This is a genomic window from Caballeronia udeis (assembly GCF_001544555.2).
GTDB lineage: Bacteria > Pseudomonadota > Gammaproteobacteria > Burkholderiales > Burkholderiaceae > Caballeronia > Caballeronia udeis.
In genome coordinates, this window is the sequence record NZ_FCOK02000035.1 from 1 (window position 1) to 89,961 (window position 89,961).

At 61.7% G+C, this 89,961-nt stretch carries 80 protein-coding genes and 1 pseudogene; 40 read left to right on the top strand and 41 right to left on the bottom strand.

Annotation, left to right across the window (positions count from 1 at the left end; translation table 11 throughout):
* Positions 1–81 precede the first annotated feature (81 nt).
* Together AWB69_RS23225 and AWB69_RS23230 are read right to left on the bottom strand one after the other, a co-directional pair.
* Positions 82–1,044, bottom strand: coding sequence for a LysR family transcriptional regulator (locus AWB69_RS23225; RefSeq protein ID WP_062089170.1), 963 nt, complete (start codon positions 1,042–1,044; stop codon positions 82–84).
* A 92-nt stretch (positions 1,045–1,136) separates the two neighbouring features.
* Positions 1,137–2,285: a porin gene (locus AWB69_RS23230; protein WP_062089171.1), complete on the bottom strand. Its 1,149-nt coding sequence runs from the start codon at positions 2,283–2,285 to the stop codon at positions 1,137–1,139.
* Between the two features lie 336 nt (positions 2,286–2,621).
* Here AWB69_RS23230 and AWB69_RS23235 point away from each other — a divergent pair, with 336 nt between their 5' ends.
* Positions 2,622–2,912: a DUF4148 domain-containing protein gene (locus AWB69_RS23235; protein WP_062089172.1), complete on the top strand. Its 291-nt coding sequence runs from the start codon at positions 2,622–2,624 to the stop codon at positions 2,910–2,912.
* A gap of 199 nt (positions 2,913–3,111) precedes the next feature.
* On the opposite strand, the gene AWB69_RS23240 is transcribed toward AWB69_RS23235, so the two are convergent.
* From AWB69_RS23240 to AWB69_RS23265, 6 genes are all read right to left on the bottom strand, one after another.
* Positions 3,112–3,309, bottom strand: coding sequence for a hypothetical protein (locus AWB69_RS23240; protein WP_062089173.1), 198 nt, complete (start codon positions 3,307–3,309; stop codon positions 3,112–3,114).
* A gap of 538 nt (positions 3,310–3,847) precedes the next feature.
* Positions 3,848–4,048 (bottom strand): DUF2934 domain-containing protein, encoded by a 201-nt coding sequence (locus AWB69_RS23245; RefSeq protein WP_062089174.1) that lies wholly within the window; start codon positions 4,046–4,048, stop codon positions 3,848–3,850.
* Positions 4,049–4,441: 393 nt separating this feature from the next.
* A complete protein-coding gene (locus tag AWB69_RS23250) occupies positions 4,442–4,786 on the bottom strand; it encodes a cupin domain-containing protein (protein ID WP_062089175.1) in 345 nt (114 codons plus the stop codon).
* Between the two features lie 30 nt (positions 4,787–4,816).
* Positions 4,817–5,806 (bottom strand): M14 family metallopeptidase, encoded by a 990-nt coding sequence (locus AWB69_RS23255; RefSeq protein WP_062089176.1) that lies wholly within the window; start codon positions 5,804–5,806, stop codon positions 4,817–4,819.
* Positions 5,803–7,275, bottom strand: coding sequence for an NAD-dependent succinate-semialdehyde dehydrogenase (locus AWB69_RS23260; RefSeq protein ID WP_062089177.1), 1,473 nt, complete (start codon positions 7,273–7,275; stop codon positions 5,803–5,805). Before AWB69_RS23260 ends, AWB69_RS23255 begins: the two co-directional genes overlap by 4 nt.
* A 59-nt stretch (positions 7,276–7,334) precedes the next feature.
* Positions 7,335–8,417: a tartrate dehydrogenase gene (locus AWB69_RS23265; protein WP_062089178.1), complete on the bottom strand. Its 1,083-nt coding sequence runs from the start codon at positions 8,415–8,417 to the stop codon at positions 7,335–7,337.
* 143 nt (positions 8,418–8,560) lie between these two features.
* Here AWB69_RS23265 and AWB69_RS23270 point away from each other — a divergent pair, with 143 nt between their 5' ends.
* A complete protein-coding gene (locus AWB69_RS23270) occupies positions 8,561–9,472 on the top strand; it encodes a LysR substrate-binding domain-containing protein (protein ID WP_156528946.1) in 912 nt (303 codons plus the stop codon).
* Between the two features lie 6 nt (positions 9,473–9,478).
* Here AWB69_RS23270 and AWB69_RS23275 read toward each other — a convergent pair whose 3' ends face one another.
* The 3 genes from AWB69_RS23275 to AWB69_RS23285 form a co-directional block, all read right to left on the bottom strand.
* Entirely contained in the window at positions 9,479–9,976 is a 498-nt protein-coding gene (locus tag AWB69_RS23275) for an Lrp/AsnC family transcriptional regulator (RefSeq protein ID WP_062089182.1), read from the bottom strand.
* Between the two features lie 82 nt (positions 9,977–10,058).
* Positions 10,059–11,498: an aspartate aminotransferase family protein gene (locus AWB69_RS23280; RefSeq protein WP_082913538.1), complete on the bottom strand. Its 1,440-nt coding sequence runs from the start codon at positions 11,496–11,498 to the stop codon at positions 10,059–10,061.
* Between the two features lie 228 nt (positions 11,499–11,726).
* The gene (locus AWB69_RS23285) at positions 11,727–12,614 is read right to left on the bottom strand and encodes a GNAT family N-acetyltransferase (protein ID WP_062089184.1); all 888 of its coding nucleotides are present in this window, start codon (positions 12,612–12,614) and stop codon (positions 11,727–11,729) included.
* 585 nt (positions 12,615–13,199) lie between these two features.
* On the opposite strand from AWB69_RS23285, the gene AWB69_RS23290 reads away from it, so the two are divergent.
* The 11 genes from AWB69_RS23290 to AWB69_RS23340 all read left to right on the top strand — a co-directional run bounded on the left by AWB69_RS23290 (position 13,200) and on the right by AWB69_RS23340 (position 25,532).
* Positions 13,200–13,868, top strand: coding sequence for a haloacid dehalogenase type II (locus AWB69_RS23290; RefSeq protein WP_062089186.1), 669 nt, complete (start codon positions 13,200–13,202; stop codon positions 13,866–13,868).
* 68 nt (positions 13,869–13,936) lie between these two features.
* Positions 13,937–15,214, top strand: a complete 1,278-nt coding sequence (locus tag AWB69_RS23295; protein ID WP_062089187.1) for an NAD(P)/FAD-dependent oxidoreductase — start codon at positions 13,937–13,939, stop codon at positions 15,212–15,214.
* A gap of 113 nt (positions 15,215–15,327) precedes the next feature.
* Positions 15,328–16,953, top strand: coding sequence for an ABC transporter substrate-binding protein (locus AWB69_RS23300; RefSeq protein WP_062089189.1), 1,626 nt, complete (start codon positions 15,328–15,330; stop codon positions 16,951–16,953).
* 83 nt (positions 16,954–17,036) lie between these two features.
* Entirely contained in the window at positions 17,037–17,993 is a 957-nt protein-coding gene (locus AWB69_RS23305) for an ABC transporter permease (RefSeq protein WP_062089191.1), read from the top strand.
* The gene (locus tag AWB69_RS23310; RefSeq protein ID WP_082913539.1) at positions 17,990–18,958 is read left to right on the top strand and encodes an ABC transporter permease; all 969 of its coding nucleotides are present in this window, start codon (positions 17,990–17,992) and stop codon (positions 18,956–18,958) included. Before AWB69_RS23305 ends, AWB69_RS23310 begins: the two co-directional genes overlap by 4 nt.
* On the top strand, positions 18,955–20,805 hold the full coding sequence (locus tag AWB69_RS23315) for an ABC transporter ATP-binding protein (protein ID WP_062089192.1): 1,851 nt from the start codon (positions 18,955–18,957) through the stop codon (positions 20,803–20,805). Before AWB69_RS23310 ends, AWB69_RS23315 begins: the two co-directional genes overlap by 4 nt.
* Positions 20,802–21,116, top strand: a complete 315-nt coding sequence (locus AWB69_RS23320) for a (2Fe-2S)-binding protein (RefSeq protein ID WP_062089193.1) — start codon at positions 20,802–20,804, stop codon at positions 21,114–21,116. Before AWB69_RS23315 ends, AWB69_RS23320 begins: the two co-directional genes overlap by 4 nt.
* Complete coding sequence (locus AWB69_RS23325; protein WP_062089194.1) at positions 21,101–22,483, top strand: FAD/NAD(P)-dependent oxidoreductase; 1,383 nt, start codon at positions 21,101–21,103, stop codon at positions 22,481–22,483. The genes AWB69_RS23320 and AWB69_RS23325 overlap by 16 nt, the downstream gene beginning before the upstream one ends.
* Positions 22,480–23,694 (top strand): NAD(P)/FAD-dependent oxidoreductase, encoded by a 1,215-nt coding sequence (locus tag AWB69_RS23330; RefSeq protein WP_062089195.1) that lies wholly within the window; start codon positions 22,480–22,482, stop codon positions 23,692–23,694. The genes AWB69_RS23325 and AWB69_RS23330 overlap by 4 nt, the downstream gene beginning before the upstream one ends.
* Complete coding sequence (locus tag AWB69_RS23335; protein WP_062089196.1) at positions 23,691–24,110, top strand: helix-turn-helix domain-containing protein; 420 nt, start codon at positions 23,691–23,693, stop codon at positions 24,108–24,110. Before AWB69_RS23330 ends, AWB69_RS23335 begins: the two co-directional genes overlap by 4 nt.
* A 384-nt stretch (positions 24,111–24,494) precedes the next feature.
* A complete protein-coding gene (locus tag AWB69_RS23340) occupies positions 24,495–25,532 on the top strand; it encodes a hypothetical protein (RefSeq protein ID WP_062089245.1) in 1,038 nt (345 codons plus the stop codon).
* Positions 25,533–25,541: 9 nt separating this feature from the next.
* Here the strand turns inward: AWB69_RS23340 and AWB69_RS23345 are convergent, their stop codons facing one another.
* The 3 genes from AWB69_RS23345 to AWB69_RS23355 form a co-directional block, all read right to left on the bottom strand.
* A complete protein-coding gene (locus AWB69_RS23345; RefSeq protein ID WP_062089244.1) occupies positions 25,542–27,131 on the bottom strand; it encodes an inorganic phosphate transporter in 1,590 nt (529 codons plus the stop codon).
* A 240-nt stretch (positions 27,132–27,371) separates the two neighbouring features.
* On the bottom strand, positions 27,372–28,415 hold the full coding sequence (locus tag AWB69_RS23350) for a rod shape-determining protein (protein ID WP_062089197.1): 1,044 nt from the start codon (positions 28,413–28,415) through the stop codon (positions 27,372–27,374).
* 164 nt (positions 28,416–28,579) lie between these two features.
* Positions 28,580–29,089: a DUF1697 domain-containing protein gene (locus tag AWB69_RS23355; protein ID WP_062089198.1), complete on the bottom strand. Its 510-nt coding sequence runs from the start codon at positions 29,087–29,089 to the stop codon at positions 28,580–28,582.
* Positions 29,090–29,287: 198 nt separating this feature from the next.
* On the opposite strand from AWB69_RS23355, the gene AWB69_RS23360 reads away from it, so the two are divergent.
* Positions 29,288–29,671, top strand: a complete 384-nt coding sequence (locus AWB69_RS23360) for a YunG family protein (RefSeq protein ID WP_062089246.1) — start codon at positions 29,288–29,290, stop codon at positions 29,669–29,671.
* Between the two features lie 17 nt (positions 29,672–29,688).
* On the opposite strand, the gene AWB69_RS23365 is transcribed toward AWB69_RS23360, so the two are convergent.
* A complete protein-coding gene (locus AWB69_RS23365; protein WP_082913540.1) occupies positions 29,689–30,858 on the bottom strand; it encodes a YbfB/YjiJ family MFS transporter in 1,170 nt (389 codons plus the stop codon).
* The gene (locus tag AWB69_RS23370) at positions 30,855–31,763 is read right to left on the bottom strand and encodes a LysR family transcriptional regulator (protein WP_062089199.1); all 909 of its coding nucleotides are present in this window, start codon (positions 31,761–31,763) and stop codon (positions 30,855–30,857) included. Before AWB69_RS23370 ends, AWB69_RS23365 begins: the two co-directional genes overlap by 4 nt.
* Positions 31,764–31,911: 148 nt before the next feature.
* Here AWB69_RS23370 and AWB69_RS23375 point away from each other — a divergent pair, with 148 nt between their 5' ends.
* Positions 31,912–33,171, top strand: coding sequence for an MFS transporter (locus AWB69_RS23375; protein WP_062089248.1), 1,260 nt, complete (start codon positions 31,912–31,914; stop codon positions 33,169–33,171).
* Between the two features lie 272 nt (positions 33,172–33,443).
* The gene (locus AWB69_RS23380; protein ID WP_062089200.1) at positions 33,444–33,821 is read left to right on the top strand and encodes a VOC family protein; all 378 of its coding nucleotides are present in this window, start codon (positions 33,444–33,446) and stop codon (positions 33,819–33,821) included.
* Positions 33,822–33,825: 4 nt separating this feature from the next.
* Here AWB69_RS23380 and AWB69_RS23385 read toward each other — a convergent pair whose 3' ends face one another.
* The 5 genes from AWB69_RS23385 to AWB69_RS23405 form a co-directional block, all read right to left on the bottom strand.
* Positions 33,826–35,331 (bottom strand): efflux transporter outer membrane subunit, encoded by a 1,506-nt coding sequence (locus AWB69_RS23385; RefSeq protein ID WP_062089201.1) that lies wholly within the window; start codon positions 35,329–35,331, stop codon positions 33,826–33,828.
* Complete coding sequence (locus AWB69_RS23390; RefSeq protein WP_062089202.1) at positions 35,328–38,675, bottom strand: efflux RND transporter permease subunit; 3,348 nt, start codon at positions 38,673–38,675, stop codon at positions 35,328–35,330. The genes AWB69_RS23385 and AWB69_RS23390 overlap by 4 nt, the downstream gene beginning before the upstream one ends.
* Positions 38,672–41,800 (bottom strand): efflux RND transporter permease subunit, encoded by a 3,129-nt coding sequence (locus AWB69_RS23395; protein WP_062089203.1) that lies wholly within the window; start codon positions 41,798–41,800, stop codon positions 38,672–38,674. Before AWB69_RS23395 ends, AWB69_RS23390 begins: the two co-directional genes overlap by 4 nt.
* A 19-nt stretch (positions 41,801–41,819) precedes the next feature.
* A complete protein-coding gene (locus AWB69_RS23400; protein WP_062089249.1) occupies positions 41,820–43,082 on the bottom strand; it encodes an efflux RND transporter periplasmic adaptor subunit in 1,263 nt (420 codons plus the stop codon).
* A gap of 638 nt (positions 43,083–43,720) precedes the next feature.
* Entirely contained in the window at positions 43,721–44,743 is a 1,023-nt protein-coding gene (locus AWB69_RS23405) for a LacI family DNA-binding transcriptional regulator (RefSeq protein ID WP_062089204.1), read from the bottom strand.
* A gap of 200 nt (positions 44,744–44,943) precedes the next feature.
* On the opposite strand from AWB69_RS23405, the gene AWB69_RS23410 reads away from it, so the two are divergent.
* From AWB69_RS23410 to AWB69_RS23450, 9 genes are all read left to right on the top strand, one after another.
* Entirely contained in the window at positions 44,944–46,083 is a 1,140-nt protein-coding gene (locus AWB69_RS23410; protein WP_062089205.1) for an ABC transporter ATP-binding protein, read from the top strand.
* Between the two features lie 108 nt (positions 46,084–46,191).
* The gene (locus AWB69_RS23415; protein WP_062089206.1) at positions 46,192–47,445 is read left to right on the top strand and encodes an ABC transporter substrate-binding protein; all 1,254 of its coding nucleotides are present in this window, start codon (positions 46,192–46,194) and stop codon (positions 47,443–47,445) included.
* Positions 47,446–47,527: 82 nt separating this feature from the next.
* Positions 47,528–48,433, top strand: coding sequence for a carbohydrate ABC transporter permease (locus tag AWB69_RS23420; protein WP_062089207.1), 906 nt, complete (start codon positions 47,528–47,530; stop codon positions 48,431–48,433).
* A 19-nt stretch (positions 48,434–48,452) separates the two neighbouring features.
* Entirely contained in the window at positions 48,453–49,304 is an 852-nt protein-coding gene (locus AWB69_RS23425; RefSeq protein WP_062089208.1) for a carbohydrate ABC transporter permease, read from the top strand.
* A 46-nt stretch (positions 49,305–49,350) separates the two neighbouring features.
* A complete protein-coding gene (locus AWB69_RS23430; protein WP_062089209.1) occupies positions 49,351–51,309 on the top strand; it encodes a beta-galactosidase in 1,959 nt (652 codons plus the stop codon).
* Positions 51,310–51,623: 314 nt separating this feature from the next.
* Positions 51,624–52,046: an ArsR/SmtB family transcription factor gene (locus AWB69_RS23435; RefSeq protein WP_062089210.1), complete on the top strand. Its 423-nt coding sequence runs from the start codon at positions 51,624–51,626 to the stop codon at positions 52,044–52,046.
* On the top strand, positions 51,953–52,393 hold the full coding sequence (locus AWB69_RS23440) for an SRPBCC family protein (RefSeq protein ID WP_062089211.1): 441 nt from the start codon (positions 51,953–51,955) through the stop codon (positions 52,391–52,393). Before AWB69_RS23435 ends, AWB69_RS23440 begins: the two co-directional genes overlap by 94 nt.
* Before the next feature lie 26 nt (positions 52,394–52,419).
* Complete coding sequence (locus tag AWB69_RS23445) at positions 52,420–53,196, top strand: DUF899 domain-containing protein (RefSeq protein ID WP_062089212.1); 777 nt, start codon at positions 52,420–52,422, stop codon at positions 53,194–53,196.
* A gap of 86 nt (positions 53,197–53,282) precedes the next feature.
* Positions 53,283–54,257, top strand: a complete 975-nt coding sequence (locus tag AWB69_RS23450) for a LysR family transcriptional regulator (protein WP_062089213.1) — start codon at positions 53,283–53,285, stop codon at positions 54,255–54,257.
* A gap of 50 nt (positions 54,258–54,307) precedes the next feature.
* On the opposite strand, the gene AWB69_RS50565 is transcribed toward AWB69_RS23450, so the two are convergent.
* Positions 54,308–54,772: a hypothetical protein gene (locus tag AWB69_RS50565; RefSeq protein WP_331712686.1), complete on the bottom strand. Its 465-nt coding sequence runs from the start codon at positions 54,770–54,772 to the stop codon at positions 54,308–54,310.
* A 711-nt stretch (positions 54,773–55,483) separates the two neighbouring features.
* On the opposite strand from AWB69_RS50565, the gene AWB69_RS23460 reads away from it, so the two are divergent.
* The gene (locus AWB69_RS23460) at positions 55,484–55,882 is read left to right on the top strand and encodes a GFA family protein (RefSeq protein WP_231937209.1); all 399 of its coding nucleotides are present in this window, start codon (positions 55,484–55,486) and stop codon (positions 55,880–55,882) included.
* A gap of 62 nt (positions 55,883–55,944) precedes the next feature.
* On the opposite strand, the gene AWB69_RS23465 is transcribed toward AWB69_RS23460, so the two are convergent.
* Entirely contained in the window at positions 55,945–56,538 is a 594-nt protein-coding gene (locus tag AWB69_RS23465) for a LysR substrate-binding domain-containing protein (RefSeq protein ID WP_082913541.1), read from the bottom strand.
* Between AWB69_RS23465 and AWB69_RS50835 the strand changes: the two genes are divergently transcribed.
* Positions 56,531–56,641: a hypothetical protein gene (locus AWB69_RS50835; RefSeq protein WP_197500301.1), complete on the top strand. Its 111-nt coding sequence runs from the start codon at positions 56,531–56,533 to the stop codon at positions 56,639–56,641. The genes AWB69_RS23465 and AWB69_RS50835 overlap by 8 nt on opposite strands.
* Positions 56,642–56,848: 207 nt before the next feature.
* Here the strand turns inward: AWB69_RS50835 and AWB69_RS23470 are convergent, their stop codons facing one another.
* The 7 genes from AWB69_RS23470 to AWB69_RS23500 form a co-directional block, all read right to left on the bottom strand.
* Positions 56,849–57,355, bottom strand: a complete 507-nt coding sequence (locus AWB69_RS23470; protein ID WP_063977885.1) for a hypothetical protein — start codon at positions 57,353–57,355, stop codon at positions 56,849–56,851.
* Positions 57,356–57,647: 292 nt separating this feature from the next.
* Positions 57,648–58,364, bottom strand: a complete 717-nt coding sequence (locus tag AWB69_RS23475; RefSeq protein ID WP_082913543.1) for a DUF2894 domain-containing protein — start codon at positions 58,362–58,364, stop codon at positions 57,648–57,650.
* The gene (locus AWB69_RS23480; RefSeq protein ID WP_062089217.1) at positions 58,357–59,004 is read right to left on the bottom strand and encodes an OmpA family protein; all 648 of its coding nucleotides are present in this window, start codon (positions 59,002–59,004) and stop codon (positions 58,357–58,359) included. The genes AWB69_RS23475 and AWB69_RS23480 overlap by 8 nt, the downstream gene beginning before the upstream one ends.
* Positions 59,001–61,358 carry a DUF802 domain-containing protein gene (locus tag AWB69_RS23485; protein ID WP_062089218.1) on the bottom strand — a complete coding sequence of 786 codons (2,358 nt, stop codon included), beginning with the start codon at positions 61,356–61,358 and terminating at the stop codon, positions 59,001–59,003. Before AWB69_RS23485 ends, AWB69_RS23480 begins: the two co-directional genes overlap by 4 nt.
* Before the next feature lie 10 nt (positions 61,359–61,368).
* On the bottom strand, positions 61,369–62,112 hold the full coding sequence (locus AWB69_RS23490; protein WP_062089219.1) for a DUF3348 domain-containing protein: 744 nt from the start codon (positions 62,110–62,112) through the stop codon (positions 61,369–61,371).
* A gap of 338 nt (positions 62,113–62,450) precedes the next feature.
* Positions 62,451–63,119 (bottom strand): Vgb family protein, encoded by a 669-nt coding sequence (locus AWB69_RS23495; protein ID WP_062089220.1) that lies wholly within the window; start codon positions 63,117–63,119, stop codon positions 62,451–62,453.
* A gap of 9 nt (positions 63,120–63,128) precedes the next feature.
* Positions 63,129–64,349, bottom strand: coding sequence for a hypothetical protein (locus tag AWB69_RS23500; RefSeq protein WP_062089221.1), 1,221 nt, complete (start codon positions 64,347–64,349; stop codon positions 63,129–63,131).
* A 127-nt stretch (positions 64,350–64,476) separates the two neighbouring features.
* Between AWB69_RS23500 and AWB69_RS23505 the strand changes: the two genes are divergently transcribed.
* The gene (locus AWB69_RS23505) at positions 64,477–65,241 is read left to right on the top strand and encodes a DUF899 domain-containing protein (RefSeq protein ID WP_197500304.1); all 765 of its coding nucleotides are present in this window, start codon (positions 64,477–64,479) and stop codon (positions 65,239–65,241) included.
* 53 nt (positions 65,242–65,294) lie between these two features.
* On the top strand, positions 65,295–66,074 hold the full coding sequence (locus AWB69_RS23510; protein ID WP_062089223.1) for a DUF2182 domain-containing protein: 780 nt from the start codon (positions 65,295–65,297) through the stop codon (positions 66,072–66,074).
* Positions 66,075–66,095: 21 nt separating this feature from the next.
* On the opposite strand, the gene AWB69_RS23515 is transcribed toward AWB69_RS23510, so the two are convergent.
* Positions 66,096–67,109 (bottom strand): SGNH/GDSL hydrolase family protein, encoded by a 1,014-nt coding sequence (locus AWB69_RS23515; RefSeq protein ID WP_062089224.1) that lies wholly within the window; start codon positions 67,107–67,109, stop codon positions 66,096–66,098.
* A gap of 391 nt (positions 67,110–67,500) precedes the next feature.
* Between AWB69_RS23515 and AWB69_RS23520 the strand changes: the two genes are divergently transcribed.
* Together AWB69_RS23520 and AWB69_RS23525 are read left to right on the top strand one after the other, a co-directional pair.
* On the top strand, positions 67,501–68,451 hold the full coding sequence (locus AWB69_RS23520) for a hypothetical protein (protein ID WP_062089225.1): 951 nt from the start codon (positions 67,501–67,503) through the stop codon (positions 68,449–68,451).
* Between the two features lie 29 nt (positions 68,452–68,480).
* The gene (locus AWB69_RS23525) at positions 68,481–68,831 is read left to right on the top strand and encodes a hypothetical protein (RefSeq protein ID WP_062089226.1); all 351 of its coding nucleotides are present in this window, start codon (positions 68,481–68,483) and stop codon (positions 68,829–68,831) included.
* A gap of 64 nt (positions 68,832–68,895) precedes the next feature.
* Here AWB69_RS23525 and AWB69_RS23530 read toward each other — a convergent pair whose 3' ends face one another.
* On the bottom strand, positions 68,896–69,519 hold the full coding sequence (locus AWB69_RS23530; protein ID WP_062089227.1) for an ABC transporter ATP-binding protein: 624 nt from the start codon (positions 69,517–69,519) through the stop codon (positions 68,896–68,898).
* A gap of 405 nt (positions 69,520–69,924) precedes the next feature.
* Here AWB69_RS23530 and AWB69_RS47125 point away from each other — a divergent pair, with 405 nt between their 5' ends.
* Complete coding sequence (locus tag AWB69_RS47125) at positions 69,925–70,827, top strand: DUF4148 domain-containing protein (protein ID WP_197500302.1); 903 nt, start codon at positions 69,925–69,927, stop codon at positions 70,825–70,827.
* Between the two features lie 144 nt (positions 70,828–70,971).
* On the top strand, positions 70,972–71,076 hold the full coding sequence (locus AWB69_RS48765) for a potassium ABC transporter ATPase (protein ID WP_197500303.1): 105 nt from the start codon (positions 70,972–70,974) through the stop codon (positions 71,074–71,076).
* A gap of 127 nt (positions 71,077–71,203) precedes the next feature.
* Here AWB69_RS48765 and AWB69_RS23540 read toward each other — a convergent pair whose 3' ends face one another.
* From AWB69_RS23540 to AWB69_RS23565, 6 genes are all read right to left on the bottom strand, one after another.
* Positions 71,204–72,058: an urea carboxylase-associated family protein gene (locus AWB69_RS23540; RefSeq protein ID WP_062089229.1), complete on the bottom strand. Its 855-nt coding sequence runs from the start codon at positions 72,056–72,058 to the stop codon at positions 71,204–71,206.
* Positions 72,059–72,132: 74 nt separating this feature from the next.
* Entirely contained in the window at positions 72,133–72,804 is a 672-nt protein-coding gene (locus AWB69_RS23545; protein ID WP_231937210.1) for a GntR family transcriptional regulator, read from the bottom strand.
* 35 nt (positions 72,805–72,839) lie between these two features.
* Positions 72,840–74,351: an amino acid ABC transporter permease/ATP-binding protein gene (locus tag AWB69_RS23550; RefSeq protein WP_062089231.1), complete on the bottom strand. Its 1,512-nt coding sequence runs from the start codon at positions 74,349–74,351 to the stop codon at positions 72,840–72,842.
* A 101-nt stretch (positions 74,352–74,452) separates the two neighbouring features.
* On the bottom strand, positions 74,453–75,253 hold the full coding sequence (locus tag AWB69_RS23555; protein WP_407923054.1) for an ABC transporter substrate-binding protein: 801 nt from the start codon (positions 75,251–75,253) through the stop codon (positions 74,453–74,455).
* Between the two features lie 708 nt (positions 75,254–75,961).
* The gene (locus AWB69_RS23560) at positions 75,962–76,609 is read right to left on the bottom strand and encodes a ProQ/FinO family protein (RefSeq protein WP_062089233.1); all 648 of its coding nucleotides are present in this window, start codon (positions 76,607–76,609) and stop codon (positions 75,962–75,964) included.
* 248 nt (positions 76,610–76,857) lie between these two features.
* Positions 76,858–77,439 (bottom strand): DJ-1/PfpI family protein, encoded by a 582-nt coding sequence (locus tag AWB69_RS23565; protein WP_062089234.1) that lies wholly within the window; start codon positions 77,437–77,439, stop codon positions 76,858–76,860.
* A gap of 295 nt (positions 77,440–77,734) precedes the next feature.
* Here AWB69_RS23565 and mnmD point away from each other — a divergent pair.
* Positions 77,735–78,448 (top strand): annotated as a pseudogene (mnmD, locus tag AWB69_RS23570) (tRNA (5-methylaminomethyl-2-thiouridine)(34)-methyltransferase MnmD); the annotation flags it as partial.
* Between the two features lie 105 nt (positions 78,449–78,553).
* Here the strand turns inward: mnmD and AWB69_RS23575 are convergent.
* The gene (locus AWB69_RS23575) at positions 78,554–79,933 is read right to left on the bottom strand and encodes a sigma-54 dependent transcriptional regulator (RefSeq protein WP_062089235.1); all 1,380 of its coding nucleotides are present in this window, start codon (positions 79,931–79,933) and stop codon (positions 78,554–78,556) included.
* 622 nt (positions 79,934–80,555) lie between these two features.
* Positions 80,556–81,527: a LysR family transcriptional regulator gene (locus AWB69_RS23580; protein ID WP_062089236.1), complete on the bottom strand. Its 972-nt coding sequence runs from the start codon at positions 81,525–81,527 to the stop codon at positions 80,556–80,558.
* Between the two features lie 102 nt (positions 81,528–81,629).
* Between AWB69_RS23580 and AWB69_RS23585 the strand changes: the two genes are divergently transcribed.
* From AWB69_RS23585 to AWB69_RS23610, 6 genes are all read left to right on the top strand, one after another.
* The gene (locus AWB69_RS23585) at positions 81,630–82,706 is read left to right on the top strand and encodes an ABC transporter ATP-binding protein (RefSeq protein ID WP_062089237.1); all 1,077 of its coding nucleotides are present in this window, start codon (positions 81,630–81,632) and stop codon (positions 82,704–82,706) included.
* Between the two features lie 69 nt (positions 82,707–82,775).
* Entirely contained in the window at positions 82,776–83,486 is a 711-nt protein-coding gene (locus AWB69_RS23590; protein ID WP_062089238.1) for an HAD-IA family hydrolase, read from the top strand.
* On the top strand, positions 83,483–84,814 hold the full coding sequence (locus tag AWB69_RS23595) for an NAD(P)/FAD-dependent oxidoreductase (protein ID WP_062089239.1): 1,332 nt from the start codon (positions 83,483–83,485) through the stop codon (positions 84,812–84,814). The genes AWB69_RS23590 and AWB69_RS23595 overlap by 4 nt, the downstream gene beginning before the upstream one ends.
* A 62-nt stretch (positions 84,815–84,876) precedes the next feature.
* Positions 84,877–85,743, top strand: a complete 867-nt coding sequence (locus AWB69_RS23600; protein WP_407923053.1) for an ABC transporter permease — start codon at positions 84,877–84,879, stop codon at positions 85,741–85,743.
* 23 nt (positions 85,744–85,766) lie between these two features.
* Positions 85,767–86,558, top strand: a complete 792-nt coding sequence (locus AWB69_RS23605) for an ABC transporter permease (RefSeq protein ID WP_062089251.1) — start codon at positions 85,767–85,769, stop codon at positions 86,556–86,558.
* 78 nt (positions 86,559–86,636) lie between these two features.
* Positions 86,637–88,064 (top strand): aldehyde dehydrogenase family protein, encoded by a 1,428-nt coding sequence (locus tag AWB69_RS23610; protein WP_062089241.1) that lies wholly within the window; start codon positions 86,637–86,639, stop codon positions 88,062–88,064.
* Here AWB69_RS23610 and AWB69_RS23615 read toward each other — a convergent pair.
* Positions 88,052–89,731 carry a GMC family oxidoreductase gene (locus AWB69_RS23615; protein WP_062089242.1) on the bottom strand — a complete coding sequence of 560 codons (1,680 nt, stop codon included), beginning with the start codon at positions 89,729–89,731 and terminating at the stop codon, positions 88,052–88,054. The two genes, AWB69_RS23610 and AWB69_RS23615, sit on opposite strands and share 13 nt — an antisense overlap.
* Positions 89,732–89,961: the final 230 nt, after the last annotated feature.

The following is an 89,961-nucleotide window of genomic DNA, read 5'->3' on the forward strand; positions in this document are numbered from 1 at the left end:
CGCTACGGTCATCGTTGCTCCTGGATGCTGGCAGTCTCCTGCCAAATGACCGTTTACACAAAACTAATTACACCCTCCCTCTCATTGAATCCTGGCGTCGTTACTCCCAAGCGCCATGCGCGTCGACCTCGTAGGCCGCGCCAGGACAGCATCCTCATCACGATACCGCTCTACAACAAAATCGATAAAAGACCGAACGACCTGAGTGATGAACGGCTGGCCCGAGTAAAGCATCCATACCGTACGCTCGTTGCTGTCGAGCTGGAAATCGCGTAGCAGAGCAACAAGCGACCCTTCGGCCAGCTCCCGCTCAACCAGAACGTTCGCAATGCGCGCAATGCCGAGGCCCGTGACGGCAGCGCTTTTGACTGCCAGCAAGCTTTGGGTTATCAGGATCGGGTTCAACGAAACCCGATGCGCGCCATTGAAATCCCTGAACTCCCAATAGCGGTTCGGCGCATCCGTCGCCAGCAGGATGTCATGTTCGGTCAAGGCAGCAGGCGTGGCCGGCTGTCCCCGGCGCGCGATGTAAGCCGGAGCCGCGACGACCACGTCATGCATGCGCACCAGCGGCCTGCATACCATGGAGGAGTCGCGCAGGCGCCGCTCAGCCGTGAAGCAAAGATCATAATTTTCCGCCGCGATCTCGTTGAGCGTTTCATATACGGTGACATCGAAAGACACGTGCGGCTGCTCCGCGCGAAATGCGGTCAGAATCACCGCAAGCTTGCTTTGCGAGAATGAAGCGGGCGACGCGATCCTGAGACATCCGACAGGGTGGGCCGCCGTCGAAATAATGCGCTGCTCCATCGCCGTCAATTGTCTGAGCAGGTCCCGGCATCCCTCGAAATACGCCTGGCCCGCCGTTGTGAGCGCCACCCTCCGGGTAGTGCGATTGATCAGCCGGATCCGCAGATGTTTTTCGAGCGTTGCTACGCTACGTGTCACCATTGCATTCGATATGCCGAGCTGGCGTGCTGCGTCGGCGAAGTTCAGGCACTCCGCGACCTTTGAGAAAATGCGCATCGAATCGAGCTGATTCATGACTTGTCATCCGGGGTCACCAACATTGCTGTCAGCTTGCAGCAGCGTTGGTGACGATAGACGAACCGTCCGATTACAAAATTGATATCTTTCTAGAAGGCATGCCGCAGCGCGACGCGGCCGACAAACTGGTTCTGCGTCGATGACGGAGCGTCGGTGCCGGGAATAAAGGCTCCATTGAGCGGCGCTGCCGAAGCGGAAACGGCTGAGACATGTTGATACATACCCTGCACGTAGACGTCTGTCCGAAGCGACAGGTTGTAGTCCACCATCAGGCCGAACTGGTTCCACTTAGGCTTGGAGTCTCCGGCAGAGCTGTTGAAATGACCCATTGTGTAGGTGTACATGGCCCCCGCGAAAAGATCCTTGGAGAACTGGTATTTGAAGTTCGCTTCAAAGTTATCGAATTTCAACGAGCTTGCCGTGTTGGCAAAATTGCCCACATACACGGATCCCGTAGCGTTGGTCAGGTCGGTATGCGAGTAGACCAACCCCAGTGTCGTGGCGGACCCGATCGTGTAGTTTACTCCGCCGCCCCAGACACGTTCCCGGCTCGCGAAGAAGTTTGTGTCATTTGTGGCGAGTGAGCCACCCGTCGTCCCGCCCGGGTTGTTGATCTGCATGTACGCTGCAGCCACTGTCAGCGGACCGGTTGCATACTGTGCGCCGAAGCTGTACGCGCGATTGTTTGCAAAACCGCCGGCCTGATTGCTGAACCCGTACAAGCCGCCGAAGGTGAAGCCGCCATAGTTGTTGCTGGCGTATTTGACCGTGTTGTTGAGGCGGAACGAGTTGTCAGTGTTGTCGTTGTCCAGCGGGTGGGACATCAGGTAACCCGCCCAGTTTCCGTTTGCCGTCAGCGGCGCGAGGTAGTCGACAACCGAGTCGTACTGCCGGCCAAGGGTTACAGTACCCAACTTCGCTGAGCTAAGACCCACGTAAGCCTGCCGGCCAAACATGCGGCCTCCCTGGTTAAGGCTTCCGGAATTGACGTCGAAACCATTCTCGAGCTGGAATACTGCCTTGAGTCCACCGCCCAGATCCTCCGATCCTTTAAGGCCCCAGCGGCTTCCTTGAGCGTAGCCGCTTTGCAGTTGTTCGTTCGAATGGCCTCCCACGTTACTCGTGTAGTTGAAGCCTTCGTCGATCACGCCGTAGAGCGTTACGCTGCTCTGAGCGAAGCTCGAAAGCGGACAGGCAAACACGCCCATTGTCGCGCCGGTGATCATTAGTTTTTTCATTTTCGGTTCCCTTGGATGAACTTTGATTTAATCGTGCGACAGGGACCTTCGACGTCCTTGATCGAGGTCTCCGCGGCGCGCCAGGGGAACTTTAAAATCGTCATAAATAGCGGCGACATGCAATTCTCTTTTGCGAAAATTGCGTGGTGTCCGACCCACTATCGGCTGGGCCACGAGTTGGCCCGACCGCGCAGATAACAAGCTTGTAATCGCGGCGTCAGCGTCAGGACAGTGCCGGTTACGCAGAATGAAGTCCTGCTCATCACCACCCTAAGGCGATGAGTCACGGGCTTCAATCATGGTGACTGAAGCCATATTTATAGAGGTCTGCTTATCATGAAAAAGATTATCTGCGCACTCTTGACCGCTGCTCTGATTGTTCCGGCCGTATCGTTCGCGCAAACCAGCAACGGTCCCGTTACTCGCGCCCAGGTACGTGCCGAACTTGTGCAACTTGAAAATGCGGGCTACCGGCCCGCCACAAAGCAAATTCATTATCCCGATGAGATTCAAGCGGCTGAAGCACGCGTGCAAGCAGCGGATAACGCTTATGCATCGCATAACGGCGCACCGGCAAACACAGCGGCTGCGGCCCCTGCGTCAATGCCGGTAGTGTCGGCCAACTAAGCCAGGCAGGTCGCAAGAATGCGTGGAACCGGCGGCGCGAATTGATCGCCGTTCAGAGCACGGTTTAGCATTCAAGAACGAGGTGCAAGAGGCACGGCTTCAGTCAGGACATGACCTGACCGAAGTCGTTAGCCGCATCGATATAGTCGATGCCGCCTTCTCCTTGCAGCTTTGGAAGAAAACCCCTGCAACAGCGCGCCTAGTTATACCCAAGTATTGCAATGGCCGTGATGTCGGCACGATCGGACACGTTGCAGGCGAGCACGGTCATAGGTGCCTGCAGCATCGACACGTAAGAGGAGCATTGCTTTTCGGTTTTGGGGATTGCCTTGGATCCCTTGCTGCGGCTTATTGCAGGCGACGAGGTCGAGACATTGAGATGATTGAACGTCTTCATGTTGAACACCACTTCGTTTAGTTATCGGCGAAAACAACGGCGTGCCGCGGTAGACATATGTGCGCCATCGCACAATCCCGAGACTAAGCACCGGACAGCCGAAGTTCGTGTTCTTCCAGTAAGCGCCAACTGCTAACTTCAGGACATTGGTAGTGTTACCAATGCGGCCGCACAGGCCCGTGCCGCCTGGGTCCCGTGTGGCGTTAAGCGTATGTTTGGGGCAACAGTATTGGAAGGTTCGCAAGCGCGGGCGCGATTAGCGGCATTCGATGGAAACTGCCGCAAGTGCCTGGGATTATCGGTGCTTGGGATTTGGCCTGAACCAGTGTCGTCGTCTTGCGCCCCACAAGGCGGATACGTTACAAGAATGACCACGTGAACAGCGATGCGATATCAAGCGCGATGCATACGTGGTGTGCTGCTTTCCGAGGGTGTCACCGTTGGCCCTAAGCGCGATGCGCTGGGTGAAAACGAGACCCGCGTTGCATCGAATGGTCCCATGTGTTTTCACGGCCGCGCCGCTCCGGCGTAGTGGCGTTTATTCTGCCAGCGGACGGTTCGACGTCGCTTCAAGTTCTTCAGCAAACCCTGCTGCCTCATCCTGCGCCGGACCCTCAAGACCTAGTTGCCGCCGTGCTTTCTCCCAATACTCGTCTGCGCGTCCATCGGGACTACCGTCTTGTTCCCAAAGATAGAACGCAAGCGTGCGAATCTGCTCTTCCGACATTTCGACGTCCATAGTCTGCCCCGTAAAAGTGAGTATCCGATCCGAAAAACTTCAGTCAACGCAAAGCGTGACCGTGCCAAGCTCGCTTGAGCTTAATGGTGTTGGCAGCAATTTTCGTGACACCGAAGACTTAAGCTGAGGCGCGGGCGAAGGCGGAGGGTGCCGGGGCGGGTCGAAATACCTGGTGAACGGCGACGCGGCGATCAAAACCGCACTGAACGTATGAAGAATGAATCGCCAAGGCAGAGCGCTTGAAAACAGGGGCAGGGTGCTCGAACCTTGGCGCAGCAGCGCGGCTTCGTCGCGCACGATCGGGCTATGAAAAAACGCGGCCGCCCTTCAAGAGCGGCCGTTACGAGTCACATCGCTTAAGCCGGGCGGCGTATCGCGCGGGTACTTCAAGGACTAAAAAATCACATACACCTTGCGCATGGCTTCTTCCACTTCCCACAGCCCCTCGGTGTTCGCCTCGAAAAACAGTGTGTCGCCGCTGGCGAAGTGAATCGTGTCTTCGCCGTCCGGCGTAAAGCGGCCGCGTCCCGCGAGGAAATGCATCACTTCCGCCTGCTTCACCGAGCGCCGATACGTCCCCTCCGTGCATTCGAAAATGCCGGTGTCAATCGCCTCACTGCCTTTGATCACGCGTTGCACGCCGGAGACTTTAATCGGCGTTGTACCGGGCAAACCGGCGCTGCCCCAATCCTCGAGATTTTGCAGGCTGACGCTCTGCTTGATTTGCTGAACCTTCATGTGGACCTTATTGATTCGTTATTCGTAACGTCAGACCGCGCTATCCCGCTCTACGGTTCGCTCGATTTTCCCCAGCCGCACAACGGTCACGCCGGGGCGCAACTGCCGCAACGAAGGCATCACCAGCATGCAGTCGTCGTAAGGCGTATGGATCGGCTCGCCATTCGACCACCCGATCAAGCTGCCCGCTTCCGGGAAAATTTCCAGACCCGTGTAAGGCGCGGCAAAGCGGAAATCCATGCTCTGCGCCACGACCGGTTGCGTCACACGCACAACGTGCATGGTTTGCGGCAGGGGGCTCAGCCAGTCTTCAGGCAGGTCTTCACTGTCGACCACGCCGGACAGCAGCAGGAAACGTGCGGTGGTATCGCGGGCGACCGTGACCGCGCTGCGTTCCCAGTGCTGTCCGCATTCGATCAACAGCGCGTTCTTGGGGCTGCCCGCATCGCCGAAACCCTCGTAGTCGCGCATGCGGCGGCCTTCGGGATGGCCTTCGTCGCAGATCACCGTGGCCGGCGTGCCGAGCCGCAACGACAAGTCGATGCCCTTGTCCAGCGGACCCGCGACAATCAACGGCCTGCTGCGTTCGTGCATGGAGTGGAGGTCGAGCAGGGCGTCCACGGTATCAATGACCGGACGCATCTCGCGAGCTCGTTCAAGCTCGCTGGACGTACGCGACGTGTCGTCGAGCACCTTGCTGGTCCACACGCGGTTGAAGTCCTGGTCGACGAAACGCGCGGCATCGGGCTTCGACGGATCGAAGCCCGCATACGCCGCGACGTTCGCGAACGAGAGCGTCAGGCGGCCGCGCCGTGGCCGCAATTTCAGGCGCAGCAGGGCGTCGACCACAATTGCGCCGCATACCTCGTTACCGTGCGTCAGCGCGTTGATCATCACGTGCGGTCCCGGCAGACCGGAGTCGAACGTGTGCACGTATGGAATGCCCGTCCCGGACTCCGCATGCACCGAGATATCGGGGAACGTGACTTCGATTGGATAATGCTCAGCCGGCGTGCTCATGCGAGATTCCCCTGGCACAGGTACTTGATGGAGAGATAGTCGTCGAGGCCGTACTTCGATCCTTCGCGGCCATAACCGGATTCCTTCACGCCGCCGAACGGTGCTGCTTCGCTGGACAACGCGCCTTCGTTGATGCCTACAATGCCCGCCTCCAGCGCGCGCGACACACGGTCGATACGGCGCAGGTCCTGGCTGTAGAAATACGAAGCGAGGCCAAACGGCGTGTTGTTGGCGGCTTCGATGGCCTCGGCTTCATCGTCGAAACGGAACAGCGGCACGACCGGCCCGAAGGTCTCTTCGCCGCACAGGAGCATCTCGTGCGTGGCGTCGGCGAGCACGGTCGGCGCGTAGTAGTTCGGGCCGAGTTCGGGCAGGCGCTTGCCGCCGGCGAGCACGCGCGCGCCGTGCGCGAGGGCGTCGTCTACGTGGCGGGCGATCTTGTCGAGTGCGCGGATGTTGATCATCGGACCGATCTGCGCGTCAGGGTCGGTGGCGGGCGCGACCTTCAGTTCGGCAACGCGGCGGCTCAGCATGTCCGCGAATTTATCGTAGATGCCTGCTTGTACATACACGCGGTTGGGGCACACGCAGGTTTGTCCGCCATTGCGGAACTTGGAGGCGAGAAGGCCCGTGACGGCGGCGTCCAGATCGGCGTCATCGAAGACAATGAACGGTGCATTGCCACCCAGTTCCAGCGATAACTTCTTGAGCGTCCCTGCCGATTCACGCGCCAGATACTTGCCCACCGGCGTTGAACCGGTAAACGTGATCTTGCGCACGCGCGCGTCTTCAAGCCAGTCGGCAACGGTCGCCACCGCATGATCCCGCGAGGCCGTGATGAGGTTGAGCACGCCCGCCGGCACGCCGGCCTCGTGCGCCAGCAGGACCAATGCCGATGCAGTCAGCGGCGTGTCTTCAGCGGGCTTGGCGACCACCGTGCAGCCGGCCGCGAGCGCCGGCGCGATCTTGCGCGCGATCATCGCGAGCGGGAAATTCCACGGCGTAATGGCAGCAACAATGCCGACAGGTTCCTTCACCGCCGTCATGCGTTTGCCGCGCTGCTGCTGCGGGATGATGTCGCCGTAAATGCGCGTGGCTTCGTCGGCGAACCACGCAACGTACGACGCGCCATACGCCACTTCGCCCCGGCCTTCGGCCAGCGGCTTGCCTTGTTCCAGCGAGATCAGCGCGCCGAGCGCGTCCTGGTTCGCCATGATCAGCGCGTTCCATTTATGCAGGATCGTCGCGCGTTCTTTCGGTAGCAAGTTGCGCCACGCAGGCGCTGCGCGTGCGGCGGCGTCGGTGGCGGCGCGGGCGTCGACGGGGCTGCTGTCGGCGACTTGTGTGATGACCGTGCCGGTGGCTGGATCCGTGACGGCGAAGCGTGCGCCGTCGGCGGCCGCGCGCCATTGGCCATCGATGAAATTATCCGAGCGGATCAACTCCTTCAGTTCGAACTGGCGTGTCATAAGTCCATGCTCCTGATTTAAGCCAACTAATTTAAGCGCAATGCTTCAGGCGTGCTGGTTCAAGCCAGCCGCGCAGCAATTGCCTGACCGACTTCCGTTGTGTTTGCCTTGCCGCCGAGGTCGCCGGTATGCGGGCCTTCCTTGAGCGTTGCTTCGATTGCCGCAAGGATCGCATCGTGCGCGTCTTTTTCCGGGCCTTTGAACTCACCGAGGAACTCGAGCATCATGGCCGCCGACCAGATCATGGCGACCGGGTTGGCGATGTTCTTGCCCGCGATGTCCGGCGCCGATCCATGCACCGGTTCGAACAGCGACGGGAATTTGCGCTCGGGATTCAGGTTGCCTGAAGGCGCGAGCCCGATGGTGCCGGTGCAGGCGGGACCGAGATCGGACAGGATGTCGCCGAACAGGTTGGTGGCCACGACCACGTCGAAGCGGTCCGGATTCAGGACGAAGCGGGCGCACAGGATGTCGATGTGCTGCTTGTCCCATTTGACGTCCGGATAGAGCGCCGCGACTTCGGCGGCGCGCTGGTCCCACCACGGCATGCTGATCGCAATGCCATTGCTTTTCGTGGCGACGGTGATCTTTTTCTTCTCGCGGCGCTGGGCGAGATCGAAGGCGAATTTCAGCACGCGTTCGCTGCCGTGGCGCGTGAAGACGGATTCCTGAAGCACGAACTCGCGGTCCGTGCCTTCGAACATCACGCCGCCCACCGATGAATATTCGCCTTCGGTGTTTTCACGCACGATCCAGAAGTCGATGTCGCCGGCCTTGCGGTTCGCGAGCGGCGACGGCACGCCTTCGAACAAGCGGGCCGGGCGCAGGTTGATGTACTGGTCGAATTCGCGGCGGAATTTAAGGAGCGAGCCCCACAGCGAGATGTGATCGGGAACGGTGTCGGGCCAGCCGACCGCGCCGAAGAGGATGGCGTTGCAGTCCTGCAGTTGCGCTTTCCAGTCGTCCGGCATCATCTGGCCGTGTTTCAGGTAGTACTCGCAGCTCGCCCATTCAATATGCTTGTATTCGATGGAAATGCCGAAGCGCCTGGTGGCGGCGTCGAGGACGCGGATGGCTTCGGGCATGACTTCTGTGCCAATGCCATCGCCGGGGATGATTGCAATCTTGTACGTCTTGGTCATGTTCGGAATCCTGTTAAGGGTTTATCGCATAAGGGTTTGCACCCGGGCTGGCACCAGCCTGTGGCGATTATTTTATTCCGTGCGGCAAGGCTTAAAATCAGCGTTTTAGTTAAGCCACTGTGCACGAAGCGTGAATAATGAATATCCCGTCTTCCCCGAATCTCGATGATCTCCGCGTCTTCTGCACCGTCGCCCGCAAGTCCAGCTTCAGTGCGGCGGCTGAGGTGCTGTCGGTCTCGGCGGCTTATGTCAGCAAGCGCGTGAGCGTGCTCGAAACCGATCTCGGCACGCGCCTGCTGCATCGCTCCACGCGCCGCGTCGCTATTACCGAGGCCGGCGAACGGGTCTATGCGTGGGCTGAAAAAATCCTCGACGACGTCGACCACCTCGTGGAAGACGTATCCACCACGCGGCGCATTCCACGCGGCACGTTGCGGATATCCAGCAGCTTTGGTTTCGGACGGCATATTGTGGCGCCCGCGCTGGCGCGTCTCTCCGACCAGCATCCGCAACTGAGCGTGCGCCTGGATCTGTTCGACCGGCTGGTGGATGTGGCGGGGGAAGGTTTTGACCTGGATATCCGCATAGGCGACGAGATCGCGGCGCATTTGATTGCCAAGCGGCTGGCGTCGAATCATCGTGTGTTGTGCGCTTCGCCGGATTACGTGGAGCGTCATGGCGCGCCAAAGCAACTGGCCGATCTCGCGAGCCATGCGTGTCTCGCGATCAAGGAACGTGACCATCCGTTCGGTTTGTGGCGCTTGCATGTGCGTGGCGAACCGGTTTCGATCAAGGTGACCGGGCCGTTGTCGACGAATCACGGCGAGGTCGCGGTGCAATGGGCGCTGGCCGGGCGCGGGATCGTGCTGCGCTCGCTGTGGGACGTTCGCCCCTTGCTTGAGAGCGGCCAGTTGGTGCAGGTACTGCCCGATGTTACGCAGCCCGCCAACGTCTGGGCGGTGTACCCGGCGCGGTTGGCGGCTTCCGCGAAAGTGCGGGTATGCGTGGACTTTCTCGCCGACGAGTTCGCACAATGGAACCTGCCGGTGCCCTAAGATTCGCTAACTGTGATTCTGTGAAAACAGGCTTTCGAGCGGGTAGTGATTCTTCACGAACGGCGACTTGATGATGATGAAGCTGAAGTACTTCTCAATGCCGATATCGCGCTCGAGCAGGCCTTCAATAATGCTTTGGTAATGACTGACGCTGCGCGTGACGAACTTGAGCAGGTAGTCGTATCCGCCGCTTGCCAGATGGCACTCCACGATTTCATCCACGTCCTTGATCGCCGCGACGAACTTGATGAAGTCCTCGCGGCGATGATCCGCGAGCGTGACTTCGGTGAATACGATCTGTACGTCGCCGAGCTTCTCCAGCTGGATCTGCGCGCCATACCCGACTATGTACCCGGCCTTCTCCAGCCGCTTCACGCGAATCAGGCACGGGCTTGGAGAGAGCCCGACCGCGTCGGCCAGCTCGACATTCGTGATGCGGCCTTTCTTCTGCAATTGCGAAAGGATGCGCAGATCTATGCGGTCAAGCTTGCCTTCGCTGCTCATCGTCAGGGTGTCTCTCCAGTTGCGTGGGATCGTCTCGACCGTGTCATTCGATCCGGGTCATTTGATCTTTGATTTGATCTTATCACGCAGCTACGTGAGCCTTCACCTTGCCTTTGGCCTCTGCTTCGGCTCCGCCCGGGGCCTTGTTCAGCTTCAGCGCGGCGCGGACTTCCGGCTCGGCGAGCACGTCGTCAAGCGTCTTCTCAAGGCGCTCGAACATCAGGTCGAACTCTGCTTCGGTGTAGCTGAGGGCGGGCGCAAAACCCAGGATATTGTCGCCGAAAGCGCGGAACACCAGGCGGTTACGGTACGCGGCGGCGGTGATCCGGTCGGACAGGTTAAGCGATGCGTCGAAACCCGCTTTGGTTTCCTTGTCCGAGACGAGTTCGAGCGCGCCCAGCAATCCGCGGTGCCGTGAATCGCCGACCAGCGGATGCGCGAGCAGCGCGTCGAGGCCGCGTGCAAAACGCCCGGCAAGACGAACGCCGTTCTCGAGCAGGCCGCCTTCGTGATAGAGGCGCAGCACTTCGAGGCCGATCGCCGCGCTGACCGGATGCGCCGAATACGTATGACCATGACCGACGATCGCAGCCGTGTCGCCGTTTGCGATGCCCTGGTACACAGCGTCCGACATCAATACCGCGCCCATCGGTGCGTAGCCGGCCGTCAGGCCCTTGGCGACCGTCATCAGGTCCGGAGAGACTTCTTCGGCCTGGCAGGCGAACAGCGGGCCGGTACGGCCGAAACCTGTGATGACTTCGTCGGCGACGAACAGGATGTCGAGCTTGCGGCACGCTTCGCTCATGGCTTTCAGCCAGCCGAAGGGCGGCACGATCACGCCGCCCGAGCCCTGGATCGGTTCGCAGAAGAATGCGGCGACATTGCCCGCTCCGAGTTCAGCGACCTTTGTTTCCAGCTGGGCGACGGACGCGGCGATAAGCGCGGCGTCATCGGCGAAATTGTTGCGGTACGCGTACGGCGACGGGATGTGATGCTGGTTCGGCAGCGGCACGTCGAAGTTGCGATGGAACGCCGGCAGGGCGGTGAGTCCTGCGCCGACCGACGATGACCCGTGGTAACCGCGTTCGAGCGCGATGATGTGTTTCTTCGATGACCGCCCGGTCGCGTTGAAGTAGTGCGTGATGAAACGCAGTGCCGAGTCGACCGCGTCCGATCCGCCCAGCGTGAAATACACGTGCTGGAGCGAGGCCGGCGACAACTCGACCAGTTTCTCGGCCAGTTCGATCGCGGGTGCGTTGCCGAAGTGGAAATAGCTGGTGGCGTAGGGCAGCTTGGTCATTTGTTCGGCTGCCGCTTTCACGATGCTTGGCTGGCCGTAGCCGACGTTGACGCACCAGAGGCCGGAGAAGGCGTCCAGGAGTTCGTTGCCTTCGGCGTCGCGCAGGAACGAGCCGCTGGCGGAGTCGAGTACGGTGACGCCGCGGGCTTCGTGGGCGCGGTAGTTGATGACCGGATGAATCAGATGCTTGCGGTCGGCTTCGATGAGTGATTGGATCGACATGGGGATTTTTCTCGTCGCGGAAAGGGGCTGATGACCGTTCCATACTAGAGAAGGAGGGTGGTGCCCCGACGCCCTAAACAATTCGTGAAATAGCGCGAATGCCGCGTTTTGCAGCGTGTCCGCAGCATTTTCTGCGGCAGACGCGCAAAACCGGTAATTCGTGGCGATTTGCCGTGATGAAGGGCGGACCGCCAACGCCAAGTGCGAACGACCCTCGCCGGAAGGCTTTTACATCATGGCCTGGTTGATGATCCCGAACTGCCTGACGTCCGGATCGGCGGGAGGAAAGGGCGCCGCCAAATCCGGCCCCGCACTCTTGGGCCCATTCAAAACCATCTTCACCACCGTATCCACCCGCGGTAGTCCCAGTCCGTCCAGCCACTGGGTCAAGCCGCTATCGCCCGGGGTATCGATACGGACAAACACCCCCTCGTTCAACGACAGCCAATGACTGATCAAGGCCTTCGCCCGGCTTGAATCAGGTGCATCCGGAGCCACCACCGGCCCGATCGCAAACCCGCGGCCAAAACGCCGGAACAAGGCAAAACCAAGCAACTCGCCATCGCGGTCCAGCGCAATCCCGTCCGCATTCTCAAGCAACGCCGGCAGCACCTCGCCCCGATCCAGCCCGGATGCCCGCGAAGCCAGTTCAATCAACCTGGGGGTATCGTTGGAACCCAGCGGCCGCAGCCGCTCCCCCGCCGGCAACGACACCAGCGGCGGCTGGAATGCCGCTCCCTGATGCTGGTCCAGCGTGCCGGCAGCCCGGAACCCCAACTTCTCATACAGCGGCTGTCCGGCAGGCGTTGCGTGCAGAAACGTCACGCGCTCCCCCAGCCGTTCCAGCACCAGTTCCATCAGCTTCTTGCCAATCCCGCGGCCCTGCCATGCCTGCGACACGATCACCATTCCCAACGACGCGCGCTCAAGCCCGTAAGTCCAGCACAACGCGGTGCCAATCACCCCATCTGCCGCTTCGGCGACAAACCCCGTGCCCGCCTGCAGCACGAAACGCCAGTCGTCCGCCCGATGCGGCCACTTCAGCTCGACGGTCAACGCATGCGCCGCGGCGATATCGTCGCCGGTAAAGGCTCTATAGGTAACTTGCTCGCTCATTCGTTCGTTGACTTGCTCGGACACGCCGACCTCCCTCGATGGCTTTCACTTCAGCCGCTGCGCAACCCACTCATCAGGCCTTTTATCAAACTTAAATCAAGCTCAGGTTTCACGCCGCCACTCTCGCACCCCACAAACAACGTGGCTAGGACGATCTTTTCATGAAAGAACGCTGAAGCCGCACCGCACGAACTTCAATGCAAAACGGCGTGCCGGCGCTCTCATAACGCGTGTGATCTGCTGAGCCGCTGTTTTTGTCGAAGATAAATGCTGCACGGCCGGCCCTACGATTTCATAAGGTCGCGCAGGCCGCTCGCTGCGGCGGGTCCGGCCTCCGAGGCTTGGCCGCCGCACACATGAAAGCAAGGGCAAACCCTGACCCTGCGCACGGGCCGCGAAGAGGCCGCAACGCCAACCGCATACTCTGCTGCCGACACCCTGAAAAACGCGTGTTTTGTGTTTTTGGATTGCGCGAATCAGGGACACCCATGTTTTTTGCGCTGATTAAATCTATTACAGGAATGCACTTCCCTGTTTTCGCCACTGAACCGCTCGCCGGTTCATATCAACGATAGGACTATCACCATGATCGAATTCGAACCGAAGTACATCACCTTCGATTGCTACGGCACACTCACCAGATTCCGCCTCGCCGACATGACGCGGGAAATGTACGGCGACGTGCTGAGCGGCCCCGATATGGACAAGCTGATTGCGTTCTTCTCGGGTTATCGGCGCGATGAAGTGCTCGGTGCATGGAAGCCGTATCGCGACGTGATCGTGAATGCGTTCAAACGGGCCTGCAAACGCATGAATGTCGAATTCGATGAAGCCAAGGCAGAAACGTTCTACACCGCCGTGCCGACCTGGGGTCCGCACCCGGACGTACCGGAAGGCCTCTCGCGGCTCGCGAAGAAATACAAGCTGGTGATCCTGTCGAATGCGTCGAACAACCAGATCCAGAGCAACGTCGACAAGCTCGGCGCGCCGTTCCATGCTGTGTTCACGGCCGAGCAGGCGCAGTCGTACAAACCGCGCATGCAAGGCTTCGAGTACATGTTCGACCAGTTGAACTGCAACCCGGAAGACGTGCTGCACGTGTCGTCGAGCCTGCGCTACGACCTGATGACCGCCCACGACATGGGCGTGAAACACAAGGCGTTCGTCAAGCGCGGCCATGAACCGTCGACGCCTTACTACGAGTACACCGAAGTCGACGACATCCCGCATCTCGCCACGCTGCTCGGCCTGTAAGTGTTTGTCGTACGCGTTTGTTGCAGGCAACTCCGGTTCCAACGCTTCTTGCATCAGGGAATCATCGTATGAAGCTCGACTCCTACTGGCTCGACACCGCGCCGCCACTGCGCTCGGCGAGCGACGGCCCGGTCGATGGCCATGTCGACGTGGCGGTGGTCGGGGCGGGCTTCACGGGCTTGTCGGCGGCGCTGGCGTTGGGCAAGCGCGGTGCTCTGGTGGCCGTGCTGGACGCGGGACGAATTGGCGGCGGCGCGTCGGGCCGCAACGGCGGTCAGGTCAATACCGGCGTCGCGCAGGATTTCGCCGCGCTGGTCCAGCAGCTTGGAGTGGAGAAGGCGCGCGGATGTTATCGGGCGTATGCGGCCGCGGTCGATACCGTCGAACGCCTGATCCGCGAAGAGCAGATTGAGTGTGATTACCTCGCATCGGGCAAGTTGAAGCTGGCTTCAAAACCCCATCATCTCGCGCATCTGGAGAAGACAGCGGAGGTGATCCGGCGTGAGGTCGATGCCGATATCGAGATCATCGGCCGTGACCGGATCCGGACGGAAGTTCAGTCGGACAGTTTTTTCGGCGGCCTGCTGCAGCGTCATGGCGGCCAGATGCACATGGGCAAGTTTGCCGTCGGTCTGGCGGACGCCGCCGCGCGTCATGGCGCAAAGCTCTACGAGAACGCGCCCGTGACGTCGATAGAAAAGATCGCTGACGGGGGTTACAGGATCGTGTGCGCGCGCGGTGAAGTCCGCGCAAAGCAGGTGCTGGTCGCGACCGGACCGTCGCGGCAAGGGCCGTTCGGCTGGTACCGTCGACGCCTGGCGCCGGTCGGTTCGTTCATCGTGGTGACGGAGCCGTTGCCGGCCGACCTGATCAACCCGCTTTTCCCGAATCGCCGTGCATATACAACCTCGCGCCTGATGCACAACTATTTCCGCATCACGCCCGATTCGCGGTTGCTGTACGGCGGCCGGGCGCGCTTCACGGCGTCCGAGCAGCCGTCGGACGCGAAGAGCGGACGCATCCTGCAGGACGGCCTCGCGGAGATGTTCCCGGCGCTGGCGCAGGCACGCATCGACTATTGCTGGGGCAGTCTCGTCGATATCACCGCGGACCGGCTGCCGCGTGCGGGCCAGCATGAAGGCATCTATTTTTCGATGGGTTACAGCGGCCACGGCACGCAGATGTCCACGCACATGGGGCAGGTCATGGCCGATGTCATGGACGGCCGCACCGCTGCGAATCCGTGGCGTGAATTCGAGTGGCCCGCGATTCCCGGCCACACGGGCAAGCCCTGGTTCCTGCCGCTTGTCGGCACGTACTACCGCATCAAGGATGTGTTTTATTAAATTCGACTAGCCGCGTTTTTCTGCCGCTCGACGTCTTTGTATCGACGTTCCTGCATCAAGCCGAAATACACCAAGACCAAGACCAACCCCAGCCACCTCGCGGAGAAGTTTCAATGACTAAAGAAAATCTGCAACACGCCGATGCCCCAGCCGGGACTCAAGTGAGCGAACTCGAGCGTCTGACGCGGCGGGGCGCATCACGGCGCGAGGTGTTGCGCGCGCTGGCCGCGGCCGGCATGGCCTCGATCACCGGGGCAGGGTTGCTCACCGCGAGCGGCGCGGCGCTCGCGCAGGAAAAACCGAAGCAGGGCGGCAAGATACGCGTGGCGACGCAGTCGGCATCCGCCGCGGATACGCTGGATCCGGCCAAGGGCGCACTCGGCACGGACTATGTGCGCGCAAACATGTTCTACAACGGCCTGACCGAACTGGACTCGCATCTCGGCGCGAAGATGGCGCTGGCGGAGTCGCTGGAATCGAAAGATGCGACCGTGTGGATCGTGAAGCTGCGCAGCGGCGTGCAATTCCACGATGGCAAATCGCTTGCGCCGGCCGACGTGATCTATTCGCTGATGCGCCACAAGGATCCGGCGACGGCATCGAAGGCTAAAACGCTCGCCGACCAGTTCAAGGAAATCAAGGCCACGGGCCCGAACGAGCTCACCATCACGCTGGAAGGCGCGAATGCCGACCTGCCGGTGATCCTGGCGGACTCGCACTTCCTCATCATCAAGGACGGCACGACCGACTTCAAGACGGCTATTGGCACCGGTCCCTTCAAGCTCAAGGATTTCTCGCCGGGCGTGCGTACGGTCGGCGTGAGGAACGAGAAGTACTGGAAGCCGGGCATGCCGCACCTGGACGAGGTCGAGCTGATTGGGATTGGCGACGAATCCGCTCGCGTGAATGCGCTGCTTTCCGGCGATGTGCAACTGATCAACGCGATCAGCCCGCGCTCGACGGGCCGCATCAAGGGGACGCCGGGCTTTACGGTGCTGGAGACGAAGACGGGCCAGTACACCGACCTGATTGTTCGCGACGACGGCGGGATTACCGGCATCGATGATTTTCGTCGGGGTATGTTCTATCTATTGGACCGCGAGCAGATCCGCCGCGCCGTGTTCCAGGGTTTCGGCACGATCGCCAACGACCAGCCGATCGATCCGACCAACAAGTACTACATGCCCGGCATTCCGCAACGCCCCTACGACCCGGAGAAAGCCAAGTTTCACTTCCAGAAGGCGAAGGTGGGCAACACGCCCGTGCAGATTTTTGCATCGCCGGCGGCTGACGGCTCGGTGGAAATGGCGGTGCTGTTGCAGCAGGCCGCGCCCGCGGCGGGGCTGAACCTGCAGGTCACGCGCGTGCCCGCCGACGGCTACTGGTCGAACCACTGGATGAAACATCCGCTGGGCTTCGGCAATATAAATGCCCGCCCAAGCGCCGACGTGCTGTTCACGCAGTTCTTCAAGTCGGACGCGCCATGGAACGAAGCGAACTGGAAGAGCCCGAAGTTCGACCAGATGCTGCTGGCGGCGCGCGGCGAACCGGACGACGCCAAGCGCAAGCAGATCTACGGCGACATGCAGGTATTGGTGCACGAGAACGGCGGTGTCGGCATTCCGATGTTCCAGAGCTCGATCGACGGTTTCACGACCAAGCTCAAGGGCCTGGGTTCGATCCCGCTGGCCGGCCTGATGGGCTTCATGTTCGCGGAGCATGTCTGGCTGGAGAGTTAAAACAGGGCTAAGCGGTCCTGTAAATCAGGCAGTAAAGCACGCCGCCCGCGCGGGGCGTGCTGTTTCAACCCCGGAGGCGGAACATGAAAGCACACGCGTCACGACTTATCGCTGCTCGCCTGGGCCTTGCACTGCTCACCCTGCTGATTGTCTCGGCAGTGGTATTTGGCATCACGGGCCTGCTCCCCGGCGACGCCGCGCAGCAGGCGCTCGGGCAGGCAGCCACGCCCGAAGCGGTCACAGCGTTACGGCACCAGTTCGGGCTCGACCAGCCGGCCTTGCAGCGCTACCTGGAGTGGCTCTACCTGATCGTCACCGGCAACTTCGGCACCTCGTTGTCCAATAGCTTGCCGGTCAGTCAACTGATTGCCACCCGCCTGCCCAACTCGCTCATGCTGGCCGGATTGACGGCGCTCGTGTCCGTGCCGGTCGCGCTGTTCATCGGAATTTTCTCGGCCATGTTTCGCGGCTCGCTTCTCGACCGCGTGCTCAACGTGCTGACGCTGTCCACGGTCGCGGTGCCGGAGTTCCTGATCGCGACTATCGCGGTGCTGGTGTTTGCCGTGAAGCTGCGCTGGCTGCCCGCGTTGTCGTATTTGTCCGAGGTGTCGTCGTTCGGCGGACTGCTGCGGATCTACGCCATGCCCGTCATGACGCTGTGTTGCGTGCTCGTCGCCCAGATGGCGCGCATGACACGCGCCGCCGTGCTCGACCAGCTCAATGCGTCGTACGTCGAGATGGCGATCCTGAAAGGCGCGTCGCCCATGCGTGTGGTCCTGCGCCACGTGCTGCCGAACACCATTGGCCCGATTGCGAATGCGGTGGCGCTGAGCCTGTCGTATCTGTTCGGCGGCGTGGTGATCGTCGAATCGATCTTCAATTATCCGGGTCTCGCCAGCCTCATGGTCGACGCCGTCACGAACCGTGACATGCCGCTGGTACAGGGCTGCGTCATGGTGTTCTGTGCGGCTTACCTGCTGCTTGTGCTGATTGCCGACCTGGCTCAAATCATATCCAACCCGAGGCTGCGTCAACGATGAACCGACCCGCCAACTCCTCCATTCACCATCCCGGCACCGAGCTCTACGAAATGGGCCTCGATGAAATCGTCAATGACCTGGCCGTGCCGGAGCCCGAGCCCGAGCCTGAGCTCGCAGGGCCAAGGCCGGGCGTGCTGAAGCGGCTGCACCGGCGCTTCTCCGTGCTCGGCATGATCGGCCTCGTGATGGTCGTGTTCTGGCTGACAATCGCGGTCATCGGCCCGTGGATAGCGCCTTATAAAAGCGGCGCGCTGTCGTCCGTGGATGTGTTCGCCGGGTCGAGCCGTGCGTTCCTGCTTGGCACCGACTATCTCGGCCGCGACATGCTCAGCCGGATTCTCTACGGCACCCGTTATACGGTCGGGCTGGCCTTGGCCGCAGCGTTGCTGGCGAGCCTGATCGGCACGTTCTTCGGGTTGGTTGCTGCCGTGTCAGGCCGCTGGGTCGATGAAATCCTGAGCCGCCTGTTCGATGCGCTGATCTCCATTCCGAGCAAGGTCCTTGCGCTGGTCGTGATCGCCGCGTTTGGTTCGTCCATTCCCATGTTGATGGGCGTCGCCGCGCTTGCCTACATCCCCGGTGCGTTCCGCATCTCGCGCTCGCTTGCGGTCAACGTGATGACGCTCGAATACGTGCAGGTCGCGCGGGCTCGCGGCGAAAAGCTGTTCTACATTGCCCGCGTGGAAGTGCTGCCCAACATGATCCATCCCATGCTCGCCGACTTCGGCCTGCGCTTCGTGTTCATCGTGCTGCTGCTCAGCGGCCTGAGCTTCCTGGGCCTCGGCGTGCAGCCGCCCAATGCCGACTGGGGCTCGCTGGTGCGCGAGAACATTGGTGGCCTGGCCGAAGGGGCACCTGCCGTGATGATGCCGGCTATCGCGATTGCGACGCTGACTGTCGGCGTGAACCTGCTGATCGATAACCTGCGCCGCCGTGGCGGCCGCGGGCAAGGAGCTGCGCAATGAATGCCCACGCGAGCGACATGATTCGAGTGAAGGGCTTGCGAGTGGTGGCAGGCGCCGCCCCCGATCCGGTGACGGAGATCGTGAAAGGCGTCGACTTCTCGGTGAAGAAAGGCGAAGTGCTTGCGTTGATCGGCGAGTCGGGATCGGGCAAGACGACCATCGCGCTGGCGTTGCTGGGGTATGCGCGGCAGGGCTGTTCCATCAGTGGCGGATCGGTGCGGATCGGCGAGACGGAAGTGCTCGAGCTCGACCAGCAAGGCCGCCGGGCGCTGCGTGCCCGGACGGTGGCGTATGTGGCGCAAAGCGCGTCGTCGGGGTTCAATCCGGCGCGCACGATCATCGACCAGGTGACCGAGCCTGCGTTGCTGCATCGCCTGATGACGAAGGACGCGGCGCGGCGCAAGGCGATCGAGTTGTTTCGCGCGCTTGCGTTGCCGGAAGCCGATACGATCGGCGAGCGTTATCCGCACCAGGTCTCGGGCGGCCAGTTGCAGCGCCTGATGGCGGCCATGGCACTGATCACCGATCCAGCCGTAGTGGTGTTCGACGAGCCGACGACCGCGCTCGATGTGACCACGCAAATTGAAGTGCTCGCGGCGTTCAAGAAGGTGATCCGTGAGCTGGGAACGACGGCGGTCTACGTGTCGCACGACCTGGCCGTGGTGGCGCAAATGGCGGACCGGATTGTCGTGTTGAACGGCGGCGGGGTAAAAGAGAATGGCCTGGTGGCGCAAGTGCTCGATGCGCCCGCTGACGCGTACACGCAGCAGTTGCTGGCCGCCACGCGGCGGCCGGAACCGGAGTTGTGCGTGCAGACCGCGGCGCAGAAACTCGCGCCGCCCCTGCTCGAAATCCGCGGCCTGGCGGCGGGTTATGGCCGTATCGACCGTCATGGTGCGCCGGCCGTGCGCGTGCTCGACGACGTAAGCCTCTCCATTGCGCGCGGCTGCACGCTGGGGGTGATCGGGGAATCAGGGTCGGGCAAGACGACGCTGGCGCGCGTGGTGGCGGGTCTGGTCGACCGGGCGCGCGGTGAAGTTTTCTTCGACGGCAAGCCGCTGCCTGCCCAGCTGTCAAAACGTACTCCTGAGCAATACCGCCAGATCCAGATCGTGTTCCAGAACGCCGATACCGCGTTGAACCCGAGCCATACCATTGCCGATATCCTCAGCCGGCCGCTCGCTTTTTATCATCGGCTGCGCGGGGCGGCGGCGCGCAAGCGGATGCTGGAACTGCTCGATCTCGTCAAGCTGCCGGCTTCCATTGCGCAGCGCACGCCGGCGGGTTTGTCGGGTGGACAGAAGCAGCGTGTCAACCTGGCGCGCGCGCTCGCGGCCGATCCCGCGCTGATCCTCTGCGATGAAGTCACCTCCGCGCTCGACACCGTGGTGGGTGCGGCGATCCTCGACCTGCTTGCCGAACTGCGCCGCGAGCTGGGCGTGTCCTACATGTTCATCAGCCACGACATTTCGACAGTGCGTTCCATCTGCGATGAAGTGATCGTGCTGTACGCGGGACATCGCGTGGAGGCGGGCGAGCGCGAGGTACTCGCGGCGCCGCCGTATCACCCGTACACAGGCTTGCTGGTCGACTCCGTGCCGGCGCTGAAACCCGGCTGGCTGGACGCACGCCGCCTGGTCGGCAGCGCTGCGTTGCCGCAGATGGGCGAGAGCGCCGACATACCTGAACTGTGCAGCTTCAGGGCGCGCTGTCCGGTGCGGATCGACGGTAAATGCAACGCCACGCCACCCTCCGTGAAGAAGCTGCCCTCGGGCGCGGAAATTCTTTGCCATCATTCAACGGCCGAGCTGAGCCGGATGCAGACCATAGAGGTAGTTGAAGCATGAGCGGACGGTTCGTGCGGCTGGCGGAAACGGAGCGCAAGACGTTTGTGATAACAGTCGACGGCGTGGCGCGGCAGGCCGCCGATGGCGACACGCTGATGGTCGCCTTGCTGACCGGCATGAGGACCTTGCGCGACTCCGAATTCGGCGATGGCCGGCGCGCGGGTTTTTGCCTGATGGGCGCGTGCCAGGATTGCTGGGTCTGGACCGCTGACGGTGACCGGTTGCGCGCATGCACCACGCCGGCGGTTGCGGGCATGTCGATCGTTACGCAACTTGCCACCGCCGGGGAGGGCATATGGCCGCGCGAGTGATCGTGATCGGCGCGGGACCGGCCGGTGTGCGGGCGGCGGAAGCGCTGGTCGAAGCAGGTCTGCGGCCTACGGTGATCGATGAAGGGCGAAGGGATGGCGGGCAGATTTATCGACGGCAGCCGGAGGGTTTTATGCGCTCCTATGAGACGCTCTACGGCACCGAAAGCACACGTGCGGCTGCCTTGCATCAGAGCTTCGATGCGCTCAGGAACCGCATCGACTACCTGCCTGAGACGCTTGTCTGGAACATCTCGGCGAACGCCGTGCATCTTGTCAGCGGCGACTCGTACAGGACGCTCGAATTCGATGCGCTGATCATTTGCAGCGGCGCAACGGACCGGTTGATGCCAGTCAAGGGCTGGCACTACGCCGGCACCTATAGCCTGGGGGGGGCGCAAGTCGCGCTGAAGTCGCAAGGGTGTTCGATCGGTTCGCGAGTCGTGCTGATGGGCACCGGACCGCTGCTTTACCTCGTCGCTGCGCAGTATGTGAAAGCAGGCGCAGCAGTGTCCGCCGTCTTCGACACCTCCACGCTTTTGCAACGGTTCAGTGCGTTGCCGAAGCTGCTCGCCATTCCCGCCGCGTTGAAGAAAGGCATCGCTTTGATGGGCGTGCTGAGGCGTGCGCAGGTGCGGGTGTATCGCGGCGTGCGGCCGCTTGAAATAAGCGGTTCGCCCGAGCACGGCGTGAGCCACGTCGAAGTCGCGCTGCAAAGCGGTATGCCTTTCAAGGTGGCTTGCGACGCGGTCGCGCTCGGTTATCACTTGCGTCCGGAGACGCAGCTCGCCGATCTGGCCGGCTGCGGATTTTCCTTCGATGAAGCCGCGCAGCAGTGGCTTCCCGCTACCGATGAAGACGGTCGCAGCAGCGTCAAAAGGGTCTATCTGGCGGGTGACGGCGTGCGCATCCGTGGCGCCGATGCGGCCGAACGCTCCGGTCGTCTCGCTGCCCTCGCTGCGATGCAGGACGCTGGCCTGAAGGTTGAAGATCTGGCGGCCCTGCGCGAACAACTGCGGGTCTTCAGCCGCTTCGCCGCCGGTTTGCGCAAGGCCTTTCCCTGGCCGGCACGCTTCGCGAGCATGTTGCCGGACGAGACTATTGTGTGCCGTTGCGAAGCCATTACCGCGGGCGAGTTGCGCCGCGTGGTCCGCGAAACGGGTGCGCAGGAAGCGAATCGCGCGAAGGCATTTTCGCGCGTGGGCATGGGCCGGTGCCAGGGCCGCTTTTGCGCTCACGCGGGAGCGGAAGTGATCGCGGCGGCGGCTTCCGTGCCGCTGGCGGCCGTTGGACGGCTACGTGGGCAAGCGCCCGTCAAGCCGTTGCCGGTCAGGCTGGTGGAGGAAGAGGAAGCGGAGGCGAGTGAATGACCGCGAATTCCCGGGGCGCCAAGAGGACTGCTCAGCTAACCGATCGCCGGGCCGATGTGATCGTGATCGGCGGCGGCATCATGGGCACGACCACCGCGTTCTTCCTGCGCCGCCGCAACCCCGCTTGTTCCGTGATCCTCCTCGAGCGCGGCCTGACAGGCCAGCAAGCGAGCGGCGTCAACTTCGGCGGTATCCGCAGGCAGGGCCGTGCACTGCCGCAACTCGCGATGGCGAACCGCGCGCTCAACACGTGGCAGCGTTCGAAGGAACTGCTGGGCGAGGACGTCGAATTCCTGCCGTCGAGCCATACCCGGGTCTGTTATCACGCGCACGATGCGGACACCTTCGATCGCTATGCCGCCGATGCCCGCGCCTATGGCCTTGAACTGGAAGTGCTGCACGGCCAGGCGATGTTCGAGCGTTTCCCTTTTCTTGGCCGCGAAGTACTGGCGGCGTCCATCTCGCCGCTCGACGGCCATGCGAATCCGCGCCTCGCCGCGCCGGCCTTCGGTCGGGCGGCGGCGCGGCTTGGCGCGCAAGTGGTGGAGAACACGGAGATCGCGCAGGTGGAGAAGGACGGCGATGGTTTTCGCGTGGAAACTGCGGCAGGCGTTGTGTATCGCGCCGCGCAGCTCGTGATTTGCGCGGGCGCCTGGGCAGCCCGGCTCAGCGAGCAGTTCGGCGAGCCGGTGCCGCTGCGTGCAAGCGGACCGCAAATGTCCGTCACTGAACCCGTGCCTTACGTCTTCAAGTCGTCCATTGGGGTGTTCACATCGATCAAGCAGGAGGGCATCTACTTCCGCCAGATTCCGCGCGGCAACATCATCATAGGCGGCGGGCCACCCGGTCCCGCCGATACCCTCACGCGACGCGCGTCTGTGCTGCCGGTGAATACCGTGCGTCAGATCGCGCAGCTTCGCCGGCTGGTTCCCGCAATGGCGCCGCTGCATGTGATCCGGGTCTGGAGCGGCGTGGAAGGGTACTTGCCCGATGGCGAGCCGGTGATCGGCCGCAGCTCGACAACCGACGGTCTGTTCTATGCGTTCGGCTTCAGCGGCTCGGGGTTCCAGATTGGCCCGGGCGTGGGTGAGACGCTGGCCGAGTTGATCGATACCGGTACGACACCGATTCCGCTCGATGCGTTTTCGGTCAGCCGGTTTGCGGCGTTTGCCGCTTCACCGCCGGCTCAACCCGTGGTGGCCACGTCATGAAACAGTCCATGCCGCTGACCGAAGCGCGTGCGTTTATCGAGGCTCACTTCGATGAACCCGTGACGCTTGCACAACTGGCCGAGCTCTCCGCGCTTAGCGTGTCGCGGTTCGCGACCGCGTTCCGGCAGCAGTTTGGTTCCTCGCCTTACCGGTATTTATGCGGACTACGGATTGAGCGCGCGCAGGCCTTGCTGCTGGCGGGCGTACCGGGATCGGTGGTTGCAGCTGAAGTCGGGTTCTTCGACCAGAGCCATTTCGCCCGGCACTTCAAGCGTTTCTGCGGAATGACGCCGAGCATGTATCTGAAGCGCTCGCGCGCCCGATGTTCAGCGCAGGGCAGCAGTGTGTTGTCGCGCGGCGCCGCTACTGAAAATGAGTCAGCGGACCAGCGAACGCTCTGCGAGGAAATTGCGTGAGGGTGGCGTTTAATTAAATGACCGGAAAGGCTAAAGAAATAATGCCGTAAGTCGATATTACCAGCATAACCACTTGAGTCGGCCCTGCAAGTCGCAAGATCCGAGCTCGTGCAGATGATGGTTGCGTCCGGCGCGACGACTGACTTGATCAGCGACTCCGCCTGAACCGCCACTCCGAGCTTCTCCTCCCAAGCGATACACCTGCCCCCCGCCCCCGTCAAGCACGTCCTTCCGGGGCGCTGGCGCTATTATTCTGCAGACCAAAGCTCTGGTTCATTGCCTTGCTTCATCGCAATCCTGATCGGACTTGATCGTGCGTCCGACGATCGAAGCACGCATGAACCGGCGGTCCGCCATGCAGCAAATCAATACGGGGATAGATCGATGCAACCCATGCGAGTGTCAGAAAAATGGTTTCACCGTGCGCTGTGGTTGATCGCTTTCGCGTTCGCGGGTTTCCTGATTGGCCTGGGTGGGCTTGTGGTGGGGAATTTGCCGGGTGTCGAGGCGCCGCCTACGCTGGACTCGCTGATCGATCCGGGCGCCAGCGCGGCGATAGAAACATCGATTAAGCAAGCGCAAGCCAATGCCCGCGACGGCGCGATAGCCGAGGAGTCCGCGCGGCTCAAGCTGCAAGCCGCGACAGCCGAGTACACGAGCGCGCACGAAACATTTTCGAACTGGCTTGCCACCCGCACGGCGACCGAGCAGGCCGATCAAAACAAGGAGCTTGTCAGCCGTACGCGTTCGCTGGAGACGCTCAATGACAATATCCGCAGCGCACAAAAGGCGCTGGACCAAGTAGAGCAAGACAACGCGCGGACCCGGCAAGTGCTGGCGAAGCAACGAAGGGCGGAAGCGGCGCTTCGTACCCAGGCCGAGGAAAAATTCGATGCGCTTCAGCGCGGCATCGAGATGAAGAATTTCCTCATCCGGCTGGCGATCACCTTGCCCTTGCTGGTGATTGGCGGATGGCTGTTTGCGAAGCATCGCAAGAACCGCTACTGGCCCTTCGTCTGGGGCTTCATATTTTTCGCGCTGTTCGCGTTTTTTGTCGAACTGGTTCCGTACCTTCCCGACTACGGCGGTTATGTCCGGTACATCGTGGGCGTGGTCGTGACCATTCTGGTTGGACGGTATTCCATCAACGCGTTGCAGCGCTATCTGCAAAATCAGAAATCCGCGGAGACGTTACCCGATGACCAGCGTCGCCAGGCGTTGAGTTATGACGTTGCTCAAAGCCGCTTCGCGAAGGGCATCTGCCCCGGATGCGAACGCAAGGCCGACCTGAGCGATCCGAAACTCGACTTCTGCATGCACTGCGGAATCAGCTTGTTTAACGCATGCGCTTTTTGCCAAACGCGGAAGAACGCGTTTGCACACTATTGTCCGTCGTGCGGGAAAGAGGCGGTTGCACCTTAGGGGCGGCGCTCAGGCGACTACCCGAAAAACCCAATAGAGCGCGCCGGCCAACGCAATGGACGCCGGCAAGGTAAGCACCCAGGCCAGCACCAGGCTTCGCAGGGTGTTCCATTGGAGGCCCGATCCATTCGCTGCCATTGTGCCGGCGACGCCGGACGTCAGTATGTGCGTGGTCGATACCGGGAGCCCGTATAGATCCGCTGCCCCGATGGTCAGCGCCGCGACCATCTCTGCCGATGCGCCCTGGCCGTAGGTCAGGTGTTGCTTTCCGATCTTTTCCCCGACCGTCACCACGATCCGCTTCCAGCCGACCATCGTGCCAAGTCCCAGTGCTATCGCAACCGCGACCTTGACCCATGTCGGGATGAACTTGGTCGCGTGATTGAGTTGCTGCTTGTAGTTGTCAATAACGGCCCGATCGTCGGCGGTGAAAGCGGGCTGCTGTGACGCTTCCATCAGACGGATCGCTTCCGATATCACATACATGCTGTTGCGGACGTTGTCGACCAGGCTTGGCGGCACCGTACTGATCGACCCCGCTGTCGTGATCTGCTGGGCCACGGTATCAGTGAGTTGCGTTACCGCCGGCAGCGTTGCAGACGTCATCTGACGGGTCCGCACGTACGTTTCAACATCCGCGCGAGGGTTCGCGGAAGCGGGTGAGCCGGGAGCCGAATATTTGGCGAACACGGCCGATGCCTGATGGGCGACCGCCACGAAGGTCTGCGTTTCTCCGGGCGTTACTGCTTTGTTCAGTGCATAGGCTGTCGGCACCGTGCCAATGAGAATCAGCATGATCAGGCCCATGCCCTTCTGCCCATCGTTCGAACCATGAGCAAAGGAGACCCCCGTGCAGGTCAGGACCAGCAGGCTGCGAATCCAGAACGGCGGTGGTTTGTTGCCGACCGGTTCGGCGTAGAGCGCGGGAACACGCACCACGGCTTTGAGTATCAGCAAGAGCAGGCCGGAGAGCAAAAAGCCGATAATTGGCGAGAACAGCAGTGATTTTCCAACCCCGACCGCTTGCGTCCAGTCGACGCCGCTGGTACCGGATGGGCCACGCATCAGTTGGTTCATCAGGCCGACGCCAATGATCGAACCAATCAACGTATGCGAGCTGGAGGAGGGTAGTCCGAAGTACCAGGTTGCCAGGTTCCAGACAATTGCGGCAATCAACAGCGCAAATACCATGGCGAAACCCGCGTGGCCACCCACCTGCAAAATCAGCTCGACGGGGAGCAACTGGACAATACCAAACGCCACCGCGCCGCTGGAAACCATGACGCCCACAAAATTCCACGCACCCGACCAGAGCACCGCGAGATTGGGCGTCAGCGAGTGAGTGTAGATAACGGTGGCCACGGCGTTCGCCGTGTCGTGAAAACCATTGACGAACTCGAAGCCAAGCGCGATCAGCATCGCGAAGCCGAGGAGGACGTAGGGGAATGCCGAGCTTTGTTGTACCGGCTCGAGGTCTATGACCAGATGGACGGCGACGAAGGCGACGCCTATGGCGAGGATCAGCAGGAAGATTGCCAGACTCAGGTTGCGGGTACGCTCGCTGACAGCACTTGTCTGAGGAAACATGAGATCTGGCATGATCATTTCCCGTGGCTACTGGACTGCCATCCTACAACCAGCCTTCAAAATGCTCAGTGAAGGATTTGTGGCATTTATATTTCGGATACCTGTCTATTGTTTTCAACGCGCTGCTGACTACTGATGCTGGCGGCGGCCCATGTGCCCGAAACGAAGGGGATGGACAGGACGAATGGCAACCTTCACGGAACCACCTGAAGATTCGCAAGCAGTGACCGTAAGAGCGACCGCCCGCAGTTTTCAATCATAGGAGAAGACGCTACCGAATTTGTCCATATGTTCGAGCGCCATGCCCGAGCCGCGCACGACGCACGTCAGGGGGGCTTCGGCGACAAGCACGGGCAGGCCCGTCTCCTCGGCAAGCAGGCGGTCGAGATCTCGCAGCAGCGCACCGCCGCCCGCGAGCATGATCCCGCGTTCGGCAATGTCGGCGCCGAGTTCAGGCGGCGTGTTTTCGAGCGCGATCTTGACCGCGGAAATTATCTGGTTCAGCGGATCGGAGAGCGCTTCGAGGATCTCATTGCTGGATACCGTGAAGCTACGCGGTATACCCTCGGACATGTTGCGGCCCCTCACTTCCATTTCCATCACTTCCGAACCAGGGAAGGCGGAACCTATCTCCTTCTTGATGGCTTCAGCGGTCTGCTCACCAATCAGCATGCCGTAGTTGCGACGGATATAGTTGACGATCGCGTCGTCGAACTTGTCGCCGCCGACACGCACGGAACCCTTGTACACGATGCCTCCGAGTGAAATGACGCCTACTTCGGTCGTGCCGCCGCCGATGTCGACCACCATCGAGCCGGTCGGCTCGGACACGGGCAGACCGGCACCGGTTGCGGCCGCCATGGGTTCTTCGATCAGGTAGACCTGCGACGCTCCGGCGCTATGCGCGGCTTCCTTGATCGCACGTCGTTCGACCTGGGTGGATCCGCAGGGCACGCAGACAACGATCCGCGGCGATGGCGCCAACAGGCGGGTTTCGTGCGCCATCCGGATAAAGCGTTTGATCATTTGCTCGGTAATGCTGAAGTCGGCGATTACGCCGTCCTTCATCGGGCGGATGGCTTCAATGTTGCCTGGTACCTTGCCGAGCATCTGCTTGGCTTCCTTGCCCACGGCCAGAATGGTTTTTTTGCCATTCGGGCCGCCTTCCTGACGAATGGAGACCACCGACGGCTCGTCAAGGACAATACCCTTGCCACGCATGTAGATCAGCGTATTCGAGGTACCGAGATCAATCGCCAGGTCGTTGGAAAAATAACTGCGCAGAAAACCGAACATTCAAAATCCTGTCTTGCTTGACGCAAGGCACTCGGCCCCGTCACGTGCGACCAGGCTGCGGTCGGGAGTGGGAAGAGTAACAGTTTCGGGAAAACGGAGCCGCAGCGCCGCCCGCGCGACGCTGTTGGCAAGCGTGCCTGGGCACCGTAAAGGCCTGAAGCTGACTACGCTGCCGTCAACTCGACGAGCTTGGCCACGGTATTCATGTTGCGAGCGGTTCCAGTTTTCGCGGCCGGGATTTTCAGTTTTGAACGGGCTATTCCGTCTTTGTAGTGCACGTAGATCTCACGCGTCCCGAGTGCGATTTCTTCTGTCTGACGGCCACTCACGCTATCCAGGAAATCGGCCGGAGGCGGTGCATCGAGAAAGATGGCGACGGTCAGATTCGGAGCTTCCGACCTGAAGGGATTTGCGGCAAGCACCCCCACCAGTTCAGCACCGGTCCGGACCAGAACGCCGACCGGTTTACCGGCGTAGGACTCGAGGCTACGTTCCAGCTTGGCCTTCACGGACGCTTCCGCAAGCTTGCTTTCGAATACGACGTTGCCGCTGGCAATATACGTGCGCACATTCGAAAAACCAACGGAGGTGCACATTGCGCGAAGTTCGGTCATGGGAAGCTTGCCGGTGCCGCCAACATTCACGGCCCGCAAGAGAGCGGCGTAGGTAGTCATCGAGATAGGTTATGGCCGTTTTTATCGACAGGCTTGGCACTTGAGCCGGCTAAGACTCAATAGATGCGCAGCAACTTTATCTTCTCGATCCCTGCGCCGCAAGGCGACGGAGGTTTCAACATGCGGGATGCGGCGCGCCGTCTTGCCCGTGCGATAAAATCGGTACACCACTTTCAAACTGGACAAGGGATTTTTGCAATGACCCAGGAAGATCAGATCACTCCCGTATCGACGACCTTCGCAACTCCCCTCGATCTGTACAGGGCGATCTCACGCGTATGGTCGGGAGACACGTCAAGTCCGACTAACGCCTGGTCGCAGTCGAATCCGGCGCAGAATCATTGCAGCATCACCTCGCTCGTTGTGCACGATCATTTCGGCGGTGAGATTCTTTCAACGCGGACCTCAGGCGGGACGCACTTCTACAATCTGGTCGACGGAAAAAAATGGGACCTGACGGTGAGTCAGTTCGCCGAACCCGTGCCGTATGACGACACGCCATCCACGCGCGAGGCTGCGTTGGCGGATACCTCGCAGGACAAATACACGCTTCTGACGTCGAGACTGAAAGAGGTCAGATAGACAGATTCAAATGCACCCTATGACTTCGGCGATGTGAAACGTACGCACAGCAGCGCCGCCACGGCCAGCGCTGCTGCAGCCACACTCAAGGATCCCGAGAACGAATGATGCGGTGCATACATCGCATTGGCCACGAGCGGTCCCACGATTTGCCCGATGCCGAAGCATGCCGTCATCACGGCAAGGATGCTCACCCACAAGGTGTGTGCGACCCGACGTCCTGCGAGCATCGAAATTGTCGTGGTGCCCATGAAGGTACCGCCTACGATCAACGCGCTGCCGAGGTATCCGGCCGGGTTCGGCGCCACCACGGGCAAGATCACGCCGAACGCTTGCAGCGCGAGATTCACGAACAGCGCGCGTCGTGTGCCAAGGCGCATATGCACCGCATGCCAGATGAAACACGACGGAACCGCGCCCAGGCCAAACAACGCCCAGACCTGGATAGGATCGATTGAACCAAGCGCGTTCCTGACGAAGAACGGCAGGTAGGTCGCGGTGATGATGTAGCCGAAGCCGGCAAGCCCGTAGAGCGCGATCAGCCGTCCCGCGCCGAGCGCAGGAAAGGACTCGTGTCCGTGTAACGCTGGACGCGTGCCGGTATCCTCGACAGGGCGGGCATCGAGACCCGGCAGCGCGATGACGGCAAGGATCAGTGAGCCTGCTGCGAGCACCCACCAAAGCCCCGCGCTGTGCAGGTCAAACGTGCGTCCTGCGACCAGCATTTCAGAAGACAGCACAATGCCCATGCCGACACCCGCATAAAGCACGGGCGCACCGCTCGTGTGGCCGCGATGTTGCAGCAGCCAGAGGGAAGCAGCGACCATGGTGACCGCGCTGACGGCGCCTGTGATGCCGCGCATCGCGATGATCAGCCAGGGCGCATTCAACAGCGCCGTTACCCCGAGACACAACACGATGCCCCCGAGCGCAAGCACGCATAGCCTGCGCGAGTGCCGCGGATGCACGGCGGCAGTCAGCAGGGCCCCAAGCAGATAACCCGCATAGTTGGCCGATGCGGCGAGCGTGCCCTGATGCACGGTCAGCACGGCGTCGCTGACCATGACCGGGTAGATGCCCGTGAACGCAAAACGTCCGAACCCCATGCCGACCGCCATGACCAGCGCGGCAACCAGTGCCGCCATGCCCTGGCTTGCTGTCGACGAAGCCTGTCGAGTCGTGCTCATGATGATTTCCTCTTGGCTGCGGGTTGCTTCGAGATGAACGGCGCAAGTGCTTCGCGCAGCGCATTGAACGCTGCCGTCTCATATCCGTTTCGATGAACGAGCCAGGTATCCACCTTCGCCACCGCATGAGTGCGCAACGCCGGCGGTTCGCGCAGCAGGTCGAGCACGCTGCGCGGCACGAGCGATACGCAGCCGCCTGCCGCAACGCAGGCCAGCATGCTGTGATACGACCCGACCTCCTGGATGTCGAGCGGCGTTCTGTCATGGCCAAACCATTCTTCGGCGAGCACGCGGTAGCTGCAGCCATCTGCAAACGCGGCAAGCGAACGCACGGTGATATCCGAGCCCTGGCGGACGGCAGCGTGGCCCGGCGGCAGCACGAGCAGGATCTCCTCTCGAAAGACCGGTTCGCCAATAAGTCCAACTGCCTCGAGATCCGATGCCGACGCCATGTCGCCGCACGGCGGCAGCGCTGCGAACGCGCAATCGACCAAACCGCTGCGAACCTGCTCGAGCAGTTGCCGCGAGGGCGCGGTGGAAATCCTGAGCTGGACGTCGGGGTACTGCACATGAAGGGCTGCAAGCGGTCCAGGCAGACGAGCCGCAGCCGTGCTTTCCATGGTGCCGATCCTGAGCGTGCCCGAAGGCGCCTGAGGACTCAGCACCTGTCGCGCTTCGTCAGCCAGGGCGAGCATGCGGTTGGCGTAGCCGAGAAAACGTTCGCCTTCCACGCTCAGCGTGAGACGGTTGCCGTCGCGCCGGAACAGTGCCACCCCCAGTTCCTCTTCGAGCTGCTGGATTCGCGTGGTCACGTTCGACTGCACGCGGCCGAGCCGCTTGGCCGCCCGGGTCACGCTGAGTTCGGCGGCGACGACGCGAAAAATGTCGAGACTGGTGTGATCCATGAAAATCTCAATTAGAGAACGATATAAACATCATATTCCCAAATTGAGATAATATGCAAGCGGTCTACTCCTTTTGCGATGGTGACCCGGATCGACGCTCATGCGCCCGGCCATCGTTCAACGCCTGACAGAACGTTTCGAGGCTCTCATGAATCCGCAAGCAAGCAGTTCGCTCATACCGCCGGACGGCCAGGTCCAGAGGCTCAGCTATGCAGAACGCAACGCACCATACTGGCGGCGCAATTTATTTGTCTGCGTATTCGGGTCCTTTACGACGCTGCTCAGTCTCAGCATGCTGCTGCCGTTCCTGCCGCTGTACGTGCAGCAGTTGGGCGTGAGTTCGCCGTCGGCGGTCGTGCAGTGGTCGGGTGTCGCGTTCGGGGCAACGTTCTTCGGCACCGCGATTACCGCGCCGCTCTGGGGACGTCTGGCGGACCGTTATGGCCGCAAGCCCATGTTGATTCGTGCGGCGGTCGGCATGGCCGTCGTGATGTCGTTGATCGGACTCGCGCATAACCTGACCGAACTGGTGGTGCTGCGGCTGATTGCGGGGTTGATCGGCGGTTATGCATCCGCTTCCATTGTGATGGTCGGGACGCAGGCGCCGCGCGAGCGTTCAGGATGGGCGCTGGGCATGTTATCGACGGGCGCGCTCGCGGGTAATCTCGTGGGACCGCTGGTGGGCGGCTTCCTGCCGACATGGGTTGGTATCCGCGGCACATTCTTCGTCGGCGGGGCGATCATCGCGGTGGCTGCGCTGCTGACCATCGTGGTGGTGCGTGAAGACTTCGATCCTGCGACCGACGCGAAGAAGCGTATTGACGCTGGCGCCGCGTTGCCTCCGGCGGTTAACCGCAATGTCATCCTCGCGCTGCTGGTGACGGCAATGATGGTGTTGCTCGCCAACATGTCGATCGAGCCGATCATCACCGTTTATATCGGGCAACTCGGGGTGCCGGTCGATCATGTCGCGCGCATGGCCGGGATCGTGATGGCGGCATCGGCGTTCGGCAGCATGCTGACTGCCGCGCGTTTTGGCGCGCTTGCGGATCGCATCGGCAGTTCGAAAGTCATCATCGGGTGTTTGATTGCGACCGGCGTGGTGTTGGTGCCGCAGGCGTTCGTCACCGAATGGTGGCAGTTGGCCATTCTTCGCGGCTTGATGGGCATGACGCTCGCGGGACTGCTTCCATCAATAGCCAAGGAGATCCGGCACTCGGTCGCCGATCACAATTCCGGCAAGACACTCGGCTATCTGCAGTCCGCCCAGTTCAGCGGGCAGGTTATCGGCCCGCTGATCGGCGGGCAGATCGGTGCGCACATCGGTTTGCGCGCGGTGTTTTTCGTGACGGCGTTTTTGCTGCTTGTTTGCGCCGGATTGAATCGATGGGCGAGGCCAGTGAGGTGACTGGCCGACTTCGTCAGCACAGATCCTGATGTGATCAGATTGCGGAAATATTTCAAGTTGCTCGGCGGTCATCCGAAGCTTGATTCGACGGCGGTGCAGACGGTCGGTGCGAAGGGATGGGATGGGTTTTCGATTTCTATCTTGTCGGCGTAGCGAGCTTGAAACGATGACCTTGCGCTTACAACCAGACGCCAGGCGAATAGCAATTTTCCCCAAGCCGGAAAGCTCGCGGCCATCCTACGATGGGGGCTCAATCCTCAAGGAGAATTTCCATGATTGACCACATCTCGATTGGCGTCCGCAACATCGCCCGGGCCAAGAAATTCTATGACGCAACGCTCAACGCACTCGGCTATACCTGCTTGAGTGAAGCAGAGGATTCGCTGGGATATGGCCTGGACACCATTGCACTCTGGATCAATGCAGCAGACCGTCCTGTTCCGCCAGACGCCGGGTCAGGACTGCACCTATGCTTCACCGCTCTGGCGCGTGAGGACGTCAATGCTTTTCACGCAGCTGCGCTCGGCGCGGGCGGCTTCGACAACGGCAAGCCCGGATTGCGCGCCAGTTACGGCGCCAACTATTACGCGGCTTACGTTATCGACCCTGATGGCTACCGGCTCGAGGCTTATTGCGGTCAAGCCGCTTGACGCCTCACTGACTCACTGCACTCGACGCACTCGCCTGACTCGCCGCGCTGGCTGCGCTTGCCGCGCTCTCCGGATGCCGCGGATCGTGCAGCGCGCTATCCGACCAGCCGCCGCCCAGGTCGCCGATCAGCGAAGCGGCATCGAGCAGCCGCGACTCCTGCACGTTCAACGCCGTTTGCTGATTGCTCAACTGGGTCGCCTGGGCCGTCGCCACGGTCGTGTAGTCCACAGTGCCGGCCTGGTACTCGTTGAAGGCAATCTCGGCGCCGCGGATTGCATCGCGCACGGCGGCGTCCAGCGCGTCGGACTGCTCGGCCAGGATGCGCAAACCGGATAGATCGTTCTCCACATCCTCGAACGCGGTCAGCACGGTGCCGCGGTAATTCGCGACGGCTGCCTGATAGGCCGCCTTGGCTGCCGCGACTTCGCCGCCGCGCAGGCCGCCATCGAAAATTGTTTCGGTGGCGCTGCCGCCCAGCGACCAGACGTAATTGGCCACGTGCAGCAGGCCGCCCAACGGCGACTGCGTGAAGCCGTCCAGCGCGGACAGCGATATGGTCGGGTAGTACGCCGCGACCGCCACGCCGATCGCGGCGTTCTCAGCCGCCATCTGGCGTTCGGCCGTCGCAATATCGGGCCGGCGCTGCAGCAGGGTTGACGGAACGCCTACCGGAATGGTCGGCAGGGTGGGCATGGCGGTGCTATGCGGGATGTCCAGGTCCTCCGGGTTTTTGCCGACCAGCACCGCAATCGCATGCGCGTCTTGCGCGCGTGCGATGCCGAGTGCGATCAGGCTCGCCTGCGCAGTTTCGAGCTGGGTGCGTGCGGTGATCACGTCGGAAGGCGGGATGGTGCCGAACTTGTCCTGGTCGGCCACCACGTTCAGAAAGTGCTGGAACGCCTGCACCGTTTGCTTCAGCAGGTCGATATTGGCGTCGCTGGTCCGCAATTGGATCACGGCATTCGCGAGCGCAATCTGTTCGGAGAGCGTCGCATTCGCGAGTGTCGCTTCACTGGCCTGCGCGGTCGCGGAATTCTGTTCGATCGTGCGGCGCACCGAGCCCCACAGGTCAGGCGCCCAGCTCACATTGCCTTCGAGCGACCCCGAGTTGGTCACCGTCTGGGCCTTGCTGAAACTGCTGAAGCTCGAGCTCGTCGTGCTGCGCTGCCGGGTGCCCGAACCGGTCACGCCAATGGTCGGGAACAGGCTGGCCCGTGCGATCTTCACCTCGGCGAGCGCCTGCTGGTAGTTCGCATAGTCCTGGGCCACGGTCTGGTTGGAGACCACGACCTGTGGTTCGAGCTCGTCGAGCAATGGATCGTTGAAGCCGGTCCACCACGCGCCCTTGGGGCCGGCGGCGGCCGGCTCGGCCTGGGTCCAGCCGGGCAGCTCGTGGAAGGTTGCGGGCACGCTGACTTGAGGCCGGTGGTAGTCCGGGCCGACCATGCAGCCGCCGAGCAGCAGGGCTGCTGCTGCGGCCAGGGGTTTGGTGGAAATCTTCATCTTCATGCCTTCGTATCCGTTTGCCCCGATTGCGCCGGCGGCCCCATTTGTTCGTCCTGCCGGTTCCACGGCAATCCGGAAGACCACTTGACGAGCTTGAAGCGCAACCGGTCCAGGTACAGGTAGATCACCGGTGTGGTGTACAGCGTAAAGACCTGGCTCAGGATCAGGCCGCCCATCACGGTGATACCCAGCGGCTGGCGCAGTGAAGCGCCCTGGCCGATACCGATCGCGAGCGGCACGGCGCCGAGCACGGCGGCGAAGGTGGTCATCATGATCGGGCGCAGACGCACGACGGCGGCGGCATGAATCGCGTCCTTGGCCGCCATGCCTTCGTTGCGCTGCAACTGGATCGCCACATCCACCATCATGATCCCGTTCTTCTTGACAATACCAATCAGCAAGATGATCCCGATCAGCGCGATCACCGAGAACGGCGTGCCGAAGATCAGCAGCGCGAGGGTGGCGCCAATACCGGCCGACGGGAGCGTCGACAAGATGGTGAGCGGGTGAATCGAACTCTCATAGAGCACCCCGAGCACGATGTAGACCACACCCAGCGCGGCAAGGATCAGCAGCGGAATGGTGCCCATCGACTGCGCGTAGGCTTGCGCCGCGCCCGCGAACGCACCGTGGATGCTGGCCGGCATGCCGATGTCGCGCTGCGCCTTTTCGAGCGCCACCTGGGCCTTGCTGAGCGACCCGCCGGCGGGGAGGTTGAAGGAGATCGTCGCGGCCACCAGCCCGCTCTGGTGGTTGACCTGCGTCGACGTATGGTTGCTGACGTAGCTGGCAAGCGCCGGCAGCGGCACCATGGTCTCGGCCGACGTGCTGTCCGCACTGCCGCTCGACGTGCCGCCCTTGCTGTTGGAGATGCTGTTGTTGGTCGCGTTGGCTTGCGCGTTCGAGTTCAGCGAGTTGGTACTCGTCGACGCACTCGTCGCCGTGCTGACTGCGCTCGCACCGGTCACGCCCGTGACCGTGCCGCCCGGCATTTGCGTCTGCTGGGTGCCGGACGGATTGCCCGCCGCCGTGCTCAGGAAAATCTGGTTGAGCGTCTGCGGGTATTGCCAGTACTCCGGCGCCACCTCCATCACCACGAAGTACTGGTTGAGCGCGTTGTAGATGGTCGATACGGTGCGCTGGCCGAACGCGTCATAGAGCACGTTGTCGATCTGGTTCGGCGCAAAACCGTAGCGAGCCGCCGTGGCGCGGTTGAAATTGAGGTAGGTCTGCAGGCCGTTTTGCTGCAGGTCCGAGTTGACGTCGAGCACATCGGCATGGTCCTTGTTGAGCGCGGCCACGAGCTTGGGCGTCCAGGCGAACAGCGCGGCGGAATCATCGCTTGTCAGCGTGTACTGGTATTCAGCGGCCGACTGCCGTCCGCCGATCCGCAGATCCTGCTGCGCCTGCATGAAAAGCCGCGCGCCGGAGACCTGGTTCAGCTTGGGCCGCAGGCGGTTGACCACTTCGGTCGCGGTCGCATGGCGCTGTGCCAGCGGCTTGAGTTCAATGAACACGTTCGCGGTGTTCAGCGCACGGCCGCCCGTAAAGCCTGCCACTGACTGGACCGCAGGATCTTTCTGCACGATCGCCTGCAACTGGGCGAGCTTCTTTTCCATCGCCGTGAAGGAGATGCTCTGGTCGGCAATGATCTGCCCGATCACGATGCCCGTGTCCTGTTCCGGGAAGAAGGTCGCGGGCAGCAGCTTGAACAGGAAGACGTTGCCCACCAGCAGCGCGATCAGCAGCAGGATCACCAGCAGCGAATGGTCCAGCACGGCGGTGAGCGAACGCGCGTAGGCGTTCTTGAACCGCTCGAATTGCGCTTCGACCCAGATCGCCCAGCGAGCCCGCGAATGGCCGGCGTGCTCGCGGCTCAGCACGTACGCGCACATGGCGGGTGTCACTGTCAGCGAGATCACGAGCGAGATCAGGATGGCAATCGACAGCGTCACCGCGAACTCGTGGAACAGCAGGCCGACAATGCCCGGCATGAGCAAAATGGGCAGGAACACCGCGATCAGCGAGAGGCTCATCGAGATCACCGTGAAGCCCACTTCGCCGCTGCCTTTGAGCGCAGCTTCTTTCGGACTCAGGCCCATTTCGAGGTGGCGCGTGATGTTCTCCAGCACCACCACCGCATCGTCCACCACGAAGCCGGTGCCGATGGTGAGCGCCATCAGCGAGAGGTTGTCGATGCTGTAGCCAAGCAGGTACATCGGTCCGAAGGTGCCGACGATTGACAGCGGCAACGCCACCGCCGGCACCAGCACGGCACGCGGCGACTGCAGGAAGACGAACACCACGCCGACCACCAGCAGCACGGCGATAAAGAGCGTGCGCTCGGTATCGGCCACCGACGAGCGGACCGACTCTGACCGGTCGATTGCCACGTTGACACGGACGCTGTGCGGCAAGGTCGCCTCGATCGCCGGCAGGACGTTCCTGATCTGCGCAACCGTACTCACCACATTACTGCCGGGCATGGGATAGACAATCACCAGCACCGCGGACTTGCCGTTGTAGAGCCCGGCGTTACGGATATTTTCGTTGGAGTCCCTGACCTGGGCGATATCGCGCAGCAGCACCGGCGCACCGTTGCGGTAGGCGACCACCAGGTCGCGGTAGGGCGCCGCCTTGTTGATCTGGTCGTTGGACAAGATCACGTAGCGCTGGTTGCCCTGGTCGAGGTGACCCTTCGCGCTGTTGGCGTTGGCCGCGGCGATCGCCGCGCGCACGTCCTCGAGGCCGAGGCCGTAACTGTTCAGCTTGCCCGGCTGCAACTCGACGCGCACCGAGGGCAACGCGCCGCCGCCCAGCGTGATCTGGCCCACGCCGTTCACCTGGGAGAGTTGCTGCTGGATCACCGAGTCCGCGGAGTCGTAGAGCTGTGCCTTGGTGAGCGTGTCCGAGGTCAGCGAGAGCACCATGATCGGCGAATCCGCCGGGTTGTACTGGCGATAGGTCGGATTGCTGCGCAGGGTGGTCGGCAAGTCTGCGCGCGCTGCCTGGATGGCCGCCTCGACGTCGCGGGCGGCGCCGTTGATGTCGCGGTTCAATCCGAACTCGACCACGATCATCGACGAGCCGACGTAGCTGATCGAGGTCAGCTCTTCCACGTTGGCAATCGTGCCGAGCCGCCGCTCGAGCGGTTCGGCCACGGTGGACGCCATGATGTCCGGGCTCGCGCCCGCCATGTTGGCCTGCACCACGATCACCGGAAAGGCGATATTCGGCAGCGGCGCGACAGGGAGCTGGAAATAGGCCAGTGCGCCCGAGATGAGGATCGCGATTGCCAGAAGGGTGGTCGCGACCGGGCGCCGGATGAATAACGCCGAAATGTTCACGGCGTACCCTCCTCCGGAACTGCTGGCGTGTCAGGCTTGTTACGGTTGCGCCAGCGTCTCGTGCGCTCTGCCATCCGGTCGAAGAACAGATAGATGACCGGGGTGGTGAAGAGCGTGAGGATCTGGCTCAGGGCCAGGCCGCCGATGATCGCGAGACCCAGCGGGCGGCGCAGTTCGGAACCCGTGCCGGTACCGACCAGCATGGGCAGCGCGCCGAGCATGGCCGCGAGGGTCGTCATCAGGATCGGCCGGAAACGCAGGAGCGACGCCTGGAAGATCGCCTCGCGCGGCGGCTTGCCGTGGTTACGCTCGGCATCGAGTGCGAAGTCCACCATCATGATGGCGTTCTTCTTCACGATACCGATCAGCAGCACGATCCCGATGATGCCGATCACGTCCAGGTCGCTTCCCGCAATCATCAGCGCGAGCAGGGCGCCGATCCCCGCCGATGGCAGCGTGGAGAGAATCGTCACCGGATGGATGAAACTCTCATACAGCACGCCCAGCACGATATACACCGCCACCAGCGCGGCGATCAGCAGGTACACCTCGCTCGAGAGCGAGTCCTGGAACGCCTGCGCCGCGCCCTGCAGCGAGGAGGTGATCGAGGGCGGCAGATTCACCGCCTGCTCAGCTTTCTGGACGTCCTTGACCGCGGTGCTCAACGACGCGCCCTTCGCGAGGTTGAACGAGATAGTGACGGCCGGGAACTGCGCCAGATGGCTGATCACGAGCGGCGACTTGACGATCTGGATCTTGGCGATGCCCGACAGCGGCACCTGGCCTGTGCTGCTCGTCTGGCTCGGCAGATAGATATTGCCGATCGACTCCACGTTGGGCAGCGACTCGGGCTTGGCGACGAGGATCACCCGGTACTGGTCCGACTGCTGGAAGATGGTCGAGACAATCCGCTGGCCCAGCGAGTCATAGAGCGCGTTGTCGATGGTGGCCGCGGTGATGCCGAAACGCGCGGCCAGTTGCCGGTTGACCTCGACGTTCACGCTCAGGCCGTCGGTATTCATATCGCTTTGCACATCGGCGAGCGACGGAATCGCCTTCAGGCGCGCCACCAGTTCCGGCACGTACTTCTGGAACGCCTGCTGGCTGGGCCCGCGCAACACGAAGCTGTACTGGTTCGGCGAGACCGTGGTGTCGAGCGTGAGATCCTGCTCCGGCTGCATGAAGAGCTTGATCCCGGACACATTGGCCACTTCGCCCTGCAGGCGCCGGGCGATTTCCTGCGCCGTGTCCGAACGTTTGTCGTGGTCGCGCAGGTTGATCAGGAAGCGGCCGTTGTTCAGCGTGGAGTTGGTGCCGTCGATCCCCACGTAGGAGGTGAGCGAGACGACATCGGGATCTTTCAGGATCGCGTCGGCGAGCGCACGCTGGCGCGCCACCATCGCCTTGTAGGACACCGAGTTGTCAGCCACGCTGATACCCTGGATCACACCCACGTCCTGCACCGGGAACAGCCCCTTCGGAATCACGACATACAGGAGACCCGTCAGCACCACGGTGCCTACCGCCACGATCAGGGTCAGCACCTGATGATCCAGCACCCAGACGAGGCCTCGTTCGTAGCCGGCGAGCGTCTTGTCGAAGATGCCCTCGCTGATGCGCTCGAAGCGGCTCGGATGGCGGTCGGCCCGGGCACGCAGCAGGCGCGCGCAAAGCATGGGCACCACGGTCAGCGAGACCACCGCGGACAGCACGATGGTGACCGCGAGCGTCACCGCGAATTCGCTGAACAGGCGCCCGATCACGCCGCCCATGAAGAGCAGCGGGATCAGCACCGCGATCAGCGAGATGGTCAGCGAAAGAATCGTAAAGCCGATCTGCCCGGCGCCTTCGAGCGCCGCCTCGAGCGGCGTCTTGCCCTCCTCGAGATAACGCACGATGTTCTCGATCATCACGATCGAGTCGTCGACCACGAAGCCGGTGGCAATGATCAGCGCCATCAGCGAGAGGTTGTCGATCGAGTAGTTCAGCTGGTACATCACGGCCAGCGTGCCGATCAACGATACCGGCACGGAGATGCTCGGGATGATCGTGGCCGGCACGTTGCGCAGGAACACGAAGATCACCGCCACCACCAGCACGATGGCCAGCACGAGTTCGAGCGCCGCGTCGGAGACCGACGAGCGGATCACGCCCGTGCTGTCCGAGACCACGGTGACCTTCATGCCCGCCGGCAGCGTTGATTCGAGCACCGGCAACTGCTTCATGATCTGGTTCACGGTGGCGATCACGTTCGCGCCCGGCTGGCGCTGGACGTTCAGCACGATAGCCGGGGTGCCGTTGTACCAGGCGCCGCGTTCGACGTCCTGGGGCGCCTGGCTCACGTCGGCCACGTCTCGCATGAATACCGGTGCGCCGTTCTGGTAGGCGATCACCGTGTTCAGGTAGTCCTTCGGATCGGTGATCTGGTCGTTGCCGTTGATGGTGTAGTCAAGGTCCGGGCCGTCGAAGTTGCCCTTCGGCTGGCTGACGTTGACGAAACTGAGCAGCGTGCGCAGGTCGTCGATATTCAGGCCGTAAGCGGCCAGCTTATGCGGGTCCGCTTCAACCCGGATGGCGGGCACATTGCCGCCGCTGGTGGTGACGACACCCACGCCCGAGACTTCGGAAATCTTGGTCCCGAGGCGGTTGTTGGCGACGTCTTCCAGCTGCGTGAGCGACATGGACGTGGAGGTGACCGCCAGCGTCAGGATCGGCTGGTCGGCCGGATTCACCTTCGCATAGGTCGGCGGCGCGGGCAGGCCGGTCGGCAGGAAGCTGTTGGCCGCGTTGATGGCCTGCTGGACATTCTGCTCGGCGATGTCGAGGTTCAGCGACAGGTCGAACTGCAATGTGATGACCGAGGCGCCGTCCGAACTGTACGAGGTCATCTGCTGCAAGCCGGGAATTTCGCCCAGTTGCACTTCGAGCGGCGCAGTCACCGTGGTGGCCATCACGTCCGGGCTCGCGCCCGGATAGAAGGTCTGCACCTGGATGGTCGGATAGTCGACGTTGGGCAGCGAGGAAACCGGCAGGATGCGCACCGCGACGAGGCCCACCAATACCAGGGCGATCATCAGCAGCAGCGTGGCTACCGGTCTAAGAATAAACAGGCGGGAGATATTCATCGGCGCGTGGGCTCGGCTTCTACGAGGCTGCGTCGACTGCGGCGGAAGCGCCGCCGCGGGCGTGCTTATGCTGACCCTGAGCGCCGCTTGCTGGCGCTTCGGCGCTCGCCGGCGCTTCGGCGCTGGCGCCCGATGCGGGCCGTGCCGGAGCCGCCTGGATCTTCGCGCCGTCGCTCAACCGGTCGGTACCGTCGGTCACCACGATGTTGCCGGCCGCAAGCCCGGACGTAATGACCGTATTCTTGCCGTCGCTCGGGCCGAGGGTGACCTTGTGCACGGACACGGTGTTGTTGGTGTTCACGAGGTAGACATAATCGCCCGGTGCGCCGGTTTGCACCGCCGGGGTCGGCACCAGCACGGCATTTTGCAGCGTATCGACGAGCAGCTTGACGTTGACGAACTCGCTCGGGAACAGTGCCTCGTCGTCGTTGGGGAATGTCGCCCGAAGCGTTACCGTGCCCGTGCTGGTTGCCATCTGGTTGCTGACCGCGTACAGCGTGCCGGTGGCGATCTCCCGCGAGTTGTCGCTGCTGTAGGCGGTGACCGGCAGGCTCGCGCCCGTGCTCATGCGCTGCAGCACGCCTGCAAGCGAGTCTTGCGGCACCGTGAATTGCACGGTGGTGGGTTTCATCGAGGTGATGACCACGATACCGGGCGATGACGACGCGGTCACATAGTTGCCCGGATCGACAAGGCGCAGGCCGACGCGCCCGGAAACCGGTGCTGTGATGTGGCAATAAGCCAGGTCAAGGTCGAACTGCGCAATGTTGGCCAGGTCGACCTTCACCGCGGCCTCGTCCTGCTGCACGAGGAATTGCTGGTCGGCAAAAGTCTGCTCGGCAATGGACTTGCGTTCGTTCAGTTGCGTAAAGCGGACGAGGTCGGCGCGCGCCTGTGCGAGTGCAGCCCGGTCCTTGGCGAGTGTCGCCTCGGCCTGCTGCTTGGAGATTTCATACTGGCGCGAATCGATCTGGGCAAGGAACTGCCCTTTCTGCACGTCCTGGCCTTCCTTATAGCCGACCGCTGTGAGGTATCCGCTCAGTTGCGGCAAGACAGTCACGGTGGCGGTGGGGGTCACGGTGCCCAGCTCACTCAGGATTTCCGGCATCGACCCGAGCGTCGCGGTGGCGACCGTCACGACTTGCGGTGCGACCGGACGCTCCGGTTTCTTGGCCCGCAGCAAATGTACGACCACCGCCGCAATCAGCACCAGCACCACCAACAAGAGCAAGGCACGCCCGCGCCTGGAGCGCTTTACCTGCGTGGAACCGGTGTCGCTCATACCGCTCATACCTACGCCCTCCGAAAACAAACACTGCCCTGGATAACCGGGGGGCCGATCAGGAACCCAGCCCGGCAAATGCCACATGTCTCTCATCACCGGCTTAGCCGGCGTTTGACGGAATCCGTCATGATCTGCAAACAAGCTTGCTGAATCAGCCAGGCATTGCTGCCGTTTTATTCATTAGCGGAGACGCCCCTGGGCAAGACCTGGCATGCCATCGAAAGTACTTAGCCCCTAAGTGATCCAAGGAGGGCATGCAAGTTCATCGGGCTGGATGCAATGGCTCCTGCAACGAATGAATAAGACGGTATCGCAGTGTATCGAACTGGAGGGCGATTTTTGACCGATCGTGTTGGGCGATGCATTCCGAACCATTACGATATGAGCGTGCGTAACGTCTTGTAATACGACGGTGGATTTTCCTAAGAAAATATCGTAAATATCATCGATATGGGGTGCTATCGATTATTGTCAGGTTACAGAAAGAAAAAAGAAAGCTAATGGTGAGGCAAGCAATAGGAGGCTGTGCGTGGATGTCTGGTGTGGAGAAAAGTAGATTACAAATTGCTTGGGGATTACTAACTAAATAGTCACGCGATGCGCCGTCAGGATTGGCCGTTATCGCTCATTCGCGCTTAGGTTGATGCTGCTCGCCGCGGCCCGGTGGATGCCCGCACGACGAGTGCAGATGGCGGAGCGAGCACCATGGTCGGCAGCATTGCTGGTGTTTCAATGAGCTGGATCAGCCGATCGACGGACAACTCGGCAATGGCCGCGGTCTGGATCGCGACCGTCGTCAAAGCGGGGTGCACCTGATGCGCGAGCTGGATGTCCGTGATGCCGATCACTGAGACATCGTCCGGCACCTTGCGCCCAAGCGTGATCAACGCTTGCGCCGCGCCGATTGCCAGCAGGTCGTTGGTCGCGAAAATCGCGGTGAGATGAGGGCGGTTCGCCATCAACTGCATGCATGCGGCGTAACCGGCGTCGATCGAGTCGCGGATCTGCAGCACCGCCGCGGCATCCGCTTCAATTCCGGCCTTGCGCATGGCGGCGCGAAACCCATTGGACCGGGCATCCTGCAAACCGCCGCAACCGTCTCCTATCAGCAGGCCGATCTCGCGGTGCCCGAGTTCGAGCAGATGCCCGGCGGCCAGCGCCCCCGCGTGCGCAAAATCCACGGCAATGCAGGGGAGTGCGGGCGGTGTTTCCGGATGCTCCCACATGGCCAGCAGGATTGGCGCGCTGTGCATGGCCGACGCGCACAGGTCGTTAATGGCAATATCGGTGTTCATCACGAGCACACCGTCCGCCAGCGTTCCCGCAATCTGGTTAAGGTAAGCGCGGCCGATCTCCGCGTCGTCGTCGGTGTTGCACACCATCAGGAAGTGGCCTGCCTTGCGCGCGGCCCGTTCGGCCGCCAGCACGAACTCGGGATAGAACGGGTTCGAGATGTTCGAGAGCATCAACGCGAGAGTCGACGAACGGCCTTCGGCCAGTGCACGCGCGTTCAAATTGGGCCGATAGCCGAGATCGGCAATTGCCTTCAGCACGCGGTCGGCCGTTTCCGGGCGGACCTTTTCGCGATTGCGCAGCACGTTGGACACGGTCGCCGCGGTGACATGCGCGCGCTTCGCAACTTCAGACAGAGTGACCATTTTCTATTTTTCCCACATTCAGGGAATGCTATTCAAATGTTGCAAGCGATGGGTGACGTTGATAACTTTCTGAAAACACAACGGAGACACGCATCATGACTGATTCGATCGTACCTGAATTTAAGCGATTAAATGCACGCGGCACAACGATGGGCCGTTTATTTTACGCAAAAATTTAAGCGGTTAAATCAGGAGGCGGCATGGCAACAATTTGTCTTGCGAACGTGCAGAAGTCATACGGTGACCATCCGCCGGTAATCAGGCGCGTGAACCTGGAGATCGCGCAGCACGAGTTCTGCGTTTTCCTGGGGCCATCGGGATGCGGTAAGTCGACCCTGCTGAGAATGATTGCCGGTCTCGAAGACCTGAGCGAAGGAGAGCTGCATATTGGCGGACGTCTTGTGAACGATGTGCCTGCAGCCGCGCGCGGCGTCGCCATGGTGTTCCAGAGCTACGCGTTGTTTCCGCACATGACCGTGTTCGACAACATGGCATTCGGCCTGAAGCTCGCGAAGCAGCCGAGGGACGTGATCGACCGGAAGGTGCGTGAAGCCGCGCGCATCCTGCAACTGGACAGTTACCTCGATCGATTCCCAAAAGCCCTCTCGGGCGGCCAAAGGCAGCGTGTCGCAATCGGCCGGGCCATCGTGCGCGAACCCGGCGTGTTCCTGTTCGATGAACCACTCTCGAATCTCGATGCCGCGTTGCGCGGCCAGACGCGTGTGGAAATCGCCCGGCTGCACCAGCGCTTCGCAAATGCAAGCGTGGTCTATGTGACCCACGATCAGGTCGAGGCCATGACGCTTGCCGACCGGATCGTGCTGCTGCACGCGGGCGCGGACGCGGAGCGCTTCGGCAGCGTTGCGCAGACCGGCGCGCCGCTCGAGCTGTATCACCATCCGAAGTCGAGCTTCGTCGCGGGGTTCATCGGCTCACCGAGAATGAATTTCATCGAAGCGGTTGTCGAATCGATTGGCCCGGGCAGTGTGACGGTGACGCTCGCGAAAAGCGGCGAATGCTTAGTTATCCATGTCGATGGCCAGCGCTTGCAGCGCGGCCAGCCGGTCACGCTTGGCGTGCGCCCGGAACACCTGCGGCTCGATGGAGACGAGCAGTCCATTCAGTGCGTCACTGTGTTGTCGGAACGGCTTGGCGAGCACAGCTACATTCACGCGGATCACGCGGCCGGCACGCTCGTCGCGAAAGCGCCCGGCGATACGCCGATCAGTTCAGGCGAGCGCATCCGCATTCATGTGCCCGCGTCGGCGTGCCACTTGTTCGACGCGGATGGACTTGCGCTTCGGCGCCACGCGTTCGAGCCAGAACGAATCGCAGCTTAAGGCTTAAAGCACGCACGCATAGCTTCAAAACCCAATTCCGCCGTAGAGCGGGTTACATCGTCTGACAGTGATTTTCTGTCAGCCAACAAGGTAGTCAAGGAGACAAAGATGATTGCTCATCGCCTTCGCAGTCTGGCTCACGCATCAGTGGCAGCCGCGCTCGCAGCAGGCTTGCTCTGCTGCGCCGTGGCTGACGCCGCCACGCTGACGGTCAACGTATCGGCGCGCGGTAACCAGCGCTCGACCTGGCAGGACGCGTTCGACAAATTCAAGAAAGCTAACCCCGACGTCGACCTAAAGGTGACCTATATCACCGAAGAGGCGTACAAGGTGCAGATGGGCGGCTGGCTCGCCACCGATCCGCCTGACGTGGTGTCGTGGCACGACGGTGAGCGGATGGCGTATTACGCACAGCGTGGCCTGCTGGAAGACCTGTCGCCCGACTGGAGCAAGAATGGCTGGTCGCAGCAATACGCGTCGGTTAAAGAAGCGTCGACGTACCAGGGCAAGCAGTACGCGGCGCCGCTCGGTTACGACGCTTACGGATTCTTCTACCGGAAGGATCTGTTCGAGAAGGCCGGCATCAAGGGTGAGCCCAAAACCTGGGATGAATTTCTCGACGCCTGCAAGAAGCTAAAGGCAAGCGGCGTTGCGCCAATCGCGGTAGCCGCGCGCGACAGCTGGACGCTTGCCGCATGGTTCGACTATCTCGACCTGCGTATCAACGGCAATGCGTTCCATCAGCAATTGATGGCAGGCGAAATTCCGTACACCGATCCGCGCGTGAAGAAAGTCTATATCGCGTGGAAAACGCTGATCGACAACCACTACTACATTGACGACGCGCTGTCCTACGATCTCGATTCCATTGCGCCATTTCTCGCCAACGGCAAGGCTTCGATGATGCTGATGGGCACATTCTTCTCGGCGAGCATTCCGGCCTCCATCCGGCCTCAGACCGGCTTCTTCCGTTTCCCGGTGATCGACCCCAATGTGCCGCTGGCCGAAGACGGCCCCGTCAATGTCCTGCTGATTCCGGCGAAGGCAAAAAACAAGGCTGATGCCCACAAGCTGCTGGCTTTCATGGAGCAGCCGCAGATCAATGCCGATCTTGCGAGGGGCTGGGGGCAACTGCCGTCGAACAGCCAGTCCGCTGAACCTGAAGACGAGATTTCGAAGGTCGGCTTCCAGACGCTTGCGAACACGAAAGGCGGCATTGCACAGTTCTACGACCGCGACATGACGAAGGAAATGGCCGACGAAGGAATGAAGGCGATGCAGCAGTTCTATAGCGATCCGTCGCAACTCGACGCCGTGCTCGTCCGCCTCGAAGCGACCCGCAAGCGTATCTACAAGAAGTAACCAGAAGCAAACCCGGCGGCGCCAGCGGTTGCGTGTTGCACAACGGCTGGCGCTCGCCAACGATCCCCGACGAGGCCCGATCATGTCTCATTCCGCAGCGCACCGCTTACCCGCGGTTCGGCGCCGGCACGTCTCGAGTACACGCCGTCATCAGCACCGTGCCGCATTTTTCTTCCTGCTGCCGGGTTGTGCGTTGTTTTGCCTGTGCGTGGTGTACCCGATCATCAGCAGCATTTTCCTCAGCTTTTATAACTGGGACGGAATGACGCCGAAGACCTTCGCCGGCTTCGATAACTACATCGAGCTGTTCCACTCGGACACGTTCTACACGGCGCTCAAGAACAACCTGATCTGGCTCGCGCTGTTCCTGCTGGCGCCGCCGCTCGGCTTGCTGTTCGCGTTGTACCTGAACCAGCATGTGCGTGGCATGCGCATGGTGAAGTCGCTGTTCTTTGCGCCGTTCGTGCTCTCGGGCGTGGTGGTGGGCCTCGTGTTCAGCTGGTTTTATGATCCTGGCTTTGGTTTGCTAAGGCTGATTGTTGGCCACGGCATTCCTGTGCTCGGCGATCCGCACACGGTGACGCTGGGGATCATCTTCGCCGCGTTGTGGCCTCAGACGCCCTTCTGCATGGTGCTGTATCTCACGGGTCTGACGGCCATCAATCCGGAGGTGGTCGAGGCGGCGCGCATGGAAGGTGCGAAGGGCGTGGCGCTGCTGTGGCACGTGATTCTTCCTCAGTTGCGGCCTGCCACGTTCATGGCCGTGGTGCTCACCGTGATCGGCGCGCTGCGCAGTTTCGACCTGATCGCGGTGATGAGCGGCGGGGGACCGTTCGACAGCTCCACCGTGCTCGCCTATTACATGTACGACCAGGCAATCAAGTATTACCGCGAAGGATATTCCGCAGCAATCGCTGTCGTGCTGTTCGCGATCATGCTCGTTTATATCGTGTTCCATCTGCGCCGCATGCTGCGCGAAGAACGCTGATTTCCAGGAGTCACGTGCCATGTATCCGCTTCCCGTTGAACGCTGGAAACCGCTTAACCGCAGGCTCTACAAAGCGTCGCTGCCGCTTGCGCTGCTGATCTGGCTGTTGCCTATGCTGGCCGTGCTCGTTACATCGATACGCTCTTCGGAGGAGTTGTCGCAAGGCGACTACTGGGGCTGGCCGAAGCATTTTGCGTTGATCGAGAACTACGGCACGGCGCTTACGCAAACGCCGATGCTGCATTACTTCGCCAATAGCGTGCTGATCACCGTGCCGTCGGTGATCGGGGCGATCGTGCTGGCTTCGATGGCGGGTTTTGCGTTGGCGACCTACCGGTTCCCGGGCAATACCGCCGTGCTGTTCGCGTTCGTCGCCGGCAACTTCGTGCCTATCCAGATCCTGATGATCCCGGTACGCGACATGGCGCTGAAAGTGGGCCTGTTCAATACCGTGTGGGCGCTGGTGATTTTCCATGTGTCGTTTCAAACCGGCTTTTGCACGCTGTTCCTGCGCAACTTCATCAAGCAGTTGCCCTTCGAGTTGATCGAGGCCGCGCGCGTGGAAGGGGCCAGTGAATGGACCATCTACCTGCGCATCGTGCTGCCGCTGATCCGGCCTGCGCTCGCGGCGCTCGGGATCCTCGTGTTCACGTTCGTCTGGAACGACTACTTCTGGGCGCTATGCCTCACGCAAGGCGACGAGGCTGCGCCAATCACCGTGGGCGTCGCCGCGCTCAAAGGGCAATGGACGACCGCGTGGAATCTCGTCGCCGCCGGTTCGGTGCTGGCCGCGTTGCCCTCCGTGCTGATGTTCTTCGCGATGCAAAAGCATTTCGTCGCCGGTCTGACTTTTGGTGCAAGCAAGGGCTAGGCGCTTATTCACCGTCATCGCCATCATTCATTAACGAGACTTTCTCATGCAACTTGGTGTTTGCTATTACCCGGAACAGTGGCCCCGTTCGATGTGGGCCGACGATGCAAAGCGTATGGCCGAACTCGGCATCACGCATGTGAGGATTGCGGAATTCGCGTGGAGCCGGATGGAGCCGCGCGCCGGCAAATTCGTCTGGGAGTGGCTTGACGAAGCCATTGAGACGCTGGCGGCTGCGGGGCTGAAGCTCGTGCTGGGCACACCCACTGCGTCGCCGCCGAAATGGCTGATTGACGAGTATCCGGAGGTGCTGCCGGTGCGTGCGGATGGCGTGCGCTGGAACTTCGGCTCGCGTCGCCACTACGATATTTCCAGCGAAATTTACAGGCGTGAGTGCGTGCGTTTCGTCACCGTGATGGCTGAGCGCTACGGGCGGCATCCGTCTATTGTCGCCTGGCAGACCGATAACGAACTCGGTTGCCACGACTCCGTGCCGAGTTATTCGGCCGCCGCGCTGAAGCGCTTTCACGCGTGGCTGCAGCTTCGCTATGAAAGCGTGAATGCGCTGAACGAAGCCTGGGGCAATGTGTTCTGGAGCATGGAGTATTCGGCGTTCGATGCAATCGGCTTGCCGAACCTGACGCCTACCGACGCCAATCCGATTCATCTGCTCGACTTCCGCCGTTTCATGTCCGACGAAGTGGCGAGTTTTCATCGTGAACAGATCGAGGTGCTGCGACGGCATGCACCCACGGCTGACCTGCTGCATAACTTCATGGGCTTTTTTACGACCTTTGATCATTACCGCTTCTCTGAAGACAACGCGATCGATGTGGCTGCGTGGGACAGCTATCCAATCGCACGTACCGAATCGATCGCGCTGCCTGAAGAACAGAAAGCACGTTACGCACGGACCGCGCATCCCGATGTATCCGCGTTCGATCATGATCGTTATCGGGCGATAGGCGGCGGACGTTTCTGGGTGATGGAGCAGCAGGCGGGACCGGTGAACTGGGCTGCATGGAATCCGGTTCCGGCGAAGGGCATGGTCAGGCTGTGGGCGTATGAAGCGTTCGCGCACGGCGCGGAACTGGTGTCGTATTTTCGCTGGCGCCAGTGTCCGTTTGCACAGGAGCAGATGCACTCCGGGCTCAATCTGCCGAATAACGAACTGTCACCCGGTGGTCTGGAAGTGCAGCAGGCGGCCCGCGAGATCGCGGCATCGGCGGCGCTCTCAGGACTCGGCGCGCCGACGCGTGCAACCACCGCGATTGTGTTCGACTACGAGACGCAATGGATGTTCGAGATCCAGCGTCACGGCAAAACCTTCGACTACCAGACGTTGGTGTTCGACTACTATGAGGCGCTGCGTGAACTCGGCCTGGACGTCGATATTGTTTCGAGCAAGGCTGATTTGTCACCGTACCGGCTAGTGGTTGTTCCGAGCATTGCTGTAATCGATCAAACGCTTGTCGGCCAGATAGAAAGGAGTTCCGCGCAATGGGTCTTCGGTCCGAGAAGCGGCTCGAAGACGACCGCATTCGCGATCCCTTCCAGCCTCCCGCCCGGCCCGCTGCAAAAGGTATTGCCAATGCAGGTGCTGGAAGTCGAGACGCTGCGTCCAACGCTTACGCCCGTACTTTCTTTCGGTGACCACCAGGGTCATGCGATGCATTGGCGTGAGCATGTTCGAGCCAATGGCGAGACGCGCGTCGATGCGCAGTTCGACGACGCATGGCCGGCTGTGCTCAGCCACAGAAACGTTCGGTATATAGCGGCGTGGCTGTCGCACGGATTGCATCGCGCGGTATTGGAGCAGGCGGCGAAGGAGGCAGGGATCGAGACTCAACTGCTGGCCGACGGTTTGCGCATTCGCCGGCGCGGTGACCTGACCTTCGCGTTCAATTTTAGCGAGCAGCAAGTGCAGGCTCCTGCACCGGTCAACGCGACGTTCGTGCTCGGGCAGCAACAGCTTGCGACCGGTGATGTCTGCGCGTGGCGATGAGTCATGGCGAGCGAGGACTCCAGCGTGGATCAACACCGTGCGGAGCCCACCCGGCGCCTCAAGCGACTCGTCGTCCTTCGATCGGGTATCCGGGATCGGTGTAGCCGGGTGTTGACGCACGACGAATCAAACCTCGCGACCTTCGACGATTCGATTGTCCACAGCGCTTAATTTATCGGCCGCAACGGCATGTGACTAGACGGCAGAATCGGCAAACGCATATGAGCGAGATTCATTAATGATCCGCCACAACCCCTGAAAAAAATCTCCACAACCTACTTGACATGGCGGATCGAGTCTCTATAGTTAACTTCATGGTTAAGTTTCAGGAAAACGCATTGGACCGCACTTTCGCCGCGTTGGCCGACCCAACGCGGCGTGCGCTCCTTGCACGCTTGTCCGCGCACGCGGACCTGTCGGTGAGCGAACTCGCAGAGCCGTTTGCGATGTCGTTGCCGGCCGTTATGAAACATCTGGATGTGTTGTCGGATGCTGGTCTGATCACGCGCGCCAAGACAGGCCGCACCGTCGCGTGCCGGCTTGCCGCCGGACCGATGGAGGAGGCGATGGAATGGCTCAACCGCTATCAGCGCTTCTGGACCGATGCCCTTGACCGCCTTGTCGCCTTTGTGGAGGAGGACCCATGCCCACCCAACCCAGTCTCACGCTCCAGCGCAGAATCAACGCAAAACCCGCCAAAATCTACGCCGCCTGGACGGAACCGTCGCAAATCGTGAAGTGGATGCATCCGTACAATAACGAAGTGATTCACGCGGAGATGGACGTGCGGGTCGGCGGGCGCTTCCGGATTGTCATGCGCACGCCCGAGGGCGAGGAGCACGACGTAAGCGGCGTGTACCAGGAGGTCGTTCCAGACGAAAAACTCGTCTACACGTGGGTGTGGCGCAGCACGCCGGAGCGGGAGTCCCTCGTTACGTTCACGCTGCGCAGAGAAGGTGAGGGTGACGGCGAGCGCACGTTACTCACGCTGAAGCATGAGCAGTTTGCGGATGAAGCAGCACGCGAGAGTCACGAGGGTGGCTGGAACCAGGTTCTCGATGAACTTGCACGGCAGTTTGCCTGATCACTTCATGACAGGAGGAAACGCACATGGAACCGCATCGAATTGTTTCGAGGGAAGAATGGCTCGCGGCGCACAAGGCGCATCTGGCGGAGGAAAAGGCGTTGACGCGTGCGCGCGACGCGTTGGCCAAAAAGCGCCGTGCGTTGCCCTGGGAGACGGTCGAGACTACATATACGTTCGACACTCCACATGGCCGCAAGACGCTCGCTGACCTGTTCAACGGACGCAGCCAGTTGATTGTCTATCACTTCATGTTAGGGCCGGACTGGGAGGAGGGGTGCCCGGGCTGCTCATTCCTGTCCGATCATATCGACGGTGCGCTGCTTCATGTCGAGCAACGAGATGTCGCGTACGTGGCGGTGTCGCGTGCGCCGCTTGAGAAAATAGAGGTGTTCAAAAAGCGCATGGGCTGGCATTTCCGCTGGGTGTCGTCGTTTGGCAGCGACTTCAACTACGACTATCACGTGTCGTTCACGCCTGAACAGCGGGAAAAAGGTAAGGTGTACTACAACTTCGAGATGAACGACGTCACGGCAGGTGGCTTCGACGGCGACGAATTGCCTGGGATCAGCGTGTTCTACAAGGATGATGCCGGCGATGTGTTCCATACGTTCTCGGCGTATGGACGCGGCGGCGAGCCGCTCATCGGTACCTACAACCTGCTCGATCTCACGCCGAAAGGCCGCGACGAACAGCACAACATGGGCGACTGGTTGCGTCATCACGATCGTTATGACGAAGTGCGTAACGGCGCAGGTAGCGGCCCGGCTCCCCACCAGGAAACCGGGGACTGCTGCCACTAGTTGAACGCGGCGAACGCTGCAAGCAGGCATCGGCACCGTGCGCCCATAGCGTGCGCGGTGCTTAAAAATCCAGAGGAGAAGCGCCCGTGATGGACCGCATCATGGCGATGCGGACGTTCGTGCGCATTGTCGACACCAACAGCTTTACCCGGGCCGCGAGTTCGCTCGGCATTCCGCGCGCAAGCGCGACCACGCTCCTGCAGAGCCTCGAGGCAATGCTTGGCATCTCGCTGCTCGTGCGCACCACGCGCCGGCTCAACCTGACCTCCGAGGGCGCTGCCTATTACGAGCGTTGCGTGCAGATCCTCGCGGATATCGACGACATCGAGGCGAGCCTGAGGCGGTTAGACGACCGGCCGCGCGGGCGGCTACGCGTCGAGATACCGGCGGCGGTCGCCAATGCGATCGTGCTTCCCGCGCTCGCGGACTTTCACGCGCGCTACGAGGATATCGTGCTCACGTTCGGCGTCAGCAACCGGCACGTCGACCTGGTCGGTGAAGCGATCGATTGCTGCATTCTGATTGGAGCGTTGCCGGATTCGGGCCTCTCGGGCCTGTCGGTCCGCAGGCTCGGTGCGCTTGAGCATGTGACCTGTGCGAGCCCGCTCTATCTCACGCGGCAAGGAACGCCCGTGCGGCTCGACGAACTGACTGACCACGTCGCGGTGAATTGCCTGTGCGCGCAGACCGGGCGCGCGGCGGACTTCGATTTTCAGGTCGATGGCGGCACGGTCAACGTGCCGCTTGGAGGCTTCGTACAGGTCAGCGACGAGCACGCGTATCTGGAATGCGGACTGCGTGGGCTGGGTCTGATCCAGCCGCCGCGTGCGCTCGCGCAGCCGTATCTTGACTCCGGGCGCCTGCGTGAGGTGTTGCCACACTACCGGCCTGCACCCATGCCGGTATCCGTCGCGTATTTGCGTCATCGCCGTGTTCCGCCGCGCGTGCGTGCGTTCGTCAACTGGCTCGCGGAACTGTTCGAGACGGCGCGGCATGTGAGTCATGAACTGCCACACCTGCGCCCGGTTCTGAGTGGCATGGAGGCGGACGAACCGGCTTGAGTACGGCGCGATTCAAACGGCAGGACGCGAATGAGGATGACTGACTCGTTTCACTCCGAATCAAGCCACGAATCGAGGCCAACACGGAACGCGACGGCCACGATCACCGGAACGGTCAGCATCATCACTATGCCGAAGTTCTCGATCATGTCACCGTACATGATCGGCTTGTATAGCACGATGCCCGAGACGATAACGAACGCAACGAAGCCGACGAGCACCATCAGGATGCTGCGCAGCGCGATGGACGGCTGCCAGCGCTTCGGTTTGCGCGGGGCGGCACCGGGCTGCTCCGCATTCGGCGAAGTGTTCGGTTCAGATTTTTCTTTATTTTCTGGCATGGCGCAGCTAGGTGAGGGGCGACCGAATTCGGAGATGAGGCCGGTTACATTCGGGGGTTTCAGTTGGAACGTGTCATTGCGGCAGGTTGCGATGAGCTGACCGGCACGCAATGATTGTGTCACAGGCGGAGTACGCTGAGCAGGAAGCCGCGGGGTCATTCCGGTGTCTGTCATAGGCGAAGTCCTGCCGGTCCATCTGCAACCGTCGTCCAGCGCTTTCATTCTCCATTCAAACCAGATGATACTGCCGCTATCGCTCGACACGATGACGTGCCGTAATGCGCAGTAATCGTCGAGATGGGGAGATGTCAAACCGCGCGGATGGCCTCGGGCGTCGGTGTCACTGACGGGTGAGCGTTGGCGCAGGATCTGCTGTGCCCATCCCGGTTAGATGTGCCGCTACTTGGGCGTAAGCGGCGGTAAAACCATCCCGGCGACATGCCGGCAATCGTGGCGGTTAATCAACCACCGCCGCCGAGTTCCAGAGGCCAACTTCACGCTACTGCGAGACGCGCACGATCGTACCATGCAGGTAGCGCAGCAAGCGATGCGGCGGTTGAGAAGCAATCAGGAATTCGCGTTGTGACTTCTGGCCTTGGCCGTGCGACCTGGGGACTGCTTGTTTCAGCTAGCCGACGTGGATGCACGCCATTTTTCGCTGCCTGCGTGCGCAGAGTGGGGCTGGTACTTTACCGAGCTCCAAGGGCCGGTTATTGGACCCGTCGCACGCAGCAGATCGCGCTCTAGCGGGTCGGGTTAGCGAGCTTTCCCTAGCACCATGCGCATCATGCAAAACGCACTAAAATAACTGACCGCGCTTATTTCCTTCAAGGGTAAGCGAAACTACTTCAGTTCGTTAGCATGACTGCCTTCATAGAGACCAAAGTGAATCCGTTGCTTGCCGGTAGATGCCTTTGCGGCGCAGTCCATTACGCAGTGAAGGACGAGTTCATCTATGCGTTGAACTGCCATTGCTCAAACTGTCGCCGGGCGACGGGTTCGGCGTTCAAGCCATTCGCCGGAATCGAGCGCGACAAGCTGAGCATCACCCAAGGGCAGGGCAACCTGTTGATTTTCGGCGACGAAAATGCAGCACACGATGTTCATTGCAAGCTATGCGGAAGCCTTATGTTTTCGGTAGTCGGTGAAGGACGGGTGCACGTTACTTTGGGAACGCTTAGCGACACCCCGACCGTTCGCCCGACCGCACACATTTTTGTCGGCTCGAAAGCAGCGTGGCATTCCATCACCGACCAATTACCGCAGTACGACGAATTCGACTAACACGAGGGAGTCGATGATTGAACTACTCGACGCACGCACGGCATGTTCCGTTTGGCCGTGGCTCAGGATCCTGCTGCGCTGAAATGTTCCAGCAGGAAATCGATCACACTGCGCAGCTTAGCCGTAGGCCGGCGATCCTGCGCGTAAATCAGATGCATGGGCGAGGGCTTATACAACCAGGACGGCAAAACCGGCACTAAACGGCCTTCGGCAAGATCATCGGCCAATGACACTTCGGGCTGAAGCACAATGCCTGCGCCACACAATGCTGCGATCCGCAACGCACTGCCCTGGTTTGAGGTGAACCGGCCTTTCACCAACACTTCGCAAGCTTCGCCACCCGGTCCAAGCAGGTGCCAGCGATCATGCCGGGGCCAGTACAACAGGCCCAGGCAAGCATGCGCATTCAACTGCTCCGGGTGTTCGGGCTGCCCATGCTTCGCCAGGTAGGAAGGCGCGGCGGCCAGTATCCTGCGGTACGGCTGCAGCGGCCGCGCGACCAACCCGGTGTCGTCCATGTCACCAATATGGATGCCCAGCTCGTAGCCTTCGCCAATCAAGTCGGGTACCCGGTTGTCCAGCGTCAGTTCGACGCTGACTTCGGGATGACGCGCCAGATGCGAGAGTTGGGTGAAGGAGGCTTTGAACGTGACCATCCGATGCCTTCCGTTCGATCAGCCGCACGACGACGTCGGCTTGGGATGTGTCGTCCGCGGCAAACCCAGAAGCACCGTTGCGCTTTTCGCCAGGAATTACTGAGATCAGGCTCAACGTTGCTATTAATCCAGTGTTGCCCGAACGGGTCGTACGGGACATCCCGGGCGTAAGACGCTTCGGGCTCGCGAGCGACCACCGGGCGAGCGCCATCGACGGCGAGCCTCCGTGCAATCCGTGGCACGTTTTCCCCCCTGCACGGCGCGCTGGCTCATGCAGTGTCTACCGAAGCCCGGCGCGCTGCCGGATCAACTAACTGCCGGGAGGTTGGGGCGCCACCCTCTGCCAGCCGCCGGGGCATGCCTTGACATACGGGTAGTAACCCTCGGGCTTCCCGCAGTAATACCAGTAGGAGGATTGCGGCGCGCCGCCGCCGGCCACGTCTGCTTGCGCGCCCGTCTGCCCCTGCTCCATATATTGAGTCGGCGCCGAGGAATCGACCACCGGCACCGGCGCGTAAGGATAGTAACCAGAGTAGTAACCGGGATCGTAGTAGGGGTAGCCGTACGGGTAGCCATAGGGATACCCGTAGGCAAATCCCGGACCAAAATAGACACCGATGGACCCGCCGCCGCAGCAGTGCCCGCCGTGGTAGTAGCCACCACCGTGGTAGTAGCCACCACCGTGGTAATAGCCGCCACCGCCGCCATGATAATAAGTGCCACCGCCCCAGCCACCCCTGCCGGCCACGGCTGCGCCGCTGGCTCCCAGGAGGATCGCCAACACCAGCAATAGCTGGCCTGCTCTTCGCCCATTCATGATGATCACCTCGACTGTCCGCACCAATTCAGGTTGGCTCACCGAGCCGAATCTTGCCGAGGGCAAGCACGCCTGAATCAGGACCGGTTAATCACAAGTGTATGAATTTTGGCGGCATTTTTCATTGTTTGTGACGCGGGGGTGCAACGCGATAGTCAGGGGACCCAGGATGGCAGGTTTGCCATGTTCCGGTCATCCGCGGGTCATGGCTTGTCGGTCGCTGTTGACACGGCGCTGGTAGCGCCGGGGATCTCGCACCTGACCAACCGGATGCTGGTGAAAGGTCCCAGCGTTAACGCGGTTTACCCCGGGCACTTTTCCGGGCGCTCGCGGAGCGGGGCGCTTCTTTATCGGTCGGGGTGCTGCCGCCGGTCATCTGTTCCATCCAGGACAACGCGTCGACATACGACAAGAACTGCTGCAGATACCCAGGCGACAACTGGCGCATCAGAGACAGCGACCTGTGCACGAGACTACTCGAGTTGAGTGGACCGGCATTCCCGGGCACTTGCGCGAGCGACTGGCGAAACTGTTTCTCGGTACTGACCTTGGTCCAGGTTTCCCTGAAGTAATCGAGCACCTCCAGTTCTGGATAGGAGGGCGTCCGCTGCGAGGCGAGCCCGTCGTTATCTGAAGGTGAAAGCGCTTGGCTGGCGATGTAATCGATCAATCCAGCGAGCGTTCGGGGAGCGGGCTCGCCGGGCGGCGCTGCGCGGTTTGCATCGACATCGACATCGGCAGCTTTCGCTGCGGCCCTTTCGAGGTCGTCAGCATAAGCCTCAATCAGTTTGGACAGCCTTTCATCCAGGATGCGACGTGCTTCGCCGCTGTGACCGGCCGCCCTCCGGTCCAACGCTTCGATGAAATAAAAGCGAACAGGATCCAGTCGATCAGCGCCGCTCGCGCGCCATGCGTCGAGCACCAGACGGGCCTGGCTCGTCACATCATTGACGTCATCGCTATCGCCATCGTTAACGTCATCACGGACGTGATCACCAACGCTACCCACGGGGCTTCACCGTTGTTGCCGACGGCCTTGGGACAGGCGCTATTTCAACGCGGCGGTTCTTCGCCCGTCCCTCGTTGTCGGCATTCGAACTCACAGGCTGTTGGGAGCCGAACGCGGCCGCGAATACCGAGGAGGAGGGGACGCCGTTATCGATCAACGCGCGGGTCACCGTCAGCGCACGCTGGGCCGACAGCTCCCAGTTGTCCGCAAAGCGACGGTTAGCCTCCCGCACCTGCCGGTCATCGGTAAAACCGCTCACCATCAGGATCTGGTCATTGGCCTGGAGATAAGCGGACAGCGGCCCCGCCAGGCTCTTCAGTACCTCGCGGCCTTCGGGCTGCAGTTGATCGGAGTTCAGCGCGAACAAAACGCTGCCGTTGATGCCAATGCGCCCGTTGACCAGCGTCACCCGGCCTGCTGCCAACGGCCCTGCCAGCGCCTGCTCCAGGGTCTTGCGGCGCTGGGTTTCCATCTGCCGCTGCTTGACCTCCTGGTCCAGCCTGGACGAGAGTTCCAGCTGCACGCCAATGACACCCACCATGATCAGCATGAAGGCGCCCAGCAGCACCGACATCAGGTCGGCGAAGGCGGGCCATATCGGCGCTGCCGGCTCTACGCCGCCATCGATTTCCTCGCTCATGCCGCTGCGGCTCCGGCCGACGCACGCCGCCCGGCGAGCTGTTGCAGGTCTTCAACAATCTGCTTCTGCGACATCATGCTCAAGTCGATGACTTCCCGAGCCTGCGCCACATAGTAGGCAAGCTGTTCGTCGCTGCGCGCGAGGGATTTGTCCAGCGCCGCCTCGATCCGCTGCAAGTGGGTCACCAGCTTGTCGTTGGACTCGCCGAACACCTGTACGGCGGCCCCGAATGCTTCACCCAGGCTTGCCACTTCGACCGCGCTCCCCGTGACCTGCGCGGCAACGGCGCCGAGCTTCGCGGTTTCCGCTTCGACCTTGTCAGCGAACTGGGTGCCGACACGATCCAGCAGCCCCGCCGACGTCGAGACCAGCGCGTCGACAGCAGTGCGTTGCTCGGTGGAGGCGTGGTTTACGGCATCGAGCAGGGTCTCCAGCGTGGCCAGCAGACGGCTGCGCTCTTCCAGCATGGCGGTGTCGCGGACCATGCTGTCGGAGAGCTTCTGGCGCAGTTCGGCAACGACTTCTGCCGCAGCCTTCGGGGCTTCCGACGCGGCTTGCACGAGCCGCTCTATTTCAGCAATCGTGTCGCTGGCGTGTGCCTGTGTCTGAGCCGATATCTCGCGTGCGGTCCGCTCCAGCGTGTCGCAAATTTCCTGCTGCCGGCTTGCCGTGCGCGTGCCCGTTTGCTCCCACTCGCGGCTCAACGTGGCGGCCATGGAACCGAGCGCTTCCGTCCAGGCTGTCAGCCGTTGCTGGTCCCGCGACGCCAGTTCCGCCTGCAAGTCTGCCGCGGCCTTGGGCGCTTGCGCTGCAACTTCCGCGATCCTGTCGATCTCGGCGATCGTGCTGCTGGTGTGCGCCTGCGTCTGGGCCGATATGTCGCGCGCGGTTTGCGCCAGCGTGTCGCACATCTGCTGCTGCCGGCTCGCGGCCAGCGTGCCCGCCTGTTCCCACTGGCGGCTCAGCGAAGCGGCCATTGAACCGAGGGTCCCGGTCCAGACCGCCAGCCGCTCTTCGTCCCGCGATGCCAATTCCGCCTGCAAGCCCGCATGCGACTGGTCCACCGTGCGCAGCAGTGATGCCGCGTGTTGCCCGAAGGTCGCTGCGGCCGCTGCCAGGGCCTGCTGGTTGTGGCTCGCCAGCTTCTCGCCGACGCTTGTCTGCTGCGACAGCGCCGCGTTCCACGCTTCCGATACGCGGCCTGCCGTCGTTTCCAGGCGCGCGGAGACGCCTTCGAGCAGGCCGGCCGAGCGTTGCTCAAAGGTCTCGGTGAATTGATCCAGCGAAGTGCGCAGGTGTCGGGTGAGCGCTTCGCTCGATTGCCGGTGCTCCACGAGTGCCTGATTCCAGATATCCGCCACGGTCGTGGTCGTTGCCGCGAAACCGGTCGTCAGTCCATCCAGTTGCCGTTGCACCGCGTTCGTGACCGTGCCGTGCAACGAAGCCGTCTCGCGTGCGAGACCCGCCATCGTCGCTTCGACAACCGGCTGAAGCGCCGCGCCCGCCGTGCGGGCGCTTTCGGCAATGCTTTCCTTCATCGACCGCTCAACCGATGAAGCCAGGCGGGCGTAGATTCCTTCGGTCTTGCCGTGGAAAGCGTCCTGGCTGGCGATCTGGCGCGCGTTTAAAGCCAGGTTCTGTTGCTCGATGGTCGCCATCATCGTTTGCAGCCGGTCGACGAGGGTGGGCATCACTTCGGTCTGCCGCTGCAAGAGCCTGAAGGTTTCCTCGCGCTGATGGGCCTGCGAGTAAATGCGCAGTGTCGTCCCGATCTTCACGTCGAGCATGTGCGCTGCCTGGATCCGTTCACGCCGGCATAACGCGGAGAGCAGCCCCAGCATGGCGGAGGTGGCCACGCCCGCGATCGAAGTGCCGAACGCAAATCCCAGCCCCTTCACCGGTGCGGCCAGCGACGCGCGGATAGCCTCGATGTCGGTCGCGCTGTCCAGCGCCAGCCCGGTGCCTCTCAAGGTCGCCACCATGCCCAGGAGCGTGCCCAGCATGCCCAGCAGCACGAGCAGGCCGACCAGATAGGGCGCCAGCGCCGGGCCGGCCAAGGCCACGCGTTCGCCCTCGACCCGCAGGCGAACCGGATTGCGCAGGCTGGGGTGCAGGGGCTCGAGCCAGGCGCCCAGGCTGGGCGGGGGGCCGGACAGGCCTGTGACGGCAAGCGTCAGGGAGGACGTGGCCTGGCTGTAGCGTCGCAGCTCAAACGCGCCCGCCAGGTAGCAGGCGCCAATCAACATCGTGACGGCCAGCGCCAGCGGGTTCGAGCCGACGTAGCCGGCGCCGATCCAGCATACGGCGGCCAGACCTACCAAAAAAACAGCGAGATTAAGCAGATTTCTGGACATAGTGTCCCAGTTAGCTGGTGCGAAGGGCCGCGAGCAACCCTTCGACCGGTTGAAAACGAAGATCCAGTTCAGCGAGCAACACGCTCTGCATATCTTTGCGGAATACGTCCAGCCATGCGCCCGGCGTGAGCGCGGGAGCGTCTCCCGACGCCGGGTCGTCGGCCGGCGTCTCTTGCCCGGCCTTGCGCAAACGGTCGAAGTGGCCGCCGAGCAACGCGGGCACGCTCGCCAGCAGACTCCGCTCGCGCACGCCCAGGGCCCGCTCCATGACAGCGTCCACCTCCGCGAGCCGGCTCATGCCGGGCGTCCTGGCGGCCAGCATGGCCCGCAGGCGGCCGCGCAGGTTGCCGATGCCCGTCTCCATCGACTGCTGGATGGACAGATAGGTCTGACGAAAAGCCGGGTAGTCGATAGCCGTATCCATGGGGGCTTCAGAAGCAGGTGCATGCGCGGGCCCACGCCGCTTCCTGGTGGCAAACACCTGATTGCCGACGATGGCGTTTGTCAGCGTGATGCGTACACGGGCGCACTCGTTCTCCTCAGCGCTGCTGAGGGCTCGCGCGCCAGAGGGCACGGCAGGCGGATTGCCGTTGAGCGCAGTGGACAGCGCGATGGCATCTGTCCAGTGAACCCATTGGCTTAGCCGGTCCGAAAGCGGTTGCCTGGATTCGGTCACTTCGACCTCCGCCAGGCGCGCAAGTAAGCGAATGAGCGTCGGGCCGCTGAAAGCTGTGCGCTGTGGGGCTTGCACCATACCACCGGAGAGAAAAAGTTCGCTAGTTTACACGCAGTCGGGAGGGTGGCCGCAGCCTGTTGATCTATCGGGCGGCCGAGGGAGGATTCTCAGCCTGCCCGACACGCTACTTGTAACGTCCGAACTTCCACTTGCTTGTCCTCTGAAGTTGCCGCACGGCCCGACGCGGCCATGAAGGCATGGCCAGGAGGTCAGCGGATGGCGCGACTGGTAGCAGCCCGGCTCCATGCCCGAACTGCATCATGATCAATATATGGCCTTGTCAACGTTTGCACGCGCCGGCGACGGGCGACGTTCCCTGAGTTCGCCCTCCGGGCAGCGTGCAGGCAGGCTTCGAATTACTCGCTGGTGGAGTCCACGGGGACCTTGGCGCCTCGTGGAGGACGGCGGACGGCTCTGAGCTTTCCGCTGTTTCCACCGCCGCAGAAGAACTGCTCGCCGCCATCGGACTCGAGCCCCGACACACCTGTTCCAGATGGCATCTCGAGGCTCTCCAGGACCTCTCCCGTTTGAGCATCGATATGCCTCAACTCGCTCGCGTCATCTTGCCAGGTGCCGTGCCAGAGTTCTCCGTCGACCCACGTGACACCGGTGACGAATCGGTTGGATTCAATGGTGCGGAGAATCGCCCCTGTTTGTGGATCGATTTGATTGATCTTCCGGTCCCGGTACTGCGCCACCCAAAGCGACCCTTCAGCCCAGGTGAGCCCGGAGCACGCGCTGCCGCCGGGCGCCGGGATCGTGGTGAGCACGTGGCCGGTCTGCGGATCGACTTTCTGGATGCGATCCCCGGCAAGCTGGAACAGGTGCTGGCCATCGAACGCTGTTCCTGCATCCGCCGCGACATCGAGCGAGCGCAGCGGCTGTCCGCTCGCCGGATCAAGCGCGTTTAGCTTGTCCCCCGATGCAAACCAGACGTGCTGGCCGTCATACGTGACCCCGGCCACGTGATCGACACCCGGAAAGGGACCATATTCACGGATGATTTCGGCTGCGGATCGCTTCATGGTGTCATCCTAATCATTTGTCAGTGGAGTGGGGAGTAACAAGGCCGTCGCGAATCCGGGCACGGGCGGGGTCAGCCAGCGTCGCGCCCGCCCGCGGCCAAACGACTGCACCTTGCCTGCAGCCGCAAGCGTGTCGAGTGCGCGCTGCACCGTGCGCTGGCTGGCTCCAAGCACAAGCGCCAGGGCCGAACTTGTCCACGACTCGCCGTCGGCAAGGAACACAAGCACCGCCGCATGCTTGTCTTCCACAGGCCGCGCCAGCACGACGACCTCGGGTGCACCGTGCGGCACCAGCGCAAACCCTCGCTTCGTCGCGCTGACGCCGGCCAGCGTCGCAAGCACGGTGCGAAGCCGCCCGACTTCAACTCGCAACCGCGCGCGGTGGGATTCGTCGGCATGTTTTGCACGGAACGCCCGGGCGACGAGCGTGTCCCTCGGCACGTCTTCGGGCCAGGCTTCACCCAGCGCGCGTGCGAGCGCGAACAATACCGGACGCTTGGCGAGCGAGACCACCGTGCCTGCGTCGCATACGACATGACGGCACGCATCCACTACAAGCGCCTTCGACGCCAGCAACCCTTCAACGTCCTCGAGCAGGAGAAGCCGCTCCTCGCCGCACGCAATCAGACGCGCAGAGGGCATGGTCAGGACGAGGAATGCGCTTTCGACCTCGGCCGTCAGCGCGGGGATACCCGCCTCGCGCGCGGCGTGTCCGGCCCGGGCAAGCGCAGCGCGTGCCGTCTTTGTCCGGAGGCGCCGCAGCGCGATCCCCGCAACGACCAACTCGTGGACAGCCTTCAACGCAGGCGGGAAGGGCGTGGGGTCGAGTCCGGCGAGCGCACGCTCAGCCTCGTCGATCTGCCCGATCAGGAGGAGGCGCCGGACCGTGAGATACCGCGCGTGTGCGGCGTTTACGCGGTCGCCGTGTGCTTCGAGTGTCGCTCGCGCGGCATCGAGCGTCTTCGCGGGCCAGCCCAGGTCCCTCGAGGCGAGCGCGATCTCGGCCTCGGCGACGACACACCTCGCGCGGGCGACGGCGTCTTTCGGACCGAAGGCGCGGGCCGCTCTTCGCACGAGCGCTTTCGCCCGAGCGAGATCGCCGAGTTGCGCCATCGCGATGCCGCGCAGTGCGAGCGCAGGCGCGTCGTCGCGCAAGGCCACCTGGTTCAGTGCGCCGAGCGGGTCACCCGCCGCGAGCGCACGCGCTGCGATCTCAATCAGCCAGTCCATGGTCTATTTGAATCCCGACACACTTGTCACTCCCACCGTTCGATGCCCGGCACTAATCTATCACCAACCCGCACGTCGTATCGAGCACGGAACGAACGGCGAAGAACACTCAACGGAAGGAGAGATGATGACGACACACATGACCGGAACACGTAAAGAATGGATGGCGGCGCGGCTTGAACTGCTCAAGACGGAGAAGGAGTTCACGCGGCGCGGCGACGAGCTTGCACAGCAACGTCAGGCGCTGCCGTGGGTTCGAATCGACAAGGACTACCGGTTCGAGACCGATGAAGGGAGCGCTTCGCTGGCGGACCTTTTCAGAGGGCGCTCGCAGCTCCTTGTCTACCACTTCATGTTCGGGCCCGACTACAAGGCGGGGTGCCCGTCGTGCTCGTCGATCGCGGATGGTTTCAATGGCAGTGCGGTCCATCTGGCGAACCACGACGTCACGCTTTCGGCGGTATCACGGGCGCCACTTGCGAAGCTGCAGACGTATAAACACAGGATGGGATGGACGTTTCCCTGGGCGTCCTCATTTGGCAGCGATTTCAACTTCGACTTCAATATCGCGTTCACCGAGGAGCAGCAGCGCGAAGGGAACATCGAATACAACTACGAGCGCGGCGGCTACGCGATGGACGCGGCGCAGATTCCGGAGCCCGTCGCCCAGTTCGCGGCCACATGCGGAACCGACGCGGCGACATACACGCGCGACAGGCCGGGCTTGAGCACGTTTGTACTCGAGGACGGCATTGTCTATCACACGTATTCCACCTACGCACGCGGGGTGGACGGCATCTGGGGCATGTACCAGTGGCTCGACCGCGCCCCCAAGGGACGCAACGAGACCGGCGTCTGGTGGAAGCGCCACGATGAGTACGACCAACGCTGAGGCAGGTCATGGCCCACCTTGGCGCACCCTGGAGGCAGGAGGTCTCGCGACGCATGGCTGGCGAGCGAGCTTTCTTCGCCGTCACGGCGCTGCTCTTCGCTGCCTGCGTGGCGGTGACGATCGTCTGGTGCACGTCCATGTCGGCGATGGGAGAGATGCCCATGCCTGGCGGCTGGACGATGTCGATGGCGTGGATGCGGATGTGCGGACAGACGTGGCGGGGCGCTGCGGCGTCGTTCATCGGCATGTGGGTCGTGATGATGGCAGCGATGATGCTGCCATCCTTCACACCCATGCTGTGGCGCTACCGCCAGGCGGTCGGCAGGACAGGCGAGAGGCGCCTGGGCTGGCTGACTGTACTGGTGGGCGTGGGGTACTTCTTCGTGTGGACCGCGTTCGGGATAGCCGTTTTCCTGCTGGGCAATGCGTTCGCCGCGCTTGCGATGCAACTGCCGGGGCTGGCGCGCGTCGTTCCGGTCGCGGCCGATGCGATCGTCCTGCTTTCCGGCGCACTCCAGTTCACCGCGTGGAAGGCACATCACCTTGCCTGCTGCCGGGACGCTTCGGGGTGTGGCCGGCCGTTGCGGGCGGACGCCGGCACCGCCTGGCGACATGGCCTGCGCCTTGGTCTTCACTGCAGCACCTGCTGTGCCGGCCTGACGGCAATCCTCCTCGTTATCGGGCTCATGGATCTGCGCGTAATGGCTGCCGTGACGGCGGCCATTACCGTCGAACGTCTCGCGCCGGCGGGTGAGCGCGTGGCGCGAGCTATCGGCGCGATCGTGGTTGTTACAGGGTTGGTGCTGATCGCGCGAGCAGCGGGGTCAGGGTGACCGGGTCATCATTTCCCAGGATCAATGACCGAGACCGGTCGCGGCAATCTGCTGCTCCACGTACTGGGCAAACAGGGTATGCAGATGCGTTGTCGGATGAAGGTCGTCGGCAAACATGTACGTCTGATCGGCATTGGACTTCACGTAGGTAGCCGGCGAGCACAGCAATGACGTGTCATCGGGCGTTGTTGCAGGGTTGCAGGCTTCGCCAGTGTTTGACACGGCGAAGCCATTCGCCTGAAAGTTCGCGATGATCTGATCGGCCCAGGTGTAAGAATCGATCTGGATCACCTTGCCTTGCAGGCCATTGGCCTGCAAGGCAGCGTTCAAGTCACTGTTGAACATTTGCGATAACTGGGTCAGGTTTGCCCCGCCGTCGGACGCGGCGAGCCCCTTGGGCGTCAGTCCGACATTCGGGACATTGACCACTACAACATGCGTGGCGCCGCTCTGGATGATCTGTCCAATAACTTGAGCCAGCGTCGTTGCCGCCGTCTGCACGGTCGTCGCCGCGGCCGGCAGCGGTCCGGCGCGAAGCACGTCGTTCGCGCCGGCCCAGACCAGCACCAGTTGACCGGAGTTGAAGCTGCCGTGAGCGGACAGATAGCTCGACACTTGCTGATTAACGGGCATTTCCACGTTGCCGATCACGTTGGTAAGAAAGTCGTACAGGTTTGCCGGCGTTGCCACCGTGGAGCCGCCCTCCGCATAACCGAGGCCACCTTGCGGTCTTAACTCATGAGCGATGTCGATCGTGAACGCCGCGGTAAGCGTGTCTCCGTAGTATTGCGCAACATCCTGAGTCCACACTTGTCCCGGATTGGTTGTGAACCGCCCCCCGCCGACCGCGCTGGCGATCGGCGCGTAGGTCCCCACGTCGGACAGGCTGTCGCCGAACGAAACAACTTGCAGATCGATACCGCCTGGCGGGTTGGGCGCGCCACTCGATCCGCTTCCACCCCCGCCGCATGCGGTAAACAGCGAGATCGCTCCGGCAAGAATTGCAGCACGAACCTTGTCATTACTTCCTTGCATAATTCCTCCACCGCGGGTCGGGGCGGCCCTATCGGCAGCCTGCATATCGCTGTTGCGACATGCAGCTTCGTCAAGCAAAAACCGTGCACCATCTATGGACTCGGGAGGTTCGCCGAATTTCATTGAAGGGCGGCAAATGGCCGGGCAGGGACCTCTCGCTCAGGTTGGCTCTTTACGACCGCAGCCGTATCGCATTTCGACTCGCAACAATTCATGTCGAAATATGTCACGGCGCGCTTCCCCCGCCCGCAAACGCCCGTCTGGCAGCCCTCCGTCGCGGTGAAACCGCGTGACATATCTTCGTTACTGATTAAATCCGCGGGTACTCCTATAGTCCGCCCATCGCCACGACGCAGTGCGGAAAGTGGCCCGGAACCAACAAGGAGATACCGTGAACATTCGCTCGTTCGTCCTGTCGATAACAGCCGCTTTTCCTGCGACCACTGCGTCGGTGCGTGGCGCCCTGCGCAAGCTTGTGCTCGCAGCAACCATCGCCATGCTTGCCCTCAGCAGTGCTTCAGCTTTCGCCTGGTCGCAACACGGCACCGCATACACATCACGTGGCACCTACAACGGCGCTCGATATGGCTCGTGCGGCGGCGGTAGCTGCTCGCATGCAGGGGGTGTCGCCGGCCCTTACGGCGGCTTCGCGAGCAACACCGGGACAGTCACCCGCAACGCGCCGGGCCAGTTTTCGAACTCGGGTACCGCGACCGGACGCTACGGTAATTCGGTGCAGCACGCCGGTGACACCAACTGCGCGGGCGGCACGTGTTCGCACAACGGAACCCTCACCGGACCCGACGGCAAAACGGCCTCCACATCCGGCGACGTGACCAGGACCGCGCCGGGCCAATATTCGTCGTCCGGGTCGATCACGGGCTCGAACGGCAACACGGTCGACCATTCGGCATCGACGAATTGTGCGGGTGAAACGTGCAACCGTTCGGGCACGGTGACCGGCTCCGACGGCGGGAGCGTCTATCACTCCGGTACGGCGACGCAAGTGGCGCCGGGTGTTGTCACGACGTCGACCAGTGCCACGGGTACCCACGGCAACACCGTGACAACGAGTGGCACGGTCACCACCACGGGCGTTGTCACAACGGGTGTTGTCGCCACGGGCAGTACCACGGTTGTCGTCGCGCCGAAGCCGGTGGTGGTTGCTCCTCCAGTCGTCTATGTGCCGCCGCCGCCGGTTGTCTACGTACCGCCCCCGCCGCCGCCGATAGCCGTGTATGTTGCTCCGCGGGTTGTCTATATGGCGCCTGTGCCGCGCACGGTAGTGTGGGTGCCGGCCCACTGGGTCGGGAACATCTGGGTACCGGCGCACTGGTCATGAGAGAGGATGCACGAAGCACGACCGGTGGCATGGTGACCCGAATCGGAGAGCAAGACAGCGTGATGCTCGGGCGTCCAGGCGTTGAATCGCGGCGCAAACTGTCAGGCAAAGCGGGCGCGTTGGCCATGCTGATCGTGGCGATGGCGTTAGCGATTGGCGTGGGTGGCCGTATGACGAACGTCGAAGCGTTGGCCGGGTATCGAGGGAACGAATCCTCGCAGCACTGTGCGGCGCAGTATGCGGAGATGTTGGATCTTGCGAAACTGGCAAGACGCGATGGGAAATCGTCCGATGTCATGGTGCGTGAGCTCACCGTGATGACCGGGCAGATGGATGAGTGCCCTTTGATGGCTCCCGTACAGGTTCAAGCTTCAAGATAGCGGGCTTGTCCGGCGCTGCGCAGCGCACTGAATCCATCGGCTCTATATCGCAGCAAGCAGCCTCTTAGACACCCACGCCAAGGTCGGCAAAGCTGATCGTTTTCGCGCCACAAGCCTCTGTGAACGCCGTGTCATAACTCGAAAAGAAAACCGTCCGGTCCTCAGCCAACGTGGTGAACAAATCGATCAGGACGGCGTGCGCAGAAGCGTCGAGCCCGGCGCCCGGTTCATCCGCGATAACGACCTTGACGTCGCCTACCGCGGCCGACGTCAGGAATATTTTCTTGCGTGTGCCAAACGACATTTGCTCGAAACGCTTGTCCAGATGGGGCGTCAGGCCGAAGCGGTCGGCGAGGTCGAGAGCCTGACTGTCGACGGCTGTATTTCTCTTCGATGCCACAAGTTCCAGATATTCCCGCCCGGTCTGGAGCGAGTAGGGCATGCAGTCCTCGGGCACGTAAGTGAGCACGGACTGCGCCTCAAGCGGAGAAGTCAGCAGCGAGTACTGGTCGATCCAAACCTCGCCCTGGTCGGGTGTGATTGCACCGGCGAGGATGCCGAGCAAGGTGGATTTGCCGCTGCCGCTTTCATCGTTCAGCGCCACGCAGCCCGCGCCGGTGCTATAGCGTAGTCCCTGAAAGACAGAACGCTCGTCGTAACGTTTGCAAAGGTTCTCGAATCGAAGCATGGGTTGCAGACTTTGTCAGAAGAAGATCGGCCGCGCGACGGTCACGCAGGTTGTGATTGGCATGGTGACGGGCGGTGCGGACTCGAAACTGCGGCAAGTGTAGCAGCGCGCAGACGGGGGGTATGACGGCGGGCGAGTCGCTCCCCTCTCCGGAATGTGAGCGCTGAGAAATTTCAATCGTCCTACCAGACAACTCAACGAACGGTACCGTTGGGAAGTGGGCAAAGGTCTCAACTTTGGCGGATATCCGCTAGCGATTGGCGCATCCAATCTTGCGTCTGGCCTCGTAGATTACTCAAGGCGAAGCCGCATTTCTTGCGCGGCCCTTTTTATGCTGCATTGATGCGTGCCACTCATCCTTCGCCGGGTGAAGAATGGTCAGGTCGATGTTACGTATGCGGTCGGATGCGCATCTCAAGCTACGGGATAGACGTCATGTTGAGCACCCCCAAGAGGACAGTTATCGCGGGCCTCCTTGTTGGTGCACTGGTGATTGGTGCATCTGTAATGCGGTCAGGTGAGGGCACTCTTTCAGAGCGTGATGGCGCGTCTGTTTCCGGTGAACTGGACAATAACTCGACCGAAGCCCGGGGAACAAACCCGGATACTACTAGCGGCCATTCCGATGATGTCGCGCACATTCTGCAGGCAGTCCGGGACAGCCTGAAACGCAATGATCTTGCTTCTGCCAAGGTGCTGTTAGGCGCTGTGCAAACGCTTCACAAAGACGATAGTCGAGCGTTAACCCTCGAGAAGGAGTTGCAGGCGCGTGAGGGAAAAGTCGAGATTGGGCCTCCTGCCATGGTTCCGGACAAGCCGCGCAATACATCGAAGCCGACTCGGTTTGCATCGCGGCCGTCTGCGAAATCCGATCGTACGCGTGACAGCGCATCACCGGCTCGCGAACATACGGCCGGCATGTCTCGTCACTCAAGGGTCACGGGCAGACCTCAAGTCAAGACGCCATCGGACAACGGTGTAAGTGTCGACGCAAATAGCCCGGCTCCAGAAATCGGCGTGACGGATTCGACTTCGCTGGAGGCCGCACCAACGGTAGCCAGTACGCCCGCACGACCCACATCGGCACGCGCAACGCCTCCGGTTGAAGAAGCTCTGCGGCCTGTCCAGCCTGTGAATTCCAAGCCGCTTCCAGTGCAATCCGATCAAACTCCAAAGACGCGCGAACAGGTGCGTTCGGAACTGTATCGTGCGCGTGCGAATGGGGCGCTTCCGCGCTTCGGCAATCCCGATCCTGCCGGACCGGGCGGCATCCCAAGCAGTACAAAAACGGAATCCGGCAGTGAATAAGGGAATGAAAAGAAGCCGTCAGACCAAGTATTCACGCCGCTTTTACGGTTTGTTGACGAGTCCTTGCACTCTCTTCACGCGGCATTGTCGGGTCCTTGCCTAGTCTTAAGAACAAAGACCAAATAATCCGTCAGGAGACAAATCATGGACCTGCTTTTTATCGGGGCAATCATCGCCTTCTGGGCGATTTCGTTCGCAATGGCGATTGGCTGCGACAAGCTGCGCCGCACGTCGCATCATCGTGAATAGTGCAATGCAGCACCAAGCGGTCGCGATTCAGACGATGAACGGCGCCATCGAGCGTGTTGCCCGATGACGCCATATCAACAGGAAGACGTCCGCTACGCGCTTCTCGGCAATAAGCTCAGCAACATTCTCAGCAACAGCCACCGCGGCCCGACGTATCCAGCCGCATTCCGTGCAGACCGCGATAAGGCGGTACCTCCGGTGAACTCCATCCATCGAGCAGCCGGGGTTCAAGCCGGTATACCTCGACACCCAGCGGCCGGCAAACTTCGAGCGGATCGCGCGCGTCCGGACCCCACATCGGCAAGGACAAATCTCCGCCGGGACAAGTCGACAGCGCGCACAGCAGATCGATTTCCGCGAAGAACTCCAGGTAGTCACCCTTCTTCGCCGGACACGCCTTCATGAAGTACTGATCGTTCAGGTTGAGCCCGGTGCACTGGAACACATTCAGTACATCGTGCACATCGAATTCGGTGAGGCCGTACGGTGCGATCGCGCGTGTCAGGTTCGAATGGCAATGGAAATCGAAATCTTCGCCGGTCAGCATCCGGTTCACATACGGATCGCAGCGCGTGCCCAGCAGGTCGTGAACGCGACCGCCATGTTCGTCGATTCCGTAGCCGGCCAGGCTGTCGTCGGTGATCGTCACGAGCGGCCGGAGATAGGGCAGGGTCGACCACAGCCGGTCGAACGTGCTGACATGCGCCTGCTGCAACTGGCGCGTGCGGGACGCCCAGAAGCGCTCGCGCGGATTATGCTGATTCCAGATGTTGAGGTCCGCGACCTGCGGCCCTTCAATGGTCACGATCCGGAACACGTGTCCGGCGGGGACCTTCCACGCGTAGCCGGAGCGGATCGGCACCACCGCCGAATCAACCAGCGTGCGCGTTTCATGTGCGGAGGCGACACGCGTATAAAAGTCGCGATCGACTTCGAGCGCGGAACCCTGGGTTACCTGATAAGCGGCCGGATAGTTCAACATGGCTTTGGATCTCCTGAATGAGTCGATGCGAGGCGCCAGCCTCACTCGATAAAAGGACCCTGCAAAGAAGCGGTTCAGAGAAGATCGATCAGCGCTTCTTCCGAGCGGTCCAGGTAGTCGGAAAGTTTCTTGCTTGCCCGCTTGTATTCGCGAGCCACGATCAGGTCGTAGAGTTCGCGGTCGCGTTCGATCCACGGCAACTGGAACCGCCGTTCGTCGGGAGCGGCGGAGAACAGCAAACGCAGCTGCGCGAGAATCGTGCGGAAGAACTGGTCCAGCAGCGCGCTGCCGATCATCTCCACAATGTACTGATGAAAGCGGAGGCTATGCGTGCCCACGCTGCGCCAGTCTTCCTGCAACGCGGCTTGCGCCGTGGCGTCGCACGCGGCGGCCATGGCGTGCAGCACAGCCGGGTCGGGCGAGTCGGTTTTTCCCGGCAGTGCAAGCGCCTGCAGTTCCAGCGTTCGGCGGACCCGGAAAATATCGCGCACGTCGGTGCGTGTGAGCGTGCGCACCACCACGCCGCGATGCCGGTAGTGCACCGCCAGACCTTCCCGGCAAATCTGCCGCAGCGCCTCGCGAAGCGTATTGCGCGAGACGTCGAACGCCTTCGTGAGATCGGCTTCGGTCAGTGGCGTTCCCGGAGCCAGGTCACCGCAGATGATCTTGTCGCGGATCTGCGTGACGATGCGTTCGGTTACGGACTCTTCTTCAATGTGCTCGGTTACGGTCTTGTTTTTGGTCACGGCTAAGTCAGAAACAGGCATGGAAACGGTTCGGGTCATGCAAGCTGGAGGTCTTTAAGAAAGTGCGCGACGCGGGAATCCTTGTCGAACGCGGTCATGACGCGAGGGGCGGCGTCCGCCACGATCGTGCCATTTTCCAGGAAGATTATCCGATCCGAGATGCGGAATGCGAAATTGATCTCGTGCGTGACGATCACCATGGTCATTCCTTCACGCGCAAGCTGCTCGATGACTTTCAGGACTTCGGCTACCAGTTCGGGGTCGAGCGCGGAGGTCGGTTCATCGAAGAGGACGATTGACGGTTTCATGGCCAGCGCCCGCGCAATCGCCACCCGCTGTTGCTGCCCGCCGGAGAGCTGGTGGGGATACTTGTGCGCATGAGCGCCCATTCCTACCTTTGAAAGCATTTCCATGCCGAGCGCGCGCAACGCAGCCTTCGAGCCACGATCGTGATAGCGCGGCGCCAGGGTCACGTTGTCGAGCACGCTGCGATGCGGAAACAGGTTGAAGCTCTGGAATACCATGCCGATATCGACAATGCCACGCATGTGCTCGCGATGCGACACGGCCCGCCGCGCCTTGCTTGCGCCCCATTGGAACAGCTTGCCGTGCAGCACGATCTCGCCGTCGTCGAGCGGTTCCAGACCGTTGAGCGTGCGAATCAGCGAAGTCTTGCCCGAACCCGACGGCCCGATCACCGAGATGACTTCACCCGCCTGCACCTTCAGGTCGACGCCCTTCAGCACTTCATGCTCGCCATAACGCTTGCGCAGACCGGCCGCTTCAAGCGCCACGCGGCCGGTCTTTTCTACCTGTGCCGCCGTCTCGGCAGCGGATGCGGCCGGCGCTGCCGGGCTGAAAGCCGCAGGCTCCCTGCGCGCGACGTCCAGGCGCTGCTCGAGCAGCTTAAGTGCGTAGCCAACCACCGTCACGATCAACACGTAGTAGAACGACACCGCGAGCATGGTCTCGAGGACCTTGAAGTTTTGCGTATAGAGGCGCTCACCCACCAGTAATATTTCCGCGAGCGAGATCACGGACACAAGCGACGTGAGCTTGACGATCGTGATGTATTCGTTGACAAGCGATGGCAAGGCTACGCGAAACGCCTGCGGCACCACCACCAGCCTCTGCAGGCCGAGGTACCGCAACCCGAGCGCGCGACCCGCCTCGAACTGACCCTTGCCGATGGAAAGCAGGCCGCCCCGGTGAATCTCCGCTATATAAGCGGCTTCGCTGATCGACAGCGCAATCAGGCCTGCCCAGAAGGGATCCGCGAGCACCACGCTCGACGCGGGAAACACTTGCGGCAGGTTGTACACGAAGATCAGCAGCACGAGCAACGGCAGGCTGCGAAACAGCCAGATGTACGCAGAACACGCCACGCGCAATGGTGCAATGCGTGACTGCTTGCCGAGCGCCAGGAGGAACCCGGCGACGATACCGATCATCCACGTCGCTATGCTGAGTTCGACCACGCGCCAGGATGCGCTCCAGAATGCCTTGTCGGCGAGCAGTGACAGGGCGTAGTGCCAGTCAAAAATCATTCATCTTCTCCGCAAGGCGACGTGGCCGTTCGAACGCGTCGCGTCGCCCGTGACTGGGGGCTGGTGGGGTGAGGCCGATACGGGTTGCTTATGCGAGACGTTCAGTTAGCCGCGCCGAGTGCTTGCGCGATCTCTGCGCCGGTCGGTTCGGCGACGTTGTAGCGCTTGAGCAGAGCGGCGTACTCGCCGTCATGCTTCATCGTGTCGAGCGCGCCTTTCACCGCCGCGAGCAACGCGGGATCGCTCTTCGCGACACCCAGCCCGACCACCACCGGGAACAGCGGCGTAGTCGACGTGATGGCAAGCCTCCCGCTCATCTTGTCGACAGTCATCTTCGCCACGGCCGAGTCCTCGAACTGCGCATCGACAGCATGAGCCAGCAGCGCCTGGGAGGCTTGCGGCGAGGTCTCGAACTCGCGTACATCGATAGGCGCCAAGCCCTTCGATGCACAGGAATCCTGACTGACCTTCGCCAGTTTGGGGATCCACGAAGCGCCCTTGATCGAACTGACGCGCTTGCCGCACAGGGCTTCGGGCGTTGCGGGCTTGAAACCGCTGCCGGTCAACGCGAGGAGCGAGCCGCCGGTCTTGAAGTAGGGCACGAAATCAATCTGTTTCGCGCGCTCGGGCGTGACATAGAGCGCGGACGCAATGATGTCGATGCGTTTCGCGTTGACCCCCAGGATCAGGTTGGCGAAACGCGTGTCGACGAATTGCGGTTTGAGTTGCAGGCGCGACGCGAGCGAGGTCATGAAATCAGGATCGAGTCCGGCGGGCGTGTCGCCATCCATGAACGCGTACGGCGGATAGGTCAGGTCGGAGCCAATGGTGAGCGTGCCTGCGGCGATGGTGGGCGGCGCCGGCGTAGCGGCGTTGGCCGCACCCTGAAGGACCAGCAGCATCAAACCAGCGAGCCCGGCAACCAGGGCGCGGCGCGGGGAGAAGGACGGACGATAAGCATGCATGGACGTTCCCTTTCTGTGGAAAGGATCGCTCTTGGCGACCCGCATTGTTGAACAATGTGCGTAATGTTGTTCAACAAAATAAGGATGTCAAGACTTTGCGAAACGTCGGGTGGAGGTATTTTCGGTGACCCGCGAAGTGCTCGCGAACGCAGAGGATCGTGCGTTCAACACCCGCGGTGAATCGTTATGGTTGCGACGAAATTGACGAGAACTGCCTGAGGGTGCGTCGGGTCCTGACAGCTATCAGCTGTGACCGTGCGCGGAAGCGGTGGTCGGGATTTGCGTGACGGCGGAAGCGGGAACGGACCGGCATTGCCGCCTTACCAGAACCCGTGATCGTGCGAATTCGGTCCGATACGGGCTTGGCGGAGTAGGGACGGGAGTTGGGCGGGGTCCAGAAGCTATCCCCAGCGTCGCGCTAGATCTAGCCGAGCAGCGGGGGTTCGAGCCATCCTGACCTGGGGATCTGGAAAATACGGGGAAAGGCGGGGACGCAACAATATTGCCTGGCGTTGAGGCAATGCTTCTGTTGCCGCGCAGAACCGGCCGAAGTGTTCGTGCCGTGTAGGCCACCGAATTGCAGCGCAGAGCGCGCGGGGGGAGGCTGCGGAACCGCCGCAAACCTCCTGTCCCAGCCCGCTTCTTTTATCCGGCAACCTTCTCCGGATCCGGAACGGCTGCATTTTCGGCAACCGCCACCTTCTCAGGAGCAGCCGCCTTCGACGCTACCCTGGCCAGGCGGCCTTCTTCCAGCTTTGTCGCGCGGACGCCGTCTTCAGGCGATACACGGCCGGCTTCCTCACCCGCGAGGTCAACCCTCACCGCGCCTTCGACCATGGCTGTCCAATAGCGGCTGCCGCGGCACCAGATCTTGATCGCGGCGCGCAATTCAGTCTCGCTCAGCGCCAATTCCGTAGCGTGCGCGAGAAGATCTTCGAAAATGCCGATCTTCAGCGGCACCTTGGGCGACGGGTTTTTCGGGAACGCCTTCGGAAACCGTTTTTGCAGCTTCCCGATCGTCAACACCACGGGGTCCACGGGTTTCGACCTGACCGCGACAGGAGCAGCAGGCCGGGCCGCAGGCCGGGGAGGACGCGGCGGCTTGGCGACCTGCTTCGAGACTGGCGCGGACGCGGGCCTTGCGCCGGGCTTGGACAAAGCGGGCTTGGACAAAGCGGGCTTGGAGCCGGGCTTAGAGGCAGCAGGCTTCGCCGCGGGCTTCGACTGCGCGCGCTTCTCCTGCTTCTCTTTCTCGAGTTGTTGTTTCAATACAGCGAGCTGTTCAAAGCCCATAGCACATGACCAGGCAAGTAAAACACGGATTCTAGCAGCCCGCCGCACCCGGCGTTCTGCAGCCTCGGGCGGACGGGATAATCATCAGTCAATTGCGGCATCTGTCGACGCCGGCAATCGTTCTAAAACAGCCTCCGGCCGCTGATGGACAACCGGGCGGAGCACCAAGGCATCTGCCCTCCGGGAACGCTCTGAAAGTTCTCTAAACGAGCCCTGAAAGCATCAACCGACGCATCCGCCGTATTCACTCAAAGCGAAATTTCGGTTCCAAGCCGTGCGAGGAACTGACCCAGCCATTGCGGGTGAGCGGGCCACGCGGGGGCTGTCACGAAATTGCCGTCAGTGACCGCGCTGTCCACTTCAATTTCCGCATAGTCTGCGCCAGCCAACCGGACTTCCGGTGCGCAAGCGGGATAGGCGGAGATCCGCTTGCCGCGAATCACGTCGGCTGCCGCCAGCAACTGCGCGCCGTGACAGACGGCGGCAATCGGTTTTCCGGCGGCTGCGAACTGCCGTACGATTTCAATCACCCGTTTGTTCAGCCGCAGGTATTCCGGCGCACGGCCGCCGGCGATCATCAACGCGTCGTAACCGGCGACATCGACGTCATCGAAATTCGCGTTCAGCGCAAACAGATGCCCCGGCTTTTCAGTGTAGGTCTGGTCACCTTCGAAGTCGTGGATCGCGGTCTTGATCTTGTCTCCGCTCTTCTTTCCAGGGCACACGGCATGCACCGTGTGGCCGACCATCTGGAGCGCCTGGAAAGGCACCATGGTTTCATAATCTTCCGCGAAGTCGCCGGTCAGAAATAAGATCTTCTTGGCTGCCATGCTGTTCCCCTGTCAAAGAAAATCACGCGCTAATGTGGCCCGGCCAAACCGGAACCATTCGATTTATCTTAGCTTGTCTTCATGGCAGAACGAGGATACTTTGCCGCTTGCCGGATAAATCGTGTTTGAGCAGTTTAAGCATTGCGCCAAGGGGAGGTTCTTCTTCAGCGCATTTTTCGCCAGAGACAAGCCATTTTTGCTAACGTGCTGAACCTTCACCGGACCGCGCGACCACGACGCGTCCGTGGCCCATCAAACATGGCTGCCCGCAGTCCCTGCCTGACACCCGACCCGCATGACCGATCCGCTGATTCCCGCCACGCTTGCTTTGCGCCCCAATGGGTCGCCGTATTCGCCCGAATACGGCGATATCTATCACAGCATCGTGGGCAGTCTTGCCCAGTCGCACCATGTATTTTTGCAGGGCAACGGTTTGCCCGGACGATGGCAGGGGCGTCAAACGTTTACCGTGCTTGAAACCGGTTTTGGCATGGGCATCAATTTCCTGACGACGTGGGCCGCATGGCGCGCCGATCCCGCGCGCAGCGAACGGCTGCATTTTGTGTCGATCGAAAAGCACCCGTTTTCGACGGACGATCTGCGGCGTGCCTACGCAGTGACCGTGGACGATGAATCCGTTCTTGCGCTGGCCGACACGCTCGCCGCCGCGTGGCCGCCGCTGGAACCCGGCACGCACCAGTTGGATTTCGACGATTGCCACGTCACGCTGACGCTTATATTCGGCGACGCGGTGGAGATATTGCCCACACTGCGGTTGCGCGCCGACGCGTTCTATCTCGACGGTTTTGCGCCGGCTAAAAATCCTGAACTCTGGACGCCCACGATCTTCAAGTCGCTCGCCGCCCTGGCCGGTGACGACACCACGTTTTCCACCTACACCAGCGCCGGCGATGTGAAACGCGCGCTGCTGCAAGCAGGGTTTGAATATCGGAAGGTGGCAGGCTTTGGCTGGAAACGCGCCATGCTCTTGGGCCGCTTTGTGCCGCGCTAAGAGCGCCAAGGTGCGGGTGGTACTCCGCCACTCTGCGAGAAGTCCCCCCACCGGCGCCGTACAGGACGTGCCCTTTCCAACGGCCGTTGGCGCAGGCAGGAACTAGTCCAGGCCAAGACCCGACGGTGTCTCCGCATCGCGCATGTTGTAGGCGGACAAGATCCGGTACAGCGTGACACGGGACACGCCGAGTTCGCGTGCCGCGTCGCCCACGCGTCCGCGATTTCTCAGCAAGGCCATTTCGATAGCCTGCCGTTCTCCCACCTCGCGCGCCTGCGCAAGCGACATGGGCACGCATTCCGCAAACTCGCCGAGTTCGAGATCATTCGCGCCGATCAACCGGCCTTCGGCCATCACGATCGCGCGCCGCACGCGGTTGATCAGCTCTCGCACGTTACCGGGCCAGCCATAGTTATGGATCGCGGCGATGGCGTCAGGGGCGAAACCGCGCAGACGCCGGCTGGCGTCTTTCTCGAATCGATCCAGCATGTGCCGGGCCAGCAATTCAATGTCCTTGCCGCGTGCCCGCAGCGGCGGCTCCTCGATCTGCAGCACACACAACCGGTGATAAAGGTCAGAGCGGAACCGGCCTTCAACCATGGCCGTCTGCATGTCGACGTGCGTAGCCGAGACAATGCGCACATCAACGGGCGTGGACTCATGGCCGCCCAGGCGCTCGATCTTGCGCTCCTGAAGAAAGCGCAGCAGGCTCGCCTGGCTTTCGAGCGGCAGGTCGCCGATTTCATCGAGGAACAGCGTGCCGCCGTTCGCTGCTTCCACACGCCCGATCTTGCGTTGGTTCGCGCCGGTGAACGCGCCGCGTTCATAACCGAATAACTCGGACTGCAACAGATGCGCGGGAATGGCCCCGCAATTGATTGCGACAAACGGTTCGTTGCGCCGCACTGAGCGCGCGTGAATGGCTACCGCGGTCAGCTCCTTGCCCGTGCCCGACTCACCCGAGATAAACACGGGCGCGTCGGTCATGGCCACCTTGCGGATCGCGCGGAAGAGCGCGAGCATGGCGTCGCATGAGCCGATCATGTCGCCTTCGGCGTTGCTGTCGTTCTTGGCGTCGACCGCGTCGCGTGACCCTCCGTCATGCAGCGCGGCGATGCCATAAGCATGGCCAAGCGCATTCAAAATGCGTTCGCCCGATGCGGGGAGCGTTACATAATCAAAGCAAAAATCCCGGACGAGACGCCGGATAGTCGAATCTTCAAGTTGCGCCGGCGTCAAGAGCGCTAACCAGCCCACTGTCTTTACCGATAGCCAGGTTTCGGCCAGCCGCAGATTGGCGAGAACGTTTCGCGCCGAGAAATCGAGTAAACCGCCACTGGGTTTTGATGAAAAATTCCCCGGCTCCCGGTCCAGTTCCAGAGATTTGACTGTCCAGCCACGCGTATCCAGGAGCGAGCGAAGTTCGAGCGTCAAAGGATCGCCTACGTAAAACAGATGCCTGGGAAGCGGAGAAGCAGCCATGAAAATCATACCGGTTAGTTATAGCGAACACCGCTATCAGCACGCTGCGGGGTCAGCACATTTTGGACACGTCGCGAAAGTTGCAGTTGTCGCCCTCACGAAAACTGCACACGCTTTAGTTATATCGACTCAATACGCGCAAACTTGAAGGAATCGAAGATTGGCCGGCTGTCTCTTGGTCATGCCGTAAAGCCCCGTCAAGTCTTGTTAAGCCTTGTTGGAAGTTCGCATTCCCTCTTCGGGCGAGCATCAACCAAGCGCCAGGTAACAGCTTTCATGTCCTCACCGGCCAAGCATTGTTTGCCGTAATACGCTTTTATAGCCCTTATTAGCATATGTTATCTGCGCGCGTGTCCGGTTTGCTTGCTTTTTGGTACCGTTACTAATTATTTCACGTAATTTGACGTTCACCCATTGCGGGTATCTACCGGGTTCAATTGTTTTGAGAAAGCAACACGTCCGGCGAGTTTGAATCAGGCGTCGGTTAGCGATCTTCGTGATCCGTAACGGACGCAAATACTGGTCCTGGCCAAAAATAGCGCTAGCCTGGTTATTTGTATGAACATTAAAACCCGGGCGCAGAGAGGTTCAGGCTCATATCAGGTCTATCGGGTCTCCAGCTTCATCCCAGCACCAACCCAGCGCCTTTGAGTGCATCGCGAATGCCAAGCGCCGGATAGGCCTGGTCGACGGTGCGCATGTCGACACGAGTCTCCTCGACAATCCAGTCGCGGATCGCTTCGACCACCGGACGCATCGGCCGGTTTTCCGGCGATACCAGACAACACCGCCTGCTGGTCACGAGCAACTCCTGCTCGGCCGGCAGCAACGCGCCTTCCGCCAGCCAGTGCGATACGACGTTGAGCCAGCCAAGCGCAATCCCTTGCCCGAGCAACGCGGCCTGCACGACGATGGCGTAGTCGTTGAAGCTCAGCATGTTGACCGCACGCCGCTTGTGCTGGCCAAACGCGCTGAAGCGGTCATGCCAGCCACGCTCGCCGTCGTCCATCACGATGATGGTGTCTCCATGCGCGCCGGCCTCGTCCAGCAGCGCCTGTTCGTGATACCGGCGGTTACACACCGGCAGCAGCACTTCAGGCATCACAAGCACGCTGTTCGCGCCTATCTCGTCCTGCGTCATGAAACGCATGCCAAGATCGACGTCGACAAGCGGCCCGCCAATGCGCCCGGAAATCAGTTGAAAGCGCAGGTCGACGGAAGGGAATGCCTGGTTGAGCCGGTTCATGCGCGGCATCAGCCAGTGTGTGGTGAAAGCAGTGGACACCGATAACGTCACAGACTCCACACCCGTTGCGCGCGCCTCTATCTCGCGGATCGCGCCTTCAATCCCGCTGAAGCCCTCCGAGATTTTCCGGTAAAGGATCCGGCCGTTCTCGGTCAGTTCGATACCGCCTCGCACGCGCTCGAACAAACGCACGCCCAGATGGTCTTCCATGCGCGCCAGCATCCGGCTGACGGCGGGTTGGCTCACGTAAAGCTCCTGCGCCGCGCGGGTAAAGTTGCCGCAGCGCGCGGCGGCTTCAAAGACGAACAGCGCGTTCGCGCTCGGCAGTTTCTTGCGTAGATTAGGCATGACCTCATGTTATGCCTGATCCAACAATTCGGGAATTGCGGCCAAAAACATCGCACCGTATATTTTGAGCAACCGAAGACTTACATGGCGAGAAAACAGGGTATGGATGCAAGGGCGAAAGCAGGTGTATCGATCCGGTCAGCCACGAAGCGCTACGGCTCCGTGGTCGCCCTGGACGGCGTGTCGCTTGATATTGCACCCGGCGAATTTGTCTCGTTGCTGGGGCCTTCGGGCTCGGGCAAGACCACCTTGCTCGGCATTCTGGGCGGCTTCGTGCAGCCGACCTCCGGCGCGGTGTGGGTGGGCGAGCGGGATATTACATACGCGCCGCCGCACAAGCGCGACATCGGCATCGTGTTCCAGAACTACGCGCTGTTCCCGCATATGACGGTCGGCGAGAACGTTGCGTTCCCGTTGCGTGCCCGGCGTCAGCCGAAAGCCGGCTGGGCCCGCAAGGTCTCGGATGCGCTCGCGATGGTCGAGTTGGGTGGCTATGAAAGCCGCGGCGTGGCCCAGTTGTCGGGCGGCCAGCGTCAGCGCGTGGCGCTGGCTCGGGCAATGGTCTTCGAGCCGCAACTGATCCTGATGGACGAACCGCTTTCGGCGCTCGACAAGCAATTGCGCGAGACCATGCAGATTGAATTGCGCCGCTTGCACCGGAAGCTGGAAGCGACGATTGTCTACGTGACCCACGACCAGCGTGAGGCGCTCACCATGAGCGACCGTGTGGCCGTGCTGCGTAATGGCCGGCTGGTCCAGATCGATACGCCGGAACGCCTTTACGACCGCCCGTGCGACGCGTTCGTGGCGAGTTTCATTGGCGAGGCGACGCTGCTAGACGTAACCCGTGCCGGCGATGACGCCGTAAAGCTCGGCAACGTTGTCCTGCGAACTGCCTATCCGCTGCCGGCCGGCGACAAGCTTTTGCTGGCCGTGCAGACCGAAAAGCTGGTGATTGACGGCGGGTATGAAAGGCCCGGCGTGAACCGGCTGGTGTGCCGTGTCAGCGAGGTGCTGTATCAGGGCGAGAGCTTGCGGGTGTTCGCCACGCTCGCCGATGGCACGCCGCTCAGCCTCAGGCAGCCCGGCAGCCACGACGCGCGACAACGCATTCCCGCGCCCGGGACCGAGATGACAGTCCTGCTCGATCCGCAGGACACCATCGTCGTACCGGCCTGAATTTTTATACGTCCGTGAAGACAGGCATCAAAGCCTGGATATCAATCAAACTATAGAGGATTACGAATCATGAAGCTGAAGGATTTCAAGGTACTGACGTTCGACGTGGTCGGCACGCTCATCGACTTCGAACGCGGTGTGCTGGCCTCGGTACGCCGTCTGGGTGGTGCGGCGGCCAAGGATCTCACCGACGACCAGATCTTCGAACCCTACATGCGCGGCCGTGCGGCGTTTCCGGGCCGCTCGAGCCAGGCGATGGCAAGTGTCTATCAGTCGCTCGCCAACGAACTCGGCCTGCCCGCGGATGACGAGACCGCTGCCGCGTTCCAGCGCGACGTGCTTGACTGGCCTGCGTTTGAAGACTCGGTGGCGGCGCTCAAGCGGCTGCGCAAGCACTATCGGCTGGTTGCCATGACCAATGCGGACCGCGTGGCGTTATCGGCCTATGCCCACACGCTGGACGATCCGTTCGACGACACCGTATGTGCCGATGAAACCGGGGTCGCCAAACCGGACCCGCAATTCTTTGCTTATAACCGGGGCCGTCAGGCAGCGTTCGGATACAAGTTCAGCGAGATCCTGCATACGGCGCAAAGCCAGTACCACGACATTGGTGTTGCGACCGGGCTGGGTTATGCGACCTGCTGGATCGAGCGGCGCCAGGGCATGAAGGGCTTCGGTGCAACCCCGACGCCAGGCGCTGTCACCACGCCCACATTCAATTTCCCGACGCTCGCCGCGCTTGCCGATGCCGTGGAAGCCGAAGCACGCGCAGCATGAAGCAACCGCTGACCCGGCCGGGCGCGCCCTCGTTATGGATCGACATGGCGGGTGCTGCACCGCAAGCGGATGCGCCCGTCAGCACGGGTGCGCCGCTCGAGCGCGATCTCTCGGTGGAGGTGGCCGTGATCGGCGCGGGCTACTCGGGCTTGTCAGCGGCGTATGCATTGCAAAAGCGTGGCGTGCAAACGGCGGTGCTCGATGCCAATCCGGTCGGCTGGGGCGCGAGCGGTCGTAACGGCGGCGTGGTGTCGTCGAAATTCCGTTTGTCGTTCCCCGCAATCGAGCGCCTGCACGGCCTTGAAACCGCGAAGATCATGCATCGCCTCGCCCACGACGGCGTGCGCGTGGTTGAACAGTTCATCGATGAATTCAAGCTTGGCCGCGCCCGTTTCGAACACACCGGCAGCCTGCGCTGCGCGCACACCGAACGCGCATTCACGTCCATTCGTGCCGAGGCAGAGTGGGTGAAGCAAAAACTCGGCGACACCACGATGACGGTTCAATCGCGCGCCGAGGTCGAGCATGAAACGGGATCGAAGGCGTTTGTCGGCGGCGTGCTGAGCTCGGACGCAGGCACGATCCTGCCGCTTGAATACGTGCGTGGACTCGCCGCCGGCCTGACGCGGCGCAACGTGGATATCTATGAATCGACGCCAGTGCTTGAGATGATCCGCTCAGACGGCAGTGGCGGCGTGACCTTGCGCACGCCGAACGGCACAGTCCGCGCGAAGCAGGTGATTGTCGGGACCAATGCGTATTCGAACCTGACGCCCGCAACCGCGGCGTATCAACGCGAACTGGTGCCATTCCGCAGCGCGATGATCGCGACGGAACGCTTGCCTGCCGGACTCGATGACCGCCTGATGGTCGAGCGTCGCAGCTATGCCGAAACGCGGCGCATGATGAAGTGGTTTCGCAAGGTCGATGGCCGCATGCTGTTCGGCGGTCGCGACGCGTTTGGCAAGGAAGGGCAGACGACCGGCTTCGACGCGTTGCAGCGTGCGATGGTCGAGCTGTTTCCAGACCTGGCAGGCGTGCGCGTGGAGTACCAATGGTCGGGGTATGTCGGCATGACGTTCAACTCGCTGCCGCATGTGGGCCGCAGTGACGGCGCCACGACTTTTTGTCTCGGGTATAACGGGGCGGGGGTCGCCATGGCCAGTTTGCTCGGGCAGCATGCGGCGGCGCTCGCTCTTGGGGAGAAACCGGAGCTCTCGCTGCTTGCGGCGCCCGGCTTGAACCCGGTGCCCTTCCATTCGCTGCGTGCGCCGGGTGTTCGCCTGGTGGCCGGGTGGTATCAATTCCTCGATGCCTTGGGTGTGTGATGAGGCGCATGAGAAGGTGCATGATGCGAAGCGCTACCCGGACCTTTCAAGGACAGACTGCAATGCACGCAACGCCGGCCGAGCCTTCCATTCTTTATCAACGCCGCGAAGACCGCGCGATGCTGCTGCTGATGACGCCGGCGCTACTGGTGATCGTATTACTGCTGGTCGTGCCGCTTGCATGGCTCTCGTGGCAGTCCATCTGGAATCACGGTTTCACGTTCGAGAACTACCGGCGCATGTTCACGGGCGTGTATCTCGACACGTTCCTGCTCACCTTCAAACTCAGCGTGATCGTGACGGCCGTCACCTTGTTGCTCGGTTATCCGGTGGCGTACCTGGCGGCGTCCGTGCCGCCGAAATTCAGCGCGCTGATACTGGGCATGGTCATCCTGCCGTTCTGGACGAGCGTGCTGGTACGCACTTACGCCTGGCTCGTCTTGCTGCAGCGCACCGGCGTGGTCAACAAGGCGCTGATGGCGAGCGGGGTCATCGACCATCCGTTGCAACTCGCCTATAACCAGTTCGGCACGGTGGTCGCGATGGTGCATATCCTGTTGCCGTTCATGGTGCTGCCGCTCTATTCGGCCATGCAGAAAATTCCGCAGAACCTCTCGCAAGCCGGCGCAAGTCTTGGCGGCTCGCCGCTGCATGTCTTTGCGCGCGTGTTCCTGCCGTTATCGATGAGCGGGGTGGTAGCAGGCGTCACGCTCGTCTTCATCTTGTGTCTCGGCTTCTACATTACGCCGGAGCTGATGGGTGGCGGCAAGTCGGTCATGGTGTCCATGGTCGTGAGCCGCAATGTCGAAATCTACAATAGCTGGGGTGCGGCGAGTGCGGTCAGCGTCGTGTTGCTGGTCTGTGTGTTCGCGATCTTCTATGCGGCGAGCCGCGTGGTTCCGCTCGAAAAAACCCTGGGTGCGAAATGAGCGGAATGACCCACATGAACGACATGAAACCCTTTTCGTTCGGCCGCATTGTGCTTGGCTTCGCAGTGCTGCTGATCCTCGTGTTCCTGATGGTGCCTATCCTGATCGTCGTGCCGTTGTCGTTCTCGGACACGCGCTTCATGACCTTCCCGCCACCCGGCTACTCCTTGCGCTGGTATCACGCGTTCTTCAGCAATCCGGCCTGGATCGATGCGGCGCGGACCACGCTGATTGCATCGACCAGTGCTGCCCTGATTGCCACGCCGCTCGGCGTGGCCGCTGCTTATGCGATCCAGAACGGCACGCACCGCAGCATGCGTTATCTGCGCACCGTGCTCATGTTGCCGCTGATGGTGCCTGTCATCATTGTCGCGGTGGGCGTGTTTTTCGTGTACTCGCAGATGGGATACGTGAATACCCTTGGTGGTTTGATTGTTGCGGACACCATGCTCGGCTTGCCTTACGTGCTTATCTCGGTGGGCGCGGACCTGCGGACCTTCGATCCCACCCAGGAGATGGTCGCGCGCAGCCTCGGCATGAACCGCTTGCGCAGCTTCATGACGGTCACGCTGCCGCAAATCAAGTCGAGCGTGATCTCGGGTGCGGTGTTTGTATTCATCCAGGCGCTGGATGAAACGGTGGTCGCGCTGTTTGTTTCCGGCGGCCCGAACCAGACCCTCACGCGCCGCATGTTCGTCACCCTGCGCGACGAGATCGATCCGACCATTGCCGCGATCAGCACCATGCTGACCGCCCTGACGCTGTGCCTTGTGATGATCGTGGTGGTGAGCCGAAAATCATCGGCACGCGCCTGAACTTTGCGTAATCGATGCTTCGTCGCTACCTAACCGATGCCTAACCGATGCCTAACCGATCCCTGACGGATACCAGCAATGAGCCATGAACTGCAGTTCTATATAGGCGGCGAGTGGGTCGCGCCTGCGGGCCACGCGCGACTGCCCGTGATCGATCCCTCAACCGGGGAAGCCTTCACCGAGATCGCGATGGGCACACCTGTTGATGTCGACCGCGCAGTCGCCTCGGCGCGCCGCGCGTTCGCGTCGTTTTCGTTGACCACGCCCGACGAACGGCTTGCACTGATCCGCAAGATACTGGAAGCGTACGGTGAACGTTATGACGAGATGGCGCAGCTCATCTCGCGTGAAATGGGCGCGCCGCGTGCATTGGCGCAGGGTTGGCAAGCCGGACTCGGCACGCGGCATCTGAAGGAACTGATCCGAACCTGCGAGACGTTCACCTGGCAAAGAAGCAAGGGCACGACGCTCATTACACACGAGCCTATTGGCGTGGTCGCGTTGATCACGCCATGGAACTGGCCGATGAACCAGATCGTTTGCAAAGTCGCACCGGCCATTGCCGCGGGCTGCACGATGGTGCTCAAGCCTAGCGAAGTGTCGCCGTTGAACGCGCTTCTGTTCGCCGAGATACTCGACGCGGCGGGTGTGCCTCCGGGTGTGTTCAATCTCGTGAACGGCGGTGGTCCGACAGTCGGTGCGGCGTTGTGCAGTCATCCCGACGTGGACATGGTGTCGTTCACCGGATCGACGCGTGCCGGTATCCAGATTGCCGCGCTGGCCGCACCGACGGTCAAGCGCGTGCATCAGGAACTGGGCGGCAAATCGGCGAACCTGATTCTCGATGACGCCGATCTCGACGCCGCGGTGACTGCTGGCGTCAATGCGTGTTTTGGCAATAGCGGTCAGTCGTGCAACGCGCCCACGCGCATGTTCGTGCCCGCCGCCCGTCATGAAGAAGCAATAACGTTCGCGCGCCGCGCAGCGGAAGCCCATGTGGTCGGTCCCGCCGATACACCCGGCACAACGCTGGGACCCGTGGTCAGCGAGTTGCAGTTCGAGCGCATCCAGCGACTGATTCAAACCGGAGTGGACGAGGGCGCGCGCGTGGTGACCGGCGGAACCGGCCGGCCTGAAGGATTGACACGCGGCTACTTCGTCCGCCCTACGGTATTCGCCGGTGTGACTCCGGACATGACCATCGCTCGCGATGAAATCTTTGGCCCGGTGCTCGCTATCCTGCCGTATCGCGATGAGGAAGACGCCATCGCAATGGCGAACGACAGCGTATTCGGCCTGGCAGCGTATGTGCAATCCGGGGATCTCGAACACGCCCGGCGCGTCGCGTTCCGCTTGCGCGCGGGCAGTGTCCATCTCAACTATCCCGCGTGGGATGCAGGGGCGCCGTTCGGCGGCTACAAGCAATCGGGCAACGGCCGCGAGTACGGTGAATGGGGCCTCGAGGCGTTTCTCGAGGTCAAGGGCATTGTCGGTTACGGGGCCTGAAGCGCTTCCGAGCGGATCATGTCGGCAATCCGCTCGGCGATCATGATGGTCGGTACGTTAGTGTTCGCGCACGGAATGGAGGGCATCAGCGACGCATCGCAGACGCGCAGGTTCTGCACGCCATAGACGGCGCCCGATGCGTCCGTGACGGCCGCCGGATCATCGGCGGCGCCCATCCTGCAAGTCCCCGAAGGGTGCCATGTACCACTAACCGAACGTGTGACGAACTGCGTCATGGCGTGGTCGTCGGCGAGCAGCCCGGCGATGGACACACCTTGAGTCACCAGCCGGTGAATCAGGTCCTTTCGCCAAGGCCCGGCCCAATCCAGCAGCCCGCTCAATACACCGCGCTGAATCGCGTTGGCGGCTCCGGGTAACGCTACTTTCGCGACTCTCGGCGAATAACTCGACGGGAAGATCGCGCTCTGGTGCGCTGCCATGGAAGGGTCCGCCAACGTCTCTGCACCGAAGCGAACGGCGAGCTTCAGGCGGTCGAGGTCGCGTGGATCGGAGAGCATGTTGAACTCGACAGCAGGTTCATCGAGCGGGTTCGCCGATGTCAGCGTGACCCGGCCACGCGAGTACGATTTGTTGACCCAGAAAAAGATCGTCCCCAACCGATAACCAATCGAATGCCAGCCTGAACGCGACAAGATCGCGCCATGCATGTCGCCTTGAACTGTCCCCGGGAGCCCCGACGAAAAGCGCACGATAGCCTGCTCGTGGTGTTCATCGGGGAAGCGCGTACGGGCAGACTTGGGCAGGAAGGCCGACACGGCGATGGACGGATGCTCCATCAGGTTGCCGCCAACCCCGGGTCGATCCGCAACCCGGGGAATGTGCAGTGCAGCGAGGCTATCTGCTGGACCAATACCGCTGCGCAGCAGGATCGCCGGACTATGGATTGCGCCCGCGCACACGATCACCTGGGCGGCTTGCACGGTCTCGCCTGAGCCGAGTAGTGCTCCGATTGCGCGAGTGCCGTCGAACAGCACGCGGTCCACAGTCTCGCCGGTCCTGATTGTCAGGTTGGGACGCTGACGTACGGCGTCGGTGAGATAACAGATGGAGGTCGGAATGCGTTCACCCGCCGCGCTGACTGCAATCGCGCCGGCGAAGGTTCCGTCTTGCCACGGGCCGTTTTGATCATCGAGCCGGGGATGGCCGCGCGCGTCCAGGGTCGCAAGCACGGCGCGCACGAACGGCGAGATACGTGGCCACTCAGTGCGTTTGATGCGCAGCGGGCCGGTCCCGCCGTGCAATTCGCCACTGAAGTCCACATCCGTTTCGAGCTTGCGAAAGTAGGGCAGGCACGTGGCCCAGTTCCAGCCTTGCGCTCCGAGCGTGTCCCATTCGTCGTAGTCGGCAGGAGCGCCGCGATTCGCCATCAGCGCGTTGATGGCCGAGCCGCCGCCGAGGATGCGGGCCTGCTCATAGCGGCGCGGCTGCGCGCCGCCGCTCATCCTCGCGGTAAGGCGCTGCCAGATGTTGCCGGTGTCGAGATACGCACGGCCTGGATAGCGGCTGCGAATGGCGGCGGGCATGCTGGTTGCCGAAATAGGGCGGCCGGCTTCAATCAGGCAAACGGTCTTGCCGGCGTCTTCGGACAGGCGTGCGGCGAGCACGCATCCTGCCGATCCACCGCCGAGAATGAGGTAGTCAATCACGTTTTTTCGTTCGCACTAGGGGTTTGGTTTTGGACGTGACAGGTTTTGGGGTTAGCGGTTGGGGTCAATGCCGGGTTGTAGGTTCCAAGGGTAGCGGTCGGAGTCTATGCCGGGTTGCTGCTTTTGGCCTTAGCGGTCTGCGAGAGTGAGATATTCTCTTTATCACTATTAGCCACTGTGCGTGGCGGCACGTCATTTCTTGGTCCTTAGCGACAAAGAAACGAAGCAAA

Bases quoted from the DNA above. Each gene is read 5' to 3' on its own strand.
- AWB69_RS47125 (WP_197500302.1), top strand. From the start codon at position 69,925: ATGCGCATCTCAAGCTACGGGATAGACGTCATGTTGAGCACCCCCAAG.
- AWB69_RS23435 (WP_062089210.1), top strand. From the start codon at position 51,624: ATGGTTAAGTTTCAGGAAAACGCATTGGACCGCACTTTCGCCGCGTTG.
- AWB69_RS23420 (WP_062089207.1), top strand. From the start codon at position 47,528: ATGTCTCATTCCGCAGCGCACCGCTTACCCGCGGTTCGGCGCCGGCAC.
- AWB69_RS23530 (WP_062089227.1), bottom strand. From the start codon at position 69,519: ATGCTTCGATTCGAGAACCTTTGCAAACGTTACGACGAGCGTTCTGTC.
- AWB69_RS23240 (WP_062089173.1), bottom strand. From the start codon at position 3,309: ATGAAGACGTTCAATCATCTCAATGTCTCGACCTCGTCGCCTGCAATA.
- AWB69_RS23410 (WP_062089205.1), top strand. From the start codon at position 44,944: ATGGCAACAATTTGTCTTGCGAACGTGCAGAAGTCATACGGTGACCAT.
- AWB69_RS23430 (WP_062089209.1), top strand. From the start codon at position 49,351: ATGCAACTTGGTGTTTGCTATTACCCGGAACAGTGGCCCCGTTCGATG.
- AWB69_RS23370 (WP_062089199.1), bottom strand. From the start codon at position 31,763: ATGGATCACACCAGTCTCGACATTTTTCGCGTCGTCGCCGCCGAACTC.
- AWB69_RS23230 (WP_062089171.1), bottom strand. From the start codon at position 2,285: ATGAAAAAACTAATGATCACCGGCGCGACAATGGGCGTGTTTGCCTGT.
- AWB69_RS23290 (WP_062089186.1), top strand. From the start codon at position 13,200: ATGATCGAATTCGAACCGAAGTACATCACCTTCGATTGCTACGGCACA.
- AWB69_RS23510 (WP_062089223.1), top strand. From the start codon at position 65,295: ATGGCTGGCGAGCGAGCTTTCTTCGCCGTCACGGCGCTGCTCTTCGCT.
- AWB69_RS23320 (WP_062089193.1), top strand. From the start codon at position 20,802: ATGAGCGGACGGTTCGTGCGGCTGGCGGAAACGGAGCGCAAGACGTTT.
- AWB69_RS23515 (WP_062089224.1), bottom strand. From the start codon at position 67,109: ATGCAAGGAAGTAATGACAAGGTTCGTGCTGCAATTCTTGCCGGAGCG.
- AWB69_RS23355 (WP_062089198.1), bottom strand. From the start codon at position 29,089: ATGACTACCTACGCCGCTCTCTTGCGGGCCGTGAATGTTGGCGGCACC.
- AWB69_RS23495 (WP_062089220.1), bottom strand. From the start codon at position 63,119: ATGAAGCGATCCGCAGCCGAAATCATCCGTGAATATGGTCCCTTTCCG.
- AWB69_RS23555 (WP_407923054.1), bottom strand. From the start codon at position 75,253: ATGCTGCTGGTCCTTCAGGGTGCGGCCAACGCCGCTACGCCGGCGCCG.
- AWB69_RS23295 (WP_062089187.1), top strand. From the start codon at position 13,937: ATGAAGCTCGACTCCTACTGGCTCGACACCGCGCCGCCACTGCGCTCG.
- AWB69_RS23265 (WP_062089178.1), bottom strand. From the start codon at position 8,417: ATGACCAAGACGTACAAGATTGCAATCATCCCCGGCGATGGCATTGGC.
- AWB69_RS23590 (WP_062089238.1), top strand. From the start codon at position 82,776: ATGAAGCTGAAGGATTTCAAGGTACTGACGTTCGACGTGGTCGGCACG.
- AWB69_RS23365 (WP_082913540.1), bottom strand. From the start codon at position 30,858: ATGAGCACGACTCGACAGGCTTCGTCGACAGCAAGCCAGGGCATGGCG.
- AWB69_RS23225 (WP_062089170.1), bottom strand. From the start codon at position 1,044: ATGAATCAGCTCGATTCGATGCGCATTTTCTCAAAGGTCGCGGAGTGC.
- AWB69_RS48765 (WP_197500303.1), top strand. From the start codon at position 70,972: ATGGACCTGCTTTTTATCGGGGCAATCATCGCCTTCTGGGCGATTTCG.
- AWB69_RS23330 (WP_062089195.1), top strand. From the start codon at position 22,480: ATGACCGCGAATTCCCGGGGCGCCAAGAGGACTGCTCAGCTAACCGAT.
- AWB69_RS23325 (WP_062089194.1), top strand. From the start codon at position 21,101: ATGGCCGCGCGAGTGATCGTGATCGGCGCGGGACCGGCCGGTGTGCGG.
- AWB69_RS23335 (WP_062089196.1), top strand. From the start codon at position 23,691: ATGAAACAGTCCATGCCGCTGACCGAAGCGCGTGCGTTTATCGAGGCT.
- AWB69_RS23550 (WP_062089231.1), bottom strand. From the start codon at position 74,351: ATGATTTTTGACTGGCACTACGCCCTGTCACTGCTCGCCGACAAGGCA.
- AWB69_RS23540 (WP_062089229.1), bottom strand. From the start codon at position 72,058: ATGTTGAACTATCCGGCCGCTTATCAGGTAACCCAGGGTTCCGCGCTC.
- AWB69_RS50565 (WP_331712686.1), bottom strand. From the start codon at position 54,772: ATGACAGACACCGGAATGACCCCGCGGCTTCCTGCTCAGCGTACTCCG.
- AWB69_RS23525 (WP_062089226.1), top strand. From the start codon at position 68,481: ATGGTGACCCGAATCGGAGAGCAAGACAGCGTGATGCTCGGGCGTCCA.
- AWB69_RS23285 (WP_062089184.1), bottom strand. From the start codon at position 12,614: ATGAGCGAGCAAGTTACCTATAGAGCCTTTACCGGCGACGATATCGCC.
- AWB69_RS23340 (WP_062089245.1), top strand. From the start codon at position 24,495: ATGCAACCCATGCGAGTGTCAGAAAAATGGTTTCACCGTGCGCTGTGG.
- AWB69_RS23275 (WP_062089182.1), bottom strand. From the start codon at position 9,976: ATGAGCAGCGAAGGCAAGCTTGACCGCATAGATCTGCGCATCCTTTCG.
- AWB69_RS23565 (WP_062089234.1), bottom strand. From the start codon at position 77,439: ATGGCAGCCAAGAAGATCTTATTTCTGACCGGCGACTTCGCGGAAGAT.
- AWB69_RS23595 (WP_062089239.1), top strand. From the start codon at position 83,483: ATGAAGCAACCGCTGACCCGGCCGGGCGCGCCCTCGTTATGGATCGAC.
- AWB69_RS23610 (WP_062089241.1), top strand. From the start codon at position 86,637: ATGAGCCATGAACTGCAGTTCTATATAGGCGGCGAGTGGGTCGCGCCT.
- AWB69_RS23250 (WP_062089175.1), bottom strand. From the start codon at position 4,786: ATGAAGGTTCAGCAAATCAAGCAGAGCGTCAGCCTGCAAAATCTCGAG.
- AWB69_RS23300 (WP_062089189.1), top strand. From the start codon at position 15,328: ATGACTAAAGAAAATCTGCAACACGCCGATGCCCCAGCCGGGACTCAA.
- AWB69_RS23260 (WP_062089177.1), bottom strand. From the start codon at position 7,275: ATGACACGCCAGTTCGAACTGAAGGAGTTGATCCGCTCGGATAATTTC.
- AWB69_RS23415 (WP_062089206.1), top strand. From the start codon at position 46,192: ATGATTGCTCATCGCCTTCGCAGTCTGGCTCACGCATCAGTGGCAGCC.
- AWB69_RS23385 (WP_062089201.1), bottom strand. From the start codon at position 35,331: ATGAAGATGAAGATTTCCACCAAACCCCTGGCCGCAGCAGCAGCCCTG.
- AWB69_RS23580 (WP_062089236.1), bottom strand. From the start codon at position 81,527: ATGCCTAATCTACGCAAGAAACTGCCGAGCGCGAACGCGCTGTTCGTC.
- AWB69_RS23440 (WP_062089211.1), top strand. From the start codon at position 51,953: ATGCCCACCCAACCCAGTCTCACGCTCCAGCGCAGAATCAACGCAAAA.
- AWB69_RS23465 (WP_082913541.1), bottom strand. From the start codon at position 56,538: ATGGTCACGTTCAAAGCCTCCTTCACCCAACTCTCGCATCTGGCGCGT.
- AWB69_RS23585 (WP_062089237.1), top strand. From the start codon at position 81,630: ATGGATGCAAGGGCGAAAGCAGGTGTATCGATCCGGTCAGCCACGAAG.
- AWB69_RS23560 (WP_062089233.1), bottom strand. From the start codon at position 76,609: ATGGGCTTTGAACAGCTCGCTGTATTGAAACAACAACTCGAGAAAGAG.
- AWB69_RS23445 (WP_062089212.1), top strand. From the start codon at position 52,420: ATGGAACCGCATCGAATTGTTTCGAGGGAAGAATGGCTCGCGGCGCAC.
- AWB69_RS23380 (WP_062089200.1), top strand. From the start codon at position 33,444: ATGATTGACCACATCTCGATTGGCGTCCGCAACATCGCCCGGGCCAAG.
- AWB69_RS23605 (WP_062089251.1), top strand. From the start codon at position 85,767: ATGAAACCCTTTTCGTTCGGCCGCATTGTGCTTGGCTTCGCAGTGCTG.
- AWB69_RS23490 (WP_062089219.1), bottom strand. From the start codon at position 62,112: ATGGTGCAAGCCCCACAGCGCACAGCTTTCAGCGGCCCGACGCTCATT.
- AWB69_RS23315 (WP_062089192.1), top strand. From the start codon at position 18,955: ATGAATGCCCACGCGAGCGACATGATTCGAGTGAAGGGCTTGCGAGTG.
- AWB69_RS23245 (WP_062089174.1), bottom strand. From the start codon at position 4,048: ATGGACGTCGAAATGTCGGAAGAGCAGATTCGCACGCTTGCGTTCTAT.
- AWB69_RS23235 (WP_062089172.1), top strand. From the start codon at position 2,622: ATGAAAAAGATTATCTGCGCACTCTTGACCGCTGCTCTGATTGTTCCG.
- AWB69_RS23350 (WP_062089197.1), bottom strand. From the start codon at position 28,415: ATGTTCGGTTTTCTGCGCAGTTATTTTTCCAACGACCTGGCGATTGAT.
- AWB69_RS23600 (WP_407923053.1), top strand. From the start codon at position 84,877: ATGCACGCAACGCCGGCCGAGCCTTCCATTCTTTATCAACGCCGCGAA.
- AWB69_RS23505 (WP_197500304.1), top strand. From the start codon at position 64,477: ATGACGACACACATGACCGGAACACGTAAAGAATGGATGGCGGCGCGG.
- AWB69_RS23425 (WP_062089208.1), top strand. From the start codon at position 48,453: ATGTATCCGCTTCCCGTTGAACGCTGGAAACCGCTTAACCGCAGGCTC.
- AWB69_RS23280 (WP_082913538.1), bottom strand. From the start codon at position 11,498: ATGTCGATCCAATCACTCATCGAAGCCGACCGCAAGCATCTGATTCAT.
- AWB69_RS23470 (WP_063977885.1), bottom strand. From the start codon at position 57,355: ATGAATGGGCGAAGAGCAGGCCAGCTATTGCTGGTGTTGGCGATCCTC.
- AWB69_RS23405 (WP_062089204.1), bottom strand. From the start codon at position 44,743: ATGGTCACTCTGTCTGAAGTTGCGAAGCGCGCGCATGTCACCGCGGCG.
- AWB69_RS23360 (WP_062089246.1), top strand. From the start codon at position 29,288: ATGACCCAGGAAGATCAGATCACTCCCGTATCGACGACCTTCGCAACT.
- AWB69_RS23575 (WP_062089235.1), bottom strand. From the start codon at position 79,933: ATGGCTGCTTCTCCGCTTCCCAGGCATCTGTTTTACGTAGGCGATCCT.
- AWB69_RS23345 (WP_062089244.1), bottom strand. From the start codon at position 27,131: ATGCCAGATCTCATGTTTCCTCAGACAAGTGCTGTCAGCGAGCGTACC.
- AWB69_RS23400 (WP_062089249.1), bottom strand. From the start codon at position 43,082: ATGAGCGACACCGGTTCCACGCAGGTAAAGCGCTCCAGGCGCGGGCGT.
- AWB69_RS23485 (WP_062089218.1), bottom strand. From the start codon at position 61,358: ATGTCCAGAAATCTGCTTAATCTCGCTGTTTTTTTGGTAGGTCTGGCC.
- AWB69_RS23255 (WP_062089176.1), bottom strand. From the start codon at position 5,806: ATGAGCACGCCGGCTGAGCATTATCCAATCGAAGTCACGTTCCCCGAT.
- AWB69_RS23310 (WP_082913539.1), top strand. From the start codon at position 17,990: ATGAACCGACCCGCCAACTCCTCCATTCACCATCCCGGCACCGAGCTC.
- AWB69_RS23480 (WP_062089217.1), bottom strand. From the start codon at position 59,004: ATGAGCGAGGAAATCGATGGCGGCGTAGAGCCGGCAGCGCCGATATGG.
- AWB69_RS23395 (WP_062089203.1), bottom strand. From the start codon at position 41,800: ATGAATATCTCCCGCCTGTTTATTCTTAGACCGGTAGCCACGCTGCTG.
- AWB69_RS23500 (WP_062089221.1), bottom strand. From the start codon at position 64,349: ATGGACTGGCTGATTGAGATCGCAGCGCGTGCGCTCGCGGCGGGTGAC.
- AWB69_RS23375 (WP_062089248.1), top strand. From the start codon at position 31,912: ATGAATCCGCAAGCAAGCAGTTCGCTCATACCGCCGGACGGCCAGGTC.
- AWB69_RS23305 (WP_062089191.1), top strand. From the start codon at position 17,037: ATGAAAGCACACGCGTCACGACTTATCGCTGCTCGCCTGGGCCTTGCA.